This window comes from Petralouisia sp., from assembly GCF_056822245.1.
The window spans coordinates 1-115,343 of the sequence record NZ_JBQIOP010000004.1; the positions used below are offsets into that span (position 1 = coordinate 1).

At 45.2% G+C, this 115,343-nt stretch carries 97 protein-coding genes and 2 pseudogenes; 15 read left to right on the plus strand and 84 right to left on the minus strand.

The annotated features are described in order from the left end of the window. The 5 genes from ACTO17_RS02530 to ACTO17_RS02550 form a co-directional block, all read right to left on the minus strand. A partial coding sequence (locus ACTO17_RS02530; RefSeq protein ID WP_482556864.1) for a mannonate dehydratase occupies positions 1-88 on the minus strand: 88 nt, incomplete at its 3' end. A gap of 60 nt (positions 89-148) precedes the next feature. Beyond that, complete coding sequence (locus ACTO17_RS02535; RefSeq protein WP_482556781.1) at positions 149-1,921, minus strand: glycoside hydrolase family 3 protein; 1,773 nt, start codon at positions 1,919-1,921, stop codon at positions 149-151. A 51-nt stretch (positions 1,922-1,972) separates the two neighbouring features. Continuing rightward, positions 1,973-2,821: an HAD family hydrolase gene (locus ACTO17_RS02540; protein ID WP_172537176.1), complete on the minus strand. Its 849-nt coding sequence runs from the start codon at positions 2,819-2,821 to the stop codon at positions 1,973-1,975. 114 nt (positions 2,822-2,935) lie between these two features. Beyond that, the gene (locus ACTO17_RS02545; protein WP_482556782.1) at positions 2,936-4,327 is read right to left on the minus strand and encodes an MFS transporter; all 1,392 of its coding nucleotides are present in this window, start codon (positions 4,325-4,327) and stop codon (positions 2,936-2,938) included. 154 nt (positions 4,328-4,481) lie between these two features. After that, a complete protein-coding gene (locus ACTO17_RS02550) occupies positions 4,482-6,749 on the minus strand; it encodes a glycoside hydrolase family 2 protein (protein WP_172538237.1) in 2,268 nt (755 codons plus the stop codon). A gap of 329 nt (positions 6,750-7,078) precedes the next feature. Between ACTO17_RS02550 and ACTO17_RS02555 the strand changes: the two genes are divergently transcribed. Beyond that, on the plus strand, positions 7,079-8,299 hold the full coding sequence (locus tag ACTO17_RS02555) for a helix-turn-helix domain-containing protein (RefSeq protein WP_482556783.1): 1,221 nt from the start codon (positions 7,079-7,081) through the stop codon (positions 8,297-8,299). Between the two features lie 211 nt (positions 8,300-8,510). Here ACTO17_RS02555 and ACTO17_RS02560 read toward each other — a convergent pair whose 3' ends face one another. The 15 genes from ACTO17_RS02560 to ACTO17_RS02630 all read right to left on the minus strand — a co-directional run bounded on the left by ACTO17_RS02560 (position 8,511) and on the right by ACTO17_RS02630 (position 20,295). Next, positions 8,511-9,641: a metalloprotease gene (locus tag ACTO17_RS02560; protein WP_482556784.1), complete on the minus strand. Its 1,131-nt coding sequence runs from the start codon at positions 9,639-9,641 to the stop codon at positions 8,511-8,513. A 160-nt stretch (positions 9,642-9,801) separates the two neighbouring features. Beyond that, positions 9,802-9,942, minus strand: a complete 141-nt coding sequence (locus ACTO17_RS02565; protein WP_482556785.1) for a hypothetical protein — start codon at positions 9,940-9,942, stop codon at positions 9,802-9,804. 21 nt (positions 9,943-9,963) lie between these two features. Further along, positions 9,964-10,119 (minus strand): hypothetical protein, encoded by a 156-nt coding sequence (locus tag ACTO17_RS02570; RefSeq protein WP_482556786.1) that lies wholly within the window; start codon positions 10,117-10,119, stop codon positions 9,964-9,966. Positions 10,120-10,136: 17 nt separating this feature from the next. After that, on the minus strand, positions 10,137-10,277 hold the full coding sequence (locus ACTO17_RS02575) for a hypothetical protein (protein WP_482556787.1): 141 nt from the start codon (positions 10,275-10,277) through the stop codon (positions 10,137-10,139). Between the two features lie 44 nt (positions 10,278-10,321). After that, positions 10,322-10,465 (minus strand): hypothetical protein, encoded by a 144-nt coding sequence (locus ACTO17_RS02580; protein ID WP_482556788.1) that lies wholly within the window; start codon positions 10,463-10,465, stop codon positions 10,322-10,324. 39 nt (positions 10,466-10,504) lie between these two features. Next, positions 10,505-11,821: an aminotransferase family protein gene (locus ACTO17_RS02585; protein ID WP_482556789.1), complete on the minus strand. Its 1,317-nt coding sequence runs from the start codon at positions 11,819-11,821 to the stop codon at positions 10,505-10,507. Continuing rightward, a complete protein-coding gene (locus ACTO17_RS02590) occupies positions 11,811-12,632 on the minus strand; it encodes a class I SAM-dependent methyltransferase (RefSeq protein WP_482556790.1) in 822 nt (273 codons plus the stop codon). Before ACTO17_RS02590 ends, ACTO17_RS02585 begins: the two co-directional genes overlap by 11 nt. Next, on the minus strand, positions 12,629-14,032 hold the full coding sequence (locus ACTO17_RS02595) for a hypothetical protein (protein WP_482556791.1): 1,404 nt from the start codon (positions 14,030-14,032) through the stop codon (positions 12,629-12,631). The genes ACTO17_RS02590 and ACTO17_RS02595 overlap by 4 nt, the downstream gene beginning before the upstream one ends. A gap of 137 nt (positions 14,033-14,169) precedes the next feature. Continuing rightward, positions 14,170-14,958 (minus strand): SDR family NAD(P)-dependent oxidoreductase, encoded by a 789-nt coding sequence (locus ACTO17_RS02600; protein ID WP_482556792.1) that lies wholly within the window; start codon positions 14,956-14,958, stop codon positions 14,170-14,172. Beyond that, positions 14,885-15,817 (minus strand): ABC transporter permease, encoded by a 933-nt coding sequence (locus ACTO17_RS02605; RefSeq protein WP_482556793.1) that lies wholly within the window; start codon positions 15,815-15,817, stop codon positions 14,885-14,887. Before ACTO17_RS02605 ends, ACTO17_RS02600 begins: the two co-directional genes overlap by 74 nt. After that, positions 15,807-16,709 carry an ABC transporter ATP-binding protein gene (locus tag ACTO17_RS02610; RefSeq protein WP_482556794.1) on the minus strand — a complete coding sequence of 301 codons (903 nt, stop codon included), beginning with the start codon at positions 16,707-16,709 and terminating at the stop codon, positions 15,807-15,809. The genes ACTO17_RS02605 and ACTO17_RS02610 overlap by 11 nt, the downstream gene beginning before the upstream one ends. Positions 16,710-17,072: 363 nt before the next feature. Beyond that, entirely contained in the window at positions 17,073-18,152 is a 1,080-nt protein-coding gene (gene mnmA / locus ACTO17_RS02615; protein ID WP_482556795.1) for a tRNA 2-thiouridine(34) synthase MnmA, read from the minus strand. Between the two features lie 16 nt (positions 18,153-18,168). Next, positions 18,169-18,606, minus strand: a complete 438-nt coding sequence (gene nifU, locus ACTO17_RS02620) for a Fe-S cluster assembly scaffold protein NifU (RefSeq protein ID WP_482556796.1) — start codon at positions 18,604-18,606, stop codon at positions 18,169-18,171. Positions 18,607-18,651: 45 nt separating this feature from the next. Next, positions 18,652-19,842: a cysteine desulfurase NifS gene (gene nifS, locus ACTO17_RS02625; RefSeq protein WP_172538233.1), complete on the minus strand. Its 1,191-nt coding sequence runs from the start codon at positions 19,840-19,842 to the stop codon at positions 18,652-18,654. 3 nt (positions 19,843-19,845) lie between these two features. Continuing rightward, positions 19,846-20,295, minus strand: coding sequence for an RrF2 family transcriptional regulator (locus tag ACTO17_RS02630; protein WP_482556797.1), 450 nt, complete (start codon positions 20,293-20,295; stop codon positions 19,846-19,848). A 231-nt stretch (positions 20,296-20,526) separates the two neighbouring features. Between ACTO17_RS02630 and ACTO17_RS02635 the strand changes: the two genes are divergently transcribed. Further along, on the plus strand, positions 20,527-21,873 hold the full coding sequence (locus tag ACTO17_RS02635; protein ID WP_482556798.1) for an oligosaccharide flippase family protein: 1,347 nt from the start codon (positions 20,527-20,529) through the stop codon (positions 21,871-21,873). On the opposite strand, the gene ytvI is transcribed toward ACTO17_RS02635, so the two are convergent. The 15 genes and pseudogenes from ytvI to ACTO17_RS02710 form a co-directional block, all read right to left on the minus strand. After that, positions 21,870-22,991, minus strand: coding sequence for a sporulation integral membrane protein YtvI (gene ytvI, locus ACTO17_RS02640; RefSeq protein ID WP_482556799.1), 1,122 nt, complete (start codon positions 22,989-22,991; stop codon positions 21,870-21,872). The genes ACTO17_RS02635 and ytvI overlap by 4 nt on opposite strands. Before the next feature lie 67 nt (positions 22,992-23,058). Then, the gene (locus tag ACTO17_RS02645; RefSeq protein WP_172538229.1) at positions 23,059-23,808 is read right to left on the minus strand and encodes a peptidylprolyl isomerase; all 750 of its coding nucleotides are present in this window, start codon (positions 23,806-23,808) and stop codon (positions 23,059-23,061) included. A 35-nt stretch (positions 23,809-23,843) separates the two neighbouring features. Beyond that, on the minus strand, positions 23,844-24,578 hold the full coding sequence (locus ACTO17_RS02650; protein WP_482556800.1) for a Fic family protein: 735 nt from the start codon (positions 24,576-24,578) through the stop codon (positions 23,844-23,846). Between the two features lie 139 nt (positions 24,579-24,717). Next, entirely contained in the window at positions 24,718-25,530 is an 813-nt protein-coding gene (locus ACTO17_RS02655) for a metal ABC transporter permease (protein WP_172538227.1), read from the minus strand. Beyond that, positions 25,527-26,279 carry a metal ABC transporter ATP-binding protein gene (locus ACTO17_RS02660; protein ID WP_172538226.1) on the minus strand — a complete coding sequence of 251 codons (753 nt, stop codon included), beginning with the start codon at positions 26,277-26,279 and terminating at the stop codon, positions 25,527-25,529. The genes ACTO17_RS02655 and ACTO17_RS02660 overlap by 4 nt, the downstream gene beginning before the upstream one ends. A gap of 107 nt (positions 26,280-26,386) precedes the next feature. Then, positions 26,387-27,361, minus strand: coding sequence for a metal ABC transporter substrate-binding protein (locus ACTO17_RS02665; RefSeq protein WP_482556801.1), 975 nt, complete (start codon positions 27,359-27,361; stop codon positions 26,387-26,389). 199 nt (positions 27,362-27,560) lie between these two features. Further along, positions 27,561-28,142: pseudogene (gene yihA, locus ACTO17_RS02670) on the minus strand (ribosome biogenesis GTP-binding protein YihA/YsxC); the annotation flags it as partial. A gap of 15 nt (positions 28,143-28,157) precedes the next feature. Next, positions 28,158-30,470, minus strand: coding sequence for an endopeptidase La (gene lon / locus ACTO17_RS02675; protein ID WP_482556802.1), 2,313 nt, complete (start codon positions 30,468-30,470; stop codon positions 28,158-28,160). A gap of 11 nt (positions 30,471-30,481) precedes the next feature. Further along, positions 30,482-31,747 (minus strand): ATP-dependent Clp protease ATP-binding subunit ClpX, encoded by a 1,266-nt coding sequence (clpX, locus tag ACTO17_RS02680; protein WP_172536096.1) that lies wholly within the window; start codon positions 31,745-31,747, stop codon positions 30,482-30,484. A 161-nt stretch (positions 31,748-31,908) separates the two neighbouring features. Continuing rightward, on the minus strand, positions 31,909-32,493 hold the full coding sequence (clpP, locus tag ACTO17_RS02685) for an ATP-dependent Clp endopeptidase proteolytic subunit ClpP (protein WP_172536095.1): 585 nt from the start codon (positions 32,491-32,493) through the stop codon (positions 31,909-31,911). 81 nt (positions 32,494-32,574) lie between these two features. Further along, positions 32,575-33,867, minus strand: coding sequence for a trigger factor (tig, locus tag ACTO17_RS02690; protein ID WP_482556803.1), 1,293 nt, complete (start codon positions 33,865-33,867; stop codon positions 32,575-32,577). A gap of 146 nt (positions 33,868-34,013) precedes the next feature. Beyond that, the gene (locus tag ACTO17_RS02695; RefSeq protein WP_482556804.1) at positions 34,014-38,435 is read right to left on the minus strand and encodes a coiled-coil domain-containing protein; all 4,422 of its coding nucleotides are present in this window, start codon (positions 38,433-38,435) and stop codon (positions 34,014-34,016) included. Further along, positions 38,428-39,141 (minus strand): DUF6063 family protein, encoded by a 714-nt coding sequence (locus tag ACTO17_RS02700; RefSeq protein WP_172536092.1) that lies wholly within the window; start codon positions 39,139-39,141, stop codon positions 38,428-38,430. Before ACTO17_RS02700 ends, ACTO17_RS02695 begins: the two co-directional genes overlap by 8 nt. Before the next feature lies 1 nt (position 39,142). Further along, the gene (locus ACTO17_RS02705; RefSeq protein ID WP_172536091.1) at positions 39,143-40,756 is read right to left on the minus strand and encodes a hypothetical protein; all 1,614 of its coding nucleotides are present in this window, start codon (positions 40,754-40,756) and stop codon (positions 39,143-39,145) included. Between the two features lie 22 nt (positions 40,757-40,778). Beyond that, positions 40,779-41,798, minus strand: a complete 1,020-nt coding sequence (locus tag ACTO17_RS02710) for a Wadjet anti-phage system protein JetD domain-containing protein (protein ID WP_172536090.1) — start codon at positions 41,796-41,798, stop codon at positions 40,779-40,781. An 830-nt stretch (positions 41,799-42,628) separates the two neighbouring features. On the opposite strand from ACTO17_RS02710, the gene ACTO17_RS02715 reads away from it, so the two are divergent. From ACTO17_RS02715 to ACTO17_RS02725, 3 genes are all read left to right on the plus strand, one after another. Further along, complete coding sequence (locus ACTO17_RS02715) at positions 42,629-43,060, plus strand: GNAT family N-acetyltransferase (RefSeq protein ID WP_482556805.1); 432 nt, start codon at positions 42,629-42,631, stop codon at positions 43,058-43,060. A gap of 155 nt (positions 43,061-43,215) precedes the next feature. Beyond that, entirely contained in the window at positions 43,216-43,926 is a 711-nt protein-coding gene (locus ACTO17_RS02720; protein ID WP_482556806.1) for a recombinase family protein, read from the plus strand. 123 nt (positions 43,927-44,049) lie between these two features. Beyond that, complete coding sequence (locus ACTO17_RS02725; RefSeq protein WP_482556807.1) at positions 44,050-44,535, plus strand: hypothetical protein; 486 nt, start codon at positions 44,050-44,052, stop codon at positions 44,533-44,535. A 126-nt stretch (positions 44,536-44,661) separates the two neighbouring features. Here the strand turns inward: ACTO17_RS02725 and ACTO17_RS02730 are convergent, their stop codons facing one another. The 6 genes from ACTO17_RS02730 to ACTO17_RS02755 all read right to left on the minus strand — a co-directional run bounded on the left by ACTO17_RS02730 (position 44,662) and on the right by ACTO17_RS02755 (position 50,694). After that, positions 44,662-45,612 carry an AEC family transporter gene (locus ACTO17_RS02730; protein WP_482556808.1) on the minus strand — a complete coding sequence of 317 codons (951 nt, stop codon included), beginning with the start codon at positions 45,610-45,612 and terminating at the stop codon, positions 44,662-44,664. A 26-nt stretch (positions 45,613-45,638) separates the two neighbouring features. After that, a complete protein-coding gene (locus tag ACTO17_RS02735) occupies positions 45,639-45,914 on the minus strand; it encodes a hypothetical protein (protein WP_482556809.1) in 276 nt (91 codons plus the stop codon). Positions 45,915-46,110: 196 nt separating this feature from the next. Then, a complete protein-coding gene (locus tag ACTO17_RS02740; RefSeq protein ID WP_482556810.1) occupies positions 46,111-47,859 on the minus strand; it encodes a hypothetical protein in 1,749 nt (582 codons plus the stop codon). Between the two features lie 48 nt (positions 47,860-47,907). Then, positions 47,908-48,948 carry an MBL fold metallo-hydrolase gene (locus tag ACTO17_RS02745; RefSeq protein ID WP_482556811.1) on the minus strand — a complete coding sequence of 347 codons (1,041 nt, stop codon included), beginning with the start codon at positions 48,946-48,948 and terminating at the stop codon, positions 47,908-47,910. A gap of 88 nt (positions 48,949-49,036) precedes the next feature. Beyond that, a complete protein-coding gene (locus ACTO17_RS02750) occupies positions 49,037-49,213 on the minus strand; it encodes a hypothetical protein (protein WP_482556812.1) in 177 nt (58 codons plus the stop codon). Between the two features lie 74 nt (positions 49,214-49,287). Further along, on the minus strand, positions 49,288-50,694 hold the full coding sequence (locus ACTO17_RS02755; RefSeq protein WP_482556813.1) for a sodium-dependent transporter: 1,407 nt from the start codon (positions 50,692-50,694) through the stop codon (positions 49,288-49,290). Between the two features lie 318 nt (positions 50,695-51,012). Between ACTO17_RS02755 and ACTO17_RS02760 the strand changes: the two genes are divergently transcribed. Continuing rightward, positions 51,013-52,176 carry an ATP-binding protein gene (locus ACTO17_RS02760; protein WP_482556865.1) on the plus strand — a complete coding sequence of 388 codons (1,164 nt, stop codon included), beginning with the start codon at positions 51,013-51,015 and terminating at the stop codon, positions 52,174-52,176. Between the two features lie 210 nt (positions 52,177-52,386). Here the strand turns inward: ACTO17_RS02760 and ACTO17_RS02765 are convergent, their stop codons facing one another. The 11 genes from ACTO17_RS02765 to ACTO17_RS02815 form a co-directional block, all read right to left on the minus strand. Continuing rightward, positions 52,387-53,010 carry a fibronectin type III domain-containing protein gene (locus tag ACTO17_RS02765; protein WP_482556814.1) on the minus strand — a complete coding sequence of 208 codons (624 nt, stop codon included), beginning with the start codon at positions 53,008-53,010 and terminating at the stop codon, positions 52,387-52,389. Next, the gene (locus tag ACTO17_RS02770; protein ID WP_482556815.1) at positions 52,946-53,560 is read right to left on the minus strand and encodes a hypothetical protein; all 615 of its coding nucleotides are present in this window, start codon (positions 53,558-53,560) and stop codon (positions 52,946-52,948) included. Before ACTO17_RS02770 ends, ACTO17_RS02765 begins: the two co-directional genes overlap by 65 nt. After that, positions 53,511-53,798 carry a hypothetical protein gene (locus tag ACTO17_RS02775; RefSeq protein WP_482556816.1) on the minus strand — a complete coding sequence of 96 codons (288 nt, stop codon included), beginning with the start codon at positions 53,796-53,798 and terminating at the stop codon, positions 53,511-53,513. The genes ACTO17_RS02770 and ACTO17_RS02775 overlap by 50 nt, the downstream gene beginning before the upstream one ends. A gap of 173 nt (positions 53,799-53,971) precedes the next feature. Beyond that, positions 53,972-54,817, minus strand: coding sequence for a histidinol-phosphatase HisJ family protein (locus ACTO17_RS02780; protein WP_482556817.1), 846 nt, complete (start codon positions 54,815-54,817; stop codon positions 53,972-53,974). A 47-nt stretch (positions 54,818-54,864) separates the two neighbouring features. Then, on the minus strand, positions 54,865-55,893 hold the full coding sequence (locus ACTO17_RS02785; protein WP_482556818.1) for a galactose ABC transporter substrate-binding protein: 1,029 nt from the start codon (positions 55,891-55,893) through the stop codon (positions 54,865-54,867). 42 nt (positions 55,894-55,935) lie between these two features. Further along, positions 55,936-56,910, minus strand: coding sequence for a sugar ABC transporter substrate-binding protein (locus ACTO17_RS02790; RefSeq protein ID WP_482556819.1), 975 nt, complete (start codon positions 56,908-56,910; stop codon positions 55,936-55,938). Beyond that, positions 56,900-58,891 carry a cache domain-containing sensor histidine kinase gene (locus ACTO17_RS02795; protein ID WP_482556820.1) on the minus strand — a complete coding sequence of 664 codons (1,992 nt, stop codon included), beginning with the start codon at positions 58,889-58,891 and terminating at the stop codon, positions 56,900-56,902. Before ACTO17_RS02795 ends, ACTO17_RS02790 begins: the two co-directional genes overlap by 11 nt. Beyond that, positions 58,872-60,476 (minus strand): response regulator, encoded by a 1,605-nt coding sequence (locus tag ACTO17_RS02800; protein ID WP_172537467.1) that lies wholly within the window; start codon positions 60,474-60,476, stop codon positions 58,872-58,874. The genes ACTO17_RS02795 and ACTO17_RS02800 overlap by 20 nt, the downstream gene beginning before the upstream one ends. Positions 60,477-60,747: 271 nt before the next feature. Continuing rightward, positions 60,748-62,394 carry an ABC transporter permease subunit gene (locus ACTO17_RS02805; RefSeq protein ID WP_482556821.1) on the minus strand — a complete coding sequence of 549 codons (1,647 nt, stop codon included), beginning with the start codon at positions 62,392-62,394 and terminating at the stop codon, positions 60,748-60,750. Between the two features lie 15 nt (positions 62,395-62,409). Next, positions 62,410-63,918, minus strand: a complete 1,509-nt coding sequence (locus tag ACTO17_RS02810) for a sugar ABC transporter ATP-binding protein (protein ID WP_172537450.1) — start codon at positions 63,916-63,918, stop codon at positions 62,410-62,412. 188 nt (positions 63,919-64,106) lie between these two features. Next, complete coding sequence (locus tag ACTO17_RS02815; RefSeq protein ID WP_172537451.1) at positions 64,107-65,459, minus strand: substrate-binding domain-containing protein; 1,353 nt, start codon at positions 65,457-65,459, stop codon at positions 64,107-64,109. 449 nt (positions 65,460-65,908) lie between these two features. Between ACTO17_RS02815 and ACTO17_RS02820 the strand changes: the two genes are divergently transcribed. Then, positions 65,909-66,358, plus strand: coding sequence for a hypothetical protein (locus ACTO17_RS02820; protein WP_172537452.1), 450 nt, complete (start codon positions 65,909-65,911; stop codon positions 66,356-66,358). A gap of 158 nt (positions 66,359-66,516) precedes the next feature. On the opposite strand, the gene galU is transcribed toward ACTO17_RS02820, so the two are convergent. The 13 genes from galU to ispE form a co-directional block, all read right to left on the minus strand. Continuing rightward, on the minus strand, positions 66,517-67,407 hold the full coding sequence (galU, locus tag ACTO17_RS02825) for a UTP--glucose-1-phosphate uridylyltransferase GalU (RefSeq protein WP_482556822.1): 891 nt from the start codon (positions 67,405-67,407) through the stop codon (positions 66,517-66,519). 45 nt (positions 67,408-67,452) lie between these two features. After that, positions 67,453-67,905, minus strand: a complete 453-nt coding sequence (locus ACTO17_RS02830; RefSeq protein WP_172537454.1) for a YwiB family protein — start codon at positions 67,903-67,905, stop codon at positions 67,453-67,455. Positions 67,906-67,908: 3 nt separating this feature from the next. Continuing rightward, positions 67,909-68,739, minus strand: coding sequence for a glutamate racemase (gene murI, locus ACTO17_RS02835; RefSeq protein ID WP_172537455.1), 831 nt, complete (start codon positions 68,737-68,739; stop codon positions 67,909-67,911). Positions 68,740-68,848: 109 nt separating this feature from the next. Further along, the gene (spoIIR, locus tag ACTO17_RS02840) at positions 68,849-69,469 is read right to left on the minus strand and encodes a stage II sporulation protein R (RefSeq protein ID WP_482556823.1); all 621 of its coding nucleotides are present in this window, start codon (positions 69,467-69,469) and stop codon (positions 68,849-68,851) included. Positions 69,470-69,718: 249 nt separating this feature from the next. Next, complete coding sequence (locus tag ACTO17_RS02845; protein WP_172537457.1) at positions 69,719-70,486, minus strand: class I SAM-dependent methyltransferase; 768 nt, start codon at positions 70,484-70,486, stop codon at positions 69,719-69,721. Between the two features lie 197 nt (positions 70,487-70,683). Continuing rightward, the gene (locus ACTO17_RS02850) at positions 70,684-71,973 is read right to left on the minus strand and encodes an ABC transporter substrate-binding protein (RefSeq protein ID WP_482556824.1); all 1,290 of its coding nucleotides are present in this window, start codon (positions 71,971-71,973) and stop codon (positions 70,684-70,686) included. 796 nt (positions 71,974-72,769) lie between these two features. Further along, positions 72,770-74,074, minus strand: coding sequence for a sensor histidine kinase (locus tag ACTO17_RS02855; protein WP_482556825.1), 1,305 nt, complete (start codon positions 74,072-74,074; stop codon positions 72,770-72,772). Next, positions 74,071-74,790, minus strand: a complete 720-nt coding sequence (locus ACTO17_RS02860; RefSeq protein ID WP_482556826.1) for a LytR/AlgR family response regulator transcription factor — start codon at positions 74,788-74,790, stop codon at positions 74,071-74,073. Before ACTO17_RS02860 ends, ACTO17_RS02855 begins: the two co-directional genes overlap by 4 nt. Before the next feature lie 281 nt (positions 74,791-75,071). Then, positions 75,072-76,286: a Ger(x)C family spore germination protein gene (locus tag ACTO17_RS02865; RefSeq protein WP_482556827.1), complete on the minus strand. Its 1,215-nt coding sequence runs from the start codon at positions 76,284-76,286 to the stop codon at positions 75,072-75,074. Next, positions 76,267-77,391: a GerAB/ArcD/ProY family transporter gene (locus tag ACTO17_RS02870; protein ID WP_482556828.1), complete on the minus strand. Its 1,125-nt coding sequence runs from the start codon at positions 77,389-77,391 to the stop codon at positions 76,267-76,269. The genes ACTO17_RS02865 and ACTO17_RS02870 overlap by 20 nt, the downstream gene beginning before the upstream one ends. A gap of 14 nt (positions 77,392-77,405) precedes the next feature. Then, on the minus strand, positions 77,406-78,908 hold the full coding sequence (locus tag ACTO17_RS02875) for a spore germination protein (RefSeq protein ID WP_172537464.1): 1,503 nt from the start codon (positions 78,906-78,908) through the stop codon (positions 77,406-77,408). A gap of 119 nt (positions 78,909-79,027) precedes the next feature. Next, complete coding sequence (locus ACTO17_RS02880; RefSeq protein WP_172537465.1) at positions 79,028-79,702, minus strand: GntR family transcriptional regulator; 675 nt, start codon at positions 79,700-79,702, stop codon at positions 79,028-79,030. An 8-nt stretch (positions 79,703-79,710) separates the two neighbouring features. Further along, positions 79,711-80,607, minus strand: a complete 897-nt coding sequence (ispE, locus tag ACTO17_RS02885) for a 4-(cytidine 5'-diphospho)-2-C-methyl-D-erythritol kinase (protein WP_482556829.1) — start codon at positions 80,605-80,607, stop codon at positions 79,711-79,713. Positions 80,608-80,793: 186 nt separating this feature from the next. Here ispE and phnD point away from each other — a divergent pair, with 186 nt between their 5' ends. The 3 genes from phnD to ACTO17_RS02900 all read left to right on the plus strand — a co-directional run bounded on the left by phnD (position 80,794) and on the right by ACTO17_RS02900 (position 85,088). Then, a complete protein-coding gene (gene phnD, locus ACTO17_RS02890; RefSeq protein ID WP_482556830.1) occupies positions 80,794-82,563 on the plus strand; it encodes a phosphate/phosphite/phosphonate ABC transporter substrate-binding protein in 1,770 nt (589 codons plus the stop codon). A 189-nt stretch (positions 82,564-82,752) separates the two neighbouring features. Beyond that, on the plus strand, positions 82,753-83,364 hold the full coding sequence (locus ACTO17_RS02895) for a hypothetical protein (protein WP_172536194.1): 612 nt from the start codon (positions 82,753-82,755) through the stop codon (positions 83,362-83,364). Between the two features lie 134 nt (positions 83,365-83,498). After that, entirely contained in the window at positions 83,499-85,088 is a 1,590-nt protein-coding gene (locus ACTO17_RS02900; protein WP_172536195.1) for a potassium/proton antiporter, read from the plus strand. 155 nt (positions 85,089-85,243) lie between these two features. Here the strand turns inward: ACTO17_RS02900 and secD are convergent, their stop codons facing one another. From secD to ACTO17_RS02930, 6 genes and pseudogenes are all read right to left on the minus strand, one after another. Then, on the minus strand, positions 85,244-87,388 hold the full coding sequence (gene secD / locus ACTO17_RS02905; RefSeq protein ID WP_482556831.1) for a protein translocase subunit SecD: 2,145 nt from the start codon (positions 87,386-87,388) through the stop codon (positions 85,244-85,246). 19 nt (positions 87,389-87,407) lie between these two features. Then, positions 87,408-88,766, minus strand: a complete 1,359-nt coding sequence (gene scfB, locus ACTO17_RS02910) for a thioether cross-link-forming SCIFF peptide maturase (RefSeq protein WP_482556866.1) — start codon at positions 88,764-88,766, stop codon at positions 87,408-87,410. A 122-nt stretch (positions 88,767-88,888) separates the two neighbouring features. After that, the gene (gene scfA, locus ACTO17_RS02915; RefSeq protein WP_482556832.1) at positions 88,889-89,029 is read right to left on the minus strand and encodes a six-cysteine ranthipeptide SCIFF; all 141 of its coding nucleotides are present in this window, start codon (positions 89,027-89,029) and stop codon (positions 88,889-88,891) included. Between the two features lie 293 nt (positions 89,030-89,322). Next, on the minus strand, positions 89,323-90,555 hold the full coding sequence (locus tag ACTO17_RS02920; protein WP_482556833.1) for a sensor histidine kinase: 1,233 nt from the start codon (positions 90,553-90,555) through the stop codon (positions 89,323-89,325). Continuing rightward, positions 90,530-91,233: pseudogene (locus ACTO17_RS02925) on the minus strand (response regulator transcription factor). The gene ACTO17_RS02920 and the pseudogene ACTO17_RS02925 overlap by 26 nt, the downstream one beginning before the upstream one ends. 212 nt (positions 91,234-91,445) lie before the next feature. Further along, a complete protein-coding gene (locus ACTO17_RS02930) occupies positions 91,446-91,853 on the minus strand; it encodes a TIGR04086 family membrane protein (protein ID WP_482556834.1) in 408 nt (135 codons plus the stop codon). Positions 91,854-92,015: 162 nt separating this feature from the next. On the opposite strand from ACTO17_RS02930, the gene ACTO17_RS02935 reads away from it, so the two are divergent. Then, positions 92,016-93,287: an HlyC/CorC family transporter gene (locus ACTO17_RS02935; protein ID WP_482556835.1), complete on the plus strand. Its 1,272-nt coding sequence runs from the start codon at positions 92,016-92,018 to the stop codon at positions 93,285-93,287. Positions 93,288-93,336: 49 nt separating this feature from the next. Here the strand turns inward: ACTO17_RS02935 and sfsA are convergent, their stop codons facing one another. From sfsA to ACTO17_RS02950, 3 genes are all read right to left on the minus strand, one after another. Next, positions 93,337-94,056 (minus strand): DNA/RNA nuclease SfsA, encoded by a 720-nt coding sequence (gene sfsA / locus ACTO17_RS02940; RefSeq protein ID WP_482556836.1) that lies wholly within the window; start codon positions 94,054-94,056, stop codon positions 93,337-93,339. Position 94,057: 1 nt separating this feature from the next. Next, a complete protein-coding gene (locus tag ACTO17_RS02945) occupies positions 94,058-96,553 on the minus strand; it encodes a hybrid sensor histidine kinase/response regulator (protein ID WP_482556837.1) in 2,496 nt (831 codons plus the stop codon). Between the two features lie 123 nt (positions 96,554-96,676). After that, complete coding sequence (locus tag ACTO17_RS02950) at positions 96,677-98,938, minus strand: glycogen/starch/alpha-glucan phosphorylase (protein WP_482556838.1); 2,262 nt, start codon at positions 98,936-98,938, stop codon at positions 96,677-96,679. 194 nt (positions 98,939-99,132) lie between these two features. On the opposite strand from ACTO17_RS02950, the gene ACTO17_RS02955 reads away from it, so the two are divergent. Both ACTO17_RS02955 and ACTO17_RS02960 read left to right on the plus strand, forming a co-directional pair. Continuing rightward, positions 99,133-100,011 carry an AraC family transcriptional regulator gene (locus ACTO17_RS02955; RefSeq protein WP_482556839.1) on the plus strand — a complete coding sequence of 293 codons (879 nt, stop codon included), beginning with the start codon at positions 99,133-99,135 and terminating at the stop codon, positions 100,009-100,011. A gap of 92 nt (positions 100,012-100,103) precedes the next feature. Beyond that, positions 100,104-100,898 carry an enoyl-CoA hydratase-related protein gene (locus ACTO17_RS02960; protein ID WP_172539670.1) on the plus strand — a complete coding sequence of 265 codons (795 nt, stop codon included), beginning with the start codon at positions 100,104-100,106 and terminating at the stop codon, positions 100,896-100,898. A gap of 78 nt (positions 100,899-100,976) precedes the next feature. Here ACTO17_RS02960 and ACTO17_RS02965 read toward each other — a convergent pair whose 3' ends face one another. From ACTO17_RS02965 to ACTO17_RS02980, 4 genes are all read right to left on the minus strand, one after another. Then, positions 100,977-102,074 carry a HigA family addiction module antitoxin gene (locus ACTO17_RS02965; RefSeq protein ID WP_482556840.1) on the minus strand — a complete coding sequence of 366 codons (1,098 nt, stop codon included), beginning with the start codon at positions 102,072-102,074 and terminating at the stop codon, positions 100,977-100,979. After that, positions 102,043-102,381: a hypothetical protein gene (locus ACTO17_RS02970; RefSeq protein ID WP_482556841.1), complete on the minus strand. Its 339-nt coding sequence runs from the start codon at positions 102,379-102,381 to the stop codon at positions 102,043-102,045. Before ACTO17_RS02970 ends, ACTO17_RS02965 begins: the two co-directional genes overlap by 32 nt. Before the next feature lie 71 nt (positions 102,382-102,452). Further along, on the minus strand, positions 102,453-103,478 hold the full coding sequence (locus tag ACTO17_RS02975; RefSeq protein ID WP_482556842.1) for a threonine aldolase family protein: 1,026 nt from the start codon (positions 103,476-103,478) through the stop codon (positions 102,453-102,455). Between the two features lie 31 nt (positions 103,479-103,509). After that, a complete protein-coding gene (locus ACTO17_RS02980) occupies positions 103,510-104,481 on the minus strand; it encodes a DHH family phosphoesterase (RefSeq protein WP_482556843.1) in 972 nt (323 codons plus the stop codon). A gap of 109 nt (positions 104,482-104,590) precedes the next feature. Between ACTO17_RS02980 and proC the strand changes: the two genes are divergently transcribed. Next, the gene (gene proC / locus ACTO17_RS02985) at positions 104,591-105,406 is read left to right on the plus strand and encodes a pyrroline-5-carboxylate reductase (protein ID WP_172537828.1); all 816 of its coding nucleotides are present in this window, start codon (positions 104,591-104,593) and stop codon (positions 105,404-105,406) included. A 23-nt stretch (positions 105,407-105,429) separates the two neighbouring features. Here proC and ACTO17_RS02990 read toward each other — a convergent pair whose 3' ends face one another. Both ACTO17_RS02990 and ACTO17_RS02995 read right to left on the minus strand, forming a co-directional pair. Beyond that, positions 105,430-106,455, minus strand: coding sequence for a hypothetical protein (locus ACTO17_RS02990; protein ID WP_482556844.1), 1,026 nt, complete (start codon positions 106,453-106,455; stop codon positions 105,430-105,432). Next, complete coding sequence (locus tag ACTO17_RS02995; protein ID WP_482556845.1) at positions 106,452-108,140, minus strand: AAA family ATPase; 1,689 nt, start codon at positions 108,138-108,140, stop codon at positions 106,452-106,454. Before ACTO17_RS02995 ends, ACTO17_RS02990 begins: the two co-directional genes overlap by 4 nt. A gap of 286 nt (positions 108,141-108,426) precedes the next feature. Between ACTO17_RS02995 and ACTO17_RS03000 the strand changes: the two genes are divergently transcribed. Next, complete coding sequence (locus tag ACTO17_RS03000; protein WP_482556846.1) at positions 108,427-109,737, plus strand: alpha-amylase family glycosyl hydrolase; 1,311 nt, start codon at positions 108,427-108,429, stop codon at positions 109,735-109,737. A 153-nt stretch (positions 109,738-109,890) separates the two neighbouring features. Here the strand turns inward: ACTO17_RS03000 and ACTO17_RS03005 are convergent, their stop codons facing one another. The 4 genes from ACTO17_RS03005 to ACTO17_RS03020 form a co-directional block, all read right to left on the minus strand. Then, complete coding sequence (locus ACTO17_RS03005; protein WP_482556847.1) at positions 109,891-110,334, minus strand: threonine/serine exporter family protein; 444 nt, start codon at positions 110,332-110,334, stop codon at positions 109,891-109,893. After that, the gene (locus tag ACTO17_RS03010) at positions 110,331-111,110 is read right to left on the minus strand and encodes a threonine/serine exporter family protein (RefSeq protein WP_482556848.1); all 780 of its coding nucleotides are present in this window, start codon (positions 111,108-111,110) and stop codon (positions 110,331-110,333) included. The genes ACTO17_RS03005 and ACTO17_RS03010 overlap by 4 nt, the downstream gene beginning before the upstream one ends. 7 nt (positions 111,111-111,117) lie before the next feature. Beyond that, positions 111,118-112,749 carry an O-antigen ligase family protein gene (locus tag ACTO17_RS03015; protein ID WP_482556849.1) on the minus strand — a complete coding sequence of 544 codons (1,632 nt, stop codon included), beginning with the start codon at positions 112,747-112,749 and terminating at the stop codon, positions 111,118-111,120. A 100-nt stretch (positions 112,750-112,849) separates the two neighbouring features. Next, complete coding sequence (locus ACTO17_RS03020; RefSeq protein ID WP_482556850.1) at positions 112,850-114,637, minus strand: Ig-like domain-containing protein; 1,788 nt, start codon at positions 114,635-114,637, stop codon at positions 112,850-112,852. Between the last annotated feature and the right edge of the window lie 706 nt (positions 114,638-115,343).

Consider the following 115,343-nt stretch of genomic DNA (forward strand, 5'->3'; position numbering starts at 1 on the left):
CCAGGCCGGTGACGCCGGGAATCTGTTTGATCATCTCCTGTGTGATGCTGTCGTTTCCTTCGCCGTACCAGCGAAATGTCATCTGCATATTTCTTCCTCCTAGATTTCATCATAAACTTCTGCCATTATTAAAAAGTGCAATATCCGCCTAAATCCGCGTATCGAACAGCCCGCAGAAAGAATCCACCGGATCTTTTCCTGTAAAGGCTTCTTCTCCTGCCATCAGCTTGGCAATCAGGGCATCCATTGTCACGTCTTTGCTGTCATAAGCGTTGATATACGTCCGGGCCTGGGGAATATCTGCCAGTACGAACGGATGCTGAACGCCGATTACCACAACGGGAAGTTCAAACACATACCAGGGAATCTCCCCGCCGCCCTTTGTCATGCCGAATGCGGGACGCGCCACAGGCTGAAATCCTCCCGGAATATCCACAAGCGTAAGAATCAAGTCCTGATTTTCCCTGAATTCTTTAATGGGGGTTTTCCCGGCAAAATACATATTGAGATCCGGTTTTTCTCCGGCCTGTATGTTTTTCTGTATCTGTTCCAGAGGACTCTCATAGATAAAAGCATCAAATCCCTGGGCGCAGAGCTTGTCTTTCAGGGTTTCTGCCGGTGATTTCTTTGCCGCAAAAATCGCTCCGAGGCCAGGGGCAGACAATCCTTTTACGTACACAATCATAATCCGTTTGTACCGTTCCGGCGTAATGGGAAGCACATCCTTGTCTTTGTACTTTACAAGGGTAATGGATTTGTCGGAAATCTCTTTCTGCATCTCCTTATGGGCCTGGCATCCCACAATCTCATGCACCTGTTCTCTGGGCGGCATCAGTTCTGTTTTTGCCTTTTTGTGGAGTCCCATATGGGCTTTTAATGCCAGAATCCGGTGGAGGGCCTCGTCCAAACGTTCCTCTGTAATCCTGCCGTCCAGATATCCCTGTTTCATGCTTGCAAAATCTTCTTCCATCTCATTGAAGAACAGGAACATGTCAACTCCAGCGGCAATGGCAGCCGGGAGCACATCGCTGCGCTTCATGCGGCAGGTGAGCCCTACCATATGGGAAGCGTCCGTCAGCACCATTCCGTTAAAGCCCAGTTTTTTCCGAAGAAGCCCCTGAATCAGTTCCGGTGACAGAGTTGCAGGCATCATTTCATCATCGGTAAGCTCCGGATTAAAATGGCGGGCATAGGCCGGCTGCATAATATGGCCTGCCATAATTGCCTCCAGTCCGTTGTCAATCAAGCCCTGGTACACCAGGCCGAAGGTTTTATCCCATTCTTCACAGCTCATGGAATTTACACTGTTTGCCACATGCTGATCCCGGAAATCCAGGCCGTCTCCCGGAAAGTGCTTGGCTGCACAGCAAAATCCCGGATTGGCGTGGGCGCCTTCCATATAAGCTTTTGCCATTACTGCCACTCTCTTTGGATCATTTCCGTAAGTACGCAGGCCGATAACCGGATTTTCCCAGTTATAGAGAATATCGCTGACCGGCGCAAAGGACAGGTTGCAGCCGATGGCCGCAGCTTCCCGGTTGGACATATATCCAAGCTGATAGGCATAGTCTGCATTCCCGGTGGCGGCGATTTTCGTCTGATTTCCGATGGTTGTGCCGTCGGTGCAGGCGCCGTCCCCGCCGTTTTCCGTGTTGCAGGCAATAATCAGCGGAATTTTGCTGTTTTCCTGTAAAATCCGGTTCTGCTCATAGATTTCATCTGCAGTTCCCGGATTGTAGCGGATGCCGCCGATGTGATAATCCTTCACGGTCATCTTCAGATATTCCTCGGTACGGGCAGAGCCCATGTTGAAAAATAACTGGCCGATTTTTTCATCCACTGTCATATTTGCAATGGTGTCTTCCACCCATTTGCAGTCCTCATCCGACAGATAAAAGGGCTTCCCTTTCATATCTACCATAATATCTCCTCCTTTTTGTGCTGCTCTTTGGACATCCCGGTATGACCAAATTTATTTTTCCCCCAGATTTTCCAGAAACTGCTTTTCTTTTTCCGTCTGGTACTGCCCGCCGTAGGAATCCTCCAGAAAGCGCTTCAGTCCGGTTTCCTGGAACTCTTTCCAGCTTTCTTCTTCCCTGCCCACTAAGACAGGATAAAAATACACTCCGTTCTGCCTTGCCGCCTCCAAATCTCCCGGCGCGTCTCCGCACATCAGCACATGTTCCGGCCGGTAGCCCCGTTTCATCAGTTCTTTAATACAGTATGATTTGCTGCCGGAATTCTGGGCAAAAACCGCGTCGGTATATTCCAAAAGTCCGTGAAGATCCCACTCTTCCAACACTGCCCCCGGGTTGGCGCTGGATACAACGGCAATGTCTGCATCCCGCCAGGCTTTCTTTAATGCTTCTTTCACTCCCTCAAAGGGACGTTTTTCCTCTTCCGGAATACGCCCCACAGACTGGTTCACCGCAAGGCTCCAGGAAAGGGCTTTCTTAAGACATACGCTGTCCGCCTTCCCAATCTCCCGTTCCAGAGCGTCATTGGATAATTCAGCGGTTTCTTCCACCCATTTTTCCAAACGATTGAAATCTTCGATTTCACAATACTTTTCCCGGATTTCACCCAGGGATTTCACCAGTCCTTTGAAACGGTTCATTCCCCGGGTCATGGTATAGAGATTGAGTTCATTCCACCGGGCCAAAATTTCTTCCTTCCATTTTTCCAGTCCCCATTCCGTTACCATGCAGGGGCCGAAACAGCGGAAATGCTTAATATTCATGGTGTCCATCGCGCATCCGTCGCTGTCCACACAGATTAAGAAATCATTCCGTTTTGTATAGGCTGCAAATTTATCCGCCATAATTTTCTCCTTTTGCATATGCCAAAAATCCTTTTCAATTTCTCTTTTTACATATGCCAAAATCCTTTGCAGTTCCTTCTTTTACTTATGCCGGACATGCACCGGCAATGGTTTTTACCCCTTATGCCTTGCAGCCAGCTCCGCCACATTTTCTTCCACGCGTTTTTTATTCAGCGGATAAATAAACCACAGACAGAGGGCTACCAGCACAAATCCGATGGCAGGGGCGAGACAGGACATTTTAAAAATTCCCTCAGTTACATCCGGATCAAATGCCGTCGCCTGGGTATAGCCAATCATGGAAAGCAGCACGCCGGTCAGACCGGACGAAAGGGCCTGCCCCACTTTTCTGGCAAAGGAATATACCGCATAGATAGTTCCATCCTCACGGATGCCGTTTTTCACTTCTGCATCGTCAATGACGTCTGTAATCATAGCCCAGATTACCGTATTGAAAAATCCCATTCCCACATAAGCTGCTGTGAAGAATCCCACATAGACAAAAGGATTTAAAGGATGCACAATAAAACAGAGCACAAATACAACTGCCGAAACCACGCAGGATGCAATGGACAGCTCTTTTTTCCCAAACTGAGTGGATAATTTTACCGCCAGGGGCGCACAGATTAAAAGCATTGCCGCAGAGCCTGCCAGGGTAGAAGCCGACTGAGCCTGAGGGCTTCCGTAAAAGTTAGGAAACACAAATCCTGCCATTCCCTGCATGGTAAGCTGCGCCAGAAGCAGGGAAATTGCCGCTGCAATAATTCCAAGCAGCGAACGGTTGGTGGCCAGGCTTGCAAGCAGCCTTCCGATTTCCAATTTCTGATTATTGGCAGGAACCTCTACGCGCTCCCGCACAAGATTGAAGCAAAGCAGGTAACAGAGAATCGCCAGTACGCTGAATATACCTGCGATAATCGTCATACGGGGACCGGAAAGAACGGTGTTGCCGTTCACTGTCTCAAATGCAAACAGCGGCGTGCCTACTCCAATTACAAGTCCTGCAAGGGTCGCTCCGATGGTTCTCCAGGTAGACAGTTCCGCCCTGTCTTTGGGAGACGGAGATACAGCGGAAGCCATGGAGCCATAGGGAATATTGATGGATGTATAGAATATGGAGCCCCACAGTATGTAGGTAACCGCCATCCAGAACACCTTGAAGCCGTATGCCATATTTGCAAAAGACGACTGATAAATCAAAAAAGAAGCTATCGCTACCGGACCGCACATCCGTTTGATCCAGGGCCGGAATTTGCCGTCTTTGGTGGGCTTGGAACGGTCCACAATCTGCCCCATGGTAACATCGGTAAAAGCATCAATAAAACGGGCCGCCATCATCAGGCCCCCTACAAGCCCCGCGCTGATACCCATAACGTCTGTGTAAAATTTCAGCATAAAGCTGGATGACAGAATAAATGTGAAATCATTTCCAAAATCACCGAACATATAACCGAGCTTGTCTTTCATGCCAAAAGGCCGAACTGAAGAGTTAGAATCTGTTCCCATAATTTCTCCTCTCATTTCTGCAATTTTATTTTTTCATTAAAATTTCACTGTCTTTGCACTGCGCTGTTCCGCCCCAGAGCAGACTTTGAATCTGCAGTGCGGACAGAGATTCACACAGCGCTGTACAAAAGAGTATTTGTTATTTTTCCATAAATTATTCCTTATCAATCTGAATGAGCTGCGCATTCAGGCTTTCCACAAATCCTTCCGGCATCATGGAACCTGCCATCTTCGTCATATCCTCCGGCTTCATGTTCTTCATCATATCCCACATACCTTCGCCCGGAGACAAAGCAAAGTTTGTAGCCAGTTTAATGGCCTTAGCGGTAATTTCCATGGCTTTTTTGGATCTGGAAATTTCTTCCAGAGTGCAGCGCACACTGTATTTTCCTTCCGGAAATTCCATAGGCGCTTTCAAATCCAGATCTCCCGCCAGTTTAAACCAGTTTGCCACGCCTTCCGCCCGCTCATTTACTTCCGGAAGCACATAAATTTCCGGTTCTTTTTCCACTTTTTCAATGGTCATGCTGTCTTTACAGTCTCCTGCCACCGCAAGAACCGAATTGAAGCCGTCCTTTAATGCCACGGTAAATACAAATACTTTGTCCGCTGTCTTTACGCTTTCCAGTTCTCCGTTGATAAACAATGAAACTGCAGGCTGATTGGAGTACACCCGGATTTCCGTCGTTTCCCCTGCACGCTGGGCATACCGTCTGCCGCAGAGATGCACCATGGGTTCTTTGTTCCAGTATGCCTTGTAAATGTAATAGCTGTCCTTTTTCGTTTTCCGGTCCATGGTCACCAGGCCCTTATTGTTCCTTCCTGCAACGCCGCCTTCATTTCTGGCAGCGCATCCAAAGTCAAACATGTTCCATACATGACTGGACCAGAGCCAGGGCCGTTCCTCCAGTACTTTTGCCATATGCTCATGATAGAGGGCCTGATATTCCTCGCTGTAATCCTTGCATGCCGGGTTGGGCCCATGATAAGTGATGATTCCTTCGCAGCCGTACTCAGAAACTCCCATGGAAATCTCCGGGTGCTCTTTGTGGAAATTGTCAAACCACGGCCCGTTGTCCTCCATTTTTCCGCCGTACCATCCAAAATAATGATTGTAGCTTTCCACATCTGTAATTCCGTGAACCGGACTGTCGACAGGCGTCATGGACACATGGGCAATGGTGGTAAGCCTGGTCGGGTCCATCTTTTTGCACAGGGCGTTCAGTTCTTTATGGTTTTCTACCAATTGCTCTGAAATTCCTCCAATCAGAATCTCGTTGGAGATGCCCCAGAAGCAAATACTGGGATGGTTGTAATTCTGAAGCACCAGTTCTTTTAACTGGCTAATGCAGTTCTGATGGGCCGCAGGATCTTCATTCATTACGCTGATAAAGGGAATTTCTGCCCAAACCACAAATCCCAGTTCATCGCAGGCATCATAAAAATCCTGGGAATGCTGATAATGGGCCAGACGGATGGTATTTGCCCCCAGTTCCTTGATTATCTTCGCATCATTGTAGTGATCCTCTCTGGTCAGGGCATTTCCCTTATACAGAAGATCCTGATGACGGCTGACGCCCCTTAAAGGCGTTGGAATTCCGTTCAGAATAAATCCTTTGTCCGGATCGCAGGAAAAGCTTCGGACGCCTGCCCGAACGGAAACTTCATCATAGGCTTCATTTCTCCTCTGCAGCGTGGCGGTCACCGTATACAGATAAGGATTGCTGCAGTCCCACAATGTCACATCCGGAACATAGACCTCAACAGCCGTACTGTCTGCGGGCCGCACTGCGCCTGCAACTTCTTTTCCCTGGGCATCTTTGATACTGTAGATGACAGTAAAATTCTCGTCTGCATGCACCGGCCAGGATTCCAGTTTAAATTTAGCCCCGCCGCAGTCACAGGGAACTGCCGTCACCATGAATCCGCTGCTGCCCAAATGCTCCAGATCAAAATGGGCTTTCGGCACGCTGATTAAGTTCACGCCCCGGTACAATCCGCCGTAGAAGGTAAAATCCGCTGACTGGGGATAAACGCTGCTCTTATTCTCATTGCTGCAGGCAATGGCCAGAAGGTTTTCTCCTTCCTCCCGGCAGGCGTCGGTAATATCCACCCGGAATATGGAGTAGCCTCCTTCGTGGTAAAATTCTCCCTTTCCGTTGACATAAACGGTGGCCTGCTGCCCCGCCGCCAGAATTTCAAGAATAATGCGGCCGTCCGGCAGAGGCTGCACCGGAGTTTTAAAACTTTTGGCATACCAGTAACAACCTCTGTCATAGCTTCCGTTTCCGTCATGGCCGTCCACTGCATTCCAGGTATGGGGCAGATTCACGTCCTGCCAGTCCTCTGGCATAGTCACTGGCAGTTTTTCATTCTCTTTGGAGAATTTCCATCCCTCGTTCAGATTGATAATGTTTCTCATTTCTTTCCTCCTTGCTTTATTTTCTACAATATTTTTCCATATGGATTTGTTTTTATACGTCACTTTCCACAATTTGTACAGGCAATTTTTGCCGTACTTTGTAAGTTATGTATAGTGATAATCCTACTATATTATCTTTTTTTGGCGAGATACGATTTTTAGCATTTTTTGCATTATTTTTATTTTGCGTTGATTTCACCTGAAAAATGTGCAAAAATAAATAAAAAATTTTCCATTTTCTACATGAGAGGGGAGTCAGGAGGAAAGGGAAACTTATTCATATCAGAAAATTCCAGAACACACCCCAGAACAATCCATAAAGAAAGAAGTTGAGAAAAATAGAACAAGTATTACTGTCCTTTGTACAGGACTTACTGAAAAACAACACAATACCTGTGAACTGTATTACTCTGCCCTGCGAGGATTATTCCTGGCTGGATTACGGCCTGCGGGCTACCATTCTGGAAAATCACGACCATGAATTCATCCAGATGTACTTCAATAAGATAAAAACAAATACCATTTATTACCTGAAGGACACACTTCACTGCACCTATACCATTCTCCGTATTCCGGACAGTCCGATACTGATGATTTGCGGCCCTGTGCTGTTTGAAGAAATGTCCCCTGCAAGGCTGAAGGAAGTGTTTCGGAAAATGAAAATTCCAGAGAGCCAGCAGCCTGTACTGCAGGGATTTTACCTGCGGCTGACCTCCTTTCCCACACCAACGGTTTACAACAATATTTTTATTACACTGGGAAATTATATTTTCGGGGAAAATAAATACGAAATTATTTATGATGATTTTAACGATATGGACAGTTGGTATGAAACCTATGTCCACTACAGCAATATAGAAGATTCCCGGATGAATATCCGGATGATTGAAGAACGGTATGCCATTGAAGCCCAGATCTTAGATGCGGTAGCCCGGGGCAATGAATCCAAGGCCATAAACATCATTTCCAAACTGAATGGGCGCAATCTGCCGTACCGGCTGAACAGCAGCCTGCGGGACAGCAAAGACTACGCCATTGCTTTTAATACGCTGCTCCGCAAAACTGTAGAACAGACCGGCGTCCATCCCATTCACATTGACGCCCACTCCAACCAGAATGTCAAACTGATTGAACAGGCTTCAAGCAGAGAGCAGTGCAGCGCCATTCAGCTGCAGCTTGTACGCAATTACTGCCGTATGGTACGCAAATACACTCTTAAGGACTATTCTCTGCTTACCCAGAAAATAATGACTTATATCAGCGCTGACCTGACTTCTGATTTAAGCCTGAACGCCATGGCTGAACTTCTGAATGTAAACGCCAGTTATCTTTCCACCCTGTTTAAGCGGGAAGTGGGAATTCCTCTTACAGATTATGTCAACCGACAGCGGGTGGAACAGGCGAAAAAGCTTCTGACGGTTACGGACTTTCCGATCAAAAACATTGCGGAAAAATGCGGGATTCCGGACGTGTATTATTTCAGCAGAATGTTTAAAAAACGGACGGGATGTACGCCCAAGGCGTACAGAGAACAGGCTGGCCGATATTAAAACAGATTTGAAACATTGGCCCGGCAGATTCACATATATCTGATTTTGCCAAAAAACAGGAAGTCAATTTAACATTGGCCTCCTGTTCATATCTTACATTACTTAATTTTACCGGCTCATTTCTTCTTTTTATTCTGTCTTACAGCCAACGCCGATACAGATAGTAAAAATATTGCCGCTAATGCTGAGTAATTCATTGTTCCACCTCCTCTTACACCATCCTTAACACTCTTTGCTTTTGATTTGCATACATATCAACATATCTCTTTAATAAATTAGAAATATCTTTTAAAGCCATTACAAATACAAATCCTACTATCACTCCGCACAGATAATCCATTCCTTTCTCTGACAGAAAGATACATGCGGAATATACGCTGATGATCCAAAATACCGGCCTGAACGCTATTGCACTGAAACCGTACAGAAAAAGTATCGCTTTTTTGGCAAAACCACACGTCATTGTCCGTAGTTCCCTGGGGTTTAGTATTCCTATAAAAAAGGTTAAAATACTTTTATCCATCAAATTATCTACCTGCAACAATGCTGCTACAATCCAGTAACCGTCTAATTTTACAAACGGTATCAGATTAAATGCCACAAAACCGATATTTGCAAAATAGTAAAACATCAAAATCGGCATGTAAATACCTAAGCTGTCCAAAACAAAGTATAAAATGCATGCAATAGTTCCCATCGAATAGTTTACAAAAATTCCGGACACGGCAACTTCAAAACTTTTTTTCCTGTTTTTAAACATATAAATATCGCTCACATCGCAATAAAAACATGGAATCAGGAAAAACAGCATAATTCCCATTGACGATACCTTTCCGCCATTCTTATTACACGAAACCGCATGGCCAATCTCATGCAGCATGGTGGTTCCTGCCATTAAAAAATAAAAGACCGCATATTGCCATATTGAGAAATGCAAGCTGTCCTTGGCAGCTTTAAAAAACGCATCCGGTTCGGTACAGAGCAGATAAAATGCAAATACTGTCATCACCGCTATCATACTCGCGCCGGCCTTTGAAAATAAATTTATAACAGCAGACGGGATTTTGTAAAGAAAACGATCCGGATTAAATTCATATAATTTTACTCTGGTGACATCTCTCTTTTCAGTCCCATTCTCCTTATTTTCATCCAAAAATCCCCATTCATCGAATTTTTGATGCATGACTTGTTTTTCTGCTTCAGAAAGTGGTAATATATCTTCTAACGGAAATTCAGCAGGTTCCGTTTCAATGCACTCAAATAGATATTTGGTTTCTCGCTTTCCCATTTTGACATATTTCTTTGTAATGGTATTCTTTATTGTATACATATCACCATCCAAAAATACTATTTCCAAGTGATTGCAGAGCATACATCCTCCTAATTAAAGTCGGGGCTGCCGCATCAAGAACTTCTGCACAAGATACAGAATATCCAGCAGCCAGATGTATCTATATCTGGTGTTTATGACCTTTAATGCGACAGCCCATTACCATTTTCTGTTAAGTCACTATAACTGCTCCAATTGCTACTCCTGTGAGCACTCCGGCCGCGAACCATACGTCGCTTAACTCTTCTGCCACTTCCATTTCTTCAAACTTAGAGTTTGCTTCCTGGTTGTTCTTTTTCTTTCTGCGCTTCATATTCAATCAAACTCCCTTCTCTTAAGTGATTGCCACAATAGCGGCTACCATGCCTAGTCCTACACCAAGACCGGTCAAATAGTCCTGTGTATTTCCGAGTTCTTCCGCAGACTCCATTTCCTCATACTTATTTTCATCTACTTTTACTTCCATCTTCTTTTCTTCTAACTGGTTCATTTTATAATCCTCCTTTTTTAAGTTAAAACAACAATTGCTCCGATTGCTACTCCAGTAGCTACTCCCGCTGCAAACCATCCATCGCCCAGTTCTTCAACTACTTCCATTACTTCAAAGTTTACAGTCGGTTTATCACTTTTACTTTTCTTTAATTTCATTTTGCATTTCACCTTCCTTTCTTTATGGTTTTATTATAATACAGCTATAGCTGCATTAATAACTTTGCTATTACAACAAGTCCTGTAACTACAATGGCTCCTATACTTAAACCACCAAGACTAAATTCTTTCACTTCTTCCATTTCTTCATAGTATAACTTATGTTCTTTCTGCAGTTCATTTTTCATGTTATTCACCTCCTTATCCCGGCATAGTATTTTAAACTTTTAATTCAAAACTCGCCTGAATACTTTTCTCATCTTTTCTAAAAGCTGATCTATTTCACACTCATGAATTATGAATGGAAGAAACAATACTAAGCAGGAAGTCACATTTTCAATATAACTCCATTCCAGAACTACTCCATTTTTCTTCAGTAATTCAACAATTTTCAGTAATTTAGCCTGAGGTATTCTGATTCCCGTATCTTTATCCGCTAATTCAACAGCAAACATTAAACCCTTCCCCCGTATATCAAATATTTCAGAAAACTCACTTTTTATCTTTTTTTCAAAGTTTTTCCTAAAATAACTGGCCAAATTTTTAACCTGCTTCAAAATCGCTTTATCATTCCTTAAATACTCTTTCATCGTTGCAACACCGGCCGCACAGCTGAGTGCATTCCCATTTTGCGTTGACAGATGAAACAGCAATTCTCCTTTTTCCCGGAATCTGTCTGTCACTTTTTCTGAGACGGCAACAGCGCCTAACGGTAATATTCCATTATTGATGCCTTTTGACATAGTAACAATATCCGGCTGAAAGCCATATTGCTGATAATAAAACATTGATCCAGTCCTTCCGAAACCCGTTGCAACTTCATCAAAAACAATCAGTATATCTCTCTCATGGGCAAAGTCTGTAAGCCGCTTCAAATACCAGCCGGGCAGTGGAATCACCCCTGCGGAACCCAGTATTGGCTCTATCACAATTCCTCCCAGGCTTTCTTCATAAAGTTCTAACTCCCGGTCCAAACGCTCCTGCAGTTCCCCCGCGCCATTTTCTGTTACGCTGTTAAATTCCCAACAATTACAGAATGGAACGCTTAATTCCCGTATTCCTTCAACCAGCGGCGCATATCCCTCTCTTTCCTGGGCGTCATAGCTGCTGCATGACATGGAACCGTAATAACTGCCGTGATAGGAATTTTGGATAATCGCTATATCCCGTTTAAAAGGCTTCTCTCCCATACTGGCATATTTTCGTATTAACTTAATTGCCAGTTCTACCGACTCTGAACCGGTACAGGTAAACGCTATTTTATCAATTTTATCATGATGCATCTGCCTGAGCATATCGGCCAGTTCTGATGCCTGCTCATTGCTGAATTCGCAAGCATTTACATAACTGATCTTATCTAATTGAGCTGTAATATAACTTTTTATGTCCGGATTTGAATATCCCAGCGGAACATTCCACAACCCGCTGTTGGCGTCTATGTATGTTTTGCCTCTTACATCTGTTAAATAAATTCTGTCTCCAGATACAATTTTAATCTTTTCATCATCCGGCCTGCATAAAGGAAGCCAAATATTATTGCCCACTATCATCCTCTCCAATCTTTTTTATAACAAGCAGCCGAATCTGGGCGCCTTGACAGTTGATTTCATACTTATTATGAACTTCAAAGTTAGCAGATGCGATTAATTCATTTACCAATTCATCTGTAATAATAACTTTTTCTGAACTCGCAATACATTTTCTCTCTTTTCCATCTGAAAATGATTCCACATACATATTCACAACAGATTTTCCAGGAATATAATTATTAAACTCCTGCATCAGCATAAAATACCTGTCTGTTTCATTACACTGAGACATTAATTCAGTTTCATAAGTATTACCAAGATGCTGATCCCTGCGGTAATCAAACATAAATCTTCCATTTTCACTGAGCCACACGCTTATTTTTCTAAATAATAACTTAGTTTTTTCCAAATCGTCCGTCAGTAAACAGATAGTGGTGGAAGGCAAGATGATTAAATCATATGTTTCTTCCGTTTCATATTCAAAAATATCGCCTTCTATAACGTGTAACCGTTTCTTTATTTTATCTGGAAGAGGTTTCACATTTTCTTCATATCTTTCAATCATAGATTTCGATAGTTCCACACCGTCTACCTGAAAACCTTTCCTGGCAAGCGGTATCATATAACTGCTGCCGTCGCCACAGGCAATTTCCAGAATACGCTTTCCTGTACAATATGCATTCTCTGCATAATATTCGATTTCTTTCGTTACAGCATCTAAATTAGTATATACTTTAGAAAAAATATCCTCATAAATGCCATATTCTTCAATCCGATCTCCCAATAATGATTTTATCTCCTGAAATATTCCAAATAACTCACTCATGCAATCATGCCGCCTTTCCTCAACATTTCATATCCATTTGCAGCCAGGGTTCTGGCATCAGACACAGGAATATGATATTTTTCTGCCATACTGACTGTTACCTTTTCTTCCGATTCTCCCAAAGCCCAGGCTTCAAGCAAAAACACATATTTCCGCTCAATTTTTATCAGCGTGCCCTTCATCAAGTGCATGAAATAATATTCTTCACATTTTTTTAAGATACAAACTGTTCTGTCTATTGGTTTTGCCTTTTCCTTTACGGGATATTCAAAACAATGTACGCTTGACGAAATTTCAATTTTCTCCATGTCTTTAAAAATAAAACTGTGCCGGCTTATAAAATTTACAACTTGTCTTTTTTGCAAATACTCAGCTGCATATGTAAATTCCTGCAGGAATTTACAATACATGTTTTTCTCAAATGCCTCCGGCAGACAGGCACATTTGGAACAGTATAAACTCATTTCACAATTTGCACAGTTTCTCGTAATCATGGCCCGATCCGCTAATTTATTTGCGGAAATCAACTGCATATCCAATTCTTCTTCTGCTTCCATTAACAGCTGAGAGGACGTCAAACATGGCTTAACATAGTTATCTTTTACGGAATATCTGGTTAATCCCTTTAACGTACATTGATTTGTCCAACGGCATTCATCAACCAGCCGTCTTTTGACAGTATCAATACTGCCGGAGTTTTTAAAATGCTTTAACTCCTCTTTAAAACACTCCAAATCTGCAGGCTGTTCAATTTTCAGATAATACGCTGTCTCCTTCTTTAATAAATTTTCTTTTTCAAGCTCTTTAAACTGTGTATATGTACAAACACATTTCTGGTAAGAATAAGGCGAATCGTCAAATTCCACGCAATCTTCCTGTATCTGATGACAATGTGCAATCAAATCCAAAGAACATTCCTTCTTTTGGGAAGCCGCCGTGTTCTGAATAAAAACAGCTCCATTTATATCAAGATACTCTGACATTTTCTTTGCATGTTCCGCTGATTCTATTCCAATATGCTTGGCCAGCGTGGACGACATTTGCTCCGGATAAATTCCTGTAACAAATGCTTCGTACCCATTTTTCATTGTTAAATAATAGCGCTGATCATATCTGTGCTCCGGAACAAAATCCAAAACAGGTATTTCGCAGCATTCGGCAAAATGCAGTTGTTCCATCTGCCTTAAATTTTCAAAACTCTCCAGCAAATATATTTTTTCCCTTCCATTGGAATATAAATAATTCTGAGCCAAACCAATTCCAACAAATATAATTTCTTTCCCGAATTCCGCCGACAGTCTTTGTCCAAGTTCACGCACCAGTTTTTGATTTTCACTATTGTAAAAGAAAACAACTTTTTCTTCCGGTTCTTCCAAAATAGTCTCTATTAACTCATCCATACTGTTCTCCTGGTTAAAAAATGGCGTATTAACACATATGTCCTCTGGTATTTCAGAACAAACAAGGTCGTTTTTAAACACATACCTCCCATTTTCATAACCAATTTTCACATAAAGTATCTCCATACGCTCTCCTTTCAGCTAATTGTCCAACCACCATCCACAATTAAATTTTCTCCTGTAATCATTCCCGCTTTTTCCGAATTTAAAAATATTGCCGCATCGCTGATATCTTTAGGCGTAGCATATTTTTTTAAGGGAATTTTATTCAAATATTCTCTTTTGGCCCGCGGCCCTTCCAGAATATCCTTATTTTTCTCAGACAGAATCATAGTAGGTGAAATTGTATTAACTCTAATTCCGTATTTTGCCCATTCATAGGCCAATTCTTTGGCCAGATGAATCATTCCTGCCTTGCTTGCGCAATATGCCGCCCGATTGGTATTTGCAACAACTCCATGTTGTGAAGCTATCCCGACAATGCTGCCTCCCTGGTTCAAAATCATATTTTTTGCAACACATTGCGCCATTAAGAAAAATCCTTTTAAATTAATTTCTAAAATTCTATCCCACATTTCACCTGACAGTTCCAATGAAGGAATCAGTATATTGATTCCAGCCAGATAAAACAGAGAATTAATCTGATATTTGTCTCCAATGAACTTTCTAAAATGCTCTATTGAATTTTCATTTTGTATATCCAGCTCAAAGGAATCAATCCTTTGAGTTGGATAGAAAGTCTTTATCTTTTTTTCCATTTCTTTTAATTCAATATAACGTTCTGATGTTTCTGTCAAAATCAGTCTTTTATATTTTAAAAGCAATTCCGGAACCAGCGCTTTGCCTATACTGCTATCGGCTCCCACAACAACTACTGCGCTTTCTTCTGCCGATCCATTTGAGAAATGATGGTTTTCTGACACCATAGCTTATAACTCCTCTTCTATATATTTTGCTGCAGATAATGGCCACAACAATTGTTTCCATAGCCATCACTCCCACTCTCAACAGGAACTCAGGCCATGCCATAATGCTCAGATCCGCAACTACAAATGTCATAATGGGTGAAAAGAATGGTGCATACGACAATATTTCAATCCAGCTTCCACTCAATCCATTCATAACGGCAATGCTTAAAAAATATACTGCCAGTATAACAATCCCAATTGGCATTGTTAATTGTGTGGAATCCTGTGCATTATCGGCAAATGAAGCAACTGCAGCAAAAGCAAATGCATACATTATAAAGCCAAACACAATCGATATCGGCAGCAACAGCAGCGCCTCCATCTTTAACGAGCCAAATAAAGACAAAATTAAATTTTGCGGCATTTTTACAAAGATCTTAAGTCCTAAATAAAATATTGCCCAAATTCCAACCTGGGTCATAATGCCCAATACATAAGCAAGAATTTTTCCTCCCAATAATTCCAATGGTTTCACATAACACAAAAGTGTCTCTATAATCCTCGCGCTTTTTTCTTCCACAATCGAATTAGCGATATTAGTTCCATAAATTAAAATTAGAAGAAATAATATAACCACAATTAGAAACTGCAATATAAAAACTGCATCCTCTGGGGGTATTTGACTGCTCACCGCTATTTCCTCCACAGCTTCCTGCTGCGCTGTTACGCTGTCCCCTGACATCAAAGATGAAATTTTATCGTACTGGGTTGAGAAAATAATTCCTGCAATTCCAAGTATTGCAATAAACATAAACCATTTTGATGTTAACACCTGTATATAAGTGAACCACACCACGTTTCTCATTTTATTTTTCATAATCCGACAACTCCTTTATAAAAATAGATTGAAGGGTACATTTCTGTTCCTGAATTTCTATTATGTCTATCCCTTGGGCAAACATTTCCAGATAAAGTTTTTGAAGTTTTTCCTGGGTATCATAGTAAACTTCAAAACGCATGCCATCTCTTTTTTCCAGTTTCAAATTTAAATCCTCTAAAAGATGCGTAATATCCTTTCCTGCATGGATTACCACCACATGTTCCCTGGAATATTTTTCAATAAGACCGTCTACTGTGTTATTTTCAACCACATTTCCTCTATTAAGCATTACAATCCAATCACACATCTCTTCCACATCCTCCATCCTGTGGCTGCTGAAAAGAATTGTTGCTCCACGTTCCTTAAGCTTCAAAACAGTCTTTTTAAATAATTCAATATTTACCGGATCTAACCCACTAAAAGGCTCATCTAAAATTACAATTTCCGGCTTATGAAGAATTGCGCTTATCAGCTGTATTTTCTGCTTGTTTCCTTTTGAAAGGGTTTTTACCTTTTTATTGAGATAACCGGGTATTTTAAATTCTTCAAGCATCCGTTTTATTTCCCTTAACGCAATGTTTTTTTTCATACCGTTCAGCATTGCAAGATAAAGCAGCTGATCTTTTACCCTGGCATTTACATACAATCCCCGTTCCTCCGGGAGATATCCTATACTGACATTTTTATTTTGAATCTGCTTTTCATTAAAAGTAATTTTTCCACCGTCTGGTTCAATAATACCCATAACACTCTTTATGGTTGTCGTTTTTCCAGCACCGTTTCTTCCAAGAATTCCGAGAATCTGCCCGTTATCTATCTTGAAAGAGATATGATTAAGGGCTGTAAAATTCCCATATGTTTTGGAAAGATTTTCAATTTTCAATCCCATACACTTTTCTCCTTAATTCATCTTTTTTCTTAGATTTGTTTTCGCTGTTCTGAATGTAAGTAAATTATAATATCTTTCTTCCAGTTTTCTTAAAAGAAACATTAAAAGTTCTTTTTGAGGGAGTAAATGTAAATTTTCAAATAATTAGTTACACTTAAACTGTATAAACGTCAACAAATTCTGGAAACAGCATTGATTCTTGCACTGAGAATGATACAGAATGGTATTCATGATTGACAAAGAAATGCCTGAATCTCTGACTTTGCAGCGATTGTCAACAGAACATAAATTTCCTAAACTGATTTTCGTAAACTGCAAACAGGCTTTCGGGAATATTCCCAAAAGCCTGTTAAGGTCGTATATCTATAAAATTGTCCCGCCCCCCACCACAATCTCTCCATCATAAAACACTACAGCCTGTCCGGGGGTAATGGCTCTTACCGGTTCTAAAAACCGGCACACGGCCCGATCCTCACCGATTTTCTCCACCCGGCAGGCGGCTCCTTTGTGATTGTAGCGGATTTTGGCCGTCACTTCCAGTTCCCCGTTCAGATCGGGAACCGACATAAAATTCAATTGATTGCAGTACAGAAGCTCCCCAAAAACCTCTTCGTTGGTTCCAAGAACCACCTCGTTGGTTTCCGGACGGATTTCTGTCACGAACACCGGATATCCCATGGCAATGCCAAGTCCCTTGCGCTGTCCGATGGTGTAATGGGTAATTCCTTTGTGCTGTCCTAAGATTTCTCCGGCCCTTGTCACAAAATTCCCCGGCGGAGGCGTCTTTCCCTTTTGCTCCCGTTCAATAAATCCTGCATAATCCCCGTCCGGAACAAAACAGATTTCCTGACTGTCGGGCTTATTTGCTGTCCGCAGGCCGATTTTTTCCGCCATGGCCCGGATTTCTTCCTTGGTATAATCCCCCACCGGCATCAGCGTATGGGCAAGCTGATACTGGGTCAGATTATAAAGAGCATAGGTCTGATCTTTCGCTTTTGCAGCAGATTTCTGCAGCGTATACCTTCCGTCAGAACACCGGCGGATTCTGGCATAATGCCCGGTGGCAATATAATCTGCGCCAATGTCCATACTGCGCTTTAACAGAGACTCCCATTTCACATAACGGTTACAGGCAATACAGGGATTGGGCGTACGGCCCCGCAGATATTCCGCTGTAAAATAGTCTATGACATGCTTTTTAAATTCTGATTTAAAGTTCATTACATAGTACGGAATCTCCAGCATTGCGGCCACGCGCCTGGCATCCTCCACCGCAGAAAGGCCGCAGCAGCCTCCCTGCTCCTGCTGAAGCTGCTCTTCTTCCTCCTGCCAGATCTGCATGGTGACCCCGATGACCTCATATCCCTGTTCTTTTAACAGCCATGCCGCCACAGAGGAATCCACGCCGCCGGACATTCCCACCACTACTTTTTCTTTTTTCATAAACGTTGATCAGGATTTAATAATCCTCTTCCTCTTCTTCCTCACTGATATCGTTCTTGGGTTTCTCCAGGCCTTCGATCTTTATGCCGTTTTTCTCCGCATAATCCCAAAGGGCTGCATGGATAGCTTCCTCAGCCAGCAGAGAACAATGCACTTTCACCGGCGGAAGTCCGTCCAGAGCCTCCATTACCGCCTGATTGGTTACCTGCAATGCTTCCTGTATGGTTTTTCCTTTCACCAGTTCGGTAGCCATGGAGCTGGTGGCCACAGCAGCGCCGCAGCCAAAGGTTTTGAATTTCACATCCTGAATGATCCCGTTATCGTCAATATCCAGAAAAATACGCATAATATCGCCGCATTTGGCATTTCCTACTGTTCCCACACCGCTGGCGTTCTCAATTTCTCCTACGTTCCTCGGATTCTTAAAATGATCCATTACTTTTTCACTATACATTGTTTTTCCTCCAGATTCTTTCCGTATCATAATTCTGCCGGGCTGTCAGCCCTTAGGGCTGTTCTTTTTCATATAATCTTCATAAAGCGGAGACATCTCCCGAAGCTTTTTGACAATCTCTTTCACCGCATCCACTGTGTAGTCAATGTCCTCCCTGGAAGTCTCTTCTCCCAGGGTAAGCCGCAGGGAGCCATGGGCAATTTCATGGGGCAGCCCGATGGCCAAAAGCACATGGGACGGGTCCAGGGAACCGGAGGTGCAGGCAGAGCCGGAGGACCCGCAGATGCCTTTCATATCCAGCATAATCAGCAGGGATTCTCCCTCCACAAACTGAAAACAGATATTTACATTATTGGGAAGGCGGCTGGTTCTGTGTCCGTTGATCCGGCTGAAGGGAATCTCCTTCAGTATGCGTTCCATCAGATAATCCCTTAATTCCCGCTCTTTGGCTGTACGGGTTTCCATATTGGCCATGGCAAGCTCTACTGCCTTTCCGAAGCCCACAATGCCCGGCACATTCTCGGTTCCTGCCCGGCGTTTCCGCTCCTGGGCGCCGCCATGGACAAAGGAACGGATTTTCACGCCTTTTCGGATGTACAAAAAACCGATGCCTTTGGGGCCGTTTAACTTATGGCCGCTGCTGCTCATCATGTCAATATTCAGTTCGTCCACATGAATGGGCACCTGGCCGAATGCCTGTACTGCATCGGTATGGAATAAAATGCCCTGTTCTTTTGCAATTCTGCCGATTTCTTCCACCGGCTCTATGGTTCCGATTTCATTATTTGCAAACATAATGGAAATCAGAATGGTATCCGGCCGAATGGCTTTTTTCAGTTCTTCTAATTTTACCACGCCGAATTCATCCACATCCAGATACGTAACCTCAAAGCCATTTTGCTCTAACCACTGACAGGTATGCAGCACTGCGTGATGCTCAATCTTACTGGTAATTATGTGCTTTCCCTTGTCCCCGTATGCTTCTGCCGCAGCTTTGATGGCCCAGTTATCGGACTCGCTTCCCCCGGCAGTAAAATAAATCTCATTTTCTTTGGCGCCGATGGCATTGGCAATTATTTCCCTTGCTCTGGAAACCGCCTCCTTGCTTTTTCCGCCAAACTCATATACCGTAGATGCGTTTCCATAAAACTCTGAAAAATACGGAAGCATGGCTTCCACTACTTCCGGCGCTGTTTTCGTTGTTGCCGCATTATCCAGATAAATCATTTTTCCCATATTTTACACCTCTGTCTTAGAATTCTCAGTCTGCCTTTTGCTTTCCTTCACCAGTTCTCCAATATAAATGCTGTTCACCGTATCATTGATGCTGTCGTTGATCCGCTTCCAGACAATTTTGCTGACGCATTGGGAGGAGCCGCTGCATGACGTCTCTTTGTTATCGTCAATTCCCGCACATTCTACCGGGGTCAAATCCCCCTCCAACACCCGGAGCACATCTCCCACGGAAATTTCCTCCACCGGCTTTGCCACCTGGTAACCGCCGTTGATGCCCCGGACGCTCTTTACAAGCCCAGCCTTTTTCAGCTTCGCCATCAACTGTTCCAGATAACTGACGGAGATCTCCTGGCGCTGTGCAATGCTGTTTAAAGAAACCGGTTCTTCTTCTCCGCAGACTGCCAGATCAATAAAGGCCCGCAGCCCATATTTTCCCTTTGTAGATAATTTCACCCTGTCACCTCTATTAGAAATGCTGTCCTTTTGCCCAATACAAACATACCCTGACCACAGTTTGCACTGCCTGCCGGTTATCCCTTTTTTAATCCCGAGTATTTTAGTCGGAATTTAGTACAATCGCATAGTACCATGATTTTATTCTGCTGTCAAGTTTATTTTTTATGTATTATGGTTCCCGTTTCCACATACATTGATAATAATCTTCAATAGAATTATGGTGACTTTATGAAATTAACTTCCATGCGCAGCCATCCTCTGATTACAGGCACACTGCTTTTGACACTGTCGGGGCTGCTTTCCCGGCTGATCGGCTTTTTCTTTAGAATATTCCTCTCTCAGCGAATTGGTGCAGAGGGGATGGGAATTTATCAGCTCACCTTTCCCATTCATGTACTCACAATTTCCCTGACCTCCTCCGCCATACAGACCGCCATTTCCCGGTTTGTGGCGCAGGCTGTCATCGCTTCTGACAATCCCGGCGCAGACTCCGGCAAAAGCCGTTCTTTCTGCAATGACAAGTGCTACCTGACTGCCGGGCTGACGCTGTCCTTATCTCTTTCTGTTTGCTGTATGGTTTTTCTGTACCGGTTTGCCGGTTGGATTGCCGTCAGCTTCTTAGAAGAGCCCAGGTGCGCGCCGCTGCTTCAAATCCTGTCCTTTACCATCCCCTTCGGCGCCATCCATGCCTGCATCAACGGCTACTTCTACGGCTTAAAGAAAACCTTCGTTCCGGCCGCTTCCCAGCTGCTGGAGCAGGCGGCGCGGGTTGCCAGCGTATGGCTTTTCTTTGAAATCTCCATGGAAAAGCACAATGCCATTTCTTTAAGCCTGGTAACCTGGGGCATGGTAGTGGGCGAACTGGCCGCCACTTTGTTTTCCGTCAGCTTTCTGCGCCGGAAAAAGAATCTGGGCAGCCGCCTTCTGGCCATGAAACAGATTTTTTTCATGTCCTTTCCTTTAAGCGCCAACCGGGTTCTTGTAAACATTCTGCAAAGCATGGAAGCTGTTATGATTCCGGGGCAGCTCAGGCTCTACGGCTACACCAACTCTGAATCCCTAAGCGTGTACGGCATTCTCACCGGCATGGCCCTGCCTATGGTGCTGTTTCCTTCGGTGCTCACCAACTCCGTATCGGTCATGCTGCTGCCTGCCATTGCGGAGGCCCAGGAAAAAAAAGAACACCGTTACATCCTGACCCTGATCAAAAGAACCTGCTTCTACAGTCTGTCTCTGGGCTTTGGATGCACGATGCTGTTTCTGTTTCTGGGACGATGGATGGGGCAGTTCCTGTTTGGAAATGAGCTTGCCGGCACCTTTATTGTCATTTTAGGATGGATTTGCCCCTTCCTGTACCTGTCCACCACCCTGCACAGTATTTTAAACGGACTGGGAAAAACCACTTCCACCTTTTTCCTGAATGTGACAGGACTTGGAATCCGCATTGGTTTCGTCCTGTTTCTGATCCCCGCGGCCGGCATCAAAGGGTACCTGTGGGGAATTCTGTTCAGCCAGGCGGTCATGGCTGCCGGCGCGCTGTTTTTACTGCTGAAAAGGAATTCTTACCGAAATTAAAATTTCCGGAACTCATTAATGTCATTCACAAGCTCCCGGACGCAGCGAATCTGATTTTCAAATACGCCGGCCTGATACAGATTAATTAAAATCATTCCCAGGGGCACTGCAATGATCATTCCTGCAATGCTGCTGACTTTGTAACCGATATACATAAAAATCAGCGTTGCCAGAGGATTCATGCCAATGGTGTCTCCCACAATTTTGGGCTGAATCACCTGCCGCACAATCTGAGTCACGGCGTAAAGTATCATCAGGCCGATGGCAATCTGATAATCGCCGGACAGTATTTTAATGGCTGCCCAGGGCCAAAGTACGGTTCCCGTCCCAAAAAAGGGCAGCATATCCAGAAATGCAATGAGAAAAGCCACCAGCAGCACAAAGTCTACCTTCAGAATAAAAAGTCCGATCACCAGCAGTACATAGACCACGCCCATGATCTTAAACTGCGCTTTGAAATAACCTCCCACTACCCGTTTCAAATCATTGATCACCCCTGCCGCCTGATTCCAGACTCCGGAGGGGGCGGCCTTTTTCAGCTCCGCTAATATTGCATCCCGCTCCGCGGTGAAGAAATAGGCGGAAAGAAGGCTCATAATTATGGCGACCAGTGTCCCCGGCACATTTTTGACAAAATTCCCTGCCGCGTCAAAGGTTGGTTCTCCGATGGCCTGAACCAAACCGCCCAGGTATCCAGTCAGCTCCGTACCGGTTTCTTCCAGATTTTCCTGGGTGTCTTTGGGCAGGCGGTGATAAAATACTTCCAAATTCTCACCGATTTCCTCAAAATCTTCCTGAAGGTTGGCATACATCTGGGGAAGGTTGGTAATTAAATGCCCTGCCTCTGTCACCAGACGGGAAATTCCTAAATAACCCAGTCCGATGACAGCCGCCAGTACGCCGATAATAATCATCATAGAACCGTGTTTTCTGACAATTTTCACTCTTTTTTCCAAAAAACGCACCAATGGATTGGCTATCATGGAAATAATCCACCCAATCACAAAGGGCATAAAAAATACCAGAAATTTCGGCAAAAGAAAACACAGACATAAAATGGTAACCAAAGCTACCATTAAGTTGACCAGTATTTTTAAATATTTCGTAGACTGTTTCATGCTGCTGCTCCTGTTTCCCGCCGGACTTCTGCGATTCAAAAACCGGCAGAAGCCGGCAGGCATTTTTCTACCATTCTTTACGCTCTACTCCATAAGCCGTTTCTAATTCCTTTACTTTGGCGTCATAAGCCTCCTGCTGCCTGCCCTGAATCAACTGCTGATGAATCTGAGCCTGCACCTCTTCAAATGGCCGGACACTGGCTTCCTTTTTATCCTCCACCAATATCAGGTGACAGCCGAACTGGGTTTCCACCGGCCCGAGAACCTTTCCGATTTCTCCCTCAAAAGCTGCTTTTTCAAATTCCGGCACCATCTGCCCTTTGGTGAAATATCCCAGATCCCCGCCTTTGTCTTTGGAGGGACAGGTGGAGTATTTCCCGGCCGCTTCTTCAAAGCCAAGGCCCTGCTCTATCTCTTTTGCTACTTTTTCTGCCTCTTCTTTTGACTCAACCAGAATATGTTTCGCGCTGACCTGAGGTTTCTCCTGAAAAGCCGTCTGGTTTTCCTCATAATATTTCTTCTCTTCCTCTTCGTCGATTTTGATTCCCTCCACCACGCTGGTAGCCGCCATATGACTTGCTAATTCTACTTTTAACTTTTCTACCATTTCTTCATATTCCTGAGATTTGGTGATCCCTTCTTCCACCGCCATCCTGTGGAACAGATGAAAGGCGATTAACTGCTCCAACACCTGCTGCTTCGCCTGGGGACTGGACATATAAATCTGCTGCTCCGGCGGATAATTGCTGATAAGATGATTCAGCTCCTGTTCTGTAATCTCATGTCCTGCTGCTACTGCTAAAATTTTTTCACTCATGTTCTCTGCGCTGTTGCGCTTCCTTTCTATATAGTTTATCTCAATACCATTGCAAGATATTCGTCTAACCGGCATTCTTCCAGTTCTGCCACTAATTCTGAAAACAACCCCAAATTGCCGTCCACCGCATAGCTTTCCAATGCTTCGTAATATTCTAACCGATTCTCTTTCGCAATGGAAACAGGCAGAAAGCCCTCTGACATCAACTGGTAATTCATCAACAGCCTTGAAGCTCTGCCATTCCCATCCAAAAAAGGATGAATCTTCACAAATTCCGCATGTGTCCAGGCCGCATATTCAATTGGGTTTAACTGCTTTCTTTTCCAGGACAAATCAGCGTAAAAGTTCTTTATCTGGATATACATATCATTTCCGGCAGGAGGAACATGGGCCGCTCCGCTGATGCGTACCTCCTGATTCCGATAAATGCCTCCGGTCATAATATTCTCCATCAGCATATAGTGAATTTCTTTTGCAATCTCTTCTGTCATCTGCTGATGGGAGGCAACACATTTTTTCACATATCCATACGCCTTTTTATGATTTACCACCTCATAAATCTCTCTTAACGATTTCCCTCCGATAGAAATTCCATCCTCCAGAATGACTTTTGTTTCCATCAAAGTAAGAGAATTCCCTTCTATGGCAGTGGAATGATGGGTAAATGTGAGTTCAAAGTCCTTCTCATAAGAAGAAAGCGTCAGAGAATGAATCTTATGTCTGCCGGCTTCATACTTCTGTTTCTTTGATAATATTCTCTCATAATCCATCCTGTTTCTCCTTAAATAACCACAAAAACCCCTGTCTCATGCTATTCTACCATAAGGAAATACGTTCGTAAAGACAGGATACGGCAATTGAAAAAAATCCCGCTGCAGCAACATCGAACACAGAAATGCAGCGAAATTTTTAAAGATTATGTTTCCTTCCCCACACATAGGTCACAAAATAAATCACCGAGGCCAGTATCACGATGGCCGGCCCCGTAGCCACATTGACATGGTAGGAAACCACCAGTCCCAACACGCCGGAAAATACCGAAAACAAAATGGAAAAAAAATGATACTCCCGCATCGTTTCAGAAATATTCCGGGCAGAAGCAGCCGGAAGAATCAGCAGAGCATTGATAATCAGAATTCCCACCCATTTGATGGACACCATTACAATCAATGCCGTCAGCACCGCAAAGAGATTTTCCATCCAGGCTGCGGAGATATGACGGCTTTTGGCCAGTGTCCGATTCAGGCTCACAGCCAAAAGTTTATTGAATCCAAACAGCCAGAATACAAGTGTGATCAAAAAAATCAAAGCAAGATATAATATTTCCTGAGGCGTAATGCTTAAGATATCGCCCACCAGGATACTGGAATATCTGCTGAAATTCCCGCCTTTGGACAGGATTGCAAGCCCCAGCGCAATACTGAAGGAGGAAAACACAGAAATCACCGTATCTGTGGACGCCGCCACACGGCTGCTGATCTGATTCAGCAGCAGCGCAAACACAACGGCAAATATCACCATGGAAAGATTGGTATTTTTCACGCCAAACACCACACCCACGGCAATGCCTGTCAGTGCGGAATGACCCAGCGCATCGGAAAAAAACGCCATTTTCCGGTTGACAATCATCGTTCCCATCAGCCCGAACAAAGGCGTAATAATTAAGACTGCCAAAAAGGCATATTTCATAAAATCATATTGTAACCAGGAGAACATTTTCATTTCTTAATCTTACTCCTTTCTGCCTGAAATACTTCGGCAAACTCCTGGCTCTGGAACACTTCTTTCACACTTCCCTGCCGCAGCACTGTTTTATCCAGAAGAATTACCTGATCCGCATACCGTCTGACATACTCCAAATCATGGGAAATCAGAATAACCGCCAAATCGTAATTTTCCTTGAGCCGGTAAATGGTCTGATAGAACAGCTCCATGCCGTTTTGATCGATTCCTGAAACCGGTTCATCCAACAGCAGCAGATTAGGAGAATCCAGGATAGCCATGGAAAGCAGCACCCTCTGCAGCTCCCCGCCGGACAGGTTGCAGACCTGCTGATCCAACAAATAATCTGCCTCAAATATTTTCAGGCACTCCTGGATTTTTTCTGATATTTTCCTGCTTTTTCTCAGAAAAACCGGCGCATTGCTGTGATAGGCAGCAATCATATCATAAACGCTGACAGGCGTCTGCTTCTCAATATTCAACGCCTGGGGGACATAGCCGATTTTCAGTTTTTGAATCTTTCCGTTTTCCCGATCCTTGAATTCAATGGTTCCCGTATGCTCCATTTCTCCTAAAATTGCACGAATCAGCGTGGATTTTCCTGCTCCGTTGCGCCCAATCACTGCATTTAAGCTGCCGCAGTGAATGTGCAGGTTGATATCCTCTAAAATGATCTGCTGCCCCAGCGACACCCCGAGATGTTTCACCTTAATGCAGTGAAGCCCGCAGGGTTTTATTATTTTTTGCATGTTTCATCTCCTAATCTAAGTCCTGAAATTCCGTCTCCTGAGTGAACCTTTCCTTCCAGGGCCTCCGCTCAGTTTCCGGAACAAATCTGTCCTTTCAGGGCCTTCGCTCAGTCTCCGGGATAAACCTGTCCTTCCAGAGCCTCCCGCATTAAATCAATATTTTTCTGCATGGCCTTCAGATAGCTGTCCGGATGATAGTCTCCCCGCACCAGCATATCCAGATAGAACACTTGGCATTCTGTCTCCTGTTTCACTGTCTCACCCATATCTTTCCCATATAATTCCTCTGCCAATACAAGTGATACCTGATTTTTCTCCATTTCCTCCAGCAAATCCGCCACTTCTCCGGCGCTGACCTGCCGCTCTTCATCCAAATCCAGGCAATATGCCGTATGCAGGCCATACTGTTCTGCCGTATATTCATAGGCTTCATGAAAAATCACTGTGCTGATCCCTTCTGGATGATCCGCCCGGATTTCCTCAATCTGTCTGGTCAGTTCTTCTACCTTGGCGCAGTATCTTTCCCCATTTTTCTGATAAATCTCTTTATGCTCCGGATCTGCCTGACTGATAAAATCTGCAATATTCTTTACCATCTCCGCATATATTCTGGTATCCATCCAACCGTGGGCGTTCCCCTCTCCGTGATCATGAAGCTCTTCTGAATGAGCATCTTCTTCTGAATGGACATCTTCCTGCATCAGAGCTATTCCGTCTGTAATCTGACGGATTGCAAGCTTTGGATAGGCCTCGCCCACTTCTGTCAGAAACCCTTCAATTCCGCCGCCGTTTACCAAAAATAAATCTGCTCTGGATAACAGAATCATATCCTGGGGCGTCAGCTGATAGTCATGCATACATCCCGTTTGAGGTTCACTGAGATTTTCCAGAAGGATTCCCGGGCTGTCTCCCACCACATTTTCCGCAGCAATATAAACGGGATAGAAAGATGTGACAATCCTGATTTCCTCTCCTGCTTTGGTTTTCTCCTCCAGCTGCAGATATGCCTTAGTAAAAATACCGCTTGCCAAAGCAATGGCAAGCAGCATGCAACATACAAACCAGTATTTATTTCTTTTCACGCTTTCCTCCCTTTTTTGCAGATTTTTTTTTCTTTCCTGCCTGTTCCTTTTTCTTTTTCTGTCTTAATTTCTTAGGGAGATCCGCAGCTTTCCTTCTGGGTTTTCTTGCCGGAGCTTCTGCGGCTTTTTCCGGTATGGCGCCGGTTTCATCGGCAAAGCCAATTTCTCCTGCGTCAGAAATGTCTTTTTCCCCGGAAAATCCCAACAGTTCATCCATATAATCCCAGATTTCTTCTTTTCCCTGTTTGGTCAGGGCGGAATAGGGAAACAGCGGCGTGCCGCTTTTTAAATTCAGTCCTTCCTGAATCATTCTGATATGCTCCGGCAGCTTTCTGCCGCTGACTTTATCGGATTTGGTTGCAATAATAATCGGATTAAAGCCCTGATATACGATCCAGTCATACATCTGCCGATCGTTATCGGAGGGTTCATGGCGAATGTCAATCAGTAAGAAAACGGCCTTTAACTGTCTGGACGTATGCAGGTAATTCTCTATCATTTTTCCCCATTTTTCTTTCTCACTGAGGGTTATTCTGGCATACCCGTATCCGGGCAGATCCACCAGATACATACTGTTATTAATATTGTAATAATTGATGGTCTGGGTCTTTCCCGGCTGGGCGGATGTCCGGGCCAATGCCTTCCGGTTCATCAGGCCATTAATTAAAGAGGACTTTCCCACATTGGATTTCCCGGCAAAAGCCACCTCCGGTTTGTCTGTATCCGGCAGCTTACTGGTAATACCGCATACTGTTTCTAATTCCACTGATTTAATGACCATTGCTTCCCTCCTGTATCATTTCACCAAAGCCACATCCAATACCTGTTCCATATTTTCCACAAACACAATTTCCAGTCCTTTTTTGATTTCCTGGGCAATCTCGCTGATATCCGGCTCGTTCTTCTTCGGCACGCAGATGGTCTTGATTCCCGCATTTTTGGCTGCAAGTGTCTTTTCCTTCAGACCGCCGACGGGAAGCACTCTGCCTCTCAGCGTAATCTCTCCTGTCATGGCCACATCTTTTCTGACCTTCCGTTTGGTGATGGCTGAGAGCATGGCGGTAGCCATGGTAATTCCGGCGGAGGGCCCGTCTTTGGGCACGGCCCCTTCCGGAATGTGGATATGAATGTCCCATTCCTGGAAAAATTCCTTGTCAATTTCATACTGTTCGCTGACGGAACGGATATAACTGATTCCCGCCTTGGCAGATTCCTTCATCACATCGCCCAACTGGCCGGTAAGCTGAAACTCTCCCTTGCCCGGCATAATATTTACCTCAATCTGCAGGGTATCCCCTCCTACACTGGTCCAGGCCAGACCGCGTACAATTCCGATTTCATCTGTTTCATTTATTAAATCATAATTATATTTTTCTTTCCCAAGTAATTTTTCCAGACTGTTCTCTGTTATTTTTACCGTCTTTTTATTTTTCTGATATATCTCGCGGGCAGCTTTTCTGCAAATCTCACCGATTTTCCGCTCCAGGTTGCGGACGCCGGCTTCTCTGGTATAACCGCGGATCAATTTCTCCAGGGCATTGTCGCTGATGGACAGCTGCCCTTCCTGCAGACCGTTTTTCTCCATCTGCTTGGCAATTAAATGTTCTCTGGCAATATGGGCCTTTTCATTCTCTGTATAACTGCTGACCTCAATAATCTCCATACGATCCAGCAATGGCCTTGGAATGGTCTGCAGGGAATTGGCTGTAGCGATAAACAGCACCTCTGACAAATCCAGGGGCAGCTCCACATAGTGATCCCGGAACTTGCTGTTCTGTTCGCTGTCTAATACTTCCAACAGGGCAGAAGCCGTATCCCCTTTGTAATCGCTGCTGATTTTATCTATTTCATCCAAAAGCATCAGCGGGTTGCGGACGCCGGCATTTTTCAGTCCATTGGCAATCCGGCCGGGCATGGCTCCCACATAAGTTTTCCGGTGGCCCCGGATTTCCGCCTCATCCCGGACGCCGCCCAAGCTGATTCTCACATATTGCTTATCCAAAGCCCGGGCCACAGATTTGGCAATACTGGTTTTGCCTGTGCCGGGCGGGCCCACCAGACAGATAATCGGGCTGTCGCCTTTTTTGGTGAGATTCCGCACAGCCAGAAATTCCAGCATACGCTCTTTTACCTTTTCCATTCCATAATGATCCTCGTCCAGAATCCGTTCTGCATCCTCCAGCTTCTTGTTGTCCTTAGAGGCCCGATTCCAGGGAAGCTCCAGAATGGTTTCAATATATCCGCGGATCACTGCGCTTTCAGAGGAATTCATGGAAACATTCTTAAAACGCTCAATCTCTTTTTCAAGCTTTTCCTTGACTTCCTGGTCTGCATCCAGTTTTTTACATTCTTCCAGATAGTTGTCTGCCTCGGATACGGTATTGTCCTCTCCCAGCTCCTCCCGGATCAGCTTCATCTGTTCCCGCAGAATGTATTCCTTTTGATTCTTGTCAACTTTTTCTTTTACCTTGGTCTGGAACTCTGTTTTGATCTGGATAATATTAATCTCATTCAGAAGGATAATCATCAACGTTTCATACCGCTCCTGTATGGTCTGCGCTTCCAGAATCTTCTGTTTCTCTTCAAATCCCACCGAAAGATTGTTTCCGATATAATCCAGCAGCTTCTCCAGATCTGTAATTTCCACCATCTGTCTTGCAAGCTCTTTTCCATGCTTTGGATTCATCAGGCAGTAACGGGTAAAGGTTTCCTGAATTCCGCGGATCATGGCGGCCTGAATCTCTGCCGGAAGCATCTCTTCTTCCCGCTGCAGAGGCTCCGCCTCTGCAACCAGATATTCTCCCCATTCCATTTCCTTCAGGCGGGCGCGGGTTTCTCCTTCCACCAATACCCGGACAACATTATTCTGTAATTTAATTACCTGCTTAATGACAGCAATAATGCCGATGCCGTATAAATCTTTCAGTTCCGGTTCTTCTTTCTCAACATTTCTCTGGGTTACCAGAAAAACGGTCTGATCTTTCATCATTGCAGCTTCCACTGCCCGGACGGATCTGCTTCTGCTCACGTCAAAATGTGCCACCATACCGGGGAGTATGGTCATTCCCCGTAGTGCCACTGCCGGAATATTTCTGTTCTCTTCCTTCATTTTATCTCTCCTCAGGCAGATTTGCTTTCACTGCCAAATGCAATTTCCACTGCCCGTTCATGTTCCACGGCTGCCTTTGTAATATTGCAATGGGTAATTGATTCATCTGAAGGCACCCGGTACATCAAATCCATCAGCACCTTCTCCACAATTGCCCGAAGTCCTCTGGCCCCTGTTTTCCGCTGCAAAGTTTTCTCGGCAATTGCCTCAATTGCCTCCTCTTCAAAGGTAAGCAGTACGCCGTCCAACTCAAACAACGCCTCATACTGGCGGATCAGAGAATTTCTCGGCTCTTTTAAAATCCGCACCAGGGCATCTTTGTCCAGGGCGTCCAGAGAAACGGTAACCGGAACGCGTCCTACAAACTCCGGAATCAGCCCGAACTTCACAAAATCCTGGGGCAATGCCTGTTTTAAAATCATACCCTGATCTTTCTCTCTTTTATCTGCAATTTCTGCGTTGAAGCCCATCGACTTCTGATCCATCCTGTTTTCCACAATTTTATCCAGACCTTCAAAAGCCCCGCCGCAGATAAACAGAATATTTGTAGTATCTATCTGTAACAATTCCTGCTGAGGATGCTTTCTCCCGCCCTGAGGAGGAACGCTGGCCACTGTCCCTTCCAGGATTTTCAGAAGAGCCTGCTGAACGCCTTCGCCGGATACATCCCTGGTAATGGATGGATTTTCCGATTTCCTGGTGATCTTATCAATCTCATCAATATAGATAATGCCTCTCTGGGCCCGTTCGATATCATATTCTGCCGCCTGAATGATTTTCAGCAGTATATTTTCCACATCTTCCCCCACGTAACCTGCCTCAGTCAGCGCAGTTGCGTCCGCAATGGCAAAAGGCACATTTAAAATACGCGCAAGGGTCTGGGCCAACAGCGTTTTTCCGCATCCGGTAGGCCCTAACATCAGAATATTGCTCTTTTGCAGCTCCACACCCAGATTCGGCGGCGCCAGAATTCTTTTATAATGATTATATACAGCTACGGAAAGAACCTTCTTGGCCTCTTCCTGCCCAATAACATATTCATCCAGGAATGCTTTTAACTCCACCGGCTTCAGAAGATTTATTTCTTCCAACTCTTCCTGCTGCTGCGGCATCGGTTCCTCTTCTTCTAATAATTCTTCTTCAATAATCTCTGCGCAGATATCCACGCATTCATCACAGATATACGCACCGTTGGGCCCTGCAATTAATTTGCGTACCTGTCCGTCTGTCTTTCCGCAAAAAGAACAGCGGATTCTGTCATCCAATCTTCCAGCCATTTCTTCACCCCATTATTCCATTTATTTTTATACCCGCAGTCAAATGATCCGCCGGCAAATTCCTATTTTTTAAAAAATGGCAAATCATCCGGCATATAAGTATGCGCCCGAGTATAATATTCACACAGGGGACAGTGGCAAAAGCGCGCTGTCCCCTCATTCTACTTTCTGTTTGTAATTACACCATCAATCAGGCCGTATTCTTTTGCCTCCTCCGCAGACATATAATTGTCCCGTTCGGTATCCGCTGCAATCACATCATACGGCTTTCCTGTATTCTCAGATAAAATTGTATTCAATCTGTGCTTGGTTTTCTGAATATTATCTGCAACAATCTGAATATCTGTTGCCTGTCCTTTTGCTCCGCCAGAGGGCTGATGAATCATAATCTCTGCATTGGGAAGGGCAAAACGTTTTCCCTTTGTTCCTCCTGCAAGCAAAAATGCTCCCATGCTGGCTGCAAGGCCAATACAGATAGTTTCCACATCGCACTTGATATAATTCATGGTGTCATAAATTGCCAGGCCGGCAGTTACCACCCCGCCCGGAGAATTGATATACAAATGGATATCTTTTCCCGGATCTTCCGATTCCAGAAACAAAAGCTGCGCCACTACCAGGCCGGCGGTTACTTCATTGACTTCTTCTCCCAGAAAAATGATCCTGTCTTTCAGCAGTCTGGAATAAATATCATAAGACCGCTCGCCTCTGCTGGTTTGTTCTACGACATAAGGCACTAAACTCATTCTAACTTCCTCCTTATTTTCAAATCCCCGGATACAGGACATCCGGCTCTTTAGCCGTCTGCAAATCCTGTCTCTGTTCTATTATTCTGCCTGTTCTTCCGCTTTCTCCACAATCAGCTCTACTGCTTTCTGAACAGCCAGGTCTTTCTTCATGGATTCCTTCTCACCGTCTCCCATGTACTCTTTCAGCTTATCCGCTTCCATGCCGTACATTCCGGCCATCTTCTCAATCTCTGCATCGATATCCTCTTCAGATACTTCGATGTTCTCTGCTTTGGCAATTGCCTCCAGCACCAGGCCGGACTGAATCTGCTTCAATGCATCCGGACGCATCTGCTCTGCCAGCTTCTCTTCTGTCATTCCGGTAAACTGCAGATACTGCTCAAGAGCCATACCCTGCTGTGCAATTCTGCTGGCAAAATTGTCAATCATGGAATCCACCTGGGTGTCAATCATGGCATCCGGAATTTCCATCTGTGCATCTTCTACAATCTTCTGGATTGCTTCTTCCTCTTTTGCACGTTTTGCTTCGTTCTCCTTACGCTCTGTCAGCTTCTTCTGAACGCTTTCCCTGTACTCCGCAAGAGTATCAAATTCTGATACATCCTGGGCAAATTCATCATCCAGCTCCGGAAGCTCCTTGGTCTTGATTTCATTGATCTTAACCTGGAACATAGCCGGCTTTCCTGCCAGTTCCGGGGCATGATATTCTTCCGGGAAAGTAACATTAACGGTTACTTCTTCGCCTGTATGTTTACCAATCAGCTGCTCTTCAAAGGTATCAATAAAGGAATGGGAACCGATAACCAGAGAATGATTCTCTCCCTTGCCTCCTTCAAATGCTGCGCCGTCTGTAAATCCTTCATAATCAATTACTGCGGTGTCTCCCTCCTGAATTGCCCGATCCTCTACAGTAATCATTCTTGCATTGCTCTCCCGTTCCTTCTCTACCTCAGCAGTAACTTCCTCTTCTGTAACGGAAACATCTGTCTGTTTCACAGCAACGCCCAGGTATTTTCCAAGGGTAACTTCCGGTTTCACGGCAACTTCCGCCGTGAAAATAAAATTCTTCCCTTTCTCTAACTGTTCCACGTCAATGGACGGACGGGAAACGATTTCCAAACCGGATTCTTCCGCAGCCTTGGGATATTCTTTGGAAAGAAGATCGTTCACAGCGTCATCATAAAAGATTTCCACGCCGTACATTTTCTCAACCATATGTCTCGGCACTTTGCCTTTGCGGAATCCCGGAAGGCTGATTCTGCCTTTCATCTTCACATATGCCGCCTGGATTGCTTTCTCCAGTTCTTCTGCCGGAACCTCTATGGTAAGTTTTGCCATATTCTTCTCCAAATTTTCTACCTGTACGCTCATTCCTATTATTTCCTCCTTAAATATATGTCGTAATCCTTATAATATTTTCCAATTATAAAGCTGATGCTTCTACTCACAATCATTTTGAAATTATATCACACTTCTATCGAAAATACCAGAACTTTTTTTCCTTATTTTAAATCGCGTCAGAACACCAATTCCTGCTGCACCACCTCAATCTGGGACACGCTCAGTTCCTCCGGCTCGCTGCCCCGCATATGCTCGCCTTTCAGGTACTGCATGCCCTGGCGGATGCCTGCCGCTACCAGGTTCAGCACATAAATATTGTCAAACCGGTTGTAAATGGATTCCCCGCCCAGCCCGGTCAGGCAGATCAGCTGGGTATTGGTCTTTTTCGCCATATCCATCAAAGGCTTCAGCAGATGGGAGGCATTGGTCTGGGCAAAGGGATTGTCCATCAGAAGCACCTTGCCCTCGTTTCTGTCTGCAAATATATCTGACTCATCCCTGCGCATATAATACAAAAGGCTTGAGAGGATGACAAAGGCTGAGAGAAACCCTTCCCCGCCGGAATTTCTGGCAACCTCCGCCCAGGTAATCGGGTACTCCCGCTGCTCCTCCACCTTGTACAGCCGGATCTGCACGTTTCCGATTCCCACCGTCGTGTCATACAGGTTCCTTGTGGTCATCTGAATGCCGAAATACTCCTGGGCATTCTCATTTCTGTCAAAAATTGCTATGCCCTTCTGGGTCAGCTCATCAATAAAATCCTCCAGCCTTAAATGGTAAAGGCTTTCATTTTCCTCCCAGGAGGGAAGCTGGAGCTTTAACATTTTCACCGGACGCTCCCGAATGGCAATGGTGGAATTATGGTCGATTTTTCCAAGGTTCTGGTGCACCTCCTGGAGATATTCCTCTAAAAGCTCCACAATCTTATTTTTCTCTTTTTCCACCAGGGAAATGTCCACCTCCAGTTTCTCCATCAAGCTCTGATAAGACTGTATGGTGGTGTCCAGCTGCCGCTGCACCTGTTCGGCATCTTTGGACAGTTCCAACATGGCTTCCAAAGGCTTCCGGTAAAAATCCTCCTGAAACTGCTCCAAACGCACAACCGCGTTTAATACATACACCAGCTGCTCTCTGGCTTCCCGCTGATCGCTCCGGTATTTATTGTAATCCCGCAGTAAAATCCCTTTAAAATTCCGAAGGCTGCCTGCATCCATTCCTGCAAAATCTTCCTGCCATTCCAGTGCTTCTTTCACCGGCAGCTCACTGTATTCCGCAAGGGCGGTCAGGTTCTCATTGTAGCTGTTCAAACGGTTCTGCAGCGATTTCCCAACTTTTTCCAGTTCCCTGCGCTGATATTCCAGCTGGTTTTTGCAGGCTTCAAAATCCTCGCTGCGGATTTCTTCTTTGGGCAGCGGGCAATCCTGGCCGCATTCCTCAGTCATCCGTTTGATACGCTCCTGCATCTGCTGGGTCAGCAGCGCTGTCTGCTTATCCTCCTCATTCCAGAGGCTCTCTTTGATTTTCAGCTTCTTTCTGCGGTCCTCCAACTGGATTTCCTGGTGCGTTTCCTCTCTGCGGCTGTAAACAATACCTGCCCACTGGTCTGAAGTCAGACGGTATTTTTCAGACAGATGGCTTAATTCCCCGCAGGCTTTCTGGTAGCGTCTGCCGCTTCTTAATTCCTGTTCCTCCAAAGACTGAATTTCCCGGGAAACAGCTGCGGTAACCGCCCGGTATCTGGCTTCTAATTCCGGCACCTCTTTTGGCAGCCTTCTTTTGATTTCTTCCGGAAGCTCCTGCAGGCTCTTTCCTTCATAGCTCTGATACAGGCCAAGCTGCTCCTGCTGCTTTTCCTGTTCCCGCTCCAAATCCGACTGGCGGTTGCGGAGGGTCTGCAGCTTCTCCTGAAGCTTTTCTTCCTTCAGCCTGGATAATTTCTGGCTCTCGGCCAAATGCTGCTCTTCTCTCTGGCACTTTTCCTGCTGCCTGCGGTCCTCCTGATACGCTTCATAAGCCTTTAAGACTTCCGCAAAATCCTGGTTCTTCTGTTCTAAAATCTCCGTCTGCTTTTCTGCAGTTCTGATTTCCCCTTCCAGGCCGGAAATTTCTTCCTGCAGGCCGGAAAGCTCCTGGGAAGCCTGCCGGATTTCCTGTTCCAGTTTTTGAAGCTTCTCTTCCGATTCCTGAAGCTGCTTTTGATTCTCCTGATAATTGTCCCTGCAGACCTGCTGATTTTTCACCTGCTCCTTCCAGGCGAAATAATCTCCGTATTCCTTCCTGCGGATGGCTGCCATTTCCTGCTTTTTCTCAATTTGACGCTGGATTTGGGCTAAAAGCTGCTGCAGTTTTTCCTCATCCAGAAGATTCTCATTAAACAGCAGGTAAAACCGGATGCCGGGAAATGCTATCAGATTGCCGTTCTTCTCTTTTCCCTGCTGCTCCAGGCTCTTTCTCAGCACAATCGGAATGGGAAATCCTGTGGGAATGCTGCCGGTCAGCCGGGACAGCTTCTCCGCTTCCCCCTCTGACAAAATCAGCGCATAGGGCAGGAACGGATGGCTTCTTACCAGCTCCCGGTTCTTCTGCCGGGAATAGCCGTTCTTTTTCAGCCACTCCATGCCGTAGACAATGTGGATACCGGCTTTTTCAAATTCCGCTGCCAGTTCCGGAGGCAGCTCCAGGACTTTGCCCTCGGTAATCCGCTGATATTCCTTCTGCAGTTCATTTTCTTCTTTTTCCAGATTCCGTCTCAGACTGTCAATCTCCAGAAGTTTCCGGTCTGCCGCCTGGAAAATTTTCGCTTCCTCAAATAATGCGGATTCTTCCAGTTCCAGATATTTTAAAATATCCCTGCGATCCGCAAGCTCTTTCTCATAGAGCTCCTGCAGGTTTTGCTGCTGTTTCCTTGCCGCGGCGGCAAAGGCTTTCTCCTCGTTCCGGCGGTACTGGCTGCGTTCCAGGCTGATTTTTCTGTTTTTTGCCTGCTCCAGTTCCCGGTTTTTGGAGGTTTTCAAACGGATTTGTTCTTCTATGGATCTCCGGCAGACCTCTCCAAAAATTTCAAGGCTTCCCGGCTCATATTCTCCCAGGATATTTCTGAGAAGTTGCTCCTGATAGCGGGCATTGAACTGCTCTTCTGTTCTGTCAAAGCTTCTGATTCTGCTTTTTAACTCTCCGGCCCGCAGCGCGTTTTTCCGCAAAGATTCCTCCAGTTCTTCCAGCAGCTTCTGCTCTTTTTGTATCTCTTCGGCAGTTTCCTTCCTCTGACGCTGATTTTCTTTCAGACTGGCCCCGACGTTTTCCAGGGCGGACTGATAATGACGGCAGAGAAGGGCGCCGATTGCCTTTCGTTCCGGCTCCAGATCCTTATCTTTCTCCCTGGCCACCGCAAGCTGCTGAGCGGCCAGCTCCCAATCGGCTTTTTCCTCATTTACTGCTTCCTGCTGCCTTGCGCAGAGAAACAGATTCAGGGTTGTCTGTATTTTTTCCGCTTCCCGTTCCAGGCCCTCTTTTTCCAGTTCAATCATATCCCGGTTGCTTGCATGGAATTTCTTTTCTTCCTCCAGGCGGTAATATTCTTCTGACAATTTCTCGTAATTCAGCCGTTCCATCTCCTGGCGGAGCTGTTCTGCCTGCTGCCGATTCTCCTGCTCTTTTCCTGCATATTCCTGATGCAGTGTTTCCAATTCCTGCCGGAAGCAGGCAATTCTGTTTTCCTGAGCCCCCACCTTCCGGCCGTTCTCCCGGTATGTCCGGTTTTTCTCTTCAATCTGTTCTGCTTTCTCCTGAAACAGACGGATGGTGTCCCGCCGCTTGATTTTTGACTGGTTATCCTTGTACTGGCCCACATATTTTTCCAGAATGGACTGGAATTCCTTCATTCGGTTCCGTTCTTTGTTCAGCTTATGTTCCACCGCGTCCAGAAACCATTTTTCCACCAGGCCCTTTTCATCCTTACAGTCTGCAAACAAATCGGACAGGCCCGATTCTTTCAGATTTACTTTTTTAATAATGGTTTCCCATTCTTTATAATTAATCTGGTACTCTGCCAATTTTTCAAAATACTGTCTGGACTGGGCATGGTTATTCATGTCAAAGCTGAAAAAATTCACCGCCCGATCTCTTTTGTAGCTTTCAAACAGCTGACGGCAGGCGGCAAAATTCTTGAGGAGCATTTCCCGTTTTCCCTTTTCCACCACAGGCAGACGGTGAATGTCCTGCAGACAGGAGCCTTTGTATTCACTGATAAAATTCACCATATCCAGATTTTCCAGGTTTCCCTCCTCCACCTCCTGGCTTTTGCGCACCATCATGCCTGTCATCACATATCCGGCTCCCTGCTCCAGCGCCCACTCCACCAGGATAAACGAAGGCTTTCCGGTGGTAAAATAGCTTTCAAATGGACGGTCTTTGGCGTCCCGGTACCGTTTGTGGACAAAGGGAGCTGTCATCATCTGCACCAGCACGGATTTCCCGCCGCCGTTTCTTAAGGACAGCAGCGTACTTTCCCCGTTAAAATGAAAGGTTTCGTCGCTGACGCGGATATTGTTATTGTTGTAATTGATATTAATCAGCCGTACCGCATTGATTTTACTCATGATTCTCTCCTAACACCTTCAGGATTCTCTGGTAATTGTTCTGATTTAACAGATTCCAGTCCATAAAGCTGTCCAGCTTCCTGGTGGTTTTTATCATTTCATCCTGCTCCACGTATTCAATCAGGCCCTGTTTCTGCAGAAACATCAGGATATGGTACAAAAATCCTTCCTTGGTGGTTCTTGCACGGGTGGATTTTTCATCGGAACGAAGAGCCTCATAGGCTTCCATCATATTGGAAAATGCAATGCCCTTCTGCTCTTCTTCCTCCTCTGAAACATTCTTAACCCCTTCCTTCAGCCGTTGGGAAATACAGTTCTGCAATTCGCCCACCCGCATGTATTCCCTGGATTTACTGCTGCTTCCCTGCCCGTCAAAAAATTCCACCAAAAGGGTAAGAATCACAAACTGGGACAGATAGTAATCCTTATCCGTACCGTTGGATTTACATAAGACCGCCTTCAGCTGAGTCTTGGAAAAGCCCAGGAAATTATTTTCCTCCTTGGGAATCAAATAAATGACATTGCCATAGCGTTCAATGTTGCACATGGCAATCTCCCCCTGGGATTTCACCAGGTTCTGCACAGACTCCTGCTCTGTGTAAGCCCGGTACAGCGCCTGCTCTTCCTCTTCCTGCAATTCATGATGCTCTAACAAATAATAGAAAATTTCCTGGCTCTGCCGGATCTCCTCACTTTCGTAGCCCATTTTAATCCTCCTCTGTAATTCGAATCCGCACATTGGAACACCGAATGGTTTTTCTCTCCCCGTACTCGTCCATCACATCCGGAAACACAACCACTGTTTTGTCCTCGCTCCGATATGTTTCTATTTTAACAATCCTTAAGAATTCCCGGCAGTTCTGGGTTAAATGCAAAAGCACCAGATTCAGCTGAAACTCTCCGGACTGCTCCTGGATATATTCGCTCTGTTCCTTCCGAAGGGCCGGAAGATCAATTTCTTTATTCCGAATCAGTTCCACCATAATTTCTTTGAATATTTCCACATTGGGAATCAATATCTTCAAATCTTCCTCTGACGTCTGTCCGGCAATCTCTTCTAAGGAAATTTCTCCCGGCTTTGACGCCTGCCGCAGCAGATAAGCAATGCTCTGCTCATAACGCCGTAATTTCTCCCGGCGGAGCATTTCCTGTTCCCGTTCCCACTCACCTGAATCGAAATCCATCAGTTCCGCTGAATCTGTCTCTGCCCTGCCCCGCAGAGGTTTCTGCAGCTGAAAGGCCCGGTTCAGATTATAGATCCTGTCAATTTCCTGGCAAAACAAGGGACGCAGAAAATATTCCAGTCGTTCCAGCGCCTCCGGCTGCTCCAATATCCTGTCGTACAGCTCTGTCCGCATGGGAAACCGCCGGATAAAGGACATTTGCGACAAAGCCTCCAGTTCTTTCGTGTATAAGGATTTCAGGTCAAAATGGCTGTTTAAAATCTTCTGATGTTCATCTATGGTCCGGTTTAAATATTTCTCAATTTCTTTCAGATGATTCAGCTTTTCTTCCTCTTTTTCTGTCAGCCGGCGCACATTGATGTTGGACTCCTCCAGCTCCTTTGCCCTGGTTTTCACCAGTTCCCGGTAATTCTGGAATTTCTGCTTTGTGTCGCTGATGGTTTCCAAATTTTCATTTAAAATTTCCTGATAATCCTTTACCGAATAATTCAGCGCATTCCGGCGGATTTTGCCCATGGCTTCCTGAATTTTCTGAAGCTGGATACGCAGAAGGTTGAAAACATTCTTGATTTCATCCACTGCCTTGTCGTAACTCTGCTTCTCAAGATGCATCTGGAAAATCATTTCGTGGATGGTCAGCTTCATATTATTTTCAATTTCCAGTGTGGATAAAAGAAGATTATAACCGTCGTCGGTGAGATAATAAGAAGTGCGCTTCACATCCTGCTGACTGTACACAATCCGGTTGGCCACATAGCTGATATTCATCTGCTGATAAGACTTCTGTTCAAAGTTAAACCCGGAAAAATACATGACTTTTCCTTCGTTGGAAAGAATTACATTTACAATGAAATCCCCCAATGTGCGGCACTCCTCAAATGTCATGCTTTTCTGAAAATACTGCATGTTGACATCATCAATGTAGGCGCCGATATCATCCATGGTGCAGCGCTCTTCCTTCAAGGACTGTTCCATAATATACAAAAGCACTGCAAAAATCATATTGAACTGCTCGTCCATAGTCTGAAATTCATATTTTTTCCAGGTGGCCTTCTGGATGCTGTTTTGCACTAAAACAGCATATAGTCCCACGTTTTTCATCCGCCTGGGAAAATGCTTTAAAAATTCGTACTGCATACGTACTCCTCTGCTTGAAAAATCACTCAAAACCCGGATCTCTTACCGGTGAAATATCTTTAAAATCCCGTATATTTAAAATTTCCTGGGGAATGTATTTCCCCAGCTCCAGAATCTTTTTCATGCGGGCTGTGGTATATTCCGGAAAATATGTAAAAAAATCTCCTTTTAAATTCTGGTTCTGACACTCCCTGGCATCCGGCAGGCTGTCTGACCTTTCTGCCTTTTCCAGCATTTTCTCATAAGCCGCAGGAAAGGGAACCGGCATCCTGCCTGCTTTGCACTGTCTGGCAAGGCTTTCATAAATTCCGATTCCCTCATAATCCAAATCGCCGAAATAATAGATTTTGTTTCCTTCTTCTTTCATATAAGGCTCTGCAGAAAGGTCAAAATCCCGGAAAGATTTCACAATCCGTTTTCCTCCGCCGTAAATAAGCGTTCCGAATTTCCTGCCTAACACACCGTCATGCCCTTCCAGCATAAATTTCCGCATACTGAAAAACGTGTCTTTGTTTTCCAGAATCAGCAGGTTCTGGGGAACTTCCCTGGTGTGGGAATAATAAGCGAAAGGCTCCGCCGTCTCATACAGATTCAGAGTATCTGGTTCTATTTTGCACCGTTTCAGGATTTTCATGCCCTGTTCTCTGGTAAGAAACTTCTCGCGGCTCCAGATTTCAAAGCTGCGTTCATTGCAGGATACCGGCTGATTCAGCAGCAAACGGTTTTCCTTCAGATAACGGTTCAGCATCAAAACCCAGGGTCGGTCGGCCTGATACGCCTGCAAATGAGAAAGATAATATTCTATGGAAATCAACGGCTCCAAGCCGTATTTCAGTTCCTCCTCCAATTCCTGGCCGGAAATCTCCTGCTCCTCTCTGAGCCAGTAGGCAAGGGACAGCGCAGGCCTCTTCCCGTTGGTTCCGGCCTTTTTCACCGGTTTTATCCTGCCCTGTTCCAGTAAGTTCATAATACGGGCATATTGCTGTTGGTAGGAATCATTGGAATGGGCTGCTAAAAGCTCTTCCAGAGAAATTCGTTTCATAGATGGTTTTGGGCTGCATGGGCTGCGGATGCGGCGGTATAAAGTTTTGCTGATACCGCAGGATTGGGCAGCTTCTCCTTCTTGTCTGATGTGTTCAGTATACTATTAAAATGGGAATATTTCAAGGAGAATTGATTTTTGTTCTTTATTTTTGGGGAGGTTGTTCTTTTGAGTGCATGTATTTGAGGGACGGAAAAGCCGGGCTGCCCGGTTTGTGTGTCAAAGGGCAATCCGGTAGTTCTGTCCGTATCCAAATATAAAACGTTCGCTCTAGGAACGCCCGTGAACTGTTTGCTTTGAGGAAGGGCAGCCCGGCTTTTCCTGTGTACCCAAATAATGGTTTGTTCGGCTGATGTTGGATAGTGCGGAGGGGTGACTAACAAATACAAATAAGAAAGAGACTTCCTCAATCCTTAAAAGGCTATGACACTATCGGTTATAGTCTTTTTTCATGCGGTAATTACCGTCTAAAATGAACTCCTATTCCCACAAGCGGAGAAATATCCAACAACAATATTACGCAATCCAATCTCCCGACAATTACTCCAATGCGCATCAGAGTGTCCGGATAGGGAACAGAAATACAGCCAGCTAGAAAACGTGCATTTGTCAAAGAGCGCAGAAACTAAACCGATTAAAAGAACTGTCAAAAATGTATGCCCTCTTTGCACCAATCCAAGCCACCTATAAGGAAAGCCAATTTCTCAAAGGCAGAGCAGAACGAAACGGAGAGAGGAAGAAATTTAATGAAAATCTGATAGAAATATGGGTGTGATTGTGGTATTCTTTTAACTGTACAAATCAAAATTTTATTGTAAGGGAGAAAACATGTGGAATATAAGGAAAATGTGTTGGATTATGAGGAGTATTGTAAGTTGAGGGAAAGTGTTGGGTGGTTGCTTTTTCCAAAGGAGCAGACACAAAAGGCACTTACCAATAGTCTGTATACGGTAATTGCTGTTAAGGATAGCCAAACCGTTGGTATGGGAAGATTGATAGGTGACGGAATGTATTATACGATAGTAGATATTGTGGTACAGCCGGATTATCAGAAACAAGGTATAGGTAATAGAATTATCAGTATGATATTAGAATTTGTTGATAAAGAAACACCAATCGGCGGACGTTCCAGTATTCAACTGATTGCAGAAAAAGGAAAAGAATCATTTTATGAAAAAATAGGATTTAAGCCAATCCCCCATGAATTTTGTGGTTCAGGTATGAGGAAAGTTATTCGCAAAAAGGCACTATGTAGGCACTGAAAAAATGGAAACGGTATTCAAGCGAATAGCCGAAGAACAAATAACAAAAAGGGTTAAGGAGATAGCGGAAAACAGCGGAAATTAGCAGTGGAAACGGAAAAGGGAATATAGTATAATAGGAGTTGAGGAAGTCCCTTTTCATTAAGGAGGACGACATGAAAAGGGCAAAACTGAATAACGACAAAATCACTGCTTTATATTGCAGGCTTTCCAAAGATGACGGCACGAACAATGAGAGCATGAGTATCAGCACACAGAAAACCATGCTGAAAGATTATGCAAAGTGCAACGGTTTTCTGAACTGCCAGTTCTATGTTGATGACGGTTACAGCGGTACGAACTACGACCGCCCCGCTTTCCGACAGCTTATCAGGGACATACAGGACAGCGAAATGTCAACGCTCATCACAAAAGACCTGTCACGACTGGGGAGGAATTACCTTGAAACGGGTACTTATATCGAGATTTTTTCCTCAACCATAACGTGCGGTACAATCAATGACGGGGTGGACTCCATAGACAACGCACAAATGGATATTACACCATTCCGCAATATCATCAATGAAATGTACGCAAAGGACACGTCAAGGAAAATCAAGAGCGCACTCCACGCAAGGAGAATGCAGGGCAAGTATATGGCTACTACCGCCCCATTTGGTTATCAGAAAGACGAGAAAGACCATAACCACCTTGTCATTGATGAAGTAACCGCCCCCGTTGTGGAACTGATTTTCTCAATCGCCGAGGAGGGTGTGGGGCTTCACACTATCTGTAACTGCTTGCGTAAGGCCAAAGTGCTAAAACTGAGTTTTTATAAAAAGGAACTGTTTGAGCGTTTTATGGACGAGGAAAAAATGTATGACTGAGATACTGCCTATGTCAGTCAGATATTATTAGACAAGACTTTCTACTGCTGTACCAAATACCGTAAGTTTGGAAAAGACGGGTGTTCATCACACAACATTGAAGCGAGGACGGTTCACGAAGTTGTGCTTGCGGATATTCAGAAACACGCAGGACAGGCATTGACGGACAGGAAAGCAATGGTAACGGAAATTGCGGAGCGTCTTAATCTCCAAATGTCAACGGACAAGGCACAGCAGAAAAAGGAACCAAGGCAATATAAACAGCGAGTGTCGGAGATTGAAAACCTGTATGCCAAACTGTACGAGGACTTGACAAGGGAACTGTTAACCGAAAAGCGTTTCCAAATGTTGTCGGCAAGGTATGACAGCGAGCAGGAAGAACTGACGGCCAAGATAAAGGAACTTGAAAAAAGTGCAATAGCGGACAAGGAGCAGTTATCTTCCATAGTGCAGTTTGCGGAGCAGATAAGCGTTTATGCAGGAATAACAAAACTCAATTTTAAGATAATCAATCAACTGATAGAAAAGTTTTTTCTATACAATACGGGCAGTAAATTATTTTTAACAAAATTTCCAGTACACAGACAATTCAGAGTTTCCTTCTTCTAACCTGGACAAATCTGAAAAACACGATTAGAAAATTTCCATAAGCCGTAGTTTGTAAAAATCTATATTTTCGTTTATAACTAACAACAACATGCCCGCCTAAATACCTCTCACTCGAAAGTGCACATATTACATCACGCTAATTCCCATCATCCGGCAAATTGCCGCCACGGCTGGGATGGCTGCAACTGACAGGAGAGTTGTCACTGCTACGCCTCTGGAGGACAGTTCGCTGTCGCAGTCATACTGCTGGGCCAGCATGGCAGTCATGCTTCCCACGGGAGTTGCCAGGACTACCAGGCAGACGCCCAGCAATATGGGGTTATCCACAAACCAGGAAAGGGCCCACATGCTGATGATGGGAATCAGCAGCAGCTTCACTCCTGAAAATATCAGAAGCCGCACATCCGTCACCAGCTCCCGGAATGACATCTGGCCAAAGGAAGCTCCGATTACCATCATACTCAAAGGAGCTGTTAAATCTGCAAACATATCAAAAATCTGAGTGAAAATTTCCGGCAGATGTATATTTCCAAAGTACAGAATCAATGCCCCAACAGCTGACAGCACTCCCACATTTACAATTTTCTTCATGCTGTTCAGAAATTTTCTGCCAGGTTTTTCATTACCTGCCGAATTCTGATCCAAACACAAAATCCCGTAGGTATAGATCAGCACATTGTAGAGCAAAACAAACAGCGCCGCATACAAAAGCGACTCTTTTCCATACAATGCGGACAGCAAAGGAAATCCCATAAATCCAATATTAGAAAATACCGTCATTACCCGGTACACTCCATACTGGGACTTATCCACACGAAGCAGCCACGGAAGAACTGCTGCAAGCCCAATCAGGCATGCAAAGATAATCAGCGCAACCAGAACCGTAAGCGCCAGATCCCCCGGCTGTATCCGGCTGTCCCCGGACACACTGGCCAAAATCATGGAGGGATTGGCAATATTCACCACAATCCAGGATACTTTTTTACAGGTATCCTCATCCAGAACTTCTTTTTTTTCCGCAAAAAAACCTGCCAGCATAATCAAAAATAATACCAGCATCTGTTGTAAAATTATCATATTTTCCTCCTGTCACACAAGTCCCGCTAAAATCTGAAGCCTTTTCTTTGGCATCTCATATTCCGCTTCCCATCCTGCAAACCAGAAAACTGGTTAAAATCCATCAGCGGATGCAGGCGCACCGGCTGATTTGTCCTGTTGTCCACCAAGAATCCCCAGTTTCCCCAATGCCGATCTGCATTTCCCACCAGATAGTCCAGAAGATTCATCATATCATAAGAATATCCGTCCAGTTTTAAAATATACTCCTCCACATTGATCTCATGGTTGCAGGCATAGATTTGAAATGCTTCTCTGGACACAATACTATATTCCTTTGTAGTCATAATCTGACTGGCAGAAACTTTTTGCCCTTCAAACTCTTCAATGTCCTCTCCCTCCTCCAGCTACAGAGAAAAGGGCAGAAACTCCGGCTCGTATATCCTGCAATGCCCATGGGTATCCACCTTGGCAGTTATTTTTTCACCATGCATAATTTCATAACTGCATGTTTCCATTTTAATACCTCCCTTTTCTGGTATCCCGCATTCCAAACCCCCAAAGCTCCTGATGAAATGCGCTTCGCCTGGAATATCTGCTCCGGTATGCTTCCAACGTTTTAGCTTTCGCACCCTCTTCGCCCCTGGACTCCTTCACTTCCCCCAGAGCCGCAGCGAAAGCCGCACACTCCCCGTAATACTTCCTGCGGTTATTTTCCATAATTCCTGTCACCCGCAGTTCCACCCAACGTTCCAGTTTTCGGATGATTTCCACCGCTTCTTCCTCCGGCATCCGCACATGCTCCCGCCACTTTAAGAACTTCTGCCAGAAAAACTGCTGCTCCTCTAAATCTGTGCTTTTACCGGTTCCCTTTAAGTAACTTTCTTTATCAAACTGAATTGAATTTAAAGCTCTTCGGCACATGCTCCCGCAGCCTGCCGGGAGACTCTCTCCCTGATAAAAATACAAAAACAGGAGAGCCATGCCTTCTTTCATAAAAGTAGATGACCAGCCCAACGCCTTTCTCTCATTCATTCCTCTATCTATCATCTCACGGATTTTTCCGGTGAAAAACAGCATTGTAAAATACATATTGCGGCTGCCATAATCATTCGTCCTGCCGCCTGGCACATTGTCAGAAACAATACCCATAAAAACCTGTTTTGCTCCTTTCTGACTTTTTCCGTATTCCTCTGACTCCAATACCAGACGGAGATAATTCACCGGACTGCTGACGGAGCGAAAGGCCTCCAGCCAGCACCGCTCGGCTTCCTCCTGATCCTGCAGTTCCAGGGCAAATTCCGCTGTAACAAGAGCTGCCTGGCTTCTTACCTGCCGGTCTGTTCCAATGCGTGATACTGCTTCTTTTCCAATTTCCATTCCCTCTTTGGCCTGTCCGCCTGCCTTGTACTGTTCCAATACCTGTAAATACAGTTTGGGATGGTTATCCGCATATTTTCTCGCCGCATCCAGCAGAAGCTTTGGGCTGTCTGCCAATGAAACGGCTTCCTTTATGAGCCGCTGTGCCATTTTGCCGGAAACATTGCCCAAATATCCAATCCATAATCCCAGAAATTCCTGAAAAAATTCCAATTCTTTCGGACTTTTCTGCATCATCAGTTCCAGAGTGGCTTTCTCACTGGCGGTATTTACAAACATCCAGTAAAGAGCCTTGGGCTTCTCTTCCAGATCATTTCCCCAATAAGCTGACAAAAGCGCCTCCAGCACAAACTTCTCATAATCAACAGAAGCGATCTTTTGTTCGGCCAAATCTTTCAGGGAAAAATCTGTTTCAGCGTAATCTCCCTCTGCGCAGATTTCCATTGCCAGAAGAAAATCTGCCAGTTCATAACATTCCTGATACAGTTCTCTGTCTATGCATTTATGTACCAGGCTAACCCCTTCCTCAATGTCTCCGCAGATATTTTCCGGATCTTCGTAGAAAAATTCTTCTCCTTCACCGTACCAGTCATCATATTCTTCATTCAGCACTTCCTGCAGCATTACCTCTCCATCATGGATTCGTTCTAACTTATCCATGTTCTTTCGAATGTCCGCCTTCAATTGTTCCTTATCAGATGCATCCTGCCTGCTGATTTCTTCCCTGTCCGTACTTAAACCTGAAAAAGAATTTAAGCGTTCCAGAAACTCTTCCCTTTTATACTCCGGAACGCTGCGTGCACAATCGTGCAGGAATGCCGCCAGATTTTCCGATGGCATATTCCCTGTAATATTATCTGTTTTCCTGATAAATTCTGTGAAATTCATATTTTGCCCCTTGCCTTTTCATATGTATGTTAAAATGACCTGAATCACTTACTTATTTCTGAAATTATAAGAATCTTCCGTCAAACCATTAAGCTCACATGTGTAAATATTATACATTTTTCCCGAAGCTTCCCTCTGTTTTCTTACCACTTTCCCTTTTTCTATCAGGTACTCCAGATGGGACAACGTTTCTCCTACTGCAAACCATTTCTGTTTCTCCGGCGCCTGCTCCCAGCTTTTTCCACGCAGAGACCAGGTAAGCCCGGCTGCGATTTCATAAGCGCCTCCCGGCTGCTTTTTTATAATTTCCAGAATTTCCTCAAGACGCTTTTTATGGTGCAGTTTGATTTCTTCTACCCGCTGCCGCAAAGTTTTATCTGAAAGATTCCGGTGGGCCGGAAATGCAGTTTTCACTTCATACTCCAGAATCCTGTCCAGATTTTTCAGATAACACCCCAGAGGATTTTCCATTTCAGGCCAGTTTGTAATGTTGGGAGTAATGTCAAACAGCACATGGTCTGAGGTAAACATAATTTTTTCTTTTTCCAGATAGCAGCACATCAGGCCCGGTGTATGTCCCGGCATCTCAAGGGCGGTCACTTTCACAGACCCTACCAAAATCTCATCTCCGTCCTGAAGCTCTGTCACCGCAAATTCCCGATTGGGCATGTAGATCTTGGCCGGATTTTTGTTTTCCGCCTCATAATATTTTTCCGGCGGATATCCTTCTGCCAGATACATCAAATCCCGTAGCTGGCGGATGGCGCCCGACATCAGCTTCTGAAGATACCGATGCTCTGTTTTTTCCATATAAATACAGGTGTCCGGATAATCAAAATACTGAGCCAGTCCTGAATGATCCGAATGCAGATGCGTCACAAAAAGCCTGGTATGCTCCAGGGAAATTCCCAGTTCCTCCAATCCCTCCATCAATACCTGCAGACACTCTTCATTGCGGAAGCCTGTGTCAATTACCAGACTTTCCCCGCCGTCCATAATTACATAACAATTTAAATTTTTCAAAGGATTTCCCGTCAGGGGAATATCGATTCGGTAAATGTCCGGATGCTGAAATACCTGTTCTGTCATATTATCATCCTTTCCAAAATTATTCTACCACATTATATTTGGAAACGCTATGGCTGTTTTTCTGCCGCCTCACTGCTTTTATATAATATCATGCTTCCACCCCTGTCTCGTCCCGCAGGGTCCAGGCCGTTTGTGGGTTCATCAAAACCAGGGCTTTCTCCACCAGTAAGCGGCTGATCTGCCCTGCCAGCTCCACCAGAACAGGATATCCATTCAGAGGAAATCTGTCTGTGATCTTTAAAAGCTGCAAACAGAAAATTTTCATTCAATCTCCATTTGCAGCATTCCATCCTGCCAGTATCAGCAATGGTTCACCTGTGTACCGGCATACCATTCTCTTTAAATAATTGTCAAAATTCCAATAGACTTCAGCAGCAGAATCACCAGAAGCGCAGGCGCAATAAAACGCACCATCACAATATAAAGCTGCTTCCTGCCGAATCTGCACCCGGTCTTTTCCACTTCGTCAATAATCGTCTTAGGCATTACCACCCAGCCAATCAGGATACATGTTCCGATTGCCACCAGCGGCATCAGACAGTTGTTGCTGATATAGTCCATAATATCCAATACCTGGGCATGGGCCCCGTTGGGCAGCACAATGTCAAAATACAGTTTGTTATAGCCAAGGCACACCAACACGCCTCCTGCCAGCGCAATCACCGTTTCCAGGATTGTGGCTTTGGTTCTGGACATATGGAACTGATCCATAAAACTGGACACAACCGCTTCCATTACTGATACCGCGCTTGTCAGGGCAGCGAATAATACCATGGCAAAAAACAGCGCGCCTATCAGATTTCCAATCCTGCCCATGGAGGAAAATACTTTAGGCAGCGACACAAACATCAGACTGGGACCGGAAGCCTCCATCCCCGCTTGTCCCATAAACGTATACACAGCCGGAATAATCATAACCCCTGCTAAAAATGCAACCGCTGTGTCAAAAATCTCAATCTGGTTGATGGATTTTACCAGATTTGCATCATCTTTCACATAAGAGCCATAGGCAATCATAATTCCCATAGCCACGCTGAGGCTGAAAAACAACTGGCCCATCGCATCTAAGAGAACTGTAAAAAATCCTTTCACGGTCAGCCCTTCAAAACTTGGAATCACATAGATCCAGAATCCTTCCAGTCCGGTTCTGGTAACTCCTGATTCATCTGTGGCATGAATCGTCAGGGAAAAAGCAGAGATTCCAACTACCATCAGAAGCAGCAGCGGCATCAGCACCTTTGAAAAAGATTCAATCCCGTGGTTCACGCCCCGGTAAATAATCACCGCCACAACCAGCAGAAATGCAATCATAAATATCAGCGGCTCTGCCGTTCCCGTAATGTACCCCGTAAAATATCCGTCTGCCGAGGCGCTGCTGCCCTGCCCGGTCAGATATGCCAGCAGGTATTTCACCACCCAGCCGCCGATCGCGCTGTAATAAGGCATAATAATCACCGGCACCAGACAGGCCAGTATACCCAGAAATCCCCACTTTTCCTTCAGCTTTCCATAAGCTGTCAAAGGGCTCTGTTTCGTTTTCCTGCCTATGGCAATCTCAGTGGTAAGCAGCGTAAATCCAAAGGTCAGCGCCAGTATCAGGTAAATCACCAGAAACAGCCCGCCTCCGTCCTTTGCCGCCAGATACGGAAACCGCCAGATGTTTCCCAATCCTACTGCGCTTCCCGCCGCCGCAAGCACAAAACCAATTGATCCTGAAAATGAATGTCTGTTTTTTTCTTTTTCCATTTCTTCTATGGGGAAATTCCCCCGCTCCCTTCCTGTAAAATTAAATAAACTGTTCCCATTATACTATAGGTCAGCTGGATTTCAAACCTTTTCTTCAAAATTTTAAAGAAAAACTGATTTCTTGACATTCCAATAAAAAATGATTAAAATAAATTTACACTTTAAATTACTCGTTCATGAACACAGAAATTTTCCGAATTTACAGTGTCATTTGCCAAAGGGCTAACCGGGCATATAAGCAAAGGGGGAATTTATTTGTACATTCAGCGGCATTTGGAAAAACAAATCAAAAAAGCATCTGGATATTATCCTGTAATCATGGTATGTGGCCAACGGCAGGTAGGAAAATCCACGATGCTGAACCGCATCAGAGAAAAGGAGCGCCGTTATGTCACATTAGACGACGGAACCGCAAGAAGACTGGCAGAGAAAGATCCTGCGCTTTTTTTTGAAACCTATGGTTCCCCCCTTTTGATTGATGAATTCCAACGCGTACCGTCACTTCTTCTGGAAATGAAACGCATCGTCGATCAAAAGGCACTGGCCGGGGAAGACAACAGCGGAATGTACTGGCTTACCGGTTCTCAGAAATTTCATATGATGAAAAACGTATCAGATTCTCTGGCCGGCAGAATCGCTGTATTTGACATGTCCAGCCTGTCCGCTGCAGAACTTGACGGCAGGAAAGCCTGTTTCTTCCACCCCTCCATGGAACATCTCTGCGAAAGAATGCAGCATTTTCAGCCTAAAAATATCCACGAAATCTATCAGCGGATATTCCAAGGCGGCATGCCAAAGCTGATCTCCGCAGATCTAGACAGGGAGCGCTATTATATGGATTACGTCAATACCTACTTAGAACGCGACATCAAAGAACTGGCGTCTGTGGGAAAACTCAGTGAATTTTACGATTTCCTGGTATTTCTGGCAGCCAGAACCTCCATGGAACTGAAATACAGTGAAATTGCAAATGCTATCGGCATATCCTCCCCTACGGTAAAAGAATGGTTATCCATTCTGGAACGCTCCGGCATTATTTTTATCCTGCGTCCCTACTTTAGCAATATCACAAGCCGGTTGGTGAAAACGCCAAAACTGTACTTTCTGGATACCGGCCTTGCTGCGTATCTTTGCAGATGGCCCGATGCCCAAACACTGGAATTCGGCGCTATGGACGGGGCGTTTTTTGAAACCTATGTAGTCAGTGAAATTATAAAAAACTATTATAATGCCGGGAAAAGGCCAGATTTCTATTATTATCGGGATGTTGACGGAAAAGAGGTGGATTTGCTGTTCACAATAGGAAATAAATTATATCCTTTCGAAATTAAAAAAGCAAAATCTCCAAACCATGCGGACAGAAATTTTTCCGTACTGAACAAATTAAAAATGGATGTTCAGCCAGGAATCATTCTGTGCATGGCAGACGAAATGCTCCCTTACAGCCGCGATACATGGTATTTCCCTGCAGCGGCAATTTGAATTGGGGAAACCCTTCCATACGCAATGCGAAAAAGTGGGCGCCGCAAAACCATCAAATTAGATGATTGAGGGATACCCTCGCTCTATGCACAGAAATGGAGCTGTTGCTCCGTAGATTATTCATCTACTTTTGCAACAGCCCCTTCTTTATATAGAATTATAGATTATTTGATCTAACCCAAAATCAAATCTATAATTTCTAACCGTTTTTTATTTCTTTACGCTTTTGCTCTGTTTTGTTTTACTCCATGAGCCATACAAGATTTTCGTCTTTCCTCCTGTTTTCACCGTTTTGTAAGAACGTACGCGGAAATAATACTTTTTTCCCGGTTTCAGCTTTTTAACTGTTACAGCTGTGGTTTTAATTTTTTTCACCTTGATCGTTTTAATGCCTTTTTTTAAGTTTTTGTTCGTACTGTACTGGATCTGATAACCTGTCGCTTTGGTATCTTTTTTCCAACTTACCGACAATTTTTTTCCTTTTAATATTTTAATAGATTTCAATGTCTGTTTTTTAGGTTTTACCGTTATAGTTACTTTTACACTTTTCTCATTATAATTACTGGTAGAAGCAGCCTTAATAGTGATTACTGCAATGCCTGTGCCCTTTAAAGCCACCTTCCCTTTTTTATCCACTATGGCAACTTTTTTATTAGAGCTGCTATAAGTTAAGGCCCCATTTCCTGCTGTTCTCTTGGCCTTTAATGAAAAAGCCTTGCTTCCATAAACTTTTGAATAACTTTTACCGCAGGAAATAATCTGGGACGCTTTACCAATGGTTAACAGGCATAGTCCGCCCAGATAATTTATAACGGTTGGATATATCATATTCATAGGTCACTTCTTCTGGAATACTTGCCGCATTTTCCCACATAATGCCATTTGCAACAGCTGTTCCGCTGGAAAGGTTTTTCACTTTTACAGGATCAAATCCACCATATTGAGACAGATTCAATACATACTTTCCAGAAGCTGCGCCACGAACACTCTCTGTAATCTTTAATTCCTGAAAATCCGCATCCTTCGTCCTCGTTACCGGTTCTCGTTGAAAATCCTCTGCGGATGCCTCAAGCACCTGGTTGTCCAACTGGACATTCTCCAATACTTCATTTTCCCCTGCATCTAAACTTGTCAGCGCACCATTGACGCAGGTTAAATCCGTAAGCATCGCCTTATTGTTTGACAAATCCAGAGAAACGATCGGATTATCGGAACATGAAAACCATTTCAAAGCAGGGTTTTTCCCTGTATCTATGGTGGCTAATTTGTTTTGTTCACAATACAGGGACTGGAGCGCAGTATTGTGAGTAACGTCCAGAGTTTCCAATTTATTGTCAGAACATGTCAATCTCTTTAAAGCGGCGCGGAAAATTACTTTCATCAATCGGCACTGCACCGTCTGACTCCGCCAATGCCTTGATTTCATTGGACTCCATTCTTTGTAACGGCTGCTCCCATTGATTGAGCACCGAATCTTCCAGTATAATTTCCTGGTTTTCTTTTTCCATCTCTGAAGCCTGTACCTGGAGAACGTTACTGTCCCCCACACACAAATTCAGAGAACTGGCTGCAATAGCAAAGGATGCTGCTAACGCAACCGCTCGCTTCCTGTTTCTTTTCATATTTTCTCCTATTCTGAAGATGCCGCAACAAATTAATTGCAAGCTGCGTTTTCCGCCAGTTTTTCGGCATCTTCGACATATTTCTGACGGAAATTTCAAGTTATATACAATATAGCACATCAAGCATTAGAATACAATGCGCCCTTCTTAATTCTTTTGCATACATAATACCTCTATAATTTCTGATAAATCGGCACCATCTCATCATACGTACAGAAATAGCCAAATCCCAGGCACTTTAACAGCTCCTTCCCTTCTTCAATATAGGCCCCCAGATGCCCCGGCTGATGACTGTCGCTTCCAACAGTAACAATCTCCCCGCCCAGCTCCCGGTACAATTTCAGTATCTCCACAGACGGGGTGGTATCCATAAGCCCATACCGGCGGTAAGAAGTATTCAGCTCCAGTCCTTTTCCATCCTGGATTACTGTTTTCAGGATTTCAGTAACTATGGGCCTGACCTTTTCAAAAGGATAGATCCCTTTCAGATCATAACGGGAAATATGATCCAGATGTCCCAGGACGCTGTACTCCTTGTACTCCCTGACCACATTCAGAAGCTCCTGATAATAAAGCTCATTGTATTCCCTCTGGCTTTTTCCCTTCTGAAACTCCTGGGTCCAGAATTCTTTGTTTTCCACCTGATGCACAGATAAAATAATAAAATCCAGGGGATTTGCGTCAAAAAGAGCAGAATGCAGCAACTTTTCAAACTGGGGAATGGTATGTCTTTGGATTCCGAATTCCAGCCCCATCCTGATGTCAATCCGCGTCCCGTAAATCTGCCGCAGCTCCTTTATTCTGGCTGCATATGCAGGATAATCCACATTCAAATACTGTTTATCCTTCTGTTCTGGTAAAGACAGCGGGCGCTCCCTGTCTTTTTTCACGCCGTAATCCACATGATCGGTAAAACAGATTTCATCCATCTGCATTGCTATGGCGTCTCTGATTACCTCCTCCAACGGATATACAGAATCATTGCTGAATTCTGTATGCACATGATAATCTGCAAACATATGATTCCTCCTGCCAAACATATTTCAGAGAGTGTTTGAAACATTCTCTAATACAAAAATTCCCTGACATTTTCTTCCGTAACCTTCTGATAGGGCAGATAAATGTATTTTTCATTCTCAAAGGCCAGTTGATCCATACCCGTCCCGGTCACCGCCGCTACCGCCAGATTTCCAATGGCCCGGGCCTGCCCTTCTTTGTCATTGTAGACGGTGGCCTCCACCTTTCCGTCAATAACCGCTTCCAGTCCGGCCTCCGTTCCGTCAATACCGAAAAACACAGGCAGAGCCGCCTCCGAATAATTCAGCTTCTCATATGCGTCAATGGCCCCCAATACCATGGCGTCATTATTGGCCAGTACCAGTTCAATCTGATTGGGATACTGGCTGAGAAGCTGCTGCATCCGGTTCTGAGCCTGGGCCCGGTCCCAGTTTGCAATCCCGGAGCCTAATTTATCCAGGGAGATCCCTTTGCTTTTCAGGGTATCCGCAGCGCTTTCTGTACGGATAATGGCATCCTGATGCCCCGGCTCTCCCTCCAACACCACATATTGAATCTTTCCATCCCGATTCCGGTCTGCCTGGGCATTTTCTGCAATTGCATCCGCGGCCAGTTCTCCCTGCATTTCCCCGGACTGCTGAGCCTTAGCTCCAACATAATAGAGTTTTTCCCACTGCATCATGTCCTCCGCCACCGGCTCCCGGTTAAAAAAGATAATAGGCACATCATTTTCTCTTGCCAGGTCAATGATCTCTGAAGGATCTGCCCGATCCACCAGATTTACGCAGAGCACATTGCAGTTCATGTCAATCAGCTCCCGGACCTGATCGTCCTGGGTACGCTGGGAGCCTGCCGCATCTCTTACCAATACAGTAATCTCAATGCCGCTGTTTTCCAGTTGTTCAAACTGCTGCTTCAAACAGGAAACCAGTTCCCCCAGGAAAATATCGCTCTGATTGTAACAGGCCACTCCCACCTGAATTTTCTCCGGAACCTCCGGCTGCTTCCTGCCGCAGCCGCAAAACAGAAGAAAAAACATACAGCACAAAATTACCGCAAAATATCCTTTGCTCTTCATAACCAATCTCCATTCCAATATCCGGCAGCCATTCACAAATTTTCACTGGCTCATCGTAAACAGAAGCTCCTGATTTTCTTCTGAAAATAGATTCTCCCTGCGCAGCACCGTACAGGAAACCGTCTGGCTCTGCACCGGGTAAAAGAAATGCTCCAACTTCTCCGCCAGTTCCATCAGGCTTTGATATCCCATATGAAATCCATCCGGCACAACCAAACTCTGCACTGCATCTGTATCCAGATAATAGACGGCCTCTGTGGAGTTTCCGATACCGTATACCAGTGCGCCGTGGAGATCATTGGAAGCGGAAGCTTTTCCCGCGGCTGTCAGGCTTCTGTCATCCAACGCAGCCACAACATCCACCTTCGAAAGAGATTTCAGGGAATCTTCCTCTTCCTCCCCAAAGGAACCGGAAACAGACCAGCGCACCTTAGCCCCTCTGCCTTCCAGGGCCTTTCGAAACCCCCGTTCCCGGCTGACTGCAGCCGCAGAATTTCCATCCTCTGATAGAATCCCAACTACTTTCCCTTCTATGTTTTTGCCGTAATCTCTGCACACTTCCTCTGCAAGTAACTTTCCGGCCTCATAATTATCCGGCCCCGTCACCGGAAGCAGGGAATTTTCTTCTTCCCAGGCGGCCGCGCACAGAGCTAACATAACCGGGACTTTTTTCTCCATCCTCTTTAACATTTCTTCCGTTTCCTGTCCCGGAACCGGCTGCACAATCACGGCGTCCGCCCCGCCGATGATTTCCGCTTCCACCAGCTGCATTTCTTCTTCCGGAGTCAGAACAGTTCCTGTGCTTACAATAGAGAGCTCCATATTCCGATCCTCCGCCGCCATCTTAAGGCCGTATTTAAAAGACGCCCACTGGCTGCTGTCGGAATTCTGGATAATCACCGCCACCTGGTAGCGGCTTTCCCCGTTTCTCTCCCAAAACATGCGGGCCGCCAGTCCAATCAGCATCAATGCCAGTACAGATTCCACCAAAATAAAAATTTTCCTGTTATCCTTCATGACGCAATTCCTCTCTGCCAAGCAAATATCCCTTTTCCAGAATCTTCCTGTTCTCCTCTGTAAAGGCCACCGCCGGAATACGGATGGACACTTCCGTTCCTTCATCCAGTTCACTGACCACCTTCAGCCCGTATTCTTTTCCGAATAATATCTGAATGCGTTTGTTGACATTGACAAGGCCAACCCCTGACCCATGCTGCCGTTTTCTGCCGCTGCCTGCCATTCCTTCTTCTGGACCGCCGCCGGCCGTTCCTTCTGCCGCCCCGCTGTCTGCTATTCCTCCTTCTGGACCGCCGCCGGCCATTCCTTCTTCTGCCGCCCCGCTGTCCGGCCCGTATCCCTGCTTTTTGCTGTTGTCTGTCAGCAGCGAATCAGCCATTTCTCTGGTCATCCCCATGCCGTTGTCTGAAACCGTCAGAATCACCGTCCCCTCCGAAAGCCTTCCGGTCACCCGGATTTCGCCGGCGTCCTCCATGCCGGCCACTCCGTAATTGATGGCATTTTCCAGAATGGGCTGTAAAATCAGTTTTACCGTACAGCAGGAATCTATGGCCGGCTCCAGATCAAACTCCACGGAAAATGCATTTTTATAGCGGATTTTTTGAATGTTCATATAACTTTTCGCATGCTGCAATTCATCTTTTACTGTAATAATTGTACGGCCTTTGGAAAGGCTGATGCGAAACAGCCTGGCCAGTTCCGAAATCATAAAAGAAGCCTCCTCATTCCTCTCATCCTCCACCATCCAGATAATGGAATCCAGGGTATTATAGAGAAAATGCGGATTGATCTGGCTCTGCAGCGCGTCCAGTTCGCTTTTTCTGCGCTCATTTTGCTCTAAGACAATCTCTTTCATCAGCTTGTCAATCTGTTCATAGGAAGTCTGGATGGAATACCCCAGATGCCTGATTTCCTGGGAGCCTCCAATATATATTTCCGGCGTTTCCCCCGCTTCATACTCCGCCACCGAAGCATTCAGCTTTAAAATCGGACTGGAAATTCTCACTGACACCACCCGGTTGACAAACACAAGCATCATTGCCATAAAAATCATGAAAATACTGAAAAAGTGCCGGATGTTAAACATTCCATAGGTAAAAGCGGAATAGGGAATTACCCCCACCAGTTTCCATCCCGTATAGCTGATGGTATTGACAATCACTTTCCGGCGTTCCCCTTCAAAATATTCATCATATACGCCATCCTTACAGGCTGCGGCCTGCCTGCTGCTTTCGCTTCCAATGCCATTGCTGATCTGAATCTGGCGGGTATGATAAATAATCTGCCCGCTGCCGTCACACAGGTAGAAATACTGCCCGTTGCCGGCTTCGTTTATCTGCTTCATCATCCGTTCAATGCCGGAATAATCCATATCCACCAAAAGCACGCCCCACCGGGGCACTCCATGATCCGTCAGCTCCACCATCCGGCTTAAAGAAATCACCCAATAATACCTGAGCGCCCCGTCGTCAAACAGATTTTGGATATGGGGCGTGGAAAAATGCATGTTTTCCACTTCTTCCCGGGCATTTTCGTACCACCCCTGCCTGGTAATATTGGGATCTTCTTTCTGCAGCACCACAGGCTCCGCCGCCATCAGGCTGCCGTATTCATTGTAAACGGCGATACTGCGCAGATTCTCCCGGTTGGCTGCATACAAAAGATTCATCCCCTGCTGAATTTTTTGATTCTCCCTGGTAAAGTCATTTTCCTTGATCACATTATAGTAGATGGAATCCGACACCCTCCGCATGCTGACCAGGTAATCCTCCAGGTTCTCTCCCGCCTGTTCAATCAGCTTCTGAGTGCCGGAAATAAGCTCCTGCCGGGCTGAAGCGGTGAAACTGAGATACATGACCACTCCTAAAATCAGCAAAATAGAAAAAGAGATCACAGAAAACACAATCATAATCGTAGACTGGATTCCCCGCAATTCCGGTTTTTTTAAAAATTTGAAATACTTATTTCTCACCCTTTGCATGCTCCGTTCTGTATTTTGACGGGGAAGCCCCAAACCGCTTTTTAAACACATAACTGAAATAATTGGGATCAGAATACCCCACCTGACTGGCAATCATATAGCTTTTCTCACTGGTTTCGATCAGAAGGCGGGCCGCCCGGTCCAGACGGTAATCCGTCAGATATCCGATAAATGAATTGCCTGTCTCTTTTTTGAATACTGTGGAAAAATAGGAGTTGGACACCCCCAGAGACGCACAGATATCATCCAGGGAAAGATTGGCGTCCGCATAGTGATTCTGCACATACTCCACAGCCCCGGTGACCAGAGATTCCGTGGAACTGCTCCGCACACGGATTAACTGCTCCCGGAAAGAAAGACTCACCTCCAACAGCCAGTTTTTCAACGCGTCCGGGTCCATGTCCATCAGGCTGCCATACAGCGTTCCCATATCCTCTGCATCCTCTCCCATTGCAATGTTGTTATTGGCAGAAAACCGCAGCAGCATGCTCAGCAGCTCCATCCGTTCCATATAGTGCTGCTGCAGCGGTTTTTCCGTAAATGAAAGATTCAGAAAATACCGGTTTACTGTCTCTGTAATCTCTTCCTCAGAACCTACCCGTATCATCCGAAATAAATCTGACAGTTCCCCCTCACTGAAAGCAGCAGGACGCTCCATCTTCTGAGGAACAATTTCTTTCATATTGATGGCCCTGGACGCGCCGTAAACTGCCCGGTAAGAAACTGCCTCCCTTGCGCTGCTGTAAGACTGGGGCAGTTCCAGGATATGTCCGCATATCTGGCCGATTCCTACCGTGACAACAGCTCCAAGCATGCGCCTGGCATACCTGCAGAACCGGTCGCATTCATCCGTCAGCTCCCAGACTTCATGCTCGCTTCCAAGCTGCAGGATAAGCACGGTATTTCCAAGATAAGCAAAACTTTTTGCCTGCCACTTTTTCCCAAGTCTCTCCTTAGCATGCTCCCGGACGGAGGCAGCAAGCAGCAGCGGATCAATGGTTCCTGCTTCCTGACTGGAAGAAATATGAATTACCAGGCAGCAGAAAAAAGGCCCTGGAAATGAAAGCTGGCAGTCTGAAAGATATTTGGAAATCTCATCCTCGTGCACTCTGCCCTCAATCAGCCCCGTATAGAAATCAGCCCGCAGAAGAGGAAGGGATTCCAGATAATACTTTTTCAGAATCTCCACATTGCGCTTCTCACTGATCTCCTGATCCAGTTTTATTTTCAAATGGGAAAATACTTCTTTCAGTTCGGCAGAATTTACCGGTTTTAAAATATACTCCTCCACCTCCAGATGAATGGCCTCTTTGGCATATTCAAACTCGTCAAAACCTGTAAACAGCAGAATTTTCGTGGCCGGAAACTCTGTTTTCACCCGGTTGGACAGCTCCATGCCGTCCATATAGGGCATCTTAATATCCGTCACCAACACATCCGGCTGATATTCCTCCATCAGCTCCAACGCCTTCACGCCGTTGCCGGCAGAGCCAATCACGGAAAATCCCAGTTCTTCCCAGTTCAGTTTACGCATAATCACCTGTATCACTTCTTCTTCATCGTCCACTAACAGTACAGTATACATATCCTTATCTTCCCCCATATCCGGTATTGCTGTCTTAAAACTACATTTTACCTAATTATAACAAAAGGGGCAAAAAAAGTAAACGCTGCTGAAAAATCCTGATTTTTACACTCCTGAATCACGTTCCCCCCGGCCAGCGCAGTAAATACACAGCCCTGTCTGAACGGCTGCTTCCATTGTCATACGCTTACATTCTGAAGAGCCGTCCTGTAATTTTTCCAAAACAGCAAAAGAGCCGGCACGCTGTCCGGCTCTCTCGTTCCATATAAAATTATTTTTTCTGTACATATTTCAGACAGTCAAGAGTTACCGCTGAAATAATGATAATTCCTTCAAATACAAACTGCAGGTTTGTGTCAATACCAAGAATGGTAAGAGAATAGGTAAGCGCGGTAAAAATCAGCACACCAACCACTACTCCTGAAATTTTACCAATACCACCAGTAAAGGAAACGCCGCCCACTACGCAGGCTGCAATGGCGTCCATATCCCAGCCCTGTCCATAAGCTGCAGAACCGGAACCAACCATTCTTGCGCATTCCAGCCAGGAACCGAAGCCGTACAGAACGCCTGCCAGCATAAACGCTCCCATGGTTACCTTGAATACGGAAATACCGGAAACAGATGCAGCTTCCGGGTTCCCGCCTACTGCATACAGGTTCTTGCCGAATGTGGTCTTATTCCAGATAAACCAGATAATTGCAATGGCTGCAACTGCCCAGAGAATAATGGTTGGGAAACCATTTACTTTCGGAATAATCATATTCGGAATTGCCGGTTCAATTGCGCCGAAGGACACTCCCTTGGTGGCATAAGTGATGATACCGAAAATCATCAGCATGTTCGCCATGGTTGAAATAAAGGGGTGCATCTTGAATTTTGCGGTAAAGAACCCGGCCAGGGATGTAAAACAGGTACATAAGAAAATACATACCACCAATGCAAAAATAACACGCACTGGAATCGGAAGCCCTGTAAAGTCAAAAATATGTCCAAATACTCCACCCGTATTAATTCCCTGGTGCATAATAATGGTCGCCGTGGTCATGCCCATACCAACCATACGTCCGATGGAAAGGTCGGTACCCGTAAGCAGAATCAGTCCCGCAACGCCCAAAGCAAGGAACATTCGGGGCGAAGCCTGCTGCAGAATGTTCAGAACATTGTTATAGGTCAGCAGCGGCGTATTCTTCACAATCGGAGTAATGATACACAATGCCACAAAAATCAGTACAATCACGATATACAATCCATTCTGCAAGAAGAATGACCTGCGGTTAAAGGTATATTTGTAATTCTCCCACTTCTGCGCCCTTGCTTCCATAAACGTGAACTTGGACATGCGCAGCATATCAAGCAGATGGTATTTGTGGGCAAAAGCCCCATGCTTCTTATCCTTCACCTGCTGAAGATCTTTTTCAAGCTCCATCTTAGCCGCAAACAGACGGTTCTTATGCACATACTTCTCGTCTTTGATTTCACTGTGGTCAGAAAGCTTTGCCAAGGCTTCTTTGTGCTCTTTTTCCAGTCTCTGCACTTCTCTGGCGTATTTCTCTTTAGCCAGCGCTTTTTCCCGCTCGCAGCTTTCCTTTACCGGCTGAAAATAATCCTTGTCATAATTTGCATTCAGAAATTCTTCCGCCTGACCGATTAATTTTGCTATTTTATCTTTGTTGCCTGCCTCCACGGCCCTGGCCTGTTCCAGCTCCGCCTGGTATTTGGTAATCTTGGCATCCTTCTCTGCCTTTGTATAAATGCGGTCCCTTTTTACGCTGTCAATCTCATTCTGGATGAAAAGAACCTTATTTGTGCCGTCCGCCCTTAAGTCGTCAATTTCTTTCTGAATTGCCCCGACACGATCGTCAATTGGCTTACGCAGCTTTAGTTCCTGCTCAGCCGTAAGAATTTTATTATCCATATTCATTCTGCCTCCCTACAGGTATTTGGCGCTGAGCCTTAAGAGTTCTTCCTGATTCGTTTCTTTCGTATTGACAATCCCGGAAAGATGCCCGTTGGACATTACGCCGATCCGATTGGTAATTCCCAGGATTTCCGGCATCTCAGAGGAAACCACAATGATGGTCTTGCCCTGCTTTGCCATATTGATAATCAGTTCGTAAATCTCGTATTTTGCGCCTACATCAATTCCTCTTGTGGGTTCGTCCATCATGAAAATCTGCGGGCCGCGCTCTAACCATTTTCCAAAAATTACTTTCTGCTGATTTCCGCCGGAAAGATTTGCAATCATGTCCTCCGGCCCCATGCATTTTGTATGCATTACCTTAATCTCATTTGCGGTTGCCTTGGTCATTTTCTGCTGATCCAAAGCAATGCCGGATTTGTACTCAGGCAGGTTTGCAATGGTGGTATTAAAAATCAGGTTGCCTTTCAAAAACAGTCCGTTGGCCTTCCGTTCCTCTGTAATCAGGGCAAATCCATGCTCCATGGCTTCTAACGCACTGTTAAAGTTCATCAGGCGGTTTTTAAAATACACCCGGCCGGCAGCCCTGGTACGGATTCCGAAAATAGTTTCCAGAAGCTCTGTCCGCCCGGCCCCTACCAGACCGTACAGCCCGAAGATTTCTCCCTCTTTCACATCAAAGGTGATATCCTGCAGATGAGGCTCGAATTTTGTGGACAAATTCTGAATGGACAAAATCACCTCTCCCGGCTGATTGTCCACCGGCGGGAACCGGTTCTCCAGGGAACGTCCAACCATAGCTGCAATCAGCTCGTTCATGTCTGTTTCCTTCGCGCCCTTTGTCATAACCAGGTTACCGTCCCGAAGCACCGATATTTCATCACAAATCTCAAAAATCTCATCCATTTTGTGAGAAATATAAATCAGGGAAATTCCCTGGGATTTTAACATCCGCATCATTTCAAACAGCTTATCCACTTCCTGCACCGTCAGGGAAGAGGTAGGCTCGTCTAATACAATTACTTTTGAATTATAAGAAATTGCCTTTGCAATTTCACACATCTGTCTCTGCGATACTGACATATTCCGCATGGGCTGGGTAAGGTTTACCGTCATCCCCAGCTTCCGGAACAGCTCTGAGGCTTCTTTTTTCATTCTGCCTTCATCCACAATTCCCATGGAATTCACCGGATACCGGCCAAGGAACAGATTGTCAATCACATTTCTCTCTAAACACTGGTTCAGTTCCTGATGCACCATTGCAATTCCGTTCTCTAATGCATCCTTGGGACCAGAAAAACTTACTTCCTTGCCGTCCAGAAAAATATTGCCCTCATCCTTCTGGTAAGTCCCGAACAGACATTTCATCATGGTTGACTTTCCTGCGCCGTTCTCACCCATCAGTCCCATTACCGTGCCGCGCTTAATGTCCAGATTAATGTGATCCAACACACGGTTCCGGCCAAAAGACTTGCTCATGCCCCGTATCGATAAGACGGTATTATCTTTCTTATCTGCCATTTTGCCACTCCTGTATGTGTAATTGATAGTTACGAAAATCAAACCGGGAAGATAATTCCCTTATCTGCAAAACGGCGCCTGTCAGCCTGCTGACAGATTTCCCTGACGCCGGTATGCAAAAAGGCTGCCAGAAAGATTTCCTTCCTGGCAGCCCGCTTTCACAGCTAAAAAACATTACTGCTTATTGTTTACTGGCTAAGCAAAGATGTGTAGGAAGCTGCATTATCTGTCTTTACCATGTTGATTGCAAACGCATCATACTGGCCTGGATTTCCAAGACGGTTTGTAACGTTGGACTCTGTCTGTCCGTCACCGCCGATATACTCAACTTCAAGATTCAGAATATCGTCATAATTCTGAAGCAATGGCTGATACGTAGAGCTTAAGAAGTTGTCAGAAGCATTGTAAATATTCAGCCAAATCTTCTTGGTTGCATGAGAACCTTCGTCAAGCTGTTTAGATACAGGCTCATAGATCTTTGTGGAATCTGTGAAATCCTGATAATTGTCAGCTGTAACTGCTACGTTCAATGCATAATAGGAACGCTCTTCTTCTCTGTATACATATACATCATCTGTCAGAACATTGCCTGCTTCGTCTGCAGTTCCGATTCCTGTGTCAATGTCAACGCCGTCTAATGCGTTACGAAGAACTCTCAGGGTCAGATATGCCTGTACGTCTGCATGCTGGCTGATGGTTCCGCCGTATCCTTCTGCGATAGCTGCAACTGCGTCGCTGTTTGCATCATAACCGAAGGTAGGAACTTTGTTGTCTTTGGACCATGCGTTGAACATGGACATTCCCATACCGTCATTGTTAGAAACTACAACGTCAATCTGATCGCCGAAAGAAGAGGACCATGTTCCGATTGCGTTTCCTGCTGTAGCTGCATCCCAGGTAGCTCCTGCGGAGTTCTTCATTTCCTGAGAAGCAAGTTCGCGTACCACATATTTCTTGCCGCCTACTTCGATTTCGCCGTCCTGTACCATGGTTGCTGTTCCGTCTGTATTGGTACCTGCAGGATCGCTGTTGATATTGCCGTCTTTGTCCACGCCGGTTCCGAGAGCCTTACGAACGCCTCTGGTACGTGCGATGGAGTCATTATGTCCGATATCACCGATTGCCAGAACATAACCGATGGTGCCGTCGCCGTTGCGGTCAATCTCATCAATGTGAGCTTCAATGTATTCTTTTACCATAGTTCCCTGAAGTTCTGCGCCCTGGTTAGCGTCAAACCCTACATAATATGTATTGGCATTGAAGTTCAAAGCTGCTGTGTCCAGTTCACCGGTTGAGCTGTTTGAAGGCTGACGGTTGAACCATACCAGCGGTTTATCTTTATTTGCCACATCTCCTGTAGAGCCGGCATCTGAGCCAGCATCTTCACCGGCATCAGCTTCTGCATCTGCTGCAGGCTCCTGGGTCTCCTCTTTCTTGTCGGTGTTATCTGCCGGAGCGTTGCCGCCTCCGTTGTTGCCGCATGCTGTGAGGGAAAGCCCAAGGGCTAATGCCAAAGTTACAGAAACAAATTTCTTCTTCATAATGAATATCTCCTTTCCTCCTGTGCTGTCCGCACTTTATTGATGTTGACAGTATAGAACATCTTTTCAGGAGAAAACATAGAATATTTTTCACTTAACATTGAAATTTCTATTATCTTTTTTCGGCATTTTTTACAATATATTCCAAATTATACAAAATTTTTACAGCAATGGCCACAAACAAGGGAAAATGGCAGATTCAGACCCCTTTAAAGGTTTTCCGCGATGGTTCACGCCCCAACCCGCACTCCGAAAGAAATATTCCAAAAACCGTCAGCGCTGCCAGCGATACTGCAGCGGCCCGGATACTTCTTTTCATTCAATCACTCCTCAAAATAAACTTTTTCCAGAAACATTGTACCATTGATTTTTACGCTGATCAATGGTACAATAATTCCTGACGTTTTAAGACAGGACGGCAACATTTTTTGAAAAAAGGAGGATTTTTCATGGCAACATGGCAGATTGTATTGATTGTAATTACCGTTCTCTTGCTGGCAGCAACCATTGCGCTTTACATAATGGGCAAAAAATCACAGAAGAAAAAAGAAGAGCAGGACGCACAGATTGCTGCCGCTTCACAGACCATATCAATGCTTGTGATTGATAAAAAACGGATGAAACTAAAAGACGCGGGGCTCCCCCCGGCAGTGTTGGAGCAGACTCCTAAAATGCTGCGGGGTTCTAAAATGCCCATTGTAAAAGCAAAAGTCGGGCCGAAAATTATGACATTTATCTGTGAAGGGGAAATTTTCGACCGCATCCCCACCAAAAAGGAAGTGAAGGCTGTAGTCAGCGGCCTCTACATTACCTCCGTCAAAGGACTTCGGGGCCCCATCGAACCAGTTGCAAAGAAAAAGAAATTCTGGGACAGGTTCAAAAAAGAAGCCCAAAAATAAACGCAGCCGGAACACAAATAAAAAAAGACTGCCGGAACACGCAGTTTACTGCAATATATTTTTTTCGCATTTCAGCAATATATTGTGTGTAAATTTCATGTTCCGGCAGTCTCTTTTTTACTTCCTCACCTTATAAAAACGTCAGGATTTATCTCACTTTAATCATACTGAAGCATTTCTTCCATATTTTCCTGGAGCCGCTTAAGGTAATCCTTCATTTCTTCTCTTAATTCATCGGTTCTTAAGGCAAACTCAATATTGGCCTGGATAAATCCTGCCTTGGTTCCCACATCGTACCGGTGCCCTTTAAAATCATAGGCATACATGGCCTGCTCTTTTGCCAACCGCTTCAGGGCGTCTGTAAGCTGAATCTCACCGCCTCTTCCTGCATCCTGTGTTTCCAGGAAACGGAAAATCTCCGGCGTAATAATATACCGTCCTAAAACAGCCACATTGGACGGGGCTTCTTCCAAAGAGGGCTTCTCCACCATATCGGTAACTTTATAAACACGGTCATCCACCTGTTTTCCCGCAATGATTCCGTATTTATCCACCACTTCCCGGGCCACAGTCTGCACCCCTAAAATGGACGTCTGGTATTCCCGGAACACATCCAGCATCTGCCCCAGGCAGGGCTGTTTGGACACTACCACATCATCCCCCAACAATACGGCAAAGGGTTCGTCTCCAATAAAATGCCGGGCCGCAAGAATGGCGTGTCCCAGACCTCTGGGTTCTTTCTGACGGATATAATGGATATTGGCCATTTCGGAAATTTCTTTTACCATATCAAGCATTTCCAGTTTGGCGCCCCGTTCCAATTCCAGCTCCAGTTCGATGGAGCGGTCAAAATGGTCCTCAATGGAACGTTTGTTGCGGCCGGTTACAATGATAATATCCTGAATTCCGGCTTCCACTGCCTCCTCGATGATATACTGGATGGTGGGTTTGTCCATAATGGGAAGCATTTCTTTGGGCTGTGCCTTGGTTGCAGGCAGAAACCTGGTCCCAAGCCCGGCCGCCGGTATAATCGCTTTTTTTACTTTCATATGCCTTCTCCTTGTACGGTTTCTTCTCTCTATGCCATTGCAGGTTTAGGAAAGGGTGAAATTCCCCGCTTCTTTTGATTTGATGCTCATGGTAATGGAACAGTCTGCCAGATGTTCATAATTCACTTCCAGATTGTACTTCACCTTTACGTCAATATTATCCTCTGTCTCCGCAATATCCACGCTTTTTGCGTCAATTCCGATTAAAAGGCTTCCAAAAGGCGTATTGTAATAAGAAACGTTTTTCCTGTTTTTTTCAAAAATCATGTGGACATTGGAAACGCCTTTCTTGGTAATGTCCAGGGATTCATCCGTAAGCTTGATGATATTCCTGGTATTCCCATCAAATCCTTCCATGACTTCATCGTACATAATATAATGTTTGCCGTTTTTCTTATAGTAGTCGCCGGCCGTGATCACTTCCACCGGCTCAACATCTTCTTCATCTCTGGCTGCAAACTGCAGGCCGCTGATTGATAACAGTACATCTTTTGTCATATGTTACTCCTCAATATGTATTAATTGTGCTTCTTTGATCTCACAGGGCAGAATGGAATTGGCAAAATTTTTGAATTTCTCCGCCGCATCGCTGACATAAAACTGGTACTCGGCAAAGAGTTCCTGCTTTCCGTCATTGGCAATCTGATGCTCCTTCAACAGACGTTTCAGACCCTGGGCCGTCTCATAGGCAGGGTTCACCAGATTCACTTCGTCCCCCATAATGTCCCGGATGGTAGACCGCAGCAGGGGATAATGGGTGCATCCCAGAATCAGCGTGTCAATATTTGATTCCTGAAAAGACAAAAGATAGCGTCTTGCCACCTCTATCGTCACAGAATCCTTCAGCCAGCCTTCTTCCACCAGAGGTACAAACAGAGGACATGCCTTTCCTAACACCACCGCGGCCGGATTATGCCTGTGGATCATTTCCGTATAAATCTGGCTGCCCACCGTCCCTTCCGTTCCGATAATGCCTATTCTGCCATTTCTGGTAGTTTCCGCAGCCACTTTCGCTCCCGGCTTTACCACGCCGATAATCGGCATTTTCATCTCCGGTCTGATTTCCTCCAATGCAAAGGCGCTGGCCGTATTGCAGGCCACCACAATTGCTTTTACCCCCATGGTTTCCAGAAAATGAATAATCTGCCTGGAATAACGGATAATAGTTTCTTTCGATTTGCTCCCGTAGGGAACCCGGGCTGTGTCCCCAAAATAAATAATATTTTCCCGGGGCAGCTGACGCATGATTTCTCGTGCCACCGTCAGCCCTCCCACACCGGAATCAAACACCCCTACAGGAGCATATTTCTTCTCTTCAAAGGATTCTTTCATCTTGATTATCTCCCTAAACAGGTCATACACATGTATATTACCTGTTTTGCGTTGAAAATGCAAGAGGGGGAGAAAATTTTCAGTTTTTTCCCAGTGCTTCTGCAAACACTTAGTCCGACAGCTTTTCTTTCATCCAGTCCAGAAGCGCAAATTTCACTTCATAATTTTTATGCTCCATCAGGCTTTGATATTCTTCTTTTGTTAATGTCTGTTCTAAGGATTTTTCTGCTTCTTCCTCTACCACCTCATACACGCTGTTGTAAAAGCACAGGTTTGGATACATAACGCACCACCAGTTCCGGCCCTTCCCTTCTCCGATCACAACCTCAAGGGCCTCATAGGTTCCGGCCGGGAAGGTGTAATTCCCATAGGTTTTCCAGGGAAATTCCACAATGGCAAGGTCTGCTTTTACCGAATAATCAAATCCTTCCGCGGCAATTACCTGCTCTGCCCTGGCTTCAATTTCCGGCAGGCTGTCTTTTATGATCCGACGGCTCTCTTCAATATCACTGACGCCGGAAAGCAAAGGCTGCATACAGGCTCCTATGGCGTCTCTTACCTTTAATTTCAATTCCTGATCCAGTTTCGCGTCGCTGTTTGCCCGGATATGGAAACGGATGATTTTCCCTGCGATTTCTTCTGTCATGGCATGGCTTTTATATTGGCGGCATCCCAGCAGGACAATTGCAAGAACTGTCAGAAGGATTCCCTTATGTATCGTTTTATTCATGATTTTTCCCTTTCTGGATTTTCCCCCGAGGGGATATTTTCTGCCGGCTGTACCCATGATATAAATAATACGTACGCTCTTGGGTATAAAGAGAGTATTGCCGGAATTTTCCAGTTTATACAATTTGGGAAAAATCATTTTGTCATCTTGTAAAACAGAGATCTGACAGAAGATGTGATTGCGGTTCTGGAAACATGAGAACAGAATTTGTTAGAAGAAAATAAGAAACGCTGTATAAGAGAGGGCACATTACCCTCTCTTTTTTGCAGCCAGAAGAAATCGGTGAATCTGTCCTTCTATCACACCGTCCCGCTCCAGTATTTCCTGGGCACGGTAAAGATTTTCCAGGCAGCTTTCCACCTGAAAACCGGGAAACTCCCATTCGATAATACGGGCAAACCAGACAAGAGCCCCCACATCCCAGAACTTAATGGGCCGAAAGGCTTCCTGGGCTTCCAACACGCAGAAACCGCTTTTTTCAAAAGCCGCCCGGGCCTTCTCCAAATACTGCTCCGGAAAAGGAAGCTCCGGCACGTCCTTCAGTAATAATGCCACAAGCTCCCTGTCATTTTCGGCTCCCACCTGTTCTGTGACAAAAATGCCGCCGGGTTTCAGCGTACGGCTGATTTCATCCGGATTAAAATTCCCGTGACGGTTTATAATCATATCAAAACTGCCGCTGTCAAAAGGCAGCCTGCCGCCGCTGTCTGCCTGACGGAAATCAATTCCCAGAGGCAGCAATTTTTCCCGGCACAATGCAGCATTGGGCGGATAATTCTCTGTTGCAGCCAGGCTCCCACAGGGATGACCCAGAGACAGCAAAAACTCACCGCCTCCGGTATCAAGATCCAACAGTTTCATATCCGGCTTTAAATACCGACCTACCGTCTCTCTGTAGTTCCATGGCAAATCCCGTTCCTCGTCGTATTTTCCATTGATATGGGAAAAATCCCATCCGTGAATATGCGCCGCTTCTTCTTCCTGAAGCCAGATTTTTTTCAGAGCTTCTTTCTCCATAATTTATCGCTCCCTTATCTTTTTACTGGTTATAGTCTAGCACAATCCCTGCGATTTGTCACTTGTGGCAGTTAAAAATATCCTTTGAAAATTTCAGCAAAACCGCCCCGTCAGCTTTTTTCTTCTTTCCAACGGCTGGAGTTTATCCTTCCTCATGGCTTTCCTCCTCTCCATGCAATCAAGCGATAAATTCCATGCTATTCATCAAAATAAAAACGCAGTTCATTTTCTAAATCATCCAGCTTCTCTTCCACGGAACGGTCTTCACTTGTCATAAAGATCGCCTGGAATACCAGGGAATTCTCATAATGGCAAAACCGGGCCGTGGTGACCTGCCGGGTGATCTGGAACAATTCCTCGGCTTTTCTCTTGGCCGCTTCCGGCTCCTCCGTTCCTAAGCCAAACCGGTATTGGAGCGTCGGCACAACCGCGTTGTCATTGACGGGGATGGCCGTAAACATGGTTCCGCTTCCAAAGCCCTCCCAACCCGTTTTGCCCTGCATTTCATCCGACAGCAGAAAAGCCAGGAAGTCGCCCGCCTGGGAAGCCTGCGGGCTGTTCGCCCGAACTGCCGCAAACACATTCACCTGCGCGTTGATTCCCCCTTCCCCGTTTGGGATCGGCAGGAACTTAACGTCCGTCCCCGAAGCGATAGACCTCTGGATGAGGGATTCAAATACGCTGCCCCTGCAATGCCCAAGCATCGTGACATCAGGCAGCTCCGGCGCGCCCTCGGAAGAAAACTCCCGGCCCTCCACCAGCCGCTTTGCCAGATTCAGCAGTCCTTCCGAAAACGCGATGGACTCTTCCTCATAATCCAGTGCGGACGTCCCAAAAAGCCCCGGCATATATTCCCTCAAAAAAAATTCCGTGGGAAACCCGCTCACCCCTGTATGGCTGGCAATCTCCTCCAAAAACTGCGCCGGCTGGCCCGAAGACGGCTCCCAGTCCCCCAGCGTGCCGTCTGCCACGGCGACGCCCGCCAGCATATACCCAAGAGGCAGAAAATACTGTTTCCCATCCACTTCTCCGGCTTTCAGCACTGTCTGGTTCAGCGGCAGATCCTCTAAGCCTTCCATCACTGTATTCAGATCTAAAAATACACCGTTATAACTGCTTTTTATCACATCCGGCAAGGCCTGGTTGCTTTCATCCAGAAGAAACACATCCGGTCCCTTGCCCGCCATGACCTGCACCTGCATGTCCTTCACGGCTTTTTTGTTTTTTTCCATTTTCTCCGTAGGGGAGTTGTCAATAAAAGGAACCGTTTCAATCTCCACCTCCACTTCCGGATGGAGCTTGCAATATTTTGATATTACCTTCCTGTAGAACTCCTCCTGCTGTTCTGAAATGGCAACCACCATCTTCGATGTGGCCCCAGTCCTCTCTGACTCCTTTTTCCCGGAGGATGAATCCGAAGGGCCGCAGGCCACAATGGAAAGGGCACATAAAAGCCCTGTCAGAATCAACGCTGTTTTTTTCTTCATATCTTGTTGCCTCCCATCCGCGTTCAGATACAGCAGCTTAAATCAATCTGTTTGAAGAGGTTGATCTAAGCTGCCATAATTATGGTTTGAAATTTTTTATACTAAAAATGACTCAAGGGTGTTCCTTATTACTTATTTTATTTCATCTTATATATTATCGGCTAAACATAAAAATTATTTTATGTAAATTAATGCAATCTATATCCATGACATTCTGTTCTAGTGCCGGCATACGCACTCCATTCCGTGCTTACATATGAGCAATTAGAACATTTATAACGATAAACATTATATACTTTCCACGTTAAGTCATCCCCGTAGGGATATCCATGTTTACACTTTGTAGATGTAGGCCCTGATTCATCATTTCTTACTTTAACAGTGTTTAATGTCATTCTCCCACAATTTCCGCATTCCTGCACTCGCGGTTGAATTCCTTTCTCTGCCGGCTGGGCCGCTGACACTGGCATTGCCAGTGTAAATGCCATTGCGCATAATACCAAAACAGACGTTATTTTTTCTTCATACACTTCCTCCTATAGCCCCTTGTTCATTTTCAATATCTTATTTATCAACATACAATACATGTTTTTCTTCTTCCTTTTTTGCGATGATTCACTCTACGTTTTTCACATCATCAATATACCATACCTCTTTTCCTTTATACCCATATTGTCCGCCAATTACAGATTTACTGTCCATATATTTTATTTTTAAAAAAGAAAAAGCTCCGACCATATCAACAATTAAATAGTTTATGATATGAACCAAGCCTCTTTACAGATCCCGCAATATTCTAATTCTTCCCGTCAAAGGGCAGCATAATATTCACAATAAATTCATAATTTTCATTGATGCACTCCATCGTGCCGTCATACCGTTCCACAGCATCCTTCACACTTCGAAGTCCCCAGCCATGCAAAGACGTATTCTCTTTTGTTGTAGCCGGAAAAACCGCAAATTTCTGGTTCTGGCTGCATGGATTAAACACCCGGATAAACAGAAAAAAATTAGCCCTGCGCATGGTAAGTTTAATCATTCTGTTATTTTCCAGTTTTTCCACTGCCTCAATCGCATTGTCCAGAAGATTTGACAGGATGGTGCACAGATCATTAGGTAAGATTGTGCTGTTTTCAGGAAATTCCACATTGATATCCGGCATAATACTTTGTCCATTCATTTCCTGAATCTTGCTGTTGAGCACGGCGTCAACCACATCTGTGCCTGTCCATTGCTTTTTTGATAACACCAGGATAGGTTCTGCAATTTCTTTTATGTATCTTTGGGCCTTCTCTACTTTTTCCTCCTGCAAAAGCTGATACAGCAGATTTAAATGATTGTTTAAATCGTGGTACAGTTTGGCATTGGCCCTGTAAATTTCACTTAAAGAATTATAGTTTTCGTTTAATAAGCCATGCCGCATTTCGAGAAAACTCACTTTATGTTTCTCTTCTTTCTGCATCACGGCAAAATAACTGATAAATATCATAGACGCCAGGAAACACAACACAAAAAACCACAACGCAGGCATGGAATCATCAATCATTTTCAATGCCTGCTGCGACAAAAATATAAATCCGATAAATCCTCCCAGAGACAATGCCGTAATCAAATAAGCTGCTTTCAGTTCCACAGACAATCTTTTTAAATATTTTCTCAGAAACAGGTAAAGCGCTGCCCACAAACTATTTACAATCGTGATTACAATTGCCCGCATCAATCCAAAACTGCTTAAAATCTGATCAAGTGTCTGAGAACCGTCAAAAAAATCTGATACTGTTATCAGAATAAAGAAATCGAAAAAATTCATACAAACCAAATAAAAACTCATGACAGAAAAAGCAGTGATATAATTTACCCCATAAACCATCCATACAGATACGCTCAGGTAAATTTCAACTAAGATAAGCGTAAAATAAGAAAAGAGCACAAACTGATTGCAGAATAAAACCATAGTTGTGATAACCAAAGACAATACCATATCTGTTTTTCTATTACCACGTTTCCTTTTATTCGCAAAAATATCTGAAAAGACCAAATATGCAATAAATCCTTCTATAAACGTTGACAGAAATTCCACCATTCCATAAACCAGCATCATATTCTTTCTTCCCAAAACGCACTGACTCTCTTTTTCAATTCATCCAATCTTGCACGGCTGGCAAACAGGCGAACCCCGCCTTCTAATTCCACACATCCATTAATGATTTTCATAATATGCTGAATATTAACAATACTTCCCCGATCGATAAACACAAAATCTTCCGAATCCAATTCTTTTGATACATTGCTCAGGCTTTTTCTCACTTTAGCTGCACTGCCGTCTGTCAGATTTATCACTGAATTTTTCCCATCCCGCTCTATGTATCGGATTTTCCGGTATGGTATTTTTTCCATTCTGGTGGGCATATCAATACAATATGTCTGATCCGATCTGATTTCAATCATTTTAACCGCATCCAACAGAGCATGGCTGAACCTGGAATCCATACTATTCTTGGGAACATAACGGAAAATTGACAACTCGAATGCGTCTATTACATACTTCATATGAGATGTAATAAATATAATCAGCGCTTCCGGCAGATGTTTCTTAATATATTCCGCCAACTGCATTCCATCAATACACGGCATTTCAATATCGCTTAAAACCAAATCAAAATGCTTTCCTTCCTCAATTTCATACTGTAACAGCCTGCTCTGAGAATACCCTGTTATTTCTGCATGAATACCGTGCTCTCTCAGCAACGCATCTACCCGCTTTTTCAATACTGCTAATGACTGTTCTTCATCATCACATAACGCAAGATAAATCATAGGAACCTCCCCCAAAATCATGTTTAATCGCGGCAATCAGACATCCTGCTTACAAATTGTCGCCTTTTTCTCTCATTATATCAAAAAAACCGTATTTCTCAATCCTCTAATGTATAAAAATATCTGATATTGCCTGGTCAATTTTCATTGTCTACAGGAAAATCACAGGTTATACGCAAGACTTGGCTGCAATTTCTTCGCCGCTGCAGCCTGCGTATAATCTTCACGTTCCAACGCCCTATGTGTATGGAAAAACTAAGGCAAAGCCGGCAGTCCATCCCCTACTCCCAATTCAGCATAGCAATCTCCACCTGAAACACATGCTGCGCCTCCTGGTTATAGGCATCCGGATAATTCCGGTACATCCGGTACAGGCTGCGGTTTTTGCTGCCCAGGGAAATAAAACTGTTTGTCACATCAATTCCATACTCCTGCTGCAGCCGTTCTGCCGTTTCAGCCAGATCCGCCGTAAGCTGTTTTTCTATTTTTTTCTCCAGCTGATACTGTTCGGAGACTGAACTGACCTGTCCGGTTTTCAGACGGCCTTTTCCTGTGATTCTGACTGTCACAACAGGCAGTGTTCCTTCGAGCATGATCGTCTTTTTGGCCCGGATATCTGAGATTTCCACCACCAGGTTTTTCGCCGGCTCACAGGTGAATTTCTTCAAAAGGTTCTGGCAGAGAAAGGATTTCATGGCGTCCTCCACGGTAAGAATTCCCTGATAATTAAAGTTGGAAACCGCCCCATATCCGGTGATCACCGGCCGGTTTCCCTGCTCGGTCAGCACAGGAATCAGCAGAAGTTCATCCTGATTGTGCCACTGGTTCATAAGATTTCCCACAGTGGCAATCTTATTCTGCTTAAAGTCCTTCTGGCTCTCTAACATTTCCTCCAGATAAGTTCCCATGGACCCTTCCGTCTCTTCCGTAAGGCTTAAAATCTCCGCCGCTGAGCCGCTGCCAATCAACAGACTGGTATTTCTTGCGGAGGCTTCCCGCTGCTCCCAGGCTGAGAGAATCCCCCGAAGCTGCACCGTATCTGAGAAAACATTTTCCCCCAGCACCACCGCTTTCATATGATTGTAATCCAGTACCCGGTTGGTATTATTTTCATAAGATTTTTCCACATGATACATGTCCGCGCCCTCTAACGACAGGCCCATGGCAGTGTCCACGGTCTTTCCCTTTTCCGAAATCTGGGCAAGATCCGGAAAATCATAGCTTACTGCAAGATCTGGCGAATTCCCAACCTCTCTGCGGAACACATCCTCCTTTGGTTCTTCCTCTGCGCCTCCTTCGAAATTCCCTGCATCAATTTCAGAATCTTCCTCCTGCAAGTCGATTCCCACAGCCAGAGGAAAGCTGCGCTGCTCCAGTTCTGTAGACGCGCAGCCGGATACATGGAATATGCCAATGAGCAGCCACAGCGCCCATAAACGCCCTGCCGCAGATTTTTTCTGCCGGTTTCTCTTTCTTTTATTCTCTGTTTTCTTCACGTTCCATCCCCTCCTTTTTCATGCCGGACTGTCTGATGCGGAATGCCAGAAGCAGAATCAGAAGAATTCCTGTCATTCCCGGAAGCACAATCCATTTCTGGTAAATCTCATACACCTCCATCAGAAATGTATTTCCGAAGAACCCCATGCCGATAATAAACGCCAGAACCAGTGAAATCCACATACTGCAACGGTTCCCCGTCTCATGGAACAGCTCTTTCAAAATCAGCGTGCTTTGAAACACCCCGGTATGCATCAGCGCAAACAATGCCAGAAACCACACAGAAGTCATAATCACATCCTGTCTGGTAAAAAATCCTCCCGGCAGGTTAATCATGCTCATCAGAGTAATTACCGGACGTTTTAAAACCCCCAGGGTATTCCTTCCGAACACCCCCAGAAGTATCAGATAAATCACCCCGTTTAAAGCCGCAGCCACTCCCAGGGCCCACCTGCCGCAGCTGGCAAGCCCTTCCGGCTTCCGGCAAAAAGGCTTTAGAAATAATACTGCTGTCAGAGGCAGAAAAAACACCCACACGGCCACGGTTCCCCGTGAGAAATCTCCGCCTCCGGAATACATCAGCGGATACCAGTAATCCGTCCGAATCTCCCTCAGCGCAAGAAACAACATCAGAAGCAGCGGAATTCCCAGAAACCAGAAAATAATTTCATAGACTCTGGCCCTTCCCTCAATGCCCCGCACGGTGCCGTAAGCTGCCAGAAGCAGCAGCAGAATGCTGACCCAGAAGTAGGAACCCTCCGGCAGCAGCCAGGTCAGAACCAGGGTGGTGACCTGATACAGCACAAATCCGCAGAGCGTCACAAAATACAGATAGTAAAATACCATAAAAGCATCTCCGGCAATCTGGCCTGCCGTATCCTTCATATAATGATAGTAATCTCCTTCTGCATTCTGCAGATTCTTCTGTATCAGCCACAGAAACACCCAGCCGCCTGCCGCTCCTGCCGCCAGGCTAAACAGGCCGTCCGCCCCCGTCAGGGACGACAGGATTCCAGGAAGCATCAGGCTGCTTAACCCGAACAGATCCAGAATCAGAAGCCGCCTGACCTGACGCAGTGATATTTTCCAATTATCCGCAAACATAACCTTGAACCTCCTTATGATTTCCCCTTATCCTGCTGCTTAAATTTCAATCTGGTGCGGGCGCCTTCTCTGGTATAGATGGGCCGCTTCCTCAGAAAGCCTAAGGGAAGCCGCAGAAAGGTGTCCCGCTCATCCCGGTAACCGTTCAAATCCGCCCCCACAAACGGCGACAGATAGGGAATCCCGAAGCTTTCCAGATGAGACAGATGAATCAGAATTCCCAGGGTTCCCACCAGAAAACCGAAAAATCCCAGATAACCGCAGAGGAATATAAACAAAAATTTCAGAATCCGAAAAGCCGTGGCAAATTCTTCATTGGGCACCGCAAAAGAACACAATGCCGTCAGAGCCACCACAATCACCACAATGGGACTGACAATATTCGCATCCACAGCCGCCTGCCCGATAATCAGGCCGCCTACAATTCCAATGGTGTTCCCGTTGGCTCCCGGAAGCCTCACGCCGGCCTCCCGCAGCAGTTCAAAGGCCACCTCCATCAGAATAATCTCCACCACTGCCGGAAAGGGAACTCCCTGTCTGGCCGCCGCCAGAGACAGCAGAAGATCCGTGGGAAGAATCTGAGTATGGAAATTGGTCATGGAAAGGTACAGCCCCGGAAACGTCATGGCAAGAAAAGAAGCCAGATACCGGAGCATTCTTGTAAAAGACGCAATTTCCCACCGACTGTAATAGTCGTCGCTGGTCTGAATAAACGTGTTGTACGTGGCCGGCAGAATCAGCGCCACCGGAGAATTATCCGACAGCAGCACAATCCTTCCCTCTAAAATAGCCATAGCCGCCCGATCCGGCCGCTGGGTGGTCTGAAACTGAGGAAAGGGAGAATAAGTTCTTTGTTCCGTAAGCTGCTCAATAATCCCGCTGTCCAATGCGCCGTCAATCTCGAATTCTCCCAGCCGTTTTTCAATCTCTTCCAGCATCCCCGGATGGATCAAATCCTTCATATACACCAGATCCACATTGGTATGCGTCCGTTTTCCGGCAAAGCTTTCCTTCACCTTTACATGGGGACTGCGGAGCCTTTTGCGGATCAGGGCGGTATTCAGCTTGATGGATTCTGAAAAACCTTCATTGGACCCCCGGATCACCTTCTCCGATTCTGTCTCATATACGCCCCGGCCCGGATAGCCCTTATCAGGAATCTTAAGAGCCTTGTCATATCCCTCCAGGAAAAAAAGCACATCTCCGGTGAGCATTCCCTGGGCTGCATCCTCGATGGTGGCAAAGGGCTGGGAGTCTGAAATATCCTCCACATTCTGCGCCACATACGAAGCCAGCCTGTCCTCCGGCAGCTCCCGCAGGGTCTGCAAAATTTTGCCCACTGCCGAATCCTTCCATTCCATGCTGCTGACAGACACTTCAATATAGGCGATATAACACTCCTTTTTCAGGTTTTGCCCTACCTTCACTTTTCTCTTTTTTATATCTGCGCAATCAGAAAACAGTGCTTCAAACTGACTGATATTTTCCTGCAGATCTGAAGTAATTGGAACTGCCATTGCTTTTCCCCTTTCCATTCAGCAAAATTCTTTGTCTGAGTTCTCCACGAAAAAAGGATAAGCAATCTTTGCCTATCCTTTTCTTACATTTATGATTATCTTTTCCCAAATTTTCCTTTTTATTCCTGTTCCTGAATGATATTTTTCACCACAATCTCCTGATTTTCCACATGATGGCTTACAATTTCCACCACCGCCTCCTTGTCCTTGCGCTTCAGCCCGTCATAAATCCCCTGATGCTCTTCAATAAGCCTGGGATAAATGCTCTCGTTTTTCAGATATTCCACCCGGTAACGGTACATCTGCTCCCGCAGATTATTCAGCATGGTTACCAGTTTGGGATTATCCGCCGCCTGATAGATGGAATCATGGAATTCCACATCGGCCTGGGCGATCTGCTTCACGTCGCCGCTTCTGATGCTCTCTTCAAAATTTTTCAGAGCCACATACAGCTGTTTCAGCTCTTCTTCCGTCATATTGTCGCAGGCCAGCCCCACTGCCAGTTCATCCAGCGCTTTTCGTATCTTGAGCACATCTTCCATGTCTTTTTCTGTCATTTTTGCAACTTCCGCGCCTTTTCTGGGCATGGTCACCGCCAGTCCTTCTAATTCCAACATACGGATGGCCTCGCGGATAGGGGTGCGGCTCACCCCCAGCCTGGATGCAAGCTGCAGCTCCATCAGACGCTCTCCCGGCTTCAGTTCTCCTTTTAAAATCGCTTCCCGCAGGGTATGAAATACAACGTCCCTAAGGGGCAGATATGCGTTTGTATTTAATACTAGCTTGTCTGTCATGTTCTACCTCACTTTTTATTTTTCATACTCATTTTTCCCGTGTTGTTATAAATATCTGTCAGATATACCTGTTTCGCCAAATCTCCTCTCCGCAGCTTCTGATATACCTGCTGAGCCAGCCTTTCTTCATCAAACAGCCCGAACACTGTGGGGCCGCTTCCGCTCATCATGGCATTCAATGCGCCGCCTTTTATCATCTCCTCTTTGATTCGGGCAATCACCGGATAACCGGGAATGGTTACGCTTTCCAACACATTGCCCATACGCGCCGCCGCGCCTGGTAAATCTCCGTCATTGATCCGTTCAATCAGGCCGTCAATGTCAGGATGCAGCGTATCTTCATCCAGTTTCAGATTCTCATATACAAACTTTGTCGATACGCTGACCGGAGGCTTGGCAATCAAAACCTTGCACGCAGGCATCGGCTGCAACGGTGATAGCTGCTCCCCGATTCCTTCTGCCAACGCTGTTCCCCGCATGACACAGTAGGGCACGTCCGCTCCAATTTTTACGCCCCGTTTCATCAGCTCCTCTTTGGATAGCCTTAAAGAAAACATCCGGTTCATTCCAAATAATACCGCGGCTGCGTCAGAGCTGCCCCCTGCCATACCTGCCGCCACCGGAATAAATTTCTGCAGATCAATAAATACGCCGCTTTTAATTCCGAACTCGTCCATCAGAAGTCCGGCAGCCTGATACACCAGATTATTCTCATTCTCCGGAAGGTAATACAAATTGGTCTTTACCCGGATTCCCGGCGTCCTGGTCTTTTTCAAAATGATTCGGTCATAGAGTCCTACGGTCTGCATAATCATCCGCACTTCATGATAACCATCTTCCCGGCGTCTCAGAACATCCAGTCCCAGATTGATCTTCGCCAGGGCCTTTAACCTTAATTCCAACATATGTTTTCTCCTGTATTTTGTATACATTCTCATTAATAGTTAACCATTTTTTCCAAAAAAAGTCAAGATTCCAGGCACATTTTGACACTTTTTACCATATGTCGTCTTGCACCGAATGCTGCTTCCTGCTATACTGGACTTGAAATTTCAACTTTTTCCCTGCCACTGATGAAAGGAAGGAAATCTATGTTTAAAAAATTTTTATCCAAATCAAACCAGACCCCCGCCGTTCTCCCTGATTCTGAAAAAAACTATCCTGCCGGAGAACACGAGAAGATCCTTTCAGAAATCAGTGACATGATGGAAACGCTGGGTTTTGACACCGAACACCTTCTCTGGATTGCCAAACAGAATAAAGAAGCCTTTTCCACCCTGGTAAACCACAACCAGATGATTGCCAATTCCTCTGCTGAGAATCTGGAGCAGGCCGCCTTTGTGGAAGAAAAAATCCAGCAGGTCAATACAAACAGCGGAACTATGAATGAACAGATCCGGCTTGCGGAAGAAAAAGCCGACCTGGTGTTAAAAAATATTACCGACAAAAACCATACCGTCAAAGAAACTTACCACATGCTCCATGACCTGACGGAAACTCTGCGGATTACCCAGGAAACCAATCTGAAATTACTGGAATCTTCCCAGAGTATCCACAAGATTGTAGAATATATCAAAAACATTTCCGAAGAAACCACGCTGCTTGCGCTGAACGCCTCCATCACTGCCGCCCATGCCGGGGAAGCAGGCAAGGCATTTGCTATAGTAGCCGGCGAAGTAGGCAAGCTTTCAGATGAAACAGATTCTTTTATCAATGAAATCGAAGATATCGTGAAAGAATTAGAAGAAAATATCCACAGCAGCCATGCATCCACCAAACATTCCGAAGAATCCATTGAAAAACTCAGCGGATTTGTGGAAAACACGGTGGACATTCTGACAGGCGCTTACAATTCCCTGACGGATATCAAGAAAAATATGGGAAATCTCACTGCCGTTTCCCAGACCAACGTGGAGGTATCCTCCGACGTAACGGAGGCTTTGGGCCTTTTGGCCGGCACGATTTCCACCTCCGCAGAACAGTCTCAGGATTCCATTGAAATGATTGCGCAGCACCAGAAGAAAACCGACACCCTGTTTTCCTGCTGCGACAGCATCAGCTCCATGTGTGAAAAACTTCAGTACAGCATGTGCGCTGTCAGAGGCGAAAATGATATTGTCATCGGCATCAATCCCTTTACCTCCCCCAGTGATATCAAAAATATGTATCAGCCGGTACTGGCCCGTATCTTTGACAGCCTGGGACTGAAAGTAAAGATTATTATTGTCAAGGATTACAATTCCCTGGGAGAACAGATTCAAAAAGGCGGCATAGACGGGGGATGGTTCTCTCCTTTTGCCTACATTACTGCGGCAGAGCTTACTCCGCTGATTCCGGTAGCCACTCCTTTAATCAACGGCAGGGACTACTACAATGGATATATTATTACCAGAAAAGACTCCGGAATTGAAACTCTTGAGGATCTGCCCGGCAGAACCTTCGCCTACGTGGACAAAAACAGCGCTTCCGGCTATCTGTATGCAAAACACAGCATCAAAGAAGCCGGCCTTGATCCGGAGTCTATTTTCCTGAATGTTGCTTTTGCCGGCAGCCACGATCAGGTCATTCAGGGCGTTTTAAACGGTGAATTTGACGCAGGCGCCACTTACAACGAGGCCTACGACAAGGCCAGAAACGCCGGAACAGACATGTCAGGCATTCAGATTATCTCCACCACCGGCAATATCCAGAAAGACGCCATTGCTTTTGGCCGGAATATGGACCCGGAGCGGATCAGGCAGATTCAGAATGCTTTTGTGAATTTCAAAGATTTCTCCGGCATCACCACTCCGGTCACCGGCTTTGTGGAAGCCAAAGACAGCAACTATGATTTGATCCGCCAGGTACAGAATGCAAAATAATACGAAAAAGTGTTAATTATTTCCTGTATCTTCCGATATAATTGACAGGAGTAACAATATTATTCCGGCGGTTAAATACTGCAGCAAATGAAGATTTCGGCAGGTAAGATACTGTGATATTTAACTGCCGGAGTAGTATCATCAGGTTACGGATAACCAAATCAATTTTTGCCAAGGAGGGACAACACTATGAGCGTAAACAGCGTAAATAATGTAAATACCAGTACTGCCGCTTATAACAGTACATCCGTTCAGCAGAAACAGGCTGCTGAGAACACAAACACTACCAAGAACACCGCCGATAACAAAGGCGTTGTATACGAAAAAGGCACATCCTCCAGTTCTTCAACCAAGGGCATCTATTCCAAAGATGAAATTGTAGCCCGTCTGAAGAAGGATGCAGAAGCCAGAACTTCCCAGATGAGAAGCCTGGTGGAAAAAATGATGACCAGCCAGGGGCAGAAAATCGGCCAGGCTGACGATATGTGGAAATTCCTTGCCAGCGGTAAGTTTACCGTAAGCGCTGATGTGAAAGCACAGGCACAGGCTGACATCGCTGAGGACGGATACTGGGGCGTAGAACAGACCTCTGATCGTATCCTTGAATTCGCTAAGGCTTTAACCGGCGGAGACGCTTCCAAAGCAGAAGAAATGCGGGCCGCTTTTGAGAAAGGCTTTAAAGCCGCTACCGGCGCATGGGGCTCCAAATTACCGGATATTTCCCAGAAAACTTATCAAGCCGTTATGGACAAATTCGATGACTGGGCCGGCGTAAAGAAAGCTGAAACAGAAACCGAATAATCATGAACCAAACACACTCATAAAAAACTCAAAAGGGAGGGGCCGGAAGTTTCCGGCTTCTCTTATTTCTTCTGAAAAATTCATGAAATCTTCACAACAATACCTGCAAATACAATAAAAAGGAGGAAGTTTCCATGGCGATTCTGTTACTTTTATGCTGCGCCGTCATCCTCTCCTGTATCATCGCCAACCGCTTTTCCAATAAATTCGGTATGCCTGCCCTGCTCTGTTTCATGGCTCTGGGCATGATATTCGGCTCTGACGGACTTTTTAAGATCTCTTTCAACAATTACACCATGACAGAACAGCTCTGTACCGTCGCATTGATTTTTATTATGTTTTACGGCGGCTTCGGCACAAACTGGCAGACTGCCCGGCCTGTGGCGGTAAAAGCAGGCATCCTTTCCACCTTCGGCGTTATTGTCACTGCCTTGCTCACCTGTTTCTTCTGCTACAAAATTTTACATTTTTCTTATTCAGAAAGTTTTCTGATAGGCTCTGTCTTAAGTTCCACAGACGCAGCTTCCGTATTCTCCATTCTCCGGTCCAAAAACCTGAGCTTAAAGAACTCCACCGCCCCGCTTCTGGAAATAGAAAGCGGCAGCAACGACCCCATGGCTTATATGCTTACCATGATTGCCCTTGCCATGCTTTCCGGAGACACCGGCACTTCCATCCCGGTTATGCTGTTCACTCAAATCACATTCGGCGCCGCCGTGGGCGTTGCCAGTGCATACATAGGCATTGCCGTGCTTCAGAAAGGAGATATTGTATCAGAAGGAATGGATACGGTTTTTGTAATTGCCCTGGCGTTATTATCCTACGCTCTTCCTACCATAATCGGCGGAAACGGCTACTTAAGCGTATACCTGACTGGAATTATTCTTGGAAACAGCCCCATCAGCAATAAAATCACGCTGGTACACTTTTTTGACGGGATTACAGGACTGGCCCAGATATTGATTTTCTTTTTGCTTGGACTTTTATCCTTCCCCCACCGGCTGCCGGATATTTTTCTCCCATCCCTGGCCATTGCCCTTTTCCTTACCTTTGCAGCCAGGCCCATAGCGGTATTCCTTTTTATGCTGCCCTTTAAGCCTTCTCTGCGGCAGTGCCTCCTGATCTCCTGGTCGGGACTCAGGGGCGCCGCTTCCATTGTATTTGCCATTATGGTAATTGCCGGCGGCATAAGCCTGGAGCATGACCTGTTCCATATCGTATTTTTTATTTCCATGCTTTCTGTGGCCATTCAGGGCTCTCTGCTTCCTTTTGCCGCTGAAAAGCTGGATATGGTAGACCGCAACTCCGATATCCGCAAAACCTTCAACGACTATCAGGATGATTCGGATTTGACGCTGATGCAGATGTACATCCCCAGGGGCCATAATTGGGAAAACCGCATCGTTCAGGAGGTCTGCTTCCCCACCGGCTCCCTGGCCCTGATGATTAAGCGGGACAATGAAACTCTCATTCCCAGAGGAAACACCAGAATTCTGGCAGAGGATACCGTCATCTTAAGCGTGCCTGCCTACCGCAGTGAAAATGACCGCAAGCTGAAGGAAATACAGATTACTCTCAGTCATCCCTGGTGCGGCAAAACCATTGCGGAACTAAAGCTTCCGGAAAATCTGCTGATTGCCCTGATCAAGCGGCAGGAGGAAAACCTGATCCCTCAGGGAAGCACCCGGATTTACACAGGGGACAGGGTTGTTATTTATAAGTAGCCGGCTTACAGCAAAAAGCTGCCGGGAAATGAACCCCCGCTATGGGGCAGGTAAATTCATTTCCCGGCAGCTTTCTTTTTCGGCTTGTAAGCCTTTTTACAGCTTTTAAGGATTCCCTTTACAGATATTTGGACTGTGCCGAGAATCTGCTGTTTTTATTTTTTTGCAAATTTCACTTTAAATACATACCACAGCGCGCCTGTAATGCATACGGAAGAGTAACCGCCGCAGATAATGCCTGCCATCAACGGCAGGGCAAACTCCCGAATGGAGCTTACTCCCAGAATAAACAGCACAAATACCATAATAAATGTGGTCAGTGACGTATTGATACTTCTGGACAAGGTCTGGGTAATGCTTCGGTCTGCAATTTCCATCAGAGCTTCTGGATCTTTCTTCTTGCTTCCTCCCAGATTCTCCCGGATTCGGTCAAAAATAACGATGGTGGCATTGATGGAGTAACCTACAATGGTCAGCATACATGCAATAAAGGTATTTCCCACGGAAATCCTTGCCACTGCATAAAAGGCAAGCACCACCAGTACGTCGTGCAGAAGGGCAATTACCGCGCTGCCTGCAAACCGGATATCCTTAAACCGGAACCAGATATAAATCAGCATACAGATAGTCGCTATAATTACGGCCCAGACTGCGTCTGATTTCATCTCATTACTTACGGTGGAGCTGATATTCTCAGCAGTAATTCCGTCCTCGCTGACGCCGAATTTATCAATCAGCGCCTGGTTCAGAGCTTCACGTTCTGCCAGCTCCAGAGAACGTGTCTTGATTACCACCTGGTTGGTTCCCTCAATCTTCTGGGTCTGGACATTGGGATCTCCCGTTACCTCTTCCACAACCGGGACAATGTTTTCATCAATCTCATTGATGGTATAATCTTCGTTAAACGTCACTGTGGTGGAGGTTCCGCCTACAAAGTCCAGACTGTAGTTGAGAATGTTTCCGTCTTTTGAATTATTGATGCCCATTCCCACAACTCCTGCCAGAATCAGCAGACCTGAAACAGCAAAGCATATCATGCGTTTTCCCAGGAAACGAATGGTTTTGCGTTCCGTTGTGGAACCGTAAAATTTAGCGTCCTGCACTCCCAGCGCATAGAAGCATTTCATCAGCCAGCGTGTCACCACCAACGCGGTAAACATAGATAATACAATACCGATTCCCAATGTGTAGGCAAAGCCTTTGACAGAACCGGAGCCGCGGGTGCCCAGTACCACTGCTGCAATCAATGTGGTGATATTGCCGTCCACAATGGCAGAAAGGGCTTTTTCATATCCCAGCTTAATGGCCGTGCTGACGGTCTTTCCTGCACCGATTTCCTCCCGGATACGGGCAAAAATAATGACGTTGGCATCCACCGCCATACCGATGGACAGGATAATACCTGCAATACCCGGCAAGGTCAGTGTAATATCAAAAATCCACAGCGCCCATACCGTCAGCGCAGAATAAAGCACAAGGGCAAGACTGGCGGTAAATCCCGGCGCACGGTACATCACAATCATAAACACCATAACCAGAATCAGACCGATAAGCGCCGCTTTCAAACTGGTGGAAATCGCTTCCTCTCCCAGCTGGGCCCCCACTACCTTGGAGTGAAGTTCCTCTAACTCCAGAGACAGAGAACCGATGCGGATGATAGAAGCCAGTTCTTCTGCAGCCTCAAAGCTTTCCATATGGGTAATCTGGGCTTTTCCGCCGGTAATGGCTTCATCCACCCCAGGTTCACTGATGGTCTGGCCGTCATATACGATAGGCATTGTTTTTCCCACATTGTCGGCCGTTGCTTTGGCGAATTTCTCCGCCCCTTCATCGGTCAGGGTCAGATCCACCACAAACTGGCGGTTTCCCATGTTATCGGTGTAAGTGCCGCCCTGGGCGTTCTGAATATCCGTTCCTGACACCAGAGTCTCTCCGGCTTCATTCTGGAATTCCAGAGAACCCGGCTTGCCCAGTTCCTCCAATATGGCGTTTGCATCAGAAACGCCTGGAATTTCAATATTAATTCTGTCTGTTCCTTCCTGGTATACCGTGGACTCTGTACTGTACACCTCCACACGCTTCTGCAGCTTGTATACCGTATCCTTCATATCCTCTGCCGAGGGATTTTCGTCCACTGCCCTGTAGGTGATACTGACACCGCCTGCAAGGTCAAGTCCCAGCTTAATATTACGGTTCTCTCCTACGCCAACCGTTGAGATAATGGTTCCTGCATACCAGGTCATGCCCACCATGATTGCCAGAATCAGAGCCAAAATCCCTGTAGCTTTACTTTTCTTCATGATTTTTTCCTCTCTTACTTTACTCTTCTGCCAACGCGGCTTTGATCATAATGGCGCATTCAATCCGTTTTTTCTGAAGCTCACAGCCAATTTCATAAGTGTCTGTAATGCTTCCGTGAAAATGATGGGAATTGGCCGCGCAGCCGCCGCTGCAGTAAAATTTTGCAAAACAGTTCCTGCAGTTTTCTTTTGCATAGACGTTGCATTGTTTAAATTCCTTCTGCAGTTCTGTATTTTTCACGCCTTCCAGAACATTTCCCATGAGAAACTCTTCATTTCCCACAAACTGATGGCAGGGATATAAGTCCCCCCAGGGAGTCACAGCCAGATATTCTGTTCCGGAACCGCAGCCGGAAAGCCGTTTTGCCACACAGGGGCCGCCCTCCAAATCTATCATAAAATGAAAGAAATTAAAATCATTTCCTTCTTTGTGCCGCCGGAGCATTTCTGCCGCCAGCCTGTCATATTCTTCAAACAGCTGAGGCAGATCTTCTGTGCGCAGCGCATATTCCTCAGAAGGCGGCGCCACCACAGGCTCTACGGAAATCTGCTGAAATCCCAAATCCGCCAGATGAAGCACATCCCAGGAAAAATCCAGATTATTGTGGGTGAACGTTCCCCGCACATAATATTTTTCCTGGTTTCTGCTTCCGGCAAACTTCTGAAACTTCGGCACAATCAAATCGTAACTGCCTGCGCCTTTGCGAAAGGGACGCATTCTGTCATTGACTTCTTTTCTTCCATCAATACTTAACACCACATTTGCCATTTCCTGATTGGCAAATTCCATAATCTCATCATTCAGCAGTACGCCGTTGGTTGTCAGGGTAAACCGGAAATTCTTATTGTGAATCTTCTCCTGCTCCCTTCCATATGCAACCAGCTTCTTTACCACATCAAAGTTCATTAACGGCTCTCCGCCGAAAAAATCCACTTCCAGATTCCGCCGGTTTCCCGACGATGCAATCAGAAAATCCAGTGCCGCCTTCCCCACTTCATAAGACATCATGGCTCTTCTTCCATGATATTCCCCTTCTTCGGCAAAGCAGTAGCGGCAGGCCAGATTGCAGTCATGGGCAATATGCAGGCACAATGCTTTTACCACTGTGGGCCTGTCCTTAAACTGCTCCATGTAATTTTCATATTCATCAGCGGTGAAAAGCTGCTGCGTCTCTGAAAGAGTTTTCACCTCTTCATAGCTTTCCTCAATCTCCTGTTTTGGATACCGTTTAGAAAGAAGGGAGACAATCTCTTCTTTCCCAGTATTTTTTTCAAACAGGGGAATCACATCATAAGTCACATCATCCACAATATGTATGGCTCCGCTGTTTACATCCAAAACGATGTTGTAACCATTATTTTTATACTGGTGAACCACTGCCGGTTTCCTCGCTTTCCATCCTTTTGCGCTGGTTTTGCCCTTTCTCATGCACAACGCACAAATGACCGCTCGTTTGATGCGAACGGTCTGGTATCATTCTTATGCTGTTCCAATACTCTTTATCTGTTCTCACAGCTCTGGTTTCCTACCGTGCAGCTTGTCTTGCATGCAGACTGGCAGGAGGTCTGGCATTCTCCGCAGCCGCCTTTTTTTACTGTGTTCTGTAATCTTTTTGTATTTAATGTCTTTACGTGTTTCATTTTGAATTACTTCCTTTCTATTTTTACTTTATTGAAGAGAATGTAGAGGGGGAGAGGGGAATAACCATCTGGGTTCCTTATGCCGGCCTTTGTTTTAGGCTGTGGGGGAATAACCATCAGGGCTCCTCCCGGCTTTCTTTGTTTTAGGCTGTGGGGGAATAACCATCAGGGCTCCTCCCGGCTTTCTTTGTTTTTGCTATTTCAAGATCTCGGGCCGGGTCCCTCCTCATGGTAAATCCTCATTGTAAATCCTCTTGGCAAAGTATATCACAATTTTTGTGGAATGAAAAGCATTATTTCAAAAATTCCACGGTTGCCCGGAATTGATCGCAGTCAATGAGCACGTCAAACTGTCCGCCCAGGGCCGCTGTGTAGGTGTTTACGATGGCAAGTCCCAGGCCGTTGCCTTCTGTGGTTCTGGATTCGTCGCCTCTGGCAAAACGCTCCACAATCTGTTCCTTGGTAAATTCCATTGGATATCCTGCGGTATTGGTGATCTCAAAACGGACTTTTGAGCCGTCCTCTGTTACCAGTGTTTTCAGGAAAACTCTCGTATGCTCCTGGGAATATTTCAATGCATTTTCCAGTAAATTCTGGCAGATCCGGTACATATAGCCGCTGTCTGCTGTAAAATCCGTCGGTTCTTTTGTAAGCATCACCACGAATTCCCGGCCGCTTTCTGCAATCCTGTCCTCCATATCGGCTTTCACCTGCTCAATCAGCCGGTTCAGCTCCATGGGCTCCATGTTCAATTCCACATTGCCGCTGCTGGTTTTAGCCAGCTCAAAAAGACTGTCTATCATTTCTTTTAATTTCTGGGCTTTTCGGGAGAGAACTTCAATATAGTCAGACAGTATATCGCTTAATTCCTCTTTTTTCATCAATTCCAGATAACCCACCATGGAAGTGAGGGGCGTCTTTAAATCATGGGACACATTGGAAATCAAATCCACCTTCATCTGCTCGCTGCGCAGCGCCGCCTCTAAGCTTCTCTGATTAATCTGCTCCAGGTTCTCCATATGCCGCTTTAACTGGGTTTTCATATAAGAATCCAGGATAAGGCTGCAGACAATCCACTGAATCCCCACGGTTCCAAGGGGAATATAGGCGCTGCTTAAGTTGCCGTACATCCAGGTATCCTTCAGCCTGAAATTGAAATTTACAATGGCTGCAATCAGCGCCGCGGCTGCAATCCCTCCCAGTATCAGTTTCCATCTTCTCTGTTTTTGCTCCCATTCCCGGAAAAAATTTTTTGACTGGACGTTCCAGTTACGGTTCCCATAAATCAGAATAAATTTCAAAAAGCCTGTAAAGCCCGCCCCAAAGCAGAGGTTCATTATGGAGCCTTCCTGAATATTGTAACTGGTGGGCGTATATCGGTAGGAAAGAATATCCGACAGCATCATAAATCCCAGGATACAGCCCGCTGCTCCGGGAACCAGCCAGATTTCATTTCTTTTCAGAATTTTTTTGATCCATTGCCGGACTCTGCTGCCCGCCTCAGTATTTTTCCATTTTATATCCAATGCCCCACACCACCTTTACATATTTTGGATTCTTTGTGTCTATCTCAATCTTTTCCCGTATATGGCGGATATGTACCATCACCGTATTTTCTACCGTGTAGGCTGCCGCCTCCTTCCAGACCTTTTCATAAATCTTTTCTGCGGAAAATACCTGGCCCGGATGCTCCATCAAAAGCTCCACAATCTTATATTCCGTGGCCGTCAGCTTTACTTCTGTGCCGTCCACAATGGCTTTTTACTTTTCTTGTCCAATACCAGGCTGCCGTTGACAATCATGTCGTCCTGGACTTTGGGCGCGCTGCCGCCCCAGGTATGATAACGCCTGAGCTGGGCCGCCACCCGCGCCGTCAGTTCTGCCGGATTGTAGGGCTTGGCGATGTAGTCGTCCGCTCCCATCACAAGACCGGAAACCTTATCGCTTTCTTCTGTCTTTGCAGACAGGATAATCACTGGAATTTTATTGGTTTCTCTTATCTTCATCAGCGCTGACAGCCCGTTCAGCCTTGGCATCATCACATCCAGCAGAATTAAATCCACCGGATGTTCCCTTAAGATTTCCAATGCCTCCAGTCCGTCATATGCTTTCAATATCCGGTATCCTTCATATTCCAGAAGTTTTCCCAGAGAAAATACAATCTCTTTGTTGTCGTCTACCACCAGAATAGTCTGCTGTTCCATGGCTTTTTCTCCTTGTCCTTGCCAGAGTGTGTTATGTTTCAGGATACAGACATTATAATAATGATTTCAAAAGGAAAACTCAATAAATTTCTTAAAAAAATATTAATAAAAAAAGAAGCTGCCGCATTAAGAAAAATGATACAAGATATAGCTAGTTTGAAACGTTCTTCTATACTATATCTTGTATATGTTTTGCTTAGTGCGACAACCCCTCAGCTTGCCATTCCGCCGATCATCCCCGACGCAGTGCACAGAATCAGCGTAGTTGCAAATCTGGACATTTCCATATTGATTCCCCTGTGAAATACAATGGAACCCAATGCCAGAATCAGAAAATAACATGCGCCCATCGCCATTCCCCAGACAAAACGCTTCCGCTTCATCACTTTTCCGCTTAAAAAGCCCCCCAAAAGTCCGGATATCACATAAATCAGCACAATTCCTATGGAAACCACGCTTTCACTGAGCTGCATCTTATAAAGCATGGCGGACAGGATCAGCAGCATAATCCCCGTAACCATATACATGGTAAGCAGAATTTTCAATATGGATAACAGGGAAACTGCCGGTTTGCTTTCTCCCTGGCCTTTGACGGGCGGCCTCCGCAATTTCTTTTCCATCCCTTTTCCTCCCTCCTGTGGATGTCCCTTTCACTGTCATTTTATTCTGCCATTCCTGAAACTATTACAAGAGTTTTTTCTAAAATTTCCCTAAACTTCCTGGAACTTCTTGCAAATTTCTCCTGTTTCCGTTATATTAAGGAAGGGAAAGGAGAGATGTACTTGGACTCAGGTGACGTCATACAATTAATTATTATTATTATTTTACTCATGTTATCTGCATTTTTTTCTTCCGCAGAGACTGCTTTGACAACTTCCAACAAAATCCGCTTGAGAAGCATGGCGGAGGAGGGCAATAAACGGGCCAGAAAGGTTCTGGAGATTACCGATGACTCAGGGAAAATGCTCAGCGCCATCCTGATTGGAAACAATATTGTGAACTTGTCATCAGCCTCGCTTGCTACAACTTTGGCTACAAAGATTTTTGGAAATGCAGGAGCCGGAATTGCAACCGGAATATTAACGCTGCTGGTGCTTATTTTCGGTGAGATTTCGCCGAAAACTTTTGCCACCATTCATTCTGACAAGATTTCACTGGCTTATGCAGGAGTGATTGGCTGGCTGATGAAATTACTGACTCCCGCAATTTACATTATCAATAAACTGGCTCTCGGCTTTCTGATTCTGCTGCGTGTGGACGCCTCCGGCGCCCAGAACACCATGACAGAGGACGAACTGCGCACCATTGTGGATGTGAGCCATGAAGAAGGGGTCATTGAAACAGAAGAACGGGAAATGATCAATAATGTATTTGATTTCGGAGACGCCCAAGCCAGAGAAGTCATGGTGCCCCGGATTGATATGACTTTTGCTGACATTAACAGCACCTATTATGAACTTCTGGAAATCTTCCGGGAGGACAAATTCACCCGGCTTCCGGTTTATGAAGATTCCACAGACAATGTGGTGGGCATTATCAACATGAAGGATTTACTGTTATACGAGGATAAGGATCAGTTTTCCATCCGGAATATCCTCCGCAAGCCCTACTACACCTACGAACACAAGAATACCGCCGAGCTTCTTCTGGAAATGCGCAAATCTTCTATTAATATCGCAATTGTCCTGGATGAATACGGCGCAACTGCCGGATTAATCACATTAGAGGACCTGTTGGAAGAAATTGTGGGAGAAATCCGCGACGAATACGACATGGATGAAGAAGATCCCATTCAGAAAATCAACGAACTGGAATATATGGTGCAGGGCTCTACCAATCTCAATGATCTGCATGACAGAATGAATCTGGAGCTGGTTTCCGAGGACTATGATTCCATTGGAGGTTATCTGATTGGACTGTTGGATCACCTGCCTACCGTGGGAGAATCCATTACCACAGAAGAAAACATTTATTTCCGTGTGGAGGATATGGAAAAGAACCGGATTCACAAGATTTTTATCCGGCTTCCGGAACCTTCTGAAGAAGAAAAATAACAAACAGCCCCAGTCCTTTCTAAGATTCAAAAAGGACTGGGGCCGTTTGTTATAATCTGATCTCCACCGGCTGATCCAGTTTTATTTCATCTTCTGTTACCAGGCAGTCATAAGCCAGAACTCCCACCCCGGCCTGCTGCACCTGGCGCAGCGTTTCCCCAAATTGGGGATGTGTGCTTTGATTCGGCTCAAACTGCCGGATTCCTTTCATCTGAATCACAAACAGAATCCATGCTTCATAGCCTGCTCTGACCGCTTTTTCCAACTCCTGCATATGCTTAACGCCCCGTTCTGTAGGCGCGTCCGGAAATCGGGCAATGCCTTCTTCTTCCAGAGTGACCCCCTTTACTTCTATCAGAAATTTCCGCTCACCGCCTCTGCCTGCTTCCCCATAAAAATCAATTCTGGAATCTCCGTACTTATATTCCGGTCTGATACAGACAATATCGGAAATCGGGCAGGCAGCTCCCGGCTCATTGGCTCCTGCAATTTCCTGCTCCAACCATTCCCGCACTACCTGATTGGGCGCCTGGGAATCCATATTAATCATCTGTCCCTGCTTGCTGACAGCCACCAAATCATATGCGGTTTTCCGGTTGAGATTAGAACTTCTCTCCAGCCAGATCTCAGCTCCTGGAATCAGAAGCTCCCGGCATCTTCCGGTATTTTTCACATGGCATTTCTCAATCCTTCCATTGATTTCTGCCATTGCAATAAAGCGATTGGGGCGTTCTAAGAAACGCCCCTGTATAATCTGTTTATATTTCATTTCATACCTCTTCCTGCTTCTCCGAAGATACCCATTTGCGCAGTACGCCGTATACATCCTTTAAATCAATGGGTTTGGAAATATGGGCATTCATACCTGCCTGACGGGCTTTGAGCACGTCACTGGAAAAAGCATTTGCAGTCATCGCAACTACGGGAATTTTCTTTGCGTCCTCCCGGTTCATGGCCCGGATGGCCTGAGCCATCTCATATCCGTTCATTTCCGGCATCTGCACATCGGTTAAAATGATATCGTAATAATCTGCCGGATGCTCTGCAAATTGCTCCAGTCCCTCTTTGCCGTCCCAGGCCATTTCAATTTCCGCTCCGGTAATCCCCAGCAGCTCTTTTGCAATTTCCATATTAAGCTCATTGTCCTCCACCAGAAGAATCCGCACCTGCCCTTCTTTGAAGCAAACCGGTTCTGCCGGACCGGAAATTTCCTCAGCTTCCAGATCTGCGCCGTCTTTCTCGTTCTGCATGGGAATCCGTATGATAAATGTGCTTCCTGCGCCCGGACTGCTGATAATGTCAATGGTTCCATGCATCATATCCACAATATTTTTCGTAATTGCCATACCCAGCCCGGTGCCTTCGATTCCGTCTGTCTTTTTCCCTTCTTCCCGCTCAAAGGGCACAAAAACCTTCTCCTGCATCTCCTTTGACATTCCAATGCCGTTATCCATACAGTAGAATTCATAATATCTCACTTCTTTGTTCTGACTTTCCTTTTCCTCCACAGACAGCTTGATCTGGCCGCCTTCCGGGGTGAATTTCACAGCATTCCCCAGTACGTTTGTCAAAATCTGCTGTATCCGCAGCTTATCCGAAACTACCATTTCATGGGAGATATCTGACAGATTCACCGACCATTCCTGTTTCTTGGCCTCCGCCTGCACCTGGATCACCGCCTCCACCTCATGCAGCATGGCAACCAGATTAAAGGGCTCTTCGTTCAGCATAACTTTACCGCTCTCAATTCTGGACATATCCAATACATCATTAATCAGGCTCTTCAAATGCATGGAGGACAGCTCTATCTTGTGGATGCAGTCTTTCAGCCGGTTTGGATTATCCAGATTCATTTTGGCAATGGTGGTCATACCCACAATAGCGTTCATGGGCGTACGGATGTCATGGCTCATATTGGACAAAAACATACTTTTGGCCTTGCTCGCATTTTTCACCTGAATCAGAGAAGTCTCCAAGGCTTCTTTCCGCTTTAATTCTCTGGTATTATCTGTAATCACCACAATCCGGTAATTGCCGGTTTTCCCGTTTCTTACATAGATATGTATGTCAAATTCCTGTTCCTCTCTGCTACAGGGATTGACAATTTTCCGTTGGAACTGGTAATCCTGGCTGTGAAGCAGCTTCTCAAGATCTATGTCATTCTTCAGCAGCCATTGGTTCATAAACTCCTGCTTTCCGCAGTTTTCTTTTGGGGAATATCCCAACACCCGCTCTATATTGTTGCTGATATATTCCATTTCACTGGTTTCTGCATTCTGCAGAATAAATACCTCGTTCACAGTATCTGTCATCCAGCTGAAGGTAGACTGAAACCGCCGCTCCTCCCGGCTTCCCTTCCACCAAAACAGAATAATGGCCACCAGATACACCAGCACTTTGCTTAACAGCGCAAGCAGGGGCGCCTGGTAACATTTCACCACATCCGTTCGGATCGACAGACTCCAGTTGGTATTCTCCACAGGGAGCAGAATGCAGAATTGGATTTTTCCTTTATAAAACTTCCAATAGGATATTTTCTGCTGACGAATCAGGGCAGAGCGGATCTCCTCCAAATTCCTGCTGACCCAGACGTTTGACCGATAGTTCTCCTCCAGACTCTGGCCCTTGGCTGTAATATCCGCATGGGCGGAAGCATTCAGCTCACTGTCATACATACAGAAGTAATATTTTCCATCCAGAGAATCTCCCTCCACAATTTCCTGCATATAGTCGGCAAACACGGTAATTTCCACCGCTCCGGCCCACTCTTTTGTCTCCTCGTCAAAGGCGGACTTCCAGATAGTAAACACCTCCGGATTTCCCTTCTGGGCTGCCCGGTAAATATCGGTCAGCATATCCTGCTGCCGGGTCTTAACCTCCTGAAACTGCGGTTCATGGCTGATGTCGATGATTCCGCCGCCGTTGGTATCTGCAAATTCGCCGTTGGTTTTGGCAATTCCCACGGAATACAAATCATACTGCCTGGAAAAGGAAATCAGCTTCTTGACATTTTCCTCCAGGGAATAATCCATATCCCACATTTCATGATTACTGGCAATGGAGCCTGCCAGATTCCATACGTTGTTCATATATTCTGCAATTTTGCCTTCTGTCAGTTCAAGCTGGTGCTCCACATTTTCTTCCAGGATTTCATAGGTGGAAACACACGTTACCGTTATATCAAACAGAGCCAGAAGTACGCATAAAATCTGTACAAAAAAATATGCAGAATAAGATATCCTGTGTTTTTTCTTAAATTTTCTCATAATTGACTCCTCTGCTTTCTTTTCATCTTGGAAAATGATACCATATCCCGGGAGTTTTTTCCACCTAAAAATCCCCCAAATCATATTTCGATTCAGGGGATTCGTTTTTACTTTAGAGTTTTGTTATTTTAATTTCCAGATATCCTTGTCATATTCCGCAATGGTCCGATCGGAGGAGAAAAATCCTGCCTTTGCTGTGTTCACAAGCATCTTCTTTGCCCATGCGGTTCTGTTTTCATAATCCTTGTACATTTCTTCTTTCTTCGCCGCATAATCTTCATAATCTAACAAGGTCATAAACCAGTCTTTGTTCAGCAGTTCATAATACAGACGCTCCAGGTGTTCTCTGTGTCCCACCTTCATCATTTCTTCGCTGATCATAAAATCCATTGCTTCCTGAATGTCTTTATTTTCCTCGTAAAATTTCCTTGATACATAGTCTGCCTTCTCATAATGCTCAATGACTGTGTCAGAGCTTTCGCCGAAAATATAGATATTCTCTTTGCCCACCAAATCGGCAATTTCCACATTGGCGCCGTCCATGGTGCCCAGAGTTACCGCGCCGTTTAACATAAACTTCATATTTCCGGTTCCGGAAGCTTCTTTGGAAGCTAAGGAAATCTGCTCGGAAATGTCGCAGGCGGGAATCAGTTTTTCCGCATTGGTCACATTATAGTTTTCCACCATAACCACTTTCAGGTAAGGGCTCACCTCCGGATCATGGTTGATCAGCTCCTGCAGGCACAAAATCAAATGAATGATATCTTTTGCAATTACATAGGCCGGCGCTGCTTTTGCGCCGAAAATAACGGTAATGGGCGTGGCAGGCTTTTTGCCTTTTTTAATCTCCAGATATTTGTGAATCACATACAATGCATTCATCTGCTGGCGTTTGTACTCATGAAGCCGCTTAATCTGAATGTCGAAAATGGAATTTTCATCAATTTCCACTCCCTGATACTCTTTCAGGTATGCAGCCAGATGTTTCTTATTCTCCTGTTTGATGTTCAGGAATTGTTCCAGTACCGCCTTGTCGTCTGCAAATGCCAGAAGCTTCTCCAGTTCCTCTGCATTTTTATGCCAGCCTGTTCCGATGATTTGATCCAGATAGCGGCTCAGCCCTTTGTTGCAGTGCATCAGCCAGCGGCGGAAGGTAATTCCGTTGGTCTTATTATTGAATTTCTCCGGATAAATCCGATAGAAATGATTCAGTTCGTTTTTCTTTAAAATTTCTGTGTGCAGGTATGCCACGCCATTGACGCTGTAACCGTAGTGAATGTCCATATGCGCCATATGCACACGGTTGGAGTCGTCGATAATTGCCACGGATTTGTCCTGGAATTTATCTTTTACAATGGTGTCCAGTTCGCGGATAATGGGCATCAGCTGGGGAACTGCCTGATTCAGATAATCCATGGGCCATTTTTCCAACGCTTCTGCCAGGATTGTATGGTTGGTGTATGCACAGGTTTTGGATACAATGTCAATGGCGTCGCCCATACGGATTCCCCGTTCCATCAGCAGACGGATCAACTCAGGAATCACCATACTGGGATGGGTGTCGTTAATCTGAATTGCCGCATAATCCGGCAGATCATACAGTTTGCAGCCCTTTGCCTCGCACTCTGACAGAATCAGCCTTGCCGCGTTGCTCACCATAAAATACTGCTGATATACCCGCAGCAGCCTTCCTGCGTCGTCGGAATCGTCCGGATATAAGAACAGCGTCAGGTTCTTCATAATATCCCCTTTGTTAAAATTGATTCCCTCTCCCACCAGACTTTCATCCACTGTTTCAATATCGAACAAATGCAGCTTATTGGTTCTGTTTTCAAATCCCGTAACATCCAGGTCATACATTCTGGACCAGACGGTAAATCCGCCGAACTGAATTGGATATACAACATCCGTTCTGGTAAGCCAGCTCTCAGGCTGCAGCCAGGGATTTTTATTTTCTTTCTGCAGACGGTTTTCAAACGTCTGTAAAAACAGGCCGAAATGATAATTTAACCCGATTCCGTCTCCGTTCATTCCCAAAGTTGCCATGGAATCCAGAAAACATGCTGCCAGACGTCCCAGACCGCCGTTTCCAAGAGACGGCTCCGGCTCCACCTGCTCCACCAGATTGATGTCCTTGCCGCACTGTTTCAGCAGTTCTGCCACTTCGTCATAAATTCCCAGGTTAATTAAATTGTTGGAAAGCAGCTTTCCAATCAGAAATTCTGCTGAAATATAGTAAATTTTTTTCTTTCCTTCGTTGCTTTCTTTCTCTTTAGCCAGATCTTTCACGATTCCCAAAAGCCCGTAATAAATCTGTTCATCGGTGCAGGCTGCAATGTTGTTGCAGCATTTCTGTTCCAGTAATTCTCTTACATTGACACTCATGTTATCTCCTCCTGACTCTTCTGAGTTCTCAAATAAACCCACATCATGCTCAGCCTGCCTTCCAGCGGGCCGCATGGCTATCCATGCTATCATCGGTGCCTTAAGGCATAGTATAACCTCTTGTTTCTGATTTTTCTTGCAGTATGATGGCAAAATATAGTACAATACTATCAAAAAAGAAAAAGGACACAGCCATGAATATATTGGAATATGAAAACACACAGGAATTGAAATCCCACGGACAAGGCCATTTTCCCTTTAATATCTATCTCTGCAGCATTCCTCTGGACTTTTGTGTGGTGCCTCTTCACTGGCACAATGATATGGAAATCATCTATATTAAAAAGGGGCGGGGACGGATTACCGTTGATCTGATGCCTTTTTCAGTGCAAGGCGGAGATATTATCATCGTTCCCCCGGGGCAGCTCCATTCCATCGAGCAGTTTGAGGATTGCTCCATGGAATACGAAAATATTATTTTCCAGCCCTCCATGCTGATCCCTGGGCAAAATGACGACTGCAGCAAGCAGTTTCTCCTGCCTCTGGTGCAGGGGCAGCTTTTGTTTCCCAATTATTTTTCCCCGGATTCTCCCCTGTATCCCGCCCTGTCCTCCTGTCTGGGGGCCATGGATGAAATCTGCAAAACCTTCCCCAACGGCTATCAGCTTGCCGTAAAGGGGCAATTATTTTTATTTTTTTATGCCCTGATCTCTTCCGGAGACGCCCCGCCGCCCAGAAGCAGCAGCAAATCCCTGGATCGTCTGAAAGAGATACTGAAATATGTGGAAAGCCGCTACAATGAGAAAATTCCCATTTCCGACGCTGCAAGAATCTGCGGATTCAGCGAATCCCATTTTATGAAATTCTTCCGCAGCAGCATGGGAATTTCCTTTACGGATTATCTGAACGAGTACCGGCTGACCATGGCGGCCCGGATGCTTTTATCCTCCTCCGACTCGATTGCGGCAATTGCCGGGGAAACGGGATTTGAAAACCTTTCTTATTTTAACCGGCGGTTTAAGAAAAAATACGGCTGCACTCCCTCTGAATTCCGCAGCGGAACTTCAGTTTAATTCGCTTTCCTTATTGACAAATTTTTGTCAAAGTAATATATTTAAAGTACAAAGAAACCATTATATTACATATTTTCAGGAGGGTTCTACACATGAACAATTTAAAGTTAGACGTAGCGGATCAGATTGCGGTTTTAACCATCAACAGACCAGGCGCATTGAACGCCTTAAACAGTGAAACATTGGATGAACTGAATGCTGCATTAACGGAAATCGAAGCAAGAGACGATGTTAAAGTTGTAATCTTAACCGGCGGCCCGGACAAGAAGGACAACCCGTACAAATCTTTCGTAGCCGGCGCTGATATCGCTGAAATGGTGAATTTCTCTGCTGCTGAAGCAAGGGCTTTCGGTATGAGAGCTGCTGAGCCGTTCTTCAAGCTGATGAATATGCGTCAGGTAACCATCGCTGCCGTAAACGGATTCGCTTTAGGCGGCGGATGTGAAATCGCTATGGCATGCGACATCCGTATCGCTGCTGAAAACGCTACGTTCGCTCAGCCGGAAACCGGCCTCGGCATTATCCCGGGCTTTGGCGGAACACAGAGACTTGCCCGTCTGGTTGGTATGGGACGCGCCAAAGAACTGATTTTCACCTGCGACAACATTGACGCGGCAGAAGCATACAGAATCGGCCTGGTAAACAAAGTTGTTGCCAAAGAAGAACTGATGGATACCGCTAAGAAAATGGCTTCCAAGATTATCTCCAAGGGAAGCTACGCTGTTTCTATTGCAAAGGCTGCCATCAACAACGGCTATGACATGGATATCAAGAATGCAGTGGAAATGGAAGCAAATCTGTTCGGTATTACCTGCTCCACCCATGACAAAACAGAAGGCATGACTGCTTTCCTGGAAAGAAGAGCTGCTGATTTGACTGATTTCTAAATTCTATATTATAAAAAGGGACTGCGGGGAAAAATGGCAGTCCCTTTTTGTATCAGGTATCATCATGTGTTTCTCTGACTATGCTGTTGGCTTTGCCCACTTATATCTTAATTTGTAACTGCTAAAGCTTCGGTAATCCAAATATTCTTCTTTTTGAAGCCTGCCGATAACAATATATGGCATAACATTCTGCGATGATGCGTAATGTTCAACCGCTTCAATTGAAAAATCTCCTTTCTCGATAAACTTCCTGTAACTTACGGGCTCCAACAACGCATCCCTTGCAAAGCGATCTGCCGCAAGTTCCTTTTCCCCGTCACTGCCATCGTCTACAAACCTGGAAACTTTTCCAATATCTCCATTGACAATATGCCCCAGTTCATGAAACAAAGAAAACCAAAAAATATCGGCAAAAGCCCCTCTGATTGTCAAAAACATCTGAAATGCCCCATCATTTTTTTGCGAAATATATCCCTGCACCGGAGCGCCTCTGAAATTTTTCACAATTGCAAAATCTATACCATAGTTTTCCATTGTTTCTTTCAATTCATCTTGAAATCCTGTGTTATTTTGCAACATAATCTGTTTCATTTCCCCAATTAGTTTTCCCGTCTGCTTTATATCAAAGCAAGCGGAAAGTTTCCGGCTTTCTTTAATCTGGCATAATCGCACCCAGGCCCCAAGAACATATGGATTCACCGATTGTTCAGACGGCATTCGAAAAGCTCCGGCAGGAACCATATTCTTCAGATTGGCAATATTGCTGATCTGAAGGGCTTTCCGCAGAGACAAAATAGAATCATCTTTTTTCTCCCGCATTGGGATGAGTTCTCTTAAACGTAAATACTTTACCACTTCTGCCAATTCATTTCTTGCATATCTTTCTTCTTCTGCAATTGTCTGACCTTCATTCAGTTCCAATAATTCTGAATCATAATTCGCCTGCAGATTCAGCCAAAAGGATTTTGGAACATTCAGCACATATTCCAATCCCATAGCAAACTTTGCGGAAATACCCTTTTTTCCTTTTATAACACTATTCACATAAGCTGCCGAAACCCCGGTTCCTGCGGCGAGTTCTGCCTGGGATATTTCTCTTTCTTCCAAAACTTCAGCAAGAGTTTCCCCTGGATGGATCAATAAATTATGGGATATACCAGTTTTCTGTACTGCCATGATAATCACTCACCCCTTCTATTTCTATTTCACTGCAAATCATAACGGTATCCTGCGATGCGTTTGGCTCAATCATCAGTCTCACATGGGGCGCCACATGCAGAGAATAGCGAATTTGTTTATATCCTTTTAACTGTTCCGGTTTTCCCAAACCCAATTTCAGAAAATCACCAAAACATTCTGCCGCTTCTAACCGCACCATATGTTTCTTAATGGTTCTCACCCATTCAAAAGGTATTTTTCTCTGCATCTTATTATAATCCTGAAAGTATTTCTTTACTTTCTCATTTGCATACGTTATTTTCACTCAAGACCCCTCACTTAAATTAACCTTTTGGTTAATTTATTATGTCATATTATTCTCATACTGTCAATATATTACAGCAATTCCCCCAATCTTTCAATATCTTCCGGTCTGGTAGACCAGCTTGTGACAAGTCTGATCACAGTATGTCCTTCCTCCAGTTTCTCCCAAACGCTGAAGCTCACATGCTTCTTCAATTCCTCCGCCTGACTGTCCTTCAGTATAAGAAACTGCTGATTGGTGGGAGATTCCAGGTAAAACGGACACCCCTTCTCTTTCAAAAGCGTTTTCAGCCGTTCTGCCATCTCTATCCCATGACGGCCGATTTCCAGATACAGATCATCTGTAAACAGGGTGTCAAACTGTATTCCCAACAGCCGCCCCTTCGCCAACAGAGCCCCATGCTGCTTTACCGCGGTGAGAAAATGCCTGGGCGCATTTTGCTCCGGAAATACCACTGCTTCCCCGCACAGAGCCCCCACCTTGGTGCCTCCGATGTAATATACATCGCAGATGGCGGCAATATCCTGCAAGGTCATATCACTTTCTTTACTCATCAGCCCATATCCCAGCCGCGCGCCGTCTAAAAACAGCGGCATACGGTATTTTCTGCAGATTTCTCCAATCCGGGCCAATTCTTTTTTCTGGTACAGCGTCCCATACTCTGTTGGATGGGATACATACACCATCCCAGGGAACACCATATGTTCATAAGATTCATCCTGGTAAAATTTCCGGAGCAGTTCTTCCAGTTCCCCCGGATCTATTTTTCCGGAATGCTCCGGCAGCGCAAGCACCTTATGACCGGTGCACTCAATGGCTCCGGCTTCATGCACATTGATATGGCCTGTTTCAGCAGCAATCACTCCTTCATGCCCCTTCAGCATGGAAGAAATCACTACTGCATTGGTCTGCGTGCCTCCCACCAGAAAAAATACCTGGGCCCTGGGACAGCCGCATGCATTTCTGATTTTCTCCCGTGCGCTTTCACAATAAGGGTCCATCCCATATCCAGGGGCCGCCTGGAAATTTGTCTCAGATAAACGCTGCAGTATTTGGGGATGCGCCCCTGTGGTATAATCATTTTCAAAAGAAATCATTATGTTCTCCTCCTAATTGCACAGCGATTCCTCACTCTGCTGCATCTGGTATGTACTCATTCAGTTTCCGGATAACAAATTCCTGAAAATCTTCTTCGCCGTATTTATCTTCATATTTTTTTATGGAAATCCTGCCGCCGGCCTTCTGAGCATGTCCTCCGCCCGAACCGATTCCTTCACACAGAAAAGCGGCAAGCTCATTGGCCAATATTTTATTATCACAGCTCCTTATGGATATCTGGTATCCGTCGTTTATCTTCGTATAAGCAAAATTTACCAGAATAATATCCACTTGAATCACAAAATCCCCAATAATACCAAGTATGGACTGATCGCATTTCAGGGCTGACACCACGGCAAATTTTTTTCTGTATTCAAAGTAATGATTATACATCGCATCGCTGGCAATTACCAATTCTGCCACTGTCATACAGGATTTGATTAACCTGTCAAATACAGGATATTCGCCGCTGAGTGCCAGCCTCATTTTTATGTCCTTGTCTCCATATAAATCATAAAAAGATGCGGTATCTATAAATAACCCAAACAGTAAAGCCACACAGAGCTTTTCGTTCTTCTTGATCGGATAGCCTTCCTCTTCAAGCAGTTCCCATATGATCGTTGAACAGCTTTGGTACTCAGGAGCAATCAACGTTCTGCTGTTTTCTTCCTGTACGCATATATGATGATCGATCACCGCAATCTCCGGCGCATTAAATTTCTCCACATTTCCCTGCCCATACTGACTGTCGACAATTAGCAGAAGTTCTGTTTCAGGAAGTTCATTCACATGATGGATTGGAATCTCACAATGCTCCACCATGTAAAGGAGATTGTATTTCTCAATTTTTTTTGGACCGCTGTAAATAATCTCCGTCTTAATTTCCCTGTCAGTAAAAAAACAATACAGTCCATAGGCAGAAGCCAGTGTATCTGAATCCGGATTATTATGACATTGAATGCATATTTTTTTCTTATCTAAAAATTGTTGTAAAAAGCTCATTCTTTTCCTCCTTATTTTTCAAATTCTCTCCTTGCACAATCCCAGCTCTATTGTTATCATAGAGACAAATCAAAATCACAATTATTTTGAACTCAGGGAGGTACAGACTATGAATAAAATCATTGGATTTATCGGCGGCGGCAATATGGCAAGCGCCATCATCGGGGGAATCCTCCAATCCGGCCTTGCCGCAAAAGACCAGATCATTGCCAGTGACAAACTGGAAGGAGCCCGCCGTTTATTAAAAGAGCGGTTCGGCATCCGCGCCACAGAAAACAACCGGAAAACAGCAGAAACAGCAGATATTTTATTTCTGGCGGTAAAACCGCATTTTTTCCCGGACGTAATTGCAGAAATCAAAGACAGTATCCGCAGCGATACCCTTCTGGTGTCCATTGCCGCAGGCCAGTCCATTTCAGCCATTGAAAACCGCTTCGGCAAAACCATCCGTCTGGTACGCGCAATGCCCAACACTCCGGCTCTGGTAGGAGCGGCCATGAGCGCCCTCAGTCCCAACAAAGAAGTAAGCGAAGCAGAGCTTGCGGAAGTAACTGCTATCTTTGAAAGCTTCGGAGCCTGCGAGGTTGTCCCTGAAACCATGATGGACACGGTAGTAGGCGTTTCCGGTTCTTCTCCCGCCTATGTCTATTTATTTATTGAAGCAATGGCAGACGCCGCAGTGGCGGATGGAATGCCCAGAGCCCAGGCTTATAAGTTCGCTGCCCAGGCTGTCCTTGGCTCTGCCAAAATGGTTCTGGAAACCAATACCCACCCGGGGCCCTTAAAAGACGCTGTCTGCTCTCCCGGCGGCACTACCATTGAGGCTGTGGCTGTCTTAGAAGAACAGGGACTGCGCAGCGCCGTCATCAAAGCCCAGCGGGCCTGTGTGGAAAAATCCAGAGAACTGGGAAAAGCGAATTCCTGATATCCGGTCATTTTCTGGCAGATTCATTCCTGCACAAACGCACACAGCAATTCTAACTCAACTTCTGAAATATCCGCTTCCACCGGGTACTGGATGAAGCAGGCCTTCATCTTTTTGCCGTGCATACCCTCCTTTCTGGCAGAGCTGCCTGCCAGAAAGAAAGCGGTTGCCCCGGTATGGATTTTCACCTTTTCCTGCAGCTGCTTTTTGGTGTAAAATTCCAGAGAGGCTTCCTCGCACTCATATTCAATCTGCAGATTCCGCATTCCCGGCGGACAGATTTCCTGTATATAATCCATCAGCAGTTTATAATCCTCCTGGGAAAATCCCTCCTCCGAAGCCTGTTCCGCCTTTAGTTTATTATATTTTTCTTTCATTTCGGAAAGCGTGTCCGCAAGTTCAATGTAATTGATGCAATATGAAATTTCTCTCTGCAGCTTTTCACAGTAAAATTTCTGCATTTTTCCATCCTGCTGCCCCACCGCCGCTTTTATACTCTGATTCACTGGAATATGGTAATGCCGGGGCTCCGTGATAATTTCCAGAGTTTTTAAATCCTCTTCTGAAAAGGGCATCTTCTCATATTCCCCTTCCAGCTCCATCAGCAAATACTGCACCATGGACAGGGGGCGTTTTTCCAGAAAGCCAAAGGAAACCCCGTGAAACATCAGCTGATACACAAGCCCCCTTCCCTCCAGATTATATTCCTCCATTCTGCCTCCGCTTCCGGAACGGAATCCGTATTCTTTTCCATTGATCCGAATTCCCCGAATCACTTCCAGAAGATTGCGTTCCCCTTCGTTCAGTTCCATCATCTTTTCTTCCCAAAGCGTAAGGGTTCCCTGCCGGCGTTTCTTTTCCATTTTCACACGCTCTTCCTGAAGTTCCGTAACATCCTCATCTTCCGCAAACAGGCACAGGGTCAGCCTGTTTTCTTCCCGGAATATCACTGCCAAAAGCGCCGATTCTCCGGAAATCTCCAGTTCCATCCCCGGATACAGAGCTTCCTCAAACTTGTGCATGCAGCAGCGAATATCTTGTATTGTCATATTTCTCCTCCAATCAGTACTTTTTTACCGCAAAATGCAAATCCATATTTTCGAATATTTTCTTTTGGAATCCCTCTGGCAGTCAGAGAGGCCTCGTAACGCTGCCGTTCAATCTGCCGCAGCGCCGCATCCACCGTATCAGACAGATCCTTCTCTTCGCTGCTTTGCACTTTAAATTCCAGTATCATTGCCGGATCACTTTTTTCTTTCGGCTCCAGCATAACATCATATCTGCCAAACCCGCTCTCCCGATTGGAAGTAAGCACATATCTGCCGTTTAATTCCACCATCAGTCCTAATACAAAGCCATGGTAAAAACGTTCAGGTTCTCCTCCCGAAAGACTCTTTCCCGTATCAAAATAACTGAACACAGCCAATGCTACTTTATTCATATAATGATTCATTGCGGTCAAATCGCCCTTCAGCAATGCTTTTACAAAATCATTATATTCTTCTTCATATTCTCCAAACCAATCACGGATCATCTGCTCAAACATAATCTGCACCTCTTTATTCGTCAGCGCCAAATTATAATTCCAGCGTCCTGTAAATTCATCAAATTCCACTCCCACCGCCTTTAAATATCCGCTGGCAAGCAGCAGGCTCCAAATGGCATTTTTTCTTACCTTCAATTGATTATATACAATCTGTTCATCCATGTCTACTTTCAGAATTCTGCCTTGCATTAATTCTTCAAAATCCTGCTTTACTTTCCTGCTTCCCTCCTGAAGCAGTTTTCCAAGCAGGCTGTTGGAACTGGTATTTACCCAGTAAGCCCCCAATTCCCGATTATCCAAATAATTAATCACAGACCAGGGATTGTAAATATCACTCTTACCTCCAAATGTAAAACCATCATACCAGGTTTTCACCTGCTGTTTTCGATCAGATAAACCGAATTCATCCAATGCCGCAAAAACTTCTTCTTCTGTGAATCCAAAACTTTCCGCATACTCTTTTGATGTGGTGGTCACTACTTTCAGATTATTCAGGTCTGAAAAAACAGATTCTTTACTGACTCTGGTAATCCCCGTCATAATCGCCCGTTCCAGATATGGATTTGTTTTAAATGTAGAATGGAACAGGCCTCTGATTAATTCCACTGCTTCTTCCCAATAACCGCTGACATAAGCTTCCTGCATGGGAGTATCATATTCATCCAGAAGAATAATCACTTTTTTTCCATAATAGCGATATAGATAATTTGCCAGAGCTTTCAAAGAATAGGAAATTTCATTGGTTTCCATGGCTACAGATATATTCTGAAACTCTTTTTTCTCACATTCATTCAGCGCATCGCTTTTCAAAAGAAAATCATATTGGTTATATACTGCCTTGATAATTCTGCACAATTTTTTTCTCATCTGCCCGCAGCTGGTTTCTTTGATATCTGCAAAACTCAGAAAAATTACCGGATACGTTCCCTGCAATTGACGGAACCGTTCATTTTCCCAAATCGAAAGCCCTTCAAATAAATCTCCCCGATTGTTATATTCCACAGAGAAAAACTGTTCTGTCATACTCATATTCAACGTTTTGCCAAATCTTCTGGGGCGTGCAATTAAGGTCACAGGATCATCCGCCTCCCACCACTCTCGAATAAAATCTGTTTTATCTACATAAAAAATATTTTTCATTCTTACAGTTTCAAAATTCTGGTGCCCAATTCCTGTTTTTCTTGCCATTACCATACCTCTTTTCTGCTCTCTTAGAACCTATTATACTGTATCGCTCCTGAGAATACAATTTTTTTCCTGATTTCCAAAAACACAGGAAGTCTCACAATACTTTTCACAGTTTCAGAAGAAAATTTTGTAATTTTTCCCATTGTCATCCAAGAGATTTCTCTTTATAATGAACTTATCTTGTTTCACTTGCTAAATTCTGAATTGTTACGAGATATGCCGCCTGAATGCCGCGGCTCCTGACGGAACCTGGCAGGGAGGCAGTAAATAGAAAGGAGCTTATATTATGTGGGCTTACGAAAGTGTGTTTTATCAGATTTATCCCCTGGGATTCTGCGGCGCTCCCTTTGAAAATGACGGCGTCAGCGAAAGCCGGATTTTAAAGGTGAAAGAATGGATTCCCCATCTGGAACAATTAGGGGTGAACGCCATTTATTTCTCCCCGCTGTTTGAATCAGACACTCATGGCTACAATGCCAGGGATTACCGCAGCATCGATGTGCGTTTGGGCACCAATGAGGACTTTAAAGAGGTGTGCGCGGCGCTCCATAAAGCCGGTATCCGCGTTGTGTTAGACGGCGTGTTTAACCATGCCGGACGGGGATTTTTTGCATTCCAGGATGTGGTGCAGAACCGGGAAAATTCCAGATACCGTGACTGGTTCCACATCGATTTCAACGGCAATTCCAACTATAACGACGGATTGTGGTATGAAGGATGGGAAGGCAATTACGATCTGGTCAAATTAAATCTCAGAAATGAAGAAGTCATTCAATACCTTCTGGAGAGCATTGATCTGTGGGTGAAAGAATGGGACATTGACGGACTTCGCCTGGATGTTGCCTATTGCCTGGATCATGATTTTGTCCGGAGACTGCGCAGCCACTGCGACAGCCTGAAAGAAGATTTTTTCCTGGTGGGAGAAATGCTTCACGGAGATTACAACCAGCTTGTCAATGACGCCATGCTGCATTCCGCCACCAATTACGAATGCTACAAGGGGCTTCACTCCAGCTTTAATTCCATGAACATGTTCGAGATCAATCATTCCCTGCTGCGTCAGTTTGGGCCGGAAAACTGGACATTGTACAAAGGAAAGCATCTCTTGAGCTTTGTGGACAACCACGATGTTTCCAGAATTGCCACAATACTGGGCAATGCTTCCCACCTTCCGCTGATTTATGCACTGGCCTTCGGTATGCCGGGCATTCCCTGTGTCTACTACGGCAGCGAATGGGGAACTGAAGGAGACAAGAAAAACGGCGATCCAAGCCTGCGCCCCAGCTTCGATGCGCCAAAGTGGAATGAACTGACTGACTGGATTGCCCGCCTGACAGCTGCGAAAAAGAACTCCAACGCGCTGAATTACGGTGATTTCCGCTCTGTGGTACTGACTAATAAGCAGTGTATCTTTGAACGGAAAACAGACAGTGAACGGGTGCTGGTTGCCATCAACGCAGACAGCGAACCTTACACCGCCCATTTCGACGCAGGATGCGGAATGGCAGAAGATTTGATTTCCGGAGAATCCCATGATTTCGGGGGCGGAAGCGAATTGCCTCCTTACAGTGCATATTTCTGGAAATGTGAGAAATAAAAATAAAAACGGCCGTTGGAAAATGACTGGTTCCTGCAAATATATGCCGTGATTTATAATCATGGCCGTATATGATGTGGGAATCCCATTTTCTGACAGCCTTTTTATTTGGACAATATCAACACACATGGCCTGTATGAAACAGCCGCAGCACTACTTTTTGCTGCAAACTCTCCCCAACCGGTTAAACCAGCTCTGAGGCAGCATCAGCCCAAAGATAATTCCCAGCACAATCGCTCCTGCAATCTTAAAGGTTTCCATTCCTTTTGCCGCGCATTGCTCCAAATCATTCATAATCAGATAATACGAGGTATAATATATTCCGGACCCAGGCACCAGTGTAAATATTCCTGTAATTAAAAACACCGTACTGGGCATTTTCCGAACCGCCGACAAAATCCTGGCGATCAAAGTGAGCACCAGTGCAGCCCAGATGGAGGCAAGAACTGTGCCTGTCCCTTTAGATATGCAGAACAGATACACCATCCAACCGACGGCCCCATTAATTCCGCACAGCAGATACTCAGAACGGGGCACATGAAACAGCACCGCAAAAGCAATGGTAGCAGCCATAGAGATCAAAATCTGATCTGTCATAGCAAAAATGCGCCTCCTCCCATCAATTGAAATATCTTAATTACTCCGCCTACCCCAATGGCAATACACATACCGGTCAGCAATGCGTCAATCATCCGGATACTTCCTGACAGATAATCTCCGTTAAATAAATCCCGGATAGCGGTGGTCAGCGCCACTCCCGGCACCAGGGGAATAATTCCGCCAATTACTACTTTATCTGACAATATTCCGGCTCCGGCCGCAAACAGCAGCAAACTTCCCGCCGTCACCAGCGCACTTCCCAGAATATTCATAAGAAATCTGGAAGCATGATAGTTGGCTGCAAGAATCAGAAAAATCTCCAGAAACACTCCCAGAAAAAAAGATACCATACTGTCATAGGGACGCCCTCCCAACAAATAGCAAAATCCTGCGCTGCCGACGCCGCAGGCAAAAATCATTGCCAGTTTTCCTTCACTGTATGAATTCCTGCACTGTTCCAACCGCTCAAAGGCTTCTGAAATACTGCATTTTTTTTCACATATTTCCCGGGACAGCTGGTTAATTTCCGCCACCCGTTGCAAATTCACCTCGCCAATGGGCACATAGCGCACCATACTTCCGGCATCCTCCCGCTGTTCATAGACTGTGGCAAAGATTCCGTTGGTGATTACAAACACATGGTAATCTTCGATTCCATAGGCTTCCAGAATGCGGCTCACCGTCTCCTGCACACGGTAAATTTCACCGCCGCTTTTTAACAGCACCTCGCCCACTGATATGGCAAGGTTCAATGTTACTTTACTTTCCGGCATGTTGCTGTTATCCTTTCAGAAAAGTTTTTTCTTTATAATGCCTCTGTAAGCTCTTCCATATTCCCAAATATAAGAAAAGCATCGGCATCAGAAAAGCAGTGGGGTTATTTACCATACTCTGGGCCATATAACTGAATATCATAACGGTTCCCATCATCAGTACCGGAGCATGGCGGGACTGTTTTCCTGCCAGCAGGGCGCTGCTGATCAGAAGCCCGAAATAGCTGACTGTCCCAAATATTCCCGTAATAGACAAAAACTGAAGTAATTCATTGTGGGGATCTATAATCCGTCCCCCGTAACTTGCCAGTTCCGCCCCCTGGTATTCATACAGGAACAAGTGAAAGGTATTCAGCCCGTATCCGAAAAATTTTCTGCCCGCCGGCAGCTTTTTCCAGGCAATCCAGGTCTGCTTCCAAATCACGCCCCGGCTGCTTCCGAAATTATCCTGCAGCTTCAGCCGGTTCATCCACTGAAGCATCCCATCCCACTGCTTTTCCCCGGACAGATTGGCGATCAACACTGCAGCAGCCGCAAGGCCAAAGAAAACTGCTGTCAGTATGAAAAATACTCTGCGTATGTTCCGATAAGGAATCTCCCATTTTTTCTTTTCCGCTGTTATCACAAGAATCAAAAGAAAAATCAAAAAAACTCCCTCTGCCAGCAGCACAGTCCTGCTGATCATAAAATTCTGTAACTTCAGCCCCAGAAAACGCTGTTTGATAAATGCATCTGTGTTTCCTGCGCCTGCAGCCAGCGTCAGCTTCAAAATCAGGCTTGCGCCCCAGAACATCAGGCACACTTCCAGAAAACGTCTGGCATAATCATGATTTTTCAGTGAAAACCAGAGCATTACCAGAAAAGACATGCCCAGGCCCAATATCCAACCATCCGTATTTGATGCATAGGCTCCATAGAAACCCAATGTCAAAAATATACCATAGAGCCCCCTGGAAAGCAAGCCGTCTGAAAGATAATACAATACCATTCCCACCGGAAGCGTCATACAAAAATACGTACCGCAGGCGTTTACATTCCCGATTGTACTTGCAAACATTCCAATCTGATTCGGCTGCATATCATCCCACAGATGGAATACATTTATGCCCCAGAACTGCAGAATTAAAATCAGGCTTACCAGTCCGCCGGAAATCAGGAAAATCCAGGCGATCCAAATCCCCGGCCGCAGATATTTTCCCAAAATCACGTATACCGCAATGCAGAGCGCAAACATAATTGCCCCCAAATGTCTCCCGTCTGTGCCATAAAAAGATTCTGAGGGGTTCACAGAACATACAGTGGCAATGATCACCGTCGCCGCCAGACCAATGGCAAACCAGGAATCTATGGGGATCTGTTTCAGCGTTTCTTTCAGATCTTTCTTTGTATTTGCTGTTTTCTTTCCTGTTCTTCCAGTTTTTCGCTCCTGCAGATATCCTGTTCCGGCAAGTATCACCGTCAGTACCGTTAAACCGGCGCCGCAGAAGTAGAAAAACATCATTTTAGCCTCCGCAATATTGAAGTAGCCGTCCTGGAAAAACAGAGGGAAGAACCCCAGCATAAGGATGACGAAGAGGGATGCTATGGCTGCTTCCATCTCAAACATCACATTTCCGCTTTGTTTCGCTTTTTGCTTCATTTCTATTTCCTCCTGAATATATAATAGCACCTGAACAGTCTCCTGCCCAGATGCTATTTTAAATTCATACTTCTTGAGCTAATGCTCTATGTATTGGCTATTATTTTACTGTAACCGGAATAGTTGCTACTGCACCTTTCTTAGTTGTTACAATAATTGTAGCTTTACCTTTCTTCTTACCTGTTACAACACCCTTCTTGCTTACGGTTGCAATTTTCTTGTTAGAAGAAACATAAGATTTTACAGAATCTTTCTTTGCCAATGTAACCTGAATCTTTTTGGTTTTCTTTACTTTTACACTGATCTTCTTTGTCTTAACTTTTAATGTTGCAGCTTTTTTGCCTTTTGCATCTTTTACAGTAACAACACAGTCTGCTGATTTGCCGTCTGCGGTTGCTGTGATAACTGCTACACCTTTCTTCTTAGCTGTTACAACACCGTCTTTTACAGATGCAACCTTCTTATCAGAAGTGGTCCATTTAACCTTGCTTGTAGCGCCTTTGCTAAGAGTTGCAGCTAATGCAAAATTATCTTTAACTGTCAGAGTTACTTTGCTCTTAGATAATTTAACGCTAGTAGTTTTCTTAGCCTTCTTTACTACATTTACAGTTATTTTTGCAGATTTATTTCCTGCTTTTGCTGTAATAGTTGCTTTTCCTGTTTTCTTCTTTGCAGTGATTACACCGTTAGCGTTTACAGTAGCAATGTTCTTCTTATTGGAAGTCCATGTTACTTTCTTATTTGTAGCCTTTGCAGGCGCAACTGCTGCTTTTGCATTGAATTTTGTACCTGTTTTCAAATAGATAGTTTTTGCATTCAATGTGATGCCGGAAACTGCTACAGTAGTGTCTGCCGGTTTCTCATCATCTTTCTTATCTTCTGTTACAGTTACAGTACATACATCAGATTTTTTGGAATCAGCTGTAGAAGTAGCTGTAATCTTTGCTGTTCCTGCAGCAACTGCTTTTACATTTCCGCTTGCATCTACAGTAGCTACTTTGTCATTATCACTCTTCCATGTAACTGTTTTAGCAAGTTTTTTGGTTATTGCAGTATCTTTATCTGATGCTAACGCTACTGTTGCTGTAACTTTCTTTGTCTCACCTGCTTTTGCTGTAAGAGTCTTAGGACTTACAGTTACAGATGTTACGGAATCGTTTTTAACTACGGGGACAGGGGGGGTGGGAGCTGCTTCTTCTACATTTACTTTACATGTAATCTGTTTGCCATTTGCTTTAACAGCAACAGTTGCTGTAAATGCGTCTTCATAAGCTTCTCCAGCAGCTGTAAGTGTTACCACACCTGCACTAGTTACAGATATTTTCGCTGCATCATCTGATGACCAATCTGTCTTTGTCGCATTGCTTGGGCTAACTTGATCTCCTAAATTTAAAGAACCTCCTCTTGCTAAAGGATACTCTGGAGCCTTAAAACTTGCATCTGGGCTAACAACTGGTTTTTCATCGTCACCGTCGTCTGGTTCTTCTAAATCGCTTGCAAGCACCTTTACCGTACACTCAAGTGTATTCTGATTTACTTTAGCTGTGATTTTCGCCGTAATTGCATTGTTGTCAGCTTTTCCTGCCTCTGTAAGTGATACTACACCCGCATTGCTTACAGTTATTTTTTCTGCATTATTTGACGTCCAATCTGATGCTGTTCCTGCATTATCTGGACTAATCTCTTTACTTAAGTCCACATTGGCACCATCTGTCCTAGCTAATGTATACTCCGACTTTTTAAATTCAGCCTTCGTACTTTGCTGATCAGCTGCCTGTGCAAATGCTCCATCCACAAAAACAGTGGTCAGGCATACACAGAAAGCCAAAAACGTTGCAAGGAACTTTTTCAAGCTTCCTTTTTGGGTTTTCACCTGTAATTCTGTCATTACAAATCCTCCTTTAAAATTGTTGTTTTTCAGACATCCTTCGTTTTCTGTCTTGTTTATTAACATACCACTTTTTTTCAGGTTTGTCAATTCTATAGAACATATTAATATACTCTATCGAGTAATTTTCCCCCTGGAACTTTCTGGTATTCTCAGATTTCTCCGTATTTTATAGAAAATTTATCAAAATTTTATTGACAATTCGAATTTTTCACTTTATAATTCTGGCTAATACAAAATCTGTTTCTGTCATTACATATTTCGTATTCGTTAAGATAGCATTTCCAGAAAATGTATTCTGAAACCCTTTTTCATATGTACCCAGTATTACAGCAGACAATCTATATTTCGATACACAGGAACTGCCGGATTGCCCTTTGGCTAAACAAACGCTTTATGGGCGTATTGCGCGGAGGCGAAATCCACTGCTTACGGAGACTTAGGAAGGAAGGCTTTCCTGACTTCCTTAGACGCAGTTCACAGTTAGTTCGCCGGAACGCTGCCCAGTTTGTGTGTCAAAGGGCAATCCGGCAGTTCTGCCCGTATCCAAATATAAAACGTTCAACTAAATAAGGAGGTCCCTCTATCAAAACAACATCCTATCCCCCATGGCAGGTCTATGACACCATCTTTAAGCGTATCTTCGCCCTTTCAGGCCCTGCTGTCATCCGTCTCATCAACGGTCTCTTTGAACGTGCTTTTCCCC

Bases quoted from the DNA above. Each gene is read 5' to 3' on its own strand.
- ACTO17_RS02800 (WP_172537467.1), bottom strand. From the start codon at position 60,476: ATGTATACTGTACTGTTAGTGGACGATGAAGAAGAAGTGATACAGGTG.
- secD (WP_482556831.1), bottom strand. From the start codon at position 87,388: ATGAAGAAAAGTAAAGCTACAGGGATTTTGGCTCTGATTCTGGCAATC.
- ACTO17_RS02870 (WP_482556828.1), bottom strand. From the start codon at position 77,391: ATGTTTGCGGATAATTGGAAAATATCACTGCGTCAGGTCAGGCGGCTT.
- ACTO17_RS02790 (WP_482556819.1), bottom strand. From the start codon at position 56,910: ATGAAGGATAACAGGAAAATTTTTATTTTGGTGGAATCTGTACTGGCA.
- ispE (WP_482556829.1), bottom strand. From the start codon at position 80,607: ATGTTGGAATTAAGGTTAAAGGCCCTGGCGAAGATCAATCTGGGACTG.
- ACTO17_RS02755 (WP_482556813.1), bottom strand. From the start codon at position 50,694: ATGGAAAAAGAAAAAAACAGACATTCATTTTCAGGATCAATTGGTTTT.
- ACTO17_RS02595 (WP_482556791.1), bottom strand. From the start codon at position 14,032: ATGGATGAGTTAATAGAGACTATTTTGGAAGAACCGGAAGAAAAAGTT.
- ACTO17_RS03010 (WP_482556848.1), bottom strand. From the start codon at position 111,110: ATGCCGGAAAGTAAAGTAACATTGAACCTTGCCATATCAGTGGGCGAG.
- ACTO17_RS02580 (WP_482556788.1), bottom strand. From the start codon at position 10,465: ATGAAAAATGAACTGCAGAAAGAACATAAGTTATACTATGAAGAAATG.
- ACTO17_RS02965 (WP_482556840.1), bottom strand. From the start codon at position 102,074: ATGGCAGTACAGAAAACTGGTATATCCCATAATTTATTGATCCATCCA.
- ACTO17_RS02980 (WP_482556843.1), bottom strand. From the start codon at position 104,481: ATGAGCTTTTTACAACAATTTTTAGATAAGAAAAAAATATGCATTCAA.
- ACTO17_RS02720 (WP_482556806.1), top strand. From the start codon at position 43,216: ATGAAAAGGGCAAAACTGAATAACGACAAAATCACTGCTTTATATTGC.
- ACTO17_RS02710 (WP_172536090.1), bottom strand. From the start codon at position 41,798: ATGAAACGAATTTCTCTGGAAGAGCTTTTAGCAGCCCATTCCAATGAT.
- ACTO17_RS02990 (WP_482556844.1), bottom strand. From the start codon at position 106,455: ATGACAATACAAGATATTCGCTGCTGCATGCACAAGTTTGAGGAAGCT.
- ACTO17_RS03000 (WP_482556846.1), top strand. From the start codon at position 108,427: ATGTGGGCTTACGAAAGTGTGTTTTATCAGATTTATCCCCTGGGATTC.
- ACTO17_RS02995 (WP_482556845.1), bottom strand. From the start codon at position 108,140: ATGGCAAGAAAAACAGGAATTGGGCACCAGAATTTTGAAACTGTAAGA.
- ytvI (WP_482556799.1), bottom strand. From the start codon at position 22,991: ATGAAACAGTCTACGAAATATTTAAAAATACTGGTCAACTTAATGGTA.
- ACTO17_RS02775 (WP_482556816.1), bottom strand. From the start codon at position 53,798: ATGAAAAGAAACAGGAAGCGAGCGGTTGCGTTAGCAGCATCCTTTGCT.
- ACTO17_RS02945 (WP_482556837.1), bottom strand. From the start codon at position 96,553: ATGAGAAAATTTAAGAAAAAACACAGGATATCTTATTCTGCATATTTT.
- ACTO17_RS03020 (WP_482556850.1), bottom strand. From the start codon at position 114,637: ATGACAGAATTACAGGTGAAAACCCAAAAAGGAAGCTTGAAAAAGTTC.
- ACTO17_RS02955 (WP_482556839.1), top strand. From the start codon at position 99,133: ATGAATATATTGGAATATGAAAACACACAGGAATTGAAATCCCACGGA.
- ACTO17_RS02765 (WP_482556814.1), bottom strand. From the start codon at position 53,010: ATGAATATGATATATCCAACCGTTATAAATTATCTGGGCGGACTATGC.
- ACTO17_RS02780 (WP_482556817.1), bottom strand. From the start codon at position 54,817: ATGTTTGCAGATTATCATGTGCATACAGAATTCAGCAATGATTCTGTA.
- ACTO17_RS02895 (WP_172536194.1), top strand. From the start codon at position 82,753: ATGAGCGTAAACAGCGTAAATAATGTAAATACCAGTACTGCCGCTTAT.
- ACTO17_RS02610 (WP_482556794.1), bottom strand. From the start codon at position 16,709: ATGGGATTGAAAATTGAAAATCTTTCCAAAACATATGGGAATTTTACA.
- ACTO17_RS02900 (WP_172536195.1), top strand. From the start codon at position 83,499: ATGGCGATTCTGTTACTTTTATGCTGCGCCGTCATCCTCTCCTGTATC.
- ACTO17_RS02635 (WP_482556798.1), top strand. From the start codon at position 20,527: ATGAAATTAACTTCCATGCGCAGCCATCCTCTGATTACAGGCACACTG.
- ACTO17_RS02540 (WP_172537176.1), bottom strand. From the start codon at position 2,821: ATGGCGGATAAATTTGCAGCCTATACAAAACGGAATGATTTCTTAATC.
- ACTO17_RS02545 (WP_482556782.1), bottom strand. From the start codon at position 4,327: ATGGGAACAGATTCTAACTCTTCAGTTCGGCCTTTTGGCATGAAAGAC.
- ACTO17_RS02605 (WP_482556793.1), bottom strand. From the start codon at position 15,817: ATGAAAAATAAAATGAGAAACGTGGTGTGGTTCACTTATATACAGGTG.
- ACTO17_RS03015 (WP_482556849.1), bottom strand. From the start codon at position 112,749: ATGAAGCAAAAAGCGAAACAAAGCGGAAATGTGATGTTTGAGATGGAA.
- phnD (WP_482556830.1), top strand. From the start codon at position 80,794: ATGTTTAAAAAATTTTTATCCAAATCAAACCAGACCCCCGCCGTTCTC.
- ACTO17_RS02645 (WP_172538229.1), bottom strand. From the start codon at position 23,808: ATGAGTGAAAAAATTTTAGCAGTAGCAGCAGGACATGAGATTACAGAA.
- ACTO17_RS02695 (WP_482556804.1), bottom strand. From the start codon at position 38,435: ATGAGTAAAATCAATGCGGTACGGCTGATTAATATCAATTACAACAAT.
- ACTO17_RS02590 (WP_482556790.1), bottom strand. From the start codon at position 12,632: ATGAGTGAGTTATTTGGAATATTTCAGGAGATAAAATCATTATTGGGA.
- ACTO17_RS02535 (WP_482556781.1), bottom strand. From the start codon at position 1,921: ATGGTAGATATGAAAGGGAAGCCCTTTTATCTGTCGGATGAGGACTGC.
- ACTO17_RS02960 (WP_172539670.1), top strand. From the start codon at position 100,104: ATGAACAATTTAAAGTTAGACGTAGCGGATCAGATTGCGGTTTTAACC.
- ACTO17_RS02875 (WP_172537464.1), bottom strand. From the start codon at position 78,908: ATGGCAGTTCCAATTACTTCAGATCTGCAGGAAAATATCAGTCAGTTT.
- ACTO17_RS02850 (WP_482556824.1), bottom strand. From the start codon at position 71,973: ATGAAGAAAAAAACAGCGTTGATTCTGACAGGGCTTTTATGTGCCCTT.
- ACTO17_RS02750 (WP_482556812.1), bottom strand. From the start codon at position 49,213: ATGAAAATTTTCTGTTTGCAGCTTTTAAAGATCACAGACAGATTTCCT.
- ACTO17_RS02845 (WP_172537457.1), bottom strand. From the start codon at position 70,486: ATGGAGAAAGAAGCTCTGAAAAAAATCTGGCTTCAGGAAGAAGAAGCG.
- ACTO17_RS02855 (WP_482556825.1), bottom strand. From the start codon at position 74,074: ATGATGCTGGTTTATGGAATGGTGGAATTTCTGTCAACGTTTATAGAA.
- ACTO17_RS02700 (WP_172536092.1), bottom strand. From the start codon at position 39,141: ATGGGCTACGAAAGTGAGGAGATCCGGCAGAGCCAGGAAATTTTCTAT.
- ACTO17_RS02830 (WP_172537454.1), bottom strand. From the start codon at position 67,905: ATGACAAAAGATGTACTGTTATCAATCAGCGGCCTGCAGTTTGCAGCC.
- ACTO17_RS02795 (WP_482556820.1), bottom strand. From the start codon at position 58,891: ATGCAAAGGGTGAGAAATAAGTATTTCAAATTTTTAAAAAAACCGGAA.
- ACTO17_RS02975 (WP_482556842.1), bottom strand. From the start codon at position 103,478: ATGATTTCTTTTGAAAATGATTATACCACAGGGGCGCATCCCCAAATA.
- ACTO17_RS02570 (WP_482556786.1), bottom strand. From the start codon at position 10,119: ATGAACCAGTTAGAAGAAAAGAAGATGGAAGTAAAAGTAGATGAAAAT.
- ACTO17_RS02660 (WP_172538226.1), bottom strand. From the start codon at position 26,279: ATGCAAAAAATAATAAAACCCTGCGGGCTTCACTGCATTAAGGTGAAA.
- clpX (WP_172536096.1), bottom strand. From the start codon at position 31,747: ATGGCTGGAAGATTGGATGACAGAATCCGCTGTTCTTTTTGCGGAAAG.
- galU (WP_482556822.1), bottom strand. From the start codon at position 67,407: ATGAAAGTAAAAAAAGCGATTATACCGGCGGCCGGGCTTGGGACCAGG.
- ACTO17_RS02785 (WP_482556818.1), bottom strand. From the start codon at position 55,893: ATGAAGAGCAAAGGATATTTTGCGGTAATTTTGTGCTGTATGTTTTTT.
- ACTO17_RS02655 (WP_172538227.1), bottom strand. From the start codon at position 25,530: ATGAAAATGTTCTCCTGGTTACAATATGATTTTATGAAATATGCCTTT.
- lon (WP_482556802.1), bottom strand. From the start codon at position 30,470: ATGAAGGAAGAGAACAGAAATATTCCGGCAGTGGCACTACGGGGAATG.
- ACTO17_RS02705 (WP_172536091.1), bottom strand. From the start codon at position 40,756: ATGCAGTACGAATTTTTAAAGCATTTTCCCAGGCGGATGAAAAACGTG.
- ACTO17_RS02880 (WP_172537465.1), bottom strand. From the start codon at position 79,702: ATGACAGACAAGCTAGTATTAAATACAAACGCATATCTGCCCCTTAGG.
- ACTO17_RS02745 (WP_482556811.1), bottom strand. From the start codon at position 48,948: ATGACAGAACAGGTATTTCAGCATCCGGACATTTACCGAATCGATATT.
- ACTO17_RS03005 (WP_482556847.1), bottom strand. From the start codon at position 110,334: ATGACAGATCAGATTTTGATCTCTATGGCTGCTACCATTGCTTTTGCG.
- ACTO17_RS02810 (WP_172537450.1), bottom strand. From the start codon at position 63,918: ATGGCAGATAAGAAAGATAATACCGTCTTATCGATACGGGGCATGAGC.
- nifS (WP_172538233.1), bottom strand. From the start codon at position 19,842: ATGGGAAAAATGATTTATCTGGATAATGCGGCAACAACGAAAACAGCG.
- ACTO17_RS02860 (WP_482556826.1), bottom strand. From the start codon at position 74,790: ATGATTTATCTTGCGTTATGTGATGATGAAGAACAGTCATTAGCAGTA.
- ACTO17_RS02950 (WP_482556838.1), bottom strand. From the start codon at position 98,938: ATGAGTGTCAATGTAAGAGAATTACTGGAACAGAAATGCTGCAACAAC.
- ACTO17_RS02815 (WP_172537451.1), bottom strand. From the start codon at position 65,459: ATGAAGAAGAAATTTGTTTCTGTAACTTTGGCATTAGCCCTTGGGCTT.
- ACTO17_RS02805 (WP_482556821.1), bottom strand. From the start codon at position 62,394: ATGGATAATAAAATTCTTACGGCTGAGCAGGAACTAAAGCTGCGTAAG.
- proC (WP_172537828.1), top strand. From the start codon at position 104,591: ATGAATAAAATCATTGGATTTATCGGCGGCGGCAATATGGCAAGCGCC.
- ACTO17_RS02930 (WP_482556834.1), bottom strand. From the start codon at position 91,853: ATGGAAAAGAAATTGCGGAGGCCGCCCGTCAAAGGCCAGGGAGAAAGC.
- ACTO17_RS02550 (WP_172538237.1), bottom strand. From the start codon at position 6,749: ATGAGAAACATTATCAATCTGAACGAGGGATGGAAATTCTCCAAAGAG.
- sfsA (WP_482556836.1), bottom strand. From the start codon at position 94,056: ATGAAATATAAACAGATTATACAGGGGCGTTTCTTAGAACGCCCCAAT.
- clpP (WP_172536095.1), bottom strand. From the start codon at position 32,493: ATGAGTTTAGTGCCTTATGTCGTAGAACAAACCAGCAGAGGCGAGCGG.
- ACTO17_RS02820 (WP_172537452.1), top strand. From the start codon at position 65,909: ATGGCAACATGGCAGATTGTATTGATTGTAATTACCGTTCTCTTGCTG.
- ACTO17_RS02730 (WP_482556808.1), bottom strand. From the start codon at position 45,612: ATGATAATTTTACAACAGATGCTGGTATTATTTTTGATTATGCTGGCA.
- nifU (WP_482556796.1), bottom strand. From the start codon at position 18,606: ATGTATAGTGAAAAAGTAATGGATCATTTTAAGAATCCGAGGAACGTA.
- ACTO17_RS02575 (WP_482556787.1), bottom strand. From the start codon at position 10,277: ATGAAATTAAAGAAAAGTAAAAGTGATAAACCGACTGTAAACTTTGAA.
- murI (WP_172537455.1), bottom strand. From the start codon at position 68,739: ATGAAAGAATCCTTTGAAGAGAAGAAATATGCTCCTGTAGGGGTGTTT.
- spoIIR (WP_482556823.1), bottom strand. From the start codon at position 69,469: ATGAATAAAACGATACATAAGGGAATCCTTCTGACAGTTCTTGCAATT.
- ACTO17_RS02740 (WP_482556810.1), bottom strand. From the start codon at position 47,859: ATGAATTTCACAGAATTTATCAGGAAAACAGATAATATTACAGGGAAT.
- tig (WP_482556803.1), bottom strand. From the start codon at position 33,867: ATGAGCGTACAGGTAGAAAATTTGGAGAAGAATATGGCAAAACTTACC.
- ACTO17_RS02760 (WP_482556865.1), top strand. From the start codon at position 51,013: ATGGTATGTGGCCAACGGCAGGTAGGAAAATCCACGATGCTGAACCGC.
- ACTO17_RS02650 (WP_482556800.1), bottom strand. From the start codon at position 24,578: ATGGATTATGAGAGAATATTATCAAAGAAACAGAAGTATGAAGCCGGC.
- scfA (WP_482556832.1), bottom strand. From the start codon at position 89,029: ATGAAACACGTAAAGACATTAAATACAAAAAGATTACAGAACACAGTA.
- ACTO17_RS02565 (WP_482556785.1), bottom strand. From the start codon at position 9,942: ATGAAGCGCAGAAAGAAAAAGAACAACCAGGAAGCAAACTCTAAGTTT.
- mnmA (WP_482556795.1), bottom strand. From the start codon at position 18,152: ATGAAAAAAGAAAAAGTAGTGGTGGGAATGTCCGGCGGCGTGGATTCC.
- ACTO17_RS02600 (WP_482556792.1), bottom strand. From the start codon at position 14,958: ATGGTGTCAGAAAACCATCATTTCTCAAATGGATCGGCAGAAGAAAGC.